We start from the raw sequence: 115,343 nt of genomic DNA on the forward strand, positions 1-115,343 counted from the left end.
GAATTTCTCCTTGCTCCAGCCCGTGAGCGCGGGCGCCTCGTCGTTCAGAAAGATGCCACGGTACTTCACCGCCGGCTCGCCCAGCGTGTGCCGGGCGGCCAGAATGCGCAGCGTCGTCTGAGGCTTCACCGGCACATCGGCCCACCAGTACCAGGGCGACACCCCAATCTGCTGCGAGAGGTCGTAGATGCCGTAGATGGTGCCGCGCTTGTCGCTGCCGGCAATCACCAGCGCCTGCTTCACGCCGGGCAGCGGGTTCATCACCACCTGCCGCACAAAGGTTTCCCACTTGCCCGCCACGCCGGCCGTGCTGAGCTTGCCCGCCTTCACCAGCCCGTCAATCAGCGGGCTTTTGCCGATGGTGCCAATCAGCACAACCTCAGCCCCCGCAGGTTTTTCAGTGCTGAAGCTAGGCGCGATTTTCGTCACGCGCTGCACGTCGGCCTGCAGGTCTTTGGCGGCCCGCAGCACGCCCGGCCAGTCGGCCGCGCTGGCGTAAATGGGCGCCGTTTTGCCATTGGCGGCCAGGGGGAAATCGGCGGCCGCTTTAGTTGTAGCCTTGGCGGCGACGGCCTTGGTTTGGGCTTGGGCGGCGGGGCTACTAAGCAGCACCAGCAACACCAGCCACAGCGCATGGCGCGAGGCAGCCGGTTGGATTAGCGAGCGAGTAATGGATGGGGAAATCATCGAAGTTTGCTTTATGGATAGAGCTGCGAGCCGCAGCCGAAGATGCTGAAAAAGGCCATCATACTGAGCGCAGCCGAGCATGATGGCCTTTTCCAGGATTCCCTACTTTGCGGCCTGCACCACCGCTTGGAAAGCGGGTTTCGGCTGGAAGTTGCGGTCAAACAGCAAGGGGTAGCTGGTGCGGCCCCGGATGGGCCAGTCGTTCAGCCAGGAATCCGCGTCCGTCACGCCCCAGAGCGTGATGCGGTCGATAACGTCGCGGTGCTTGTGGAACAGGGCAAACAGGTCGGCGTAGCGCCTGGTCAGCTTTTGCTGCACCGAATCGGGCAGGCCGGTTGTGTACACGTTGTATTTGGCATCAGCCCCGAAGGTTTCGGCGATGTCGGCGCCCTGGCGACGGCTGGGGTTGGGCAGCACGTCGATGTCAAGCTCCGTGAAATTGACGTGCACGCCTAGCTTCGAAAAGGCCACAATGCTGGCCTCCACTTGCTCAATGGTCGGTTTGGTGAGGCCGTAGTGGCCCTGCATCCCGATGGCGGCCACTTTGATGCCTTTGGCCTGCAGGCTCTTCACTAGTTTGATGACGCCAGCCCGCTTTTCGGAGCGGTAGAGGCTGTAGTCGTTGTAGTAGAGCTCGGCTTTCGGGTCGGCTTTGTGGGCGTACTCAAAGGCTTTGGCGGCGAAATCCTCGCCGAGTATTTCCAGCCATTTGGTTTTGCGCAGGTCGCCCTGCTGGTCGTCGATGGCTTCGTTCACCACGTCCCAGCCGGCGATTTTGCCTTTGTAGCGGCCCACCACCGTGTTGATGTGCTCCTCCAGACGCTTGAGCAGCAGCTCGCGGCTTGCAGGCTTGCCGGCTCCGTCCTCAAACACCCACTTCGGGGTTTGCTGGTGCCACATCAGCGTGTGGCCGATGACCCACATCTTATTTGCCTGCCCGAAGGCCACGTAGTCGTCGGCGGGCTTGAAGTTGTACTGGTCGGGCTGCGGGTGCACGGCTTCCCACTTCAGCAGGTTCTCGGGGCTGATGGTGTTGAACTGCTGCTTGACGATGGCCGCCGTCTTAGTATCGCGGCCGCTCGTTACGCGGTAGCTGAGGGCGGCGCCCACGTAGAAATCCTTCTTGAAGGCATCCTTCAAAGGCCGGTCCGCCTTCGGCCCGAAGCCAAGACCGAGGCCGGCCAGCGCGAGGCACAACAGCGCTTGCTTGCTTTTCATAGATTACGGCTAAGGGAATGGGCGGCCGGGCAGTTGTCCCGGTCAGCTCCGGAAATATTTATTTCAATTCGAGCACCACCACCGACTTGGCCGGCAGCTCCACGCTTAGCTTGTCGCCGCGTTTTTTGGCGCCGTTGAAAGCGGCCAACGTCACCGTGTTGGGCTTCTCAAACGTGTTGTAATCGTTTATTTTGGCCGACGTCAGCACGCGGCCGGTCACCGTTTTCCAGGTCACGCCGGCCAGGGCCGTTTCTAGCTTGAGGGTTTTGTTGGGGTCCAGGTTTACCAAGGAGATGTGCACGGCGCCATTCTTGTCCTTCGAGGCCGAGGCATTCAGGGCCGGGATTTTTTCGTTGCCAAACGCGTAGTCCGGGCTGCTGAACTGCAACGGCAGGTACTGCGCGTCCTGGTGCACCTGGTAGAGGTCGAACACGTGGTAGGTGGGCGTGAGGAGCATCTTGTCGCCTTCGGTGAGGATGACGGCTTGCAGCACGTTCACGGCCTGGGCGAGGTTGGCGCCGCGCACCCGGTCGCAGTGGTTGTTGAAGATGTTGAGCGTGGTGCCGGCTACAAGGGCGTCGCGCAGGGAGTTTTGCTGGTACAGGAAGCCGGGGTTGGTGCCGGGCTCCACGTCGGTCCACACGCCCCACTCGTCTACCAGCAGCGCTATCTCCTTGTCCTTGTCGTACTTGTCCATGATGGCGGCGTGTTTGCTTACCACGGCTTCCATTTTCAGGCAGTTGCGCAGGGTGCTGAAGTACCGGTCCTCGCCAAAGCCGGTGGCCTTGCCTTTGCTGCCGCTCCAGCTGCCGGTGGGCAGCGTGTACTGGTGCAGGGTGAGGCCCCACATCTGGTTGAGCGGGATGTTTTTCATGCACGTCTCGGTCCAATGGGCGTCGTCGCCGTTGGCGCCGCTCACAATGCGTTTGAGCGGGGTGCCGGGGTAGTTGTGGGCGAAGGTGGCGTAGCGCTTGTACACGTCGGTGTAGTACTCGGCCGTCATGTTGCCGCCGCAGCCCCAGCTCTCGTTGCCGATGCCCCACCAGCTCACTTTGTAGGGCTCGGGGTGGCCGTTTTTGCGGCGCTCGAGCACCATGGGCGTGTCCTCGTTGGAGTTGAGGTACTCCATCCAGTTGCTCATTTCCTGCACCGTGCCGCTGCCCACGTTGGCCGCGAGGTAAGGCTCGGTGCCAAGCAGGTTGCACAGTTCCAGGAATTCGTGCGTGCCGAAGCTGTTATCTTCGAGCGTATTGCCCCACCACAAATTCAGCATCTTGGGGCGCTGAGCAGTAGGGCCCACGCCGTCGTGCCAGTGGTAGGTATCGGCAAAACAGCCGCCGGGCCAGCGCAGGTTGGGCACTTTGATTTTCTTGAGCGCCTCCACAATGTCCATGCGGATGCGGCCTTGCTGCGGGGCTTTGGAGTCTTTATCAGCCCAAAAGCCGCCGTAGATGCAGCGGCCCAGGTGCTCGGCAAAGTGCCCGTAGATGTGCTTGCTGATTTGCCGCTTGGGGTCGCCGGGCTGCACGGTCATTAGCACGGGTTGGCTTGCCCCTCCCTTCGATTGAGCGGAGGATGCAAGCGGTAGGGCCAGGCCCAGAGCAGCTACCGCCGCCAAGCGTTGAGTCAGATTCATGCGTGTCGTCGGGTTCGGAAAGGGTAGTGAGCATGGTCTGCCAGTCAGCGCAAAAGCCGCTGCCGACGGCAAAACGGCGTTCCGGCCCGCAAGCACCTGACTTGCGTGAAGCGTGGCCCGCTCACCAACAGGCCTGCCTTCGTGCCGGAACGCCGGAGCCGCCTCCGGCCACGAGCTCACGCGAGCCCGCCGCCATCGGCAAAACGTCCCCAACCAGTCGCCTTGTTATTCCCACCACGTAGCGGTCGGCCGGTTCCGTTTTTCTTGGCAGGCCGCCGCGCACTGCGCGGCGGCCTGTTCTCTTAGATGTACTGGTTGATAATGGCTTCCAGCCACTCCTGCTTGCCGCTGCGGGGCGTGGGTTCGCCGCTCTTGTGGGCAATGGTGCGCAGGTCTTCCAGGGTAAGGCCGCCGCGCTCGAACTCAGCACCCTGGCCGGAATCAAACGAGGCGTACCGCTCCTGGCGAAACTTGCGGTAGGGCGACTTCTCCAGAATGTCGTTGGCCACCACCAAGGCGCGGGCGAAGGTGTCCATGCCGGCGATGTGGGCAATGAAAATGTCCTCCAAATCCGTAGAGTTGCGGCGGGTTTTGGCGTCGAAGTTGATGCCGCCGTGCTGGAAGCCGCCGTGCTCCAGGATGATGAGCATGCTCTCGGTCAGCTCGTTCAGGTTGTTGGGGAACTGGTCGGTGTCCCAGCCGTTCTGGTAGTCGCCGCGGTTGGCGTCCATCGAGCCCAGCATGTTGGCATCGGCGGCCACCTGCAGCTCGTGCTGGAAGGTGTGGCCGGCCAGCGTGGCGTGGTTCACTTCCAGGTTCAGCATGAAGTCGTTCTCCAGGCCGTGCTCCTTGAGGAAGCCGATGACGGTGGCCGCATCGAAGTCGTACTGGTGCTTGGTGGGCTCGGCCGGCTTGGGCTCGATGAAGAATTTGCCCGTGAAGCCCTGCTGGCGGGCGTAATCGCGGGCCATGGTCAGGAAGCGGCCCATGTGGGCTTGCTCGCGCTTCATGTCGGTGTTGAGCAGGGTCATGTAGCCCTCGCGGCCGCCCCAGAACACATAGTTCTCGCCGCCCAGCGCAATGGTCGCGTCGATGGCGTTTTTCACCTGGGTGGCGGCGTGGGCCACCACTTGGAAGTCGGGGTTGGTGCTGGCGCCGTTCATGTAGCGCGGGTTCGAAAACACGTTGGCCGTGCCCCACAGCAGCTTCACGCCGGTTTCGGCCTGGTGCTGCTTGGCGTAGTCCACAATGGTGGCCAGGTTGCGCTCGTACTCGGCCAGCGAGTTGCCTTCGTCCACGAGGTCAATGTCGTGGAAGCAGTAGTACGGCGTGCCCAGCTTGGTGAAAAACTCAAAAGCGGCGTCCATCTTGTCCTTGGCGCGGCCGATGATTTCGTGGTGCGAGTCCCAGGCAAATTGCTTGGTGCCGGGGCCGAACGGGTCGCCGCCGGTGCCGGTGAAGGTGTGCCAGTACGACACCGCGAAGCGCAAATGCTCCTTCATGGTCTTGCCGGCAACCACGCGGTTTTCATCGTACCATTTAAAGGAAAGCGGGTTATCCGATTCGCGGCCTTCGAAGCGAATGGTGTCGATGCCCGTAAAAAATTCTGTCTTGGAGAGCGTGTTGCTAGACATAGGAAGGGGTGGTGATTGTATTTGGAATACGGTGAGATAATGCGTCTTGCCAGCGGCCGTAAGCGGCATGGTATTGTTCACGAAGCCGGTCAGTCGGCTCCACGGTGAGAATGCGTTCGAGGCCACCGAAGGCTTCGGCCGGGCTGGCGTACACGCCGGCCCCGATGCCCGCGCCGCGCGCCGCGCCCTGGGCCGCATCGGTGTTGTAGAGCTCCAGCTCCACGTTGCCGCTGTTCACGAAAGCCTCGCGGAACACCGGGCTCAGGAACATGTTGGCGTTGCCGGCGCGCACCTTGCGCACCTGCACGCCGCTGGCCCGCATGATGTCCATGCCGTAATTGAGGGCGAACACAATGCCTTCCTGGGCCGCGCGCAGCACGTGGCTTTGGTGGTGAATGTTGAAATTGAGGCCGCGCAGCTCGGCGTCGGCCGGGCGGTTTTCGAGGATGCGCTCCACGCCGTTGCCGAAGGGCAGAAACACGAGCCCCTCCGCCCCTACCGGCGCCTGGGCGGCCAGTTGGTTCATGCGGTCGTAGGGCAGCTCGCCCACGATTTTGCGGAGCCAGCTGTTTAGGATGCCGGTGCCGTTCAGGCACATGAGCACGCCGTTGCGGGGCTGGGCGGGCGTGCTGTTCACGTGCACGAAGGAGTTCACCCGCGAGCGGGGGTCGGGCGTGTTGGTTTCGTTGATGCCGTAGACCACGCCGCTGGTGCCACCCGTGGCCGCCACTTCGCCGGGGTTCAGCACGTTCAGCGAGAAGGCGTTGTTGGGCTGGTCGCCGGCCCGGTAGCTGATGGGCGTGCCAGCCGTCAGGCCCAGCTCCTGCGCGGCTTCGGCGCTCACGTGGCCCTGCACCGAGAAGGTGTCCACCACCTCGGGCAGCAAGTCGGCGCTGATGCCGTAATAGTCCAGCAATTCCTGGGCAATGGCCTGGCGCTTGAAATTCCAGAATACGCCTTCCGACAAGCCGGAAACGGTGGTTTGCAGCTGCCCGCTCAGCTTGAAGGCAATGTAGTCGCCGGGCAGCTGAATCTTGTGAATCCGGGCGTACACGTCGGGCTCGTTTTCGCGCACCCACTTCAGCTTGGAAGCCGTGAAATTGCCGGGCGAGTTCAGGAAATTGCTCAGGCAAAACTCCTCTCCCATCTCCTCAAATGCCTGGTTGCCGAAGTCCACGGCGCGGCTGTCGCACCAGATGATGGCGGGACGCAGCACCTTTCCGGCTTTGTCAACCAGCACCAGCCCGTGCATCTGATAGGTGATGCCGATGCCGGCCACCAACGAAGTATCAAAGCCGTAGCTGGCTTTCAGTTCGGCGGTGGCATTCACGCATTCCTGCCACCAGCGCTCGGGGCGCTGCTCAGCCCAGTTGGCCTGGGGCACGCTGATTTCCATCTCCTGCTTGGGAGAAGTGACAGCCGCCACGCACTTGCCCGAGTTAATGTCGAGCAAGGAGACTTTTATAGAAGAGCTACCGATGTCGTAGCCGAGGAGGTATTTCATGGAGAATAGAATAATCAACGTGCCCTGCCAGAGGCAAACGGGAATCAGAGGCGACTGGTGGCGCCCGGCACCTCCGGCTCGGTGGTGAAGGTGGAGGCCGGCAGGCCCTCTTTGTTGTACAGGTTTACGCCCTCGGGGTTGTCGGCCCAGGCGTAGCGCACCACGGTGGGGTTGGGTACCTGGTCGCTCCACACCACCACTTTGTTGCCCTCAATCCTGGCCTGAGCCCACACAAACTTTTTGTCGGGCCCGGCGATGGCGAAGCCCTTCAGCGGCTCACCGCCCTTGGCCATCAGCCCGCTGCCGGTGCTCGTGAAGCTCAGCGTGGCTTTGTTGCCCGCCACCTGCATGCTCTGATACAGCGGACCCGGCGATACCACTTTGGCGTCGCCGTAGGCCACTTTTTGGGCAGCCAGGGCCAGGCGGTGGCCGGGAGTTTGCTTGTCGAGGGGGTGAATGTCGTTCCACTCGCCGACGTCCAGAATCACGGCCATGCCGGTGTGGGGCAGCGCCAGCCCGCGGCGCTGCACGTCGCGCACCACGGCCCAGCCGCTTTCCGACGGCTCCTTTCGGGCCATCATGAAGTTGGGCAGCTGCGCGTAGAGAAACGGCAGGTTGGGCTGCTTGAACTGCTTGCGCCAGTCGACAATCATGCCGTCGAACAGGGCCTGGTAGTCGCCGGTGCGGCCGGCGTTGCTCTCGCCCTGATACCACAGCACGCCCTTGATGGCATACGGCAGCACCGGTGCAATCATGCCATTAAACAAGCCGCCCGGCGTGTACTGGAAGGTGGTGGTGCCGGGCGTGGGCGGCATGGTGGCGCCCAGCTTGTACTGCCAGGGCCCGCGCAGGTCGATGGTTTGGCCCGCGGCCGTCAGCTCGTATTTCTTGCCCATCGTGAAGCCGCCGCGACCGCCGTTGCTGATGAGGCGCACCGTCACCACGTTTTTGCCGGCTTTCAGCACGCCGGGCTTCACGTCGTATTTGCGGGGCGGGTACTGGTAGCCGGTGCTGCCCACCAGCTGGCCGTTGATGTATGTGGAGTCGGCATCGACCAGCGTGCCCATCTCCAGGCGGGCGGGCTGGCCCACCATGGCGGCCGGCACGTCCACGTCCTTGCGGAACCACACCACGCCGTTCACCGGGCCCAGCGGGGTTTTATCGGCCCAGAAGCCGGGCACCGGCATGGTGGGCCAGCTGCTGGCGTCATAGTCAGGCGCCGACCATTTCTGCTGGCCCCGGGCCTCGCCCTGGTCGGTTTTATAGAGGGTCTGGTACCAGTTGGCCACCGCGGCGCCTTCGCGCTGCCGGATGCCGAGCACCACGGTGCTGTCTTTGAATTTGGCGAGCTGCTGCTCGTAGGTCGGGAATTGCTTCAGGCCGTCGGCGCTCAGCCAGGCTTCGGCCGGCGAACCGCCCACCGCGTCTTTGATGATGCCCACGGGCACCTGGTATTTGGCGTTGATTTCCTTCGCGAAGAAGTAGGCCACGGCCGAAAACTTCAGCACCGTTTGCGGGTCGGCCGCAATCCACTTGCCGCCCGTCACGTCCTGCTGCGGGCGCTGGAAGTTGTAGGTCAGGGGTACCTCGTATTGGCGGATGCCGGGGTTGGCGGCCTGGGCGATGACGTCGGGGTACTTGTCGCGCAGGCGGCTCATGGGCGTTTCCATGTTCGACTGGCCCGAGCACAGCCACACGTCGCCCACCATGATGTCTTTCACGGCCACCTGGTTGCTGGCCTTGATGTTCATCTCAAACGGGCCGCCCGCTTTCAGGCGGGGCAGCTGCACGCGCCAGCGGCCATCGGGGCCGGTGGTAGCCTTGTGGGTTTTGCCCAGGAAGGCCACCGTCACCGCCTCGCCGGGCCGGGCCCAGCCCCACACGGCCACGTCGGCGTCGCGCTGCAGCACCATGCCGTCGCTCACGAGGCGGGGCAAGCGCACCTGGGCAGCGGCTTGGCGCGCCACAGGCAGGCTCAGCAGCAGTACAACGGCAAACACATTGGCTTTCACAGACATAACAAAGGAGTAATAGCGAGAAGAATCAAAACCAGTACCCTCTCATAAATAAGCCCCGATTTCGGAGCGAAATCGGGGCTTATTCAGGTGGCAAAATCGGGGGCTGTTAGTACCCGGGGTTCTGGGTGATTTTGCCGCTGGTGCGGTCAATCTCCGTCTGCGGAATGGGCCGCAGCACGTGGAAATCCTTGATGTTGATGGCCGCGTTGGAGCCGTACACCCCGCCGCCCTGGCTCCGCAGCGCGGGGGCGTAGTTGGTGTTGCGAATGCGCGTCAGCAGCTCGCTGGCGCCGGTGGCGGTCCGGGTACGCTTCAGGTCGTGCCAGCGGTGCATTTCGCCCGCCAGCTCGCGGGCCCGCTCGTCGAGGATGAAGTCGATGGTGACCTGCGCCGACGTGATTTCCATTTGCGTGGTCCGGCCGGGCGCGGCGGCGCGGCGGCGCACCACGTTGATGTAGTCGCGGGCCTGGGCGGAGTTGCCCAGGTAGAAGTACGCTTCCGCCGCAATCAGATAGGTTTCGGCCAGGCGGTACACGATGTTGGGCCGGATGGAGAAGCCGTTCACCGAGGTGCGGGTGGGCGAGTCGTATTTGTTAAGCGTGGGGAAGAATTCGGTGGTAATCTGGTTGGGCTGGAACACGCGGTACGGCGCGGGCGTGCGGTTGGCAATCTGTGCCAGGCGCGCGGCCGACAACGGCCGGCCCGAGTACCAAATCGAGGTGTCGCCCACCACAGCCCGGGTGGTGCCGCCGTTACCGCCCGGGTTGTTCACCCGGTACACCGAGGTGAACCAGCTGTTGTAACGCGTGTCGGTGGTGCGGAGCGCTGCGTCGGCCTCCAGCGGGGCGCCGCTGGCATCGCGCAGGATGTAGGAATCCAGCAGGAAGTACGTGGGCGAGTGGCGGGCAAACGGACGGCCGTTGGCAATGTCGCGGGCCATGTTGGGCAGCAGGTCATAGCGGCTGCGGAAGTTAAAGCCGCCCACGTTTTCGCCGCCGAAGGTAAAGCCATCGATGCGCGAGAACGTGGCATCGCCGTTGAACTGGGCGTTCATAATCACCTCTTTGCCGTTCTCGTTGCCGTTGGCAAACACGGCGCCGGGCGTGGCTTCCAGGCCCAGGCCGTAGCGGGTCTGGTTGTCGATGAGCTCTTTGGCGTACTGGGCGGCCAGCGTGTAGTCGCCGGTGGCCCCGGCCGGAATGGCGGTGGCGCGGGTCAGGTACACCTTGGACAGCAGGTGCAGGGCCGTGGCGCGCGTCACGCGGCCGGGCTGGGCGGGCTTGTCGGCAATGGCCGCCAGAGCCTCGGTCAGGTCCTTGATAATCTGGGCGTACACGCTGGCCATGGGCGCGCGCACGATGTCCTTGGTGGGCGAATCGACGAAGGTGAGCATGAGCGGCACGTCGCCGAAGTCCTGCACCAGCCGGAAGTAGTAGTTGGCGCGCAGCAGCTTGGCTTCGGCCAGGAGCTGGGTTTGGCGGGCCGGGGCAATGCCCTGGGCCTGCGGGCCGTACTGCAGCACCCCGTTGGCGTTGTTAATCTGGGTGTAGCAAATCGTCCAGATAAACGAGTGCGAGCCGTCGTTGAGCGGGGTCAGGTCGTTGGGGCCGTAGTCGCTCAGGCCGCTGCTGTTGGCAATGCCGTTGGTGAACAGGTCGGTGCCGGCCTCGGTGGTGAAGAAGCCCGAGTCGTTGCCGTAGAGCTGGCGCAGGCCCGAGTACACGCCCGTCACGCCGGCCTCCACGCCCTGGGCGGTTTTGAGGAAGCTGGGGGTGAGCACCGATTGCGGGTTTTCTTCCAGAATGTCTTTCTGGCAGCCGGTGGTTGCCAGAAACAGCGCGGCACCCAGCGTTAGAACTATCTTTTTCATGTTGATTGCTGATTTGAAGGGAATGGGAAGGGGCGCTTGTTTGTCGGTTGGGGCACTGCCCTCGAGCTTGCAGCCCGGTCAACCAATAAGAAGTTTGCTCCTAGAAGCCCAGGTTAACACCCGCGATGAAGGCGCGCGTAACGGGGTAGTTGCTGCCGCCCTGGAAATCGAGGTTGGCCGAGGCCGTGCCCGTGTTGCTGAAGCGCGTCGAATACGAGAGGGCGTCGGGGTCGATGGCCTTGTTGCGCTGGTAGTACTTGTCGGCAGCCCAGATGTAGGGGTTCTGCACCTGCAGGTAGATGCGGGCCGAGCTCAGGAAGGCCGACTTGGCCCAGGCGGCCGGGATGGTGTAGCCCAGGTCGATGCTGCGGATTTTGATGAACGTGCCGCTGTGGTAGCCCAGGGTCGAGCCGTAGGTGGGCCACTCGTTGGCGCGGGCCGTCTGGTCGGGCTGGGGGTACTCGTTGGTGGGGTTGGTGGGCGTCCAGTAGTCGAAGTTCAGCTGGTTGCGGCGGCCGGTGTTGGTGGCGTAGTAGCTGGGGCCGAAGGAGTACGGGTCGACCACCGTGGCGCCCACGCGGGTCAGGGCCACAATGTTCAGGTCGAAGCCTTTGAAGCGGAAGCGGTTGGTGAGGCCGGCCTCAAACCGGGGCTGGCGCGAGCCAATCACCTGGCGGTCGGCGGCATCAATCTTGCCGTCGCTGTTCACGTCTTCCACCTTAATCTGGCCCGGCTTGGTGCCGTATTTCCGCGCCTCGTCGGCCTCAGAAGTTTGCCAGATGCCCACTTTCTTGAAGTCGTAGAACACGTACAGCGGCTGGCCAATGAAGCGCTGGTTGCCCACGTCGTCGCGGGGGTTGCCGTTGGCATCGTACAGGTTCAGGTCGAGCAGTTTCTCGCGGTTCACGGTGAAGTTCCAGTCGGTGCTCCACTCAAAGCCGTTGACACTGGCCGAGCGCACGTTGGCCGTGGTCAGCGAAATCTCAATGCCGCGGTTCTGGGTTTGGCCGGCGTTGCGGATGAAGGAGCCGTAGCCGCTGGCCGTGGGCAGGGCGTCGGGCAGCAGCAGGTCGCTGGTGCGCTGCTGGTACACTTCCACGCTACCCGTCAGACGGTTGTTGAAGAAGCCAAAGTCCAGGCCCACGTTGGTGGTGGTGGTGTATTCCCAGCCCAGGGCGGGGTTCGGAATGTTGTTGGGCACCACGCCCACGGCGCCCACGGGGCCCCAGTTGTAGTAGCCGTTGCCCAGGCCAGCGCCCAGCGAGCCCTGCGTCTGGTAGGGGTTGATGGCGGTGCTGCCCACGCGGCCCAGGCTGGCGCGCAGCTTCAGCACGCTCAGCCAGTCCTGGCCTTTGAGGAACTGCTCGTTGGCGATGTTCCAGGCCACGGCGGCCGAGGGGAACCACTTGTACTTGTTACCGGGCGCCAGGCGCGACGACCCGTCGTTACGCGCCGTCAGCGTCACCGAGTAGCGGTTGTCGAACGAGTAGTTGATGCGGCCCATGTACGACTCCAGCGCCCAGTCGATGGGCTGCCGGTTCACGTTGTTCACGCTGTTGGGGGTACCGGCCCCGAGGTTGCTGTTCAGCTGGTAGTCGGCCAGCGTGCCCTGCACCGAACCGCTGAAGCCGTCGTTGTGGAAGGTCTGGCGGCTGTAGAGGGCCGTCACGTTCAGGTCGTGCTTATCGGCAAACGTGCGGTTATAGGTCAGGATGTTTTCTGCCAGCAGGTTGTAGGCAATGCTCGAGCCGCTGCTGGCCGAGTTGAGGCCGGCGTTGTTCTGCGGCGTCACCGAGGCGTAGAAGGCATCATCGGCCTGGGTGCGGCCGTCGAGGCCCACGTTGAGGCGGTAGTCCAGGCCTTTCAGGATGTTAATCTGGCCGTAGAGGCTGTTAAAGCTGCGCAGGCGGCGGCGGCGGTCCAGGTGGGCATTGGGTGCGTACAGCGTCAGCGGGTTCGAGAGTTGGTCGCCGTTGGGATACAGCACCAGTTGGCCGTCGGGGCCGTTGGTCGACGCCAGGGGGCTGGTCGTCAGAATCTGGTACAGCACGTTCACGTTCGGGTCGTTTTCGTCGGTGAAGGTGTTCAGGCTATTCGCTCCCACCTTCACGCGCCCCCCGATTTTCTGGTCGAGCGTGCCGCGCACCGAGTAGCGCCGGAAGCGCTGCACCGGCACAATGCCCGTCTCGTCGTAGTAGCCCAGCGAGGCCGAGTACTGCGTTTGCTCGGTGCCCCCGGTCAGGCCCAGCGTGTGGTTCTGGATGTGGCCGTTCTGGAACAGCAGGCTCTGGTAGTCGGTGGTTTTGCCGGCGGCGTAGTTGGCCCGCTCGTCGTTGGTCAGGAACGTGGTTGCGGTGGCCGGGTTGAAGGTGGGGGTTTGCGCCCGGAACGCCTCCAGGCGGTAGTTGTAGTACTGCTCGCCGTTTTGCAGGTCGAATCGGTCGTAAATCCGCTTCTGGCCGTAGTAGCCGCTGTAGGTGGCTTTGGCGGCGCCGTTTTTGCCGCGCTTGGTCGTAATCAGAATCACGCCGTTGGCGCCGCGGGCGCCGTAAATGGCCGTCGAGGAGGCGTCTTTCAGCACTTCCACGCCGGTCAGGTCGTCGGGGTTCAGGTCGTTGAGGCTGCCGTCGTAGGGCACGCCGTCCACCACCAGCAGCGGGTCGTTGCTGCCCGAAAGCGAGCGGTTGCCCCGGATGCGGATGGTGGGCGCCTGGCCCGGCGCCGTGCCGTTGCTCGAAATGTTGACGCCGGCCGCGCGGCCCTGCAGGGCCTGGCCCACGTTGGCCACGGGCACGTCGCGCAGGGCCTGCTCGTCCACCGAAGAGATGGCGCCCGTCACCTGGCTTTTCTTCTGCACGCCGTAGCCCACCACCTGCACCTCGTTCAGGGCCTGGGCTTCGGTGGTGAGGCGGGCATTCACGGCCCCGGACGCGCCCACCGGCACCTCCTTTTTCTCGTAGCCAATGGAGCTAATCACCAGCGTGTTGCCGCCATCGGGCATGCTCAGCGTGTACTCGCCGGCCGCGTTGGTGGTGGCGCCCACGGTGGTGCCTTTCACGATAACCGTCACGCCCGGCAGCGGCTCGCCGTTATCCGACGTGACCGTGCCCGACACCGTGCGGCCGGCCTGGGCCCAGGCCTCGGCCGGCATCATGCCGCCCAGCAGCAGCGCCGCCGCTCCGAAGAGTTGCGCCCAGCGCCGGACTGGGCGCGGCGCAGCGTTTGATAAAAGTAGTTGCATGGATTTGAGTGGGTTTTTGGTGGGTAAGTGGTTGTGTTAAGTGAAAAGCGGGAGGCAGCCCAGCACCGCCTAAAAGCCGATGGAATTGCCGCCGTCGACGGGCAGCGAGGCGCCGGTGATGTAGCGGGCGCCATCAGAAGCCAGGAAAACGGCCGCGTGGCCGATGTCTTCGGGCTTGCCGAACTTGCCCATTGGCGTGCGGCGCATGGCGCGGTCGCGGCGGTCGGGGTCGGAGTTCATGGCCGTGCGGCTCATGGCGGTTTCGATGAAGCCCGGCGCAATGGCGTTGACGCGCACGTTGTGGCCGGAGAATTCCGAGGCCAGCACCTTCACCATGCCCTCCACCGCCGACTTGGAGGCCGCGTAGGCCACCACGCGGTCGATGCCGTAGTAGGCCGCCATCGACGAAATCATGAGGATGACGCCCTTGCGGCGGGCCACCATGCGGGCGGCGCAGGCCCGCGTGAGGGCAAACACCGAGTGCAGGTTGGTGTGCAGAATGCGGCTGAATTCCTCGTCCGTCACGTCCAGGGCCGGCTTTTTGAGATTGATGCCGGCGTTGTTCACCAGAATGTCGAGGGGGCCGTAGGTGGCTTCCACCTCGGCCACCAGGCCGTCGATGGCGCTCAGGTCGGTGATGTCGTTCACCAGGTATTCCACCGAGTCGCCCAGGTCGGCCACGGCGTCCTGCAGCACCGCCTCGCGCCGGCCCGTGATGACCACGGTAGCGCCCGCCTCGGCCATGCAGCGGGCAATTTCCAGCCCGATGCCGGTGCCGCCGCCGGTCACCAGCGCCAGCTTGCCGTCGAGCGAAAACACGTCGGCGTGGCGCTGCTGCGAGGCCGTAACGACGCCGTTGGAGGAAGCGGAATGACCGGAAGAGTGCGACAGCTTATTCATGTCGGGGAGAGTTGCAGGGGAGAATTACTTGAGCTGGTAGAGGTCTACCAGGGTTTTGACGTCGGCCAGCGTGCGGGTGGGCGGCGCGAAAGGGGCCGGAATGGGCTGCCTGGAGAAAGTCTGGAAGTAGAGCACGCAGGCGTCGCGCCACCACAGGGCCTCGCGCCGCTGAATGGCGAGGCGGGCGACCACGTCGGCGTGCAGGGCCGGGTCCACGGCGGGCTTCACACTGGCCCAGCGCTGCTGCATCCACGTCACCGAGTCGGCGCCGGTGTAGTAGCGCGTCACCAGCTCGTTCCAGAGGGTGCGGCCGGTGGGCAGCGCCTGCTTCCAGCCCACGTGGTGGAACCAGAGCAGGTAGTTGAGCGGGCAGGTTTTGGGGTCACCCCACTCCTTCTGCACGCCGGCCAAGTACAGCGCCAGGGCGTTCGAGCCCGTGGCAGTGCGGTTGAAGCCCAGGCCCAGCGAGTCGGCCTTGTGGTAATACACGGCCGTCCAGTCGGGGCGGCCGGCCTGGGCCAGCCAGGGCTCGGGACCGTAGTGAATGTTCTGGCCCATGATGTGGTGCAGACCCAGCGGCGTGGTGTAGCGCACGTAGATGTCGCGCGACTTGTCCATCATGTCCACAATGGTGGCCACGGCCTGGGGCTCGTGGGTCAGCGTCATGTTAGTCCATTCTGTGGCAATGGCTTTCGAGGTCAGCGTGTAGTCCCAAGCCAGGCGGCCGAAGGCGTACCAGTTGGCCTGGCCCATGGGGTGGCCGGTCCAGTTGCGGTCGGAGCCGATGTTGGCCACGCCGGCAATGCCGCTGATGCGGTGCTGGTCGAGGCTGCCATCCACCACTTTAGCCACCGTGGAGCCGGTTCCCTTGGTTTGGGTGTCGGCGTCGAGGCACTCCTTGAACATGGGCGCCAGGTACACCAGGTGCGTGGCCATGCCCAGGTATTCCTGGGTAATCTGCACTTCCAGCACCAGCGGCGTCTTGGGCATGGCCCCAAACAGCGGGTGGAAAGGCTCACGGGCCTGGAAATCGATGGGCCCGTTTTTTACCTGCACCAGCACTTTGGGCGAGAACTTCCCATCGAGCGGCTTGAACTCTTCGTAGGCTTGCTTGAACCGGTCGTCGCTGCCGGCCTTGTACACAAAAGCGCGCCACATCACAATGCCGTCGTGGGTGCCCAGGGCCGTGGCCAGCATGTTGGCGCCGTCGGCGTGGTTGCGGCCGTAGTCCTGCGGGCCGGGCTCGCCCTCGGAGTTGGCCTTCACCAGGAAGCCGCCGAAATCAGGAATTTCCTTGTAAATCTCGTTCGTCTTGGCGGCCCACCACTGCTGCACCTGCGCATCGAGCGGGTCCGCCGTTTTCAGGCCGCCAATCACCTTGGGCGCCGCCCAAAACACCGACAAATACACCCGAATGCCGTAGGGCCGCAGCACGCCCGCCAGCGCCTTCACCTTCCCGATGTACTCCGGCGTGAGGTAGCGCGCACTGGCGTTCACGTTGTTAATGGTCACGCCGTTGATGCCGATGGAGGCATTGGCGCGGGCGTAGTCGGTGTAGCGCGGGTCGAGGCGTTGGGGCAGTTCGTTCCACTTCCAGATGCTACTACCCGCGTAGCCACGCTCCACGGTGCCGTTGGGGTTGTCCCAGTGGTTGAGCATTCGGTACTGAATGCGCGGGCTGCTGCTCAGGCGCAGGTTGGCCACGGACTGGCCGGTTTGCAGCTGCCGCAGCAGGGCAAACACGCCGTAGAGCACGCCGGCCCCGCTCCGGCCCTTCACTACCAGGTTTTTACCCTGCGTAGCAATCTGGTACTCATCGCGGCTGGCCGAGCTACCGGAAACGTTTGCCGATTGGTCAATTGCCAGCACGATGCCGCGCTTGGTGCCGGTGGGCGCTGCCAGCAGCGGCACCGCCTGGCCCAGCAGGCCCTGCAGGCCACGCTGCAGCTCGGCAGCGGCGGTTTTCAGAACCACATCGCTCCCACCGGCGGCCACAAACTGCGCCGCGGCGCGGTACTGCGCCAGTCGCGCCGCGTCGGCCACCCGGTCGTACTTCAGCCACAGCCGATAGCCGTCGTCGGCCACGCAACGCGGCGCGGCGGCAACTACAAGCAGCAACAACAACAGGGACCGGAGCAACATGGGTGGGATTGGGAAGGGCAGGTAGTTAGGCGAGTTGCGGGGCTTGGGCGGGGCGCCGGTTGGGCGGCGCTTCGGTGGCCAGCCCGCGGCGGATGCCGTATTCCAGCCCCCGCAGCTCGGCCAGCCCCCGCAGGCGGCCGATGGCCGAGTAGCCGGGGTAGGTTTTCTTTTTGAGGTCGTCGAGCATCTGGTGGCCGTGGTCGGGGCGCATGGGAATGGCGACGGCGCCCTCGCCGCTGGCGGCGCGGCGCTGCTCTTCCAGCACCAGCTCGCGCACCACGGCGTACATGTCCACGTCGCCGGTCAGGTGGTCGGCTTCGTGGAAGTTGCGCGGGTTTTCCTCGCGCTTGGTGGCGCGCAGGTGAATGAAGTGGATGCGCGCGGCAAAGCGCCGGGCAATGGCGGGCAGGTCGTTGTCGGCCCGCACGCCCAGCGAGCCCGTGCAGAACGTGAGGCCATTAGCCGGCACGTCGCAGGCCGCAAACAGCTGCGCGAGGTCGTCGGCGGTGCTCACCACGCGGGGCAGGCCCAGCAGCGGATAAGGCGGGTCGTCGGGGTGAATGCAGAGGCCGATGCCCAACTCCTGGGCCACCGGCGCCACTTCCCGGATGAAGTAGTGCAGGTTATCGCGCAGCGCCGCGGCGTCGATGGCGGCGTACTCGTTGAGCAGGCTTTGGAAGTTACTCAGCTCAAACGCTTCCTCCGAACCCGGCAGGCCCAGCAGCACGGTGTTGGTGAGGCCGGCTACATCCTCGGCGCTCATAGCCGCAAATTGCTGGCGGGCCGCTGCGGCCACGGCAGGCTCGTAATCGGCCTCGGCGCCGGGCCGCTTCAGAATGCAGAGGTCGAAAAGCGCAAAATCCTGCCACACAAAGCGCAGGGCGCGCGAGCCGTCGGGCAACTCGTAGCTGAGGTTGGTGCGCGACCAGTCCAGCACCGGCATGAAGTTGTAGCACACCGTGCGGATGCCGCAGGCGGCCAGGTTGCGCAGCGAGGCCTTGTAATTGTCTATATAAAGCTCGCGCGAGGGGCGGCCTTTTTTGATGTCTTCGTGCACCGGCAGGCTTTCCACCACGGCCCAATGCAGGGGCGAGTGGGTGGCGTTGTCGGCCTCAATGAGCTGCTGGCGGGCCTGAATCTCGCTTACCGACCACTCCTCGCCCACCGGCAGCTGGTGCAGCGCCGTGACCACGCCAGCGCAACCGGCCTGCCGAAGGTCGAAAAGCGAAACGGGGTCGTGAGGACCGAACCAGCGCATGGTGTGCAACATGGCAACTGTTAGGTAAAATACAATTTGTGTTATACCCAGACAAAGCTACCTGCACCATTACCGTAAATGCGGCAGATAGGTCGTTTGGCTGACTTACTACCGAATGTAGAAGGAGAAACACCAAGTTGGTTCTACCAAAATCGGCCAAATTTTACAGCATTGGCAACAAAACTATCGGCATCGTTTCCGGAAACGATGCCGATAGATAACTTTGCATTTCTTTCGCCAAAATTTTTTTTTGTGCGTTATATTTGAGTGAGTACTCACGGCATAACCCCGTTCATCCTGCTCCACAGCCACCTTTCTTCACTTAATACAATTATTAATGGCCATCTGCATCAAATGCAAGCTTTCTGATACGGTGTTGAAGGCCGGGTTTGTGCGCGGAAAGCAGCGCTACCTCTGCAAAAGCTGCGACTACCACTTCACGGAAGAGAAAACCGGCCCGAGTCCGGACCGGCGCCGCGCCCAAACCACCATCGGCGACGTGGCCAAGGCCGTGGGCGTGGCCTCGTCCACCGTGTCGCGCGCGCTGAACGGGCACACCGACATCAGCCCCGTCACCCGGCAGGCCATTCTCGACGCCGCCCGGCTGCTTGACTACCACCCCAACTTATTGGCCCAAAGCCTAAAGAGCCGCGAAACTCACACCCTGGGCGTGCTGATACCGGACCTGGAGCGGCCGTTTTTTGCCACGGCCGTGAGCGGCATTCAGGCGGTGGCCACAGAGGCCGGCTACCGCGTGATGATTTGCCAGTCGAAGGAATCGTACCGCACCGAGGTGAGCAACGTGCAGGCGCTGGTGGCCAGCCAGGTCGACGGCCTGCTCATCTGCCACTCGCGCGAAACCGAAAACTTCGACCACGTGAAGCCCGCCGCCTGCCGCGGCATCCCGGTGGTGCACTTCGACCGCGTGAGCAACGAGGTAGACAGCGCCAAGGTCATCCTTGACGACTGGAACGGTTCCTATAATGTGACCGAGCACCTCATTCAGCAGGGCGCCCGGCGCATTGCCATCCTGGCCGGGCCCGAGTCGCTGCTCATCAGCCGCAACCGCCTGGCCGGCTACCAGCACGCCCTGCGCCGCTACCAGCTGCCCCTGCGCCCCGAGTACGAAGTGCACATCGAATTTCAGTCCGAAGAAGCCGAAGCCGCCCTCGATGCCTGGCTGGCCCTGCCCGAGCCGCCCGACGCCATTTTTTGCATCAACTACACCAACGCCTTCGACCTGCTGGTGGCCCTGAAAAAGCGCGGCGTGCGCGTGCCCCAGCAAATGGCCGTGGTGGGCTTTGGCGACGAGTTCATGGCCGCCATGATTGAGCCCGGCCTCACCACCGTCGACCTTCACCCCTACCGCATTGGCCAGCAGGCGGCCCGCCTTTTCCTGGAGCAGGTGCAGCAGAAGGAGAATTTCCAGCCCCGCACCTTCGTCATTGCCGGCGACCTCATCATCCGGCAGTCGTCGCTGAAAGGCGAAGGCGACCTTTTCCGGCTGAGTATATAAAGCCACCGGCTCAAGAATCGGGCATTTCGTATACGTATATGTAATGCCGGCTTTCCCTTTACGATAGTTGACCGGGTGGCGCAGGAATCAGAACTTCGCGCCTCCCGACCACCATTTCATTATTAATATGAAAAAATAGCTTTTTCATTTTGAAAAAAATGCCCCCGTCAAGCCTCGTGCCTGGCGGGGGCATTTTTATTTATACACTTGATTTAAAATTACTTACAGACAATATAGCGAAATTATTACTGAACCGGCACTGGTATTGGCATTAGGTGCAAGTCACCAAACACACGCTGCCATGGCCATTCTTGATAACCTCACCAAAGCCGCGAAGGACTTCTTCATCGAAGACGATGGGGCGCCCCGCCCGGCCCCCGCGCCCGCCCCGGCGGTAGCGGCGCAGCCCACGCCGGCCGCGCCGCTGGCTGCCAGCCCGGCGCCGCTCGTCACCCAGGCTGAGCAGCGCCACCTCGACCACATTGCCGGCCTGCTGGCCGGCGACGGCAAGGACTTCGGGGCCTACACCAAGATGGTGAACAGCATGGCCGGTAGCGGCCTCACCGGCCCCCTGCTTTACCAAACGGCCTTCAACGCCTTTTCGGCCCTCACCGGCGTGAACCAGACGGCCCTGCTGGCCTCGGCCGAGCAGCTGGCCACCAAGCTGGCCGAAGACCGGGCCCGGGTGCTGCAGCGCCACCGCGAGAAAATGGGCGAAAGCCCGGATTCTAAAGCCGCCCCCGGCCCGCTGGCGCTGCTGCAACAACGCGAAACGCAGCTGCAAGCCGAAGTGGCCTCCCTCACCGAGCAGCTGACCCAGAAAAGCCAGCAGCTGCGCGAAATCCAGCAGCAGGCCCTGGCCGAAAAGCAGAAAACGCAGGCGGCGTTGGCCTCCTATGAGCTGGCCAACGCCGCCGCTGCCGCCGACTTGCAAACGCACCGCAAGGCGGCCCAGAACTTCTTGAATCCCTCCTCTTCCACCACTTCTTCAAACGCCTAACCCCATGAATACTTTGCTCACAACTACTTCTGATACCGACACCGGCCTCCCCAAGTGGCAGAAGCCGGAGAAAGTGGCCGGCCGCCTCGTGCTGCTGGGCCTGGCAGGCACGGCCGTGTACTACTGGGGCGTGATTCTGCCCTTCCTGGTCGACATGGTATTCAACAGCGTGAAGCTGGGCATTGGGCTGGGCGTGCTGTTCGTGCTGTTTTTGCTGGCCACGAACAAGCGCATCCACGCCGGGCTGTGGTACGCCGGACAGCGGGTGCTGCGCACGCTGGCGGGAATTTTCGTGAATACCGACCCCATCGGCATCATGCAGGACTACATCAAGAACACCGAGCAGGAAGCCCGCAAGATGGACGCCGAAGTGACCAACATCGAAGGCGCCCACGAGCTGGTGAAGCGAAAGCTGGCCGCCAACGATGCCCAAATGAAGGAATACCTGGCCCTGGCCAGCTCGGCCGCCCGCCAGAACGAAAAGGACATGGCCGAGAGCTACGCCAGCCGCGCCGCCCAGCTGGAGGACTACAACAAGCGCCTGCAGCCCATGGCCACCACCACCGCCAACGTGAGCGTGGTGATGCGCCAGATTCTGAAAGCCGCCCTGCGCCAGATTGACGGCAGCAAGTTCAAAGTCAACCTCTTGAAAGACGAATACGAGCTGGTGAAACGCACCAGCTCCGGCATGCGCGCCGCCATGAACATCCTGCGCGGCGACCCCGACAAGAAGTACTTCTTCGACCTGGCCACCGACCGCGTGGCCCAGGACATGGCCCAGCAGCTGGGCCAAATCAAGCAGGCCATGCGCTACTCGCAGGAGTTTGTGAAGGAGATGGACATTCAGAACGGCGTGATGAGCGAGAAGGGTCAGCGCTTACTCACCAAGTACCAGAACGGCGATTTCAACGCCGTGCTCAACGAAAAACCCCAAGCCACCCAATCCTTCGCCGCCACCAAAAAAGCCTCCGATGATGCCTATTCTAGCCTGCTTGATTAGCTTTTTGCTGGCCTGCGGCCTGGTGAGTCTGCTGGGCCAGCCGGCGCCCGTGACGGTGGCGCCTCATGCCGCTTCGGTAGAACGTCATGCCGAGCACAGCCGAAGCAACTCGCTCGCCCGGCATCTCACCCCCCGGCCCCCTCTCCAAAAAAGAGGGGGAGCCTAACGCCAGCGCATAGCCGGTGCCCCCTCTCTTTTGGAGAGGGGGTCAGGGGGTGAGGTTGACGCCTGCCCCCAAAACAACCCAAAAATCAACGCGCCCCAAATCGGGCGCCCCACTCCTCTTTTGCCTTACCTAAAATGACAACACGTGGTAAATTCGTAATCGGCCTGCTCATCGTAGCCGCCCTTTACTTCGGCATCAACAAGCTCATAGCCAGCGGTGCCGTCTTCAAAAAAGCCGAAACCGAATCGGTACTCCTCAACTCCATCGAGCTGCCCGCCGCCACCGGCGGCAACCGCGCCAACATCGTGGTGCCGCTGGCTCCGCTGCCGGGCACCGCTCCCGCCGAAAAAGGCACGCCCGTGGTGTGGGAGGTGATGGCCTGGAACAGCCAAATGGCCGGCATGCTGGCCAACGGCGGCCCCCGCACCACCATGGGCTCGGCCCTGGCTGCTAATGGCGTGGACCTGCAGATTGTGCGCCAGGACGATGTGAGCAAGATGCAGGCCGACCTGGTGAAAAACGCCCTGGACCTGCAAAACAACCCCGCCACGCCCGGCCTGATTGTGAGCATCATGGGCGACGGCCTGCCCGCTTTTTCGGCGGTGCAAGCTGAATTGCAGAAGACTGGCACGCAGCTGCAGATTCTGCCCTACTCGGTAGGTAAATCCTTCGGCGAAGACAAGCTGATGGGCCCCAAAGAGTGGCTTGACAACCCCAAATCGGCTCTGGGCAAAACCATTGCCTGCTACCTGCGCGACGGCGACCAGAACATCGCCCTGAAATGGTGCGCCGACAACGGCCTGAAAGTGAACCCTGACGAAACCACCTACGACCCCGAAGCCGTGAACTTTATGGCCGCCAGCGACTTTCTGGTTGCCGCTGAGAAGTACATCCTCGGCAAGCCCGAAGCCCGCACCAAAGTGGTGAACGGCAAGAACACCGGCGTGAAGGTGGACGTGGCGGCCGACGCCGTGGCCACTTGGACGCCCGGCGACGTGAACATTGCCAAGCAGCGCGGCGGCCTCGTCAACATCGTGAGCACGAAGGACTACTCCAACCAGATGCCCAACATCATGGTGACGACCAAGCGCTGGTACGATGCCCACCAGAAGGAAGTGCTGGGTTTGATGACGGCCTTTGCCGTGGCCGGCGACCAGGTGAAATCGCACCCCGAAGCCCTGACCCGCGCCGCCGACATTTCGGCCACCGTGTACGGCGACCAGGACAAGCCCGGCGCCTACTGGCTGAAGTACTACAAAGGCGTGAGCGAAGCCGACCGCAACGGCGAAGTGGTGGAGCTGGGCGGCAGCAAAGCCTTCAACTTCAGCGATAACCTGAGCTTGTTTGGCCTCGACGAAGGCGGCACCAACGTGTACGCCGCCGTGTACAAAACCTTCGGTGATGTGCAGAAAAAGCTCTACCCTAAAGAACTGCCCAGCTACGTGCCTCTCGACCAGATGCTGGACCTGACGCCCCTCAAAAAGCTGCAGGCGCAATACAAAGGCAAAACCGTGGCGCCGGCCGAAACCCAGCAGTTTGCCGCCGATGACGAAATCCGCCAGAGCGTGAGCAAGCGCGCCTGGAACATCGCCTTCAACTCGGGCCAGAGCACCTTCACTCCCGCCGCCGAGCGCGACCTCAACCAGCTCTTCAACGACCTCGTGGTGGCCGGCCGCCTGAAAGTGGCCGTGCACGGCCACACCGACAACACCGGCGACCCGCAGAAAAACCAACAGCTCTCCGAGGACCGCGCCATGGCCGTGGAGCACTGGCTCGAAGCCAAAAGCCGCAGCGCCTTCCCCGACGGCCGCGTGCAAGTGTACGCCCACGGCGCCACCGAGCCGCTAGCCAGCAACGCCACCCCCGACGGCAAAGCCAAGAACCGCCGCGTGGAAATCGTGCTGGGCAACTAATCCCTAAGTGACACCCAACAAAAAGAAGGTCATGCTGAGCGAAGTCGAAGCATCTCGCGTGTGGTAGCAATCAACGCTACTTCAACGAAGCGATAGAGATAGAGATGCTTCGACCAACTCAGCATGACCGTTCTTTTTTCTCATTCCCAATGAAAACCTTATTCGCCCCCAATGCCCAGCCGCGCCGCATCGTCTTCACCTCCATGGTGGTAGCGCAGGTGGCTCTGCTACTGCTGCTGTGGGTGTTCTACCCCATGCAACTGTTCCCTAGCCTGGGCGAGGTCGTCCGCGCCCTCGGGGACCTCATTACCAGCCAGGGCCTGATTCCGGAGCTGTGGGCCAGCATGACCACGGCCCTCGAAGCCCTGGCCGTGGCCACGGTGCTGGCGCTGGCAATCTCCTACCTCACGGCGCTGCCGTTCTTCCGGCCCATTGCCTACGCGGCCTCCAAGATGCGCTACCTCACCCTCACCGGCCTCACCTTCTTCATGGCCCTGATGGTGAGCTCCGGACACCAGGTGAAGCTCTCGGTACTCATCTTCGGCGCCACGGTGTACTTGGTCACGGGCATGACGAGCGTGATTCTGACCACTACGCAGGAGGAAATGGACCATGCCCGCACCCTGGGCATGAGCGAGTGGCGCAGTTTCTACGAAGTCGTGGTGCTGGGCAAGCTCGACGACATGCTGGAAGTGGTGCGCCAGAACTTCGCCATCATCTGGACCATGATTACGCTGGTCGAAACGCTTTACCAAAGCGAAGGCGGCATCGGCCTGCTGCTGTATAAGCAGAACCGGTATTTGCACCTCGATGGCGTACTGGCCATTCAACTTGTGATTTTGGCCACCGGCGCCATGCAGGACTACGTGTTTGTGCTGCTGCGGAAGGTGTTTTTTCCTTATTCCTCTTTAGGAACATCCGCCTAGCGGGCGCCTCACCCCCCGGCCCCCTCTCCCAAAGGAGAGGGGGTGCCTGCCGACTTCTCGTCATCCCTTCAACCCGAATTAGCTCGCCCGCGCCGCCGTGGCCCCCCCCTCTCCTTTGGGAGAGGGGGCCGGGGGGTGAGGCGCCAATCAGAACAACCATGACTGCCCTCCCTTTCAACTACAAAGAGCCCATCCTCACCCTGAGCAACATCTCCATGTCGTTCCACGGCGAGACCATCCTGCGCGACATCAACGCCCAAATCCTCGACGTGACGCGGCCCAACATGAGCCAGGGCCAGGTGGTGGGCTTCTACGGCCGCTCGGGCATCGGCAAGTCGGTGCTGTGCCGCATCATGGCGGGGCTCATCCGGCCCAGCGGCGGCACCGTGGAAGTGGGCCAGGCCCAGCAGGCCGTGGAGCCCGGCATGGTGGGCTTCGTGCAGCAGCGCTACCCGCTGTTCGACCACCGCACCCTGCTCGACAATCTCCTAGTGGCCGCCCAGCGCAAGCACGCCCCTGAGGCTGCCCGCCAGCACGTGGATATGTACCTGGAGCGGTTTGGCCTGGCGCCGCACGCCCGCAAGTACCCGGCCCTGCTCTCGGGCGGGCAGCGGCAGCGGGCGGCCATCGCCCAGCAGCTGCTCTGCTCCGACCACCTCATCCTGCTCGACGAGCCTTTCTCCGGCCTCGACGTGGCCATGATTGACGAGTTGAAGCGCATCATCGTCGAAGTCACTACCATGGACGAGCTGAACACCGTCGTCATCGTCTCGCACGACCTCGTGACCACCACCGCCCTGGCCGACCGCCTCTGGCTGCTGGGCCGCGAGCGCGACGCCAGCGGCCAGTTCCTGCCCGGCGCCACCATCAGCCCCCGCCACCAGTACAACTTGGCCCAGCTCGGCCTGGCCTGGCACCCCGACGTCGAAGCCGAACCAGAATTCGCCCAGTTTGTGGCCGAGATTAAGGAGGAGATTCGGGGGAGTTAGGCCTACGTTAATCGCACTGGATTATGGCTGTATTTGCTAAATACACAACACCTTGTTAACCAAATTTAGCAATAATAAAAATCAATAAAACCCTTTTCTCCAATGGCTTCCTAGTAACTTGACGCCGCATTTTAGTTGTTAACACCTCTCCATGCAACCAACGTCTACTATCCGCCGCCGCAAACCGCCAATGACAAAAATCTTGATTGAAAGTGCGGTGGCTTTCATGGGGCAAGCTGTAAATCTTCAGAATGCAACACAAATAGCTCAACGTCATGAAAAAGTCGCCATTGCAATGGCAACGGCGTGGGAAAAAATTTTAAAGGCTTTTCTCTATCGTATTGATAGAAGAATTATTTATTATCCATTGCCTAGGGTTCAAAGAGGACAACCAAGGCCTAAAAGAAAAACCCTGTCTTTGGACAGGTGCCTAGATGAAGTTCAGAACAGACTAGGAAAGCCTTTTGAGGCCACAAAAGCCATTATCGAGCAGGCCGGTGAATACCGCAATGAATGTATTCACTTCTATGGCGAACGACTTGATGCTGTTTTGATGCCTTTATTCTCGCAATGTTGCTTAAACTTTAGTGAGTTTTTGAGGCAGCATTTCAGCAGGGAGTTATTCTCAGAGCTCGAGCTTGCCATTCTTCCTCTGGCATACCAACTGCCCTTCGTTGCAGAGGACTTTTTAACCACACATAACGCCAGTCACGGAGCGAGTCAAGAGGTCAAGGATTTCTTGCAGGGCTTAACCGACGTTGGCCGGCGGCTACATGAAAGTGGGCACACTGACTCTATTTTGGTGAAATACCATCTTGCACTTGTAAGTGTTAAAAATTCTGGAGAAGCAGATGGCGTTGTCCACGTCGACAATGCGGCTCCATCTGACACAACAATTCGGATTGAACGCCCAGTACAGGGCGAGATTCGTCTCACATCAAGTAGGAATGCTGCAATTGTGCGACTTTCTGACGATGATTTGCCTCGCCATGGCTATGTGCTCGGCTACCAGGACTTATTATTCCAAGTCATGAAAGAAGGGTACAAATGGGATGAAGGAGTTAAGAATTTCGTCAAAAGCTTAAGAGAGGACGCTAGTCTTTGCTACGTTCGCAAAGCAAACCCAATGAGTGTAAAAAGCTCCACTACATGCCTTTACCATACTGATGTACAAGCTCGCTTAATGGAATACTTGTTAGCAAAAGGCGCACGACGGGCAGCTTAATTACAAGTAACCATGCCCACCGGAACCCTCCTAATCATCGACGACGAGGCGCGCTTGCGCCAGTTGCTGGCCCAGGTGCTGGAGCTGGAAGGCTACGCCGTGCTGCAAGCCCCCGACGCCACCCGCGGCCTGGAGCTGCTGCAGCAACACGCCGACGAGGTGCTGCTGGTGCTCTCCGACGTGAAGCTGCCCGACGCCAACGGCGTGGACCTGCTGCCCCGCCTCAAAGCCGCCGCACCCGATGCCGAAGTGGTGCTGCTCACCGCCTACGGCACCATCCCGGATGGCGTGAAGGCCATGAAGCTCGGCGCGTTCGACTACCTCACCAAGGGCGATTTTGAGCAGCAGCTGGTGGTCGTCGTCGACCGCGCCGCCGAAAAAGCCCGCCTCCGCAAGCGCGTCACCGAGCTGGAGCGCCGCATGGGCCAGCGCCACACCTTCGAGGCCATGATAGGCGCCTCGCCCGAGCTGCAGCGCGTGCAGCAGCTGGCCCGCCAGGTGGCCCCCACCGACAGCACCGTGCTGCTGGAAGGGCCCACCGGCAGCGGCAAGGAGCTTTTTGCCCAGGCCATCCACCAGGCCAGCGCGCGCAAGGCCAAGAACTTCGTGGCCGTGAACTGCAGCGCCTTTCCCAAAGACCTGCTCGAATCGGAGCTGTTTGGCTACCGCAAAGGCGCCTTCACCGGCGCCCTCACCGACAAGAAAGGCCTGCTGGAAGAAGCCAACGGCGGCACCCTGTTTCTGGACGAAATCGGCGAGCTGGAGCTCAACGTGCAAGCCAAGTTCCTGCGGGTGCTGGAGCTGCAGCAGTTCGTGAAGCTCGGCGACACCAAGCCCACCAACGTGAACCTGCGCATGGTGGCCGCCACCAACCGCAACCTCAAGCAGGAAGCCGCCGAAGGCCGCTTCCGGCCCGATTTGTACTACCGCCTCTCGGTGTTCACCATCCAAGTGCCGCCCCTCAAAGACCGGCCCGCCGACGTGGCCCCGCTGGCCCAGCACTTCCTGCGCGACTTCGCCGCCAAGCTCAGCAAGCGCCTGCCCGGCCTCGCCCCCGAGGCCCTGGCCCTGCTGCAGCGCTACCCCTGGCCCGGCAATGTGCGCGAGCTGAAAAACGTGCTGGAGCGCGCCGCCATCCTCGCCCCGAGCGGTGAGCCGTTGTCGGCTGACTTTCTGCCCGATGAGTTTCACGCCCTCGGCCGCCCTGCCCGCCCCGGTGCCGACGCCGCCGACGACAGCCTGCGCGCCCTCGAAGCCAGGCACATCGAGAAACTGATGCGCGAGCTGGACGGCAACAAGCCCGAAGTGGCCAAGCGCCTAGGCATTGGACTGACGACGCTATACAGAAAGCTGGAAGAGTACGGGTTGTAGCGCGAACTCGCCGAGTCCACGCTACGGCCTGCTCCCCGTGAGCTCCAGCAGCAGCTGGCAGAGGGCGGCTTCTTCGTAGGGCTTGGTGAGGCAGGCGTTCATGCCGGCGGCTAGGTAGGCGGCGCGGTCGGCCTCGAAGGCATTGGCGGTGAGGGCGATGATGGGCACGTTGGCGCGGGCCGGGTCGGGGTGGCGGCGCAGGGCCTGGGTCACCTGCACCCCGCTCAGGCCGGGCATGCGGATGTCGAGCAGGGCCACGTCGAAGGAATATTTCAGCAGTTGGGCCAGCGCGTCGAGACCGTTGCCCACGGCCTGCACCTGCACGCCCCAGTGCTCCAGCACGGCCACGGCAATGCGCTGGTTCACGGGGTTGTCTTCGGCCAGCAGCACGCGCAGGCCGCGCAGGCCTTCGTAGGATGCCTCGGCGGGCGCGGGCGTTTGCAGGGCCGGGCCCTCGGTGGCGCGGGGCAGCACCAGCTGGAAGGAAAACGTGGTGCCCAGCCCGGGCTCGCTGTAGAGCTGCAGGCTGCCGCCCATCTGCTCCACCAGCTGCCGGCTGATGGCCAGCCCCAAGCCGGTGCCGCCGAAGCGCAGGCTGGTTTCGGCGCTGGCCTGGGCGAAGGCCTCAAAAATGTGGGCCTGCTGGTCGGGGGCGATGCCGATGCCCGTGTCCTGCACCCAGAACCTGAGCAGCAGCTCCTGCGCGGTTTCGTGCAGCACCCGCGCGCCCAGCTGCACGCTGCCGCGCTCCGTGAACTTGATGGCGTTGGAGAGCAGGTTGAGCAGCACCTGGTGCAGGCGGTAGGCGTCGCCCAGCACGCGGGGGCCCGTGGGGGCCGGCAGTTCAATTTCGAGGTGCAGGCTTTTTTCGGCCGCCAGGGCGGCCACGGTTTGCCCGGCGCCCTGCAGGGCCACGGCCAGGTCGAAGGAGGCGTGGTTGAGCTCCAGGTGATGGGTGGTGATTTTGGCCATGTCGAGCACGTCGTTCAGCAGGGCCAGCAGGTGCCGGCCGGCGTGCTGCATGGTGTTGAGGTACTCGCGCTGCGGGTCGGTGAGCGGGGTTTTCTGCAGCAGCGCGGCCATGCCCAGCACCCCGTTGAGGGGCGTGCGGATTTCGTGGCTCATGCGGGCCAGAAAGGCTTCTTTGGCCAGGGCGTTTTCTTCGGCTTCGCGCTTGGCTTGCTGCAGCGCCTGCTCGGCCTGCACGGCCGGGGTCACGTCGTAGCCCGAGGCCACCACGTAGGGCGGCGCGCCGGCTTCCAGCACGGGGTAGGAGTAGCAATGCACGTGGCGGCGCTCGCCGGCCCGGGTGAGCACCACCAGGGTCTGCTCCTGGGTTTGCAGGGTCATGTCGCCATCGAAATAAGCCTGCAGCGCGGCGCGGCTTTCGGGGAGCACAATGTCGTGCAGATAGCTGCCCACCAGCTCATTGGCGGGCCGGCCCAGCAGCCGCTCAACGGCGGGATTTACGGAGAGCAGCTTGCCGTGCAGGTCGTGGGTGCAGATGAGGGCCTGCGAGTAGAATACCAGGTCGTGGTACTGTTTCTCGCGGCGCTCCAACTCCTGGCGGGCCCGTTTCACGGCCGTGACGTCGGTGCCCACGCTGAGCACGCCGAGCTGGCCGTCGGGGCGCTGCATGGGGCGTTTTTCCACTTCATAAAAGCGGGTTTCGCCGCTAGTGAGCGTGAAAGGCAGCTCCCGGGCCTGGGGCCGCTGGGTGGCGCGCACCAGGGCGGTGAGCCCGTGCAGCTGGCGCACTTCTTCGGCCGTTACGGGGTCGCTGTCGGGGTTTTGCTGGTGCTGCGCTTGGGCCGACAGGCTCCGGAAGGCCTCGTTGGTAAACGACACGCTGCCGTCGGGGTCGCTCATGTAGATGACGTTGGGCAGGGCATCGAGAATCTGGCGCACGAAAGTTTCCTGGGCCCGCAGCATGGCCTGCACGTTCTGTTGCAGCTTTTCGGCGGTGTAGCGGGCAGTGATGTCGATGCCCGCCCCCACCACAATGCGCAACGTGCCGTCGGGCTCGAACACGGGCCGCAGGTGGCGCAGCATGAGCTGGGGCCGCTGCTTGTGGTCGGTGCGCATTTCTTCCCAGGTCACGTCGGCGCGGGTGCGCACGGCCAGGTTGAAGTACTGCTCCCGCTGCTGGCGAATCCCGTCGGGCTGCTGCTTGCGGCGCAGGGCAAAGTATTCCTCGTTGGTCAGGCCAATGATTTGCCGGCGCACGGCAGGGTCCGAAATCGACGCCGGATTCACGAACAGAAACCGGTGCTCGGCGTCGAACACGGCCACGTCGACGGGCAGCAGGTTGAGAATGGACTCGTAGAACGTTTGTTGCCGCAGGAGCATTTCCGCGGCCAGCGTGCGCTCCGTGATGTCGACGCCGGAGCTGATGACGCGGAGCGAGCCGTCGGGGAGGCGCACTGGCCGGTAGCGCAGCAGCACGTGCACGGGCCCGTCGGGGCCAGAGCGGGTTTCTTCCCAGGCCTGCTCCTGCTGCGTGCGCAGGGCTTCGGCAAAGGCCGCGGCGCGGCGCTGGCTGATGGCCGCCGGCCGCTGCCGCTGGGCGCAGGCCTCGGCGCTGGTGCGGCCCAGCATCCAGGCGCGGGTGGCGGGGTCGGGCTCCACGGCGGGGTTCACGAACAGGTAGCGGTGCGCGTCGTCGAACACGGCCACGGCCGACGGCACTTGCTCGAGCACGCCCTCGTAGAAAGCCGACTGGGCGAGGAGCCGCTGCTCGGCCAGGTGGCGCTCGGTCACGTCGCGGTAGCATATCAGCCGCCCGGCCCCCAGCGGGTCCAGCACCAGGTAGTCCAGCTCCAGCACGCGGCCGTCGGCCAGCACAAAAGGCTCCTGCAGCACCGTCTGCCCGGCCGCGTGCAGCGCCCACGCCCGCCGGGTGAATGCCTCGGGGTCTTCAAAAGCCGCTTCAATGCGCACGGCGGCGGGCGGAATGGCCGGGCCACCCTCGGCCGGTCCGGCCACCGGCGGCAGCCCAAACAGGTCCCAGAAGTGCTGGCTCACAAACTGAATCTGCCCCTCGGAATCAACCTGCATCAGGCCCAGACGCAGGTTTTGCACCAGGGCCATGAGCTGGGCGTGCTCGCGCCGGGCCCGCACCACTGAGCCGGCCAGTTGCTGCTCCAGGGCAGCCACGCGGGCCTGCGCTTCGGCCAGCGCGGCCTCGGCCTGCTCACGGCCGGCGCGCTCTTGCTCCACGCGGGCGGCCCACTCGGCGGCATCGGCAGAAGGGGATGTTTTCATGGCCAGAACGTGGAATACGCCGCGCGCCGCGCCGGCAGCGCCCGAAACGGGCAGCTCCCGCCAGGCGCCAACGGCGGAACCGGCCCGGCAGCCCAACAAAGGTCGAACCCCGAACAGAGATAGCCAACTGTAATATTCTTAGCTCTCATGCTATTAATCGATTATGGGCCATCTACCCGCACGGCTGCTTGGGCCCATGCGGGCGTGTGCCGCGGCGCGGGCACGCAGGCCCTAGCTTCGCGCCCGGGTTGGCCGCCGCAGGATTGCGCGTTTTTTCCGGTTCCAGCTGCTTGTTTCATGTCCCTCAAACTTAAAATCCGCCTTAGTGTCTTCCTGTTGCTGCTGCTGCTGCTGGGGCTGGGCGGCTACGCCTTTCTCACCATCAGCTACCTCGAGCACGGGGCCCACGGCATTGAGCAGGCCGATTTCAACCTGGCCCGCTCCACGGTGCTGGCTTTTCTGCTGGCCGGCACGGCCGTGGGCATCACCATGATGGTGCGGCTGCCCCGCATTGTGGTGCGCCCGCTGCGGCGCCTCACCTCCGACGTGGAGCGCGTGGCTGGCCCCGGCCCCGCTACCCGCGTGGGCGTGGGCCGGCGCGACGAAGTGGGTTCCGTGGCCACCGCCGTGAACCGCGTGCTGAGCCAGGCCCAGAACGAGCGCCGCGCCACTCTGGCCGAGCTTTTCACGGAGCGCAACCGCATGGACAGCCTGGTACGCAGCCTGGATGAAGGCCTGCTGCTGCTCGACGAGCACCGCACCATCATCCTGGCCAACCCCGTGGCCTGCGACCTACTAGGCCTGCGCGAAGCCGAGCTGGAAGGAAAATCGGCCGACCAGCTGGCCGAAACCAACGAGCTGCTGCGCGAGCTGCTGGCCCCGCTGGCCGCCCACAACCTGGCCGGCGACGCCGAGCCCGACCCCGTGTTCACCTTCCCGCACAAGGGCGAGTCGCCGCACTATCAGCTCAGTATCAGCCCCATCGAAATGACCGACAGCACCACGGGCAAGCCAGTGCCCGGCGGCCACATTTTCTGCCTGCGCAACGTGTCCGACTTCAAGAAGCTCGACGAAGTGAAATCCGGCTTTCTGGCCACCATTTCGCACGAGCTCAAAACGCCGCTGGCCAGCATCAAGCTCAGCCTCATGCTGCTGCAAAACGAGCGCACCGACGCCACCGAGCGCCAGCGCCTGGCCACCGGCATTGGCGAGGAAACCCAGCGCCTGCTCAACATGGTGGGCCAGCTCATCGACGTGGCCCGCCTCGACGCCGGCGCGGGCATCAAGCTCGACGTGCAGCGCATGCGCCTGGCCGACGTCATCGGCTACGCCACCCAAACCGTGCACCCGCAACTCACCGACAAGCAGCTGCGGCTCGAGGTGCAGGTGGCCGACGCGCTGCCCGAGGTGCAGGGCGACGTGGAAAAAACCACCTGGGTGCTCATCAACCTGCTGTCCAACGCCATTCGGTATTCGCCCGCCGCGGCGCCGCTGGTGGTGCGCGTGATGCCCTGGGGCGAAATGGTGCGCGTGAGCGTGGAAGACTGCGGCCCCGGCATTCCGGCCGAGTACCACAAGCGCATTTTTCAGCGGTTTGCGGGCGTGCCGGGGCGCACCGCCACGGGCAGCAGTTCGGGGCTGGGGCTGAGTATATCCCGGGAGTTTATTAATGCGCAGGGCGGCGCGCTGTGGGTTGAAAGCCAGCCGAATAAAGGCAGTCGCTTTTTATTTACCCTACCTGCCACGGCTTAAAGACGCACAAAAAAAGTCATAAGCAGCGGCAGGCTGGCACAAGAAAGTCCTGGGTTAGGGGGGGGTGCCGGGGTTGCAAACTAGGTGGGCGTGGGCGTGGCGGCCGGTGCGCTGCAATGAAGCCGTTAAGCTAGAGGATTCCGGTGAAAGGGCCAAACGCGCTGGGGGAGCCAGAAGCAAACGGCCGGGACGAAATTTGTTGCTTCTTCGCGGACTAAAACGCCTTCGCAGCGCCGGTTTTCCCGTATTTGGGCTACTTTGGCCGAACTGTGCGCGGCCAGCCCACCGGCAACACCACAACTGCAAATTCGGCTCTTATGAAATCATTTCCCTTTCGGCGCGTGGTGGCGGCAGTGCTTCTGCTGGGCGTGCTGGGGGGAGTGGCGGCCGTGTGGCTGCTGGGCAGCGAGTACGGCCGCAGGCTGGTGGCCCAAAAAGTACGCCGGGCCCTCACGCACAATTCGGAACTGGTGCTGGAGCCGTTCAGGGTGGAGCTGTCGCCGTGGCGCGATTTTCCGCACCTCACGGCTTCCATTCAGCACATTGCCCTCACCGATACTTCCTACGGCCGCCGCATGCCCGTGCTGCGCATTGCCCGCGCCGACCTGCGCGTGGAGCTGCTGCGCCTGCTGCGCGGGCAACTGCAGGTGAAGCGCCTGGCCGTGACCGACGTGGACTTCCGGGAGCGGGTCGACTCGCTGGGCCGGTCCTGGGGGCTGCGCGGCAAGCGGCGCCGCGGCACCGGCAGGCCCCCGCTGGTGAACCTGCAGCTGGACGAACTGCTGGTGTCGAATTTCCGCTTCAGCGCCCAAAATGGTTACCTGCGCACGGCCTTTGGCGCCCAGGTCGATGCGGCCCACCTGTCGGCCCGGCTGCAGGGCGGTGTGCTGCACGTGGCCGGCACCCTCGACGGGCAGCTGAGCTACCTGCGCACCCGGGCCGGCACCTTGTTTGAGCGCGAGCCGGTGCACGCCGCCGTGCACTACCGCTACGCCTTCGCCAACCGCCAGGGCCTGCTCTACCGCACCCGCGCCACCCTCAACGGCGACACCATTCGGGTGAGCGGCACCCACACCGTGGCCCCCGACCACCCCGAAGGTGCCCTCCTGAACCTGCGCTTCGTGGGCAACCAGCCCCTCACCGATGTGCTGCACGCGGCCCTGCCCCCGCGCCTGGAGCCCTACCTGGCCGGCGCCACCAGCCCCAGCAAGGCCCACATCCACTACACCATCTCGGGGCTGAGCGGGCCCAAAGTGACGCCGCACAACGTACTGACCTTCGGCCTGCGGGCGGCAAGCCTGAAATGGCCCGGCGAGGGGCGCCACATCACCCGCTGGGACCTGGCCGGCACCCTCGACAACGGCCCTCGCCACAACGTGCGCTCCCAGGTGCTCACCCTGAAGCGCTGCCGGATTTACTCCCGCGCCGGCCGCCTCGACGTGGCCATGACCTTGCGCGATTTCAAGCGGCCGTTTGTGAACGGGCGTTTCCGGGGCCGCACCGAGCTGCCGGAACTGGCCGCGGTGGTGTCGCCGGGCCGCTGGCAGGCCCGCGCCGGTGTGGCCGACCTCGACGTGCAGGTGCGCGGCCTGCTGCCCCCGCCGCCCGGCCGCCCCGAGCAAGGACCGCGCAAAAACATGTCGCTGCGTGGCACCGTGACTCTCTCCCAGGCTTCTTTTTTGCTGCCGGTGCGGGGCGCCGACCTCTCGGGCTTCGACGTGAAAGTGGGCCTGCGCGACAGCCTGTGGCAGCTTTCCAACGCCACGGGCGTGCTCAATGGCATGCGTTTTCGGGCCTCGGCCACCACCGTGTACCTGCTCGATTACCTCACCGGACAGCACCCCACGGCCAGCATCAAGGGTTCGTTTGCGGTGGATGAGCTGCGCGTGGCCAGCCTGCGCACGCTGCTGCGGCCGGTGCCGCGGGCGGCGGGGCCGGCCTTTGCGCCCACCAGCCAGCCCAAGCCGCGCCGCGCACCGCGCAACCGCGCCCAGCTGGCCGCCACGCTGGGCAGCCAGCTGATTCCGCCGGGCCTGCTGCTGGACGCCAGCCTGCGCTGCCAGCGCCTGCTGCTGGCTTCCGACACCCTCTACGACCTGGCCGTGACCGTGCGCCACGACGGCCAGCAGGTGCAGCTGCAGCACTTAGCCGGCCGGGTGTGGGGCGGCGAGGTGCGCGGCAACGTGCACTGGCCCACCGACCCCGACAACCGCGTGGCGCCCGTGGAATACGAGCTGGGCGTGCACTTCGCCACTCTGAATTACCGGCAGTTTGTGGAACGCTTCACCCGGCCGGAGCCGCCCGCGGCCACCCGCGCCGGCCGCCCGGGCAAAGCCGCGGGCGCGGCCGTGCCGGCCCTGCGCGACCTGCTGCTGGCCGCCAACGGCCGCCTTACCCTCGACATCGACCACGTGCAGCTGCCCGAAGAGGAAAGCCTGGGCAGCGTGAACCTGAAGCTGGAAAAAACGGGCTCGCTGCTGCGCCTGCCCTACCTGCGCTTCCGCACGCCCGAGGGCGGCCGGGGCGAGGCCACTGCCACGGCGCAGGTGGAAAACCTGCGCCTGCTGGCCGCCGACGCCGACCTGACCCTGCGCTACGCCACCCTCGACGTGACGCGTTTGCTGGGGCTTATTGCCAACCTCACCACTCCGGCCGACACCGTGTTTACGGCCCAAACCCTGGCGCGGGCCGAGCGCCGGGCCGAGCGCCGCGCCCAGCGAGCCGAATCGAAGGTGAACCGCTCGCTGCTCTCGAACGGGGTGCTGAGCGCAGTGCTGCACGTGGAAGCCGACCGGGTGAACTACGCCGCCATCAGCGGGGGGAAATTCCGGCTCTTGGCCCACCTGCTTGAAGGCCAGGCCCGGCTGGACGAATGCTCGGTGGAGGCGCTGGACGGCCGCATCAGCCTGAGCGGCTCGATGCGCAGCACCGCCAACCGCGCCCACCACCCCACGCAGCTGCAAATGCGCCTACAGGACGTGGCCCTGCCGGCCCTTTTCTCCACCATCACAAGCATGGGCCTCAATGTGTTGGGCGGCGACAATGTGCGGGGCAGCCTGCGGGGCGTGGCCGACATCCGCACCGACCTGAACGCGCGGTTTCTGCCCAACCTCTCCAGCACCGACGGCTACCTCAAAACCGACATCAAAGGCCTGGAGCTGCTGAACGTGGAGGTGCTGATGGAGGCGCTGAAATTCATGAAGGCTGAGCGCACCGGCCATCTGTTCTTCGAGCCCGTGAGCAGCGAGTTTTTGCTGACCCAGGGCCAGCTCATCATTCCGGGCCTGCGGCTGAACAGCAACCTGAGCAACCTCGAAATCAGCGGGCACTACGGGCTGGAGGGCGCCACCAACCTGTTTATCGGCCTGAAACCGCTGCAGGCGCTGTTTGGCAACAACGACAAGCGGGTGGAGCGCATTCAGAACGGGGAGCCGGGCAGCCAGACCAACAACGGCAAGCTCACCTACGTGAACCTGCGCCGCACCGCCCCAAAGAGAAATACAAAGTCCGCCTGTTTCAGCGCGACGAGCAGCGCGAGGCCATGGCCCGCCTACGCCAGCAGTACCGCGACTACCTCATCAGCCAGCGCCTCGATACCACGGTGCGGCTGCTGCGCTGACGTTCTTTTGCATCTCCAATCACCTTTTGCGACTTCGCCCCTCCCTTTCCTGATGCTTCGCCCCTACTTCACTCTTGCCCTGCTGGCGGCCCTTTGCGCCGCCGCCCCGGCCGCTCACGCTCAAACCCGGGCGCAGGATTCCACCTTCGTGCGGCAGAACTACACCAAGCTCGACCGCCAGATTGTGATGCGCGACGGGGTGAAGCTCTACACCACCATCTACGTACCCAAAGACGCGTCGGCGGCCATGCCCTACCCTTTTTTCCTGATGCGCACGCCCTACTCGGCCGGGCCGTATGGCGAAGACAAGTACCCGACGCGCGGCCCGGGCCCCAGCCGGGAGCTGTCGCGGGAGAAGTACATTTTTGTGCACCAGGACGTGCGCGGGCGCTACATGAGCGAGGGCCAGTTTGAGGAGATGACGCCGGCGCTGACCGCCGCCGCGGCTGCCAACCCCAAAGCCCACGACGAAAGCACCGACACCTACGACACCATTGAGTGGCTGCTTCAGCACGTGCCCGGCAACAACGGCCGCGTGGGCATGTCGGGCATCAGCTACCCCGGCTTCTACGCCACGGCGGCGCTGCCCAACGCCCACCCGGCGCTCAAAGCCGTGTCGCCGCAAGCCCCGGTCACGGACGAGTTTATGGGCGACGACGCGCGGCACAAGGGCGCGTTTTTCCTGCTCGACAACTTCGATTTCACGAATTATTTCGACGTGCCGCGGCCCCAGCCCGTGGCCCGCTACGAGCAGCTGTTCGCCTTTGAGCCCAAGGATGCCTACAAGTTTTTCCTCGACCTCGGCCCCGTCAAAAACGCCAACGGCCCGCAGTATTTCAACAACCGGGCCCGCATCTGGAACGAGTACCAGCAGCACGAAACCTACGACGCCTACTGGCAGGCGCGCAACATCCGCACGGCCCTCACGGGCGTGAAGCCGGCCGTGCTGGTGGTGGGCGGCTGGTTTGATGCCGAAGACCTGTTCGGCGCCCTGAATACTTACAAAGCCATTGAAAAGCAAAACCCCGGCGCCACCAACCGCCTCGTGATGGGCCCCTGGACCCACGGCGCCTGGGCCCGCCCTGACTGGAGCAAATTCGGCCCACTAAATTTCGGCTCGAACACCGCCCAAACCTATCGCGAGACGCTGGAAACGCCGTTTTTCAATTTTTATTTGAAAGACAAAGGCACCTTCAACCCGGCCGAGGCGACGGTGTTTAACACGGGCACGAACGAGTGGAAAACGTATGCGGCTTGGCCGCCGGCTGCCACGATAACTCGTTCCGTCTTCTTCCAAGAAAATAGTCAATTGGCTATAGTAGACCCTCAAGCGAAAAATGAAGGCCCAATGGGACTAAAGTCGGTGCCGCCTTATGTCAAGAATACTGCGGTCAGCAACAATGTCAGAATCCCATTTCAATACACGAGCGACCCGGCCAATCCCGTGCCCTACACCGACGGGGTGCGCGGCAGCCGCAACAATGAGTACATGATAGAGGACCAGCGCTTCGCCGCCAAGCGGCCCGATGTGCTGACTTTTCGCACCGAAACATTGCCCAACGACCTCACCCTGGCCGGCCCCATCAACGCCGACTTGTGGGTGAGCACCTCCGGCACCGACGCCGATTTCATCGTGAAAGTCATCGACGAGCTGCCCGACGGCACCCAGCGCCTCGTGCGCGCCGAGGTGATGCGCGGCCGCTTCCGCAACAGCTTTTCCAAGCCCGAGGCCTTCAAGCCCAACCAGCCTACGGAGGTAAAATACGAGCTGCCCGACGTGCTCCACACCTTTCAGAAAGGCCACCGGCTGGCGGTGCAGGTGCAAAGCACCTGGTTCCCACTGGTAGACCGCAACCCGCAAACCTTTGTGCCCATCGCCACGGCCGAGGCCAAGGATTTTCAGAAAGCCACCATCCGGCTGTACCACGACGCGCAGCATCCGTCGGCGCTGCGGGTGCCGGTGCTGCCGTAGCGTTCCGTACCGCCAAGCTGTGCTTGGCCCTCGTATTGCCGAAGCCAAGCACAGCTTGGCGGTACGGAACGCTACACCAGCCCCCGCATGAAGGCATCCGTGAAATCGGGTGCGAAGTGCCGCACGTTGGGCAGCTGGGCAAATTCTTCGGCGTCGTGCGTGGTGGTGAGCACTACGGCAGGCATGCCGGCATTCAGGGCGGCCTCGGCGCCTTTGGGCACGTCTTCGAACACGAGGCAGTCGGCAGGCGCTACGCCGAGCTGGGCGGCGGCTTTGAGGAAGGTTTCGGGGTGGGGCTTGCTCAGCGTCACGTCGTCGGCGCTCACGATGGCGCGGAAGTAGTGCCGGATGTGCAGGTTATCGAGCACAAAATTGATGTTGAATGGGATGGCCGCCGAGCCAATGGCCATGGGAATGCCTTTCTGATGGGCCGCTTCCAGAAACTCGGCCAGGCCGGGCAGCAGGGCCAGGCTGGGCAGGTACTCCTGCTGGTAGCGGCGCTCTTTTTCCAGCGAAAGGCGGTCCATTTCCGCGGCCGTGAAGCGGTCGGGGCCGAACACGCGCACCAGCACTTCCTGGTTTTTGCCGTACATCTGGGGCTTCACTTCTTCGTGGGTGAAGCTGCCGCCCAGGTCGTGGTTGAAAAGGTGGCGCCAGGCGCGGGTATGGAAATCCATGTCGTGAATCATGGTCCCGTTGAGGTCGAAAATAAAGGCTTTCATGCGAAGCATTAAGGGCTAAACAAGCCGCAAAGGTCGGGCAGGCGGCTGCTTCATACCAGCCCGAAACAACTCGCGTTTGAGCAACCTGCTTCGGCGGCTGCCCGGCGGCCTACACTTTACGCGTACATGAAACTCCTGAAAAACGGCATTTTGCTTGGGCTGCTCATCAGCCCGCTCGCCTGCACTACCCAGTCAACGCCGCAGGTGCACGCTGTGCTGCGAGCGGCCCCGTCCGGCAATCAGTACGCGGTGCTCACGCCTCATCATCTGGCAATTGAGGTAACAACCCGGCGGCCGGCCCCGGAAGACGGCCGCTACCTGTTGAGCGTGGCCGCGGCCTACACCGACCTCGAAACCGACCAGCCGCTCGACCTGCTGGTGTGCCAGGGCCAGGCGCTGCAAACCATCGCCAGGGGCTACCTGGATGGCATGTTGCGCATCGTCGGCGACAGCCTCAGCATTTCTTCCGTTCCGCAAGGCCAGTCTCCTACCCCCGCGCAGTTGGCCAACGTCCAACGCCAACACGGCACGCTGCTGCTCCAGGAATTGCTGGTGCTGAATGGCCGCAACGTGCGGGCCCCGGGCGGCAGCGTGTTTCAGCGGCGGGCCTTGGTCGAATGGCCTCGCCACGAATTTGCGGTGGTCGAAAGCACCGATGAGCTCACCATGCAGCAATTCGCCGCCGACCTGGTGAGCCTGGGGGCCCGCAACGCCCTGTACCTCGACATGGGCGGCTGGGACGAGGGCTGGTACAAGCCCGGTGGCTGGTATCAGGCGGATGTGGTCCGGCTGGGCAGGCGGCGCACCGACACGGCCCGCCAATCGAACTGGCTGGTGTTTGCCAAGCCGGCCCGGTAGCCGGCACCGCCTCACAAATACAGCCGGAACGTGGTGCCCACCCCCACTTCGCTTTCTACCTCTACCCGGCCGCCGTTGCTTTGCACAATGCGGTTGACGAGGTACAAGCCCACGCCGGTGCCCTCGGTGTGGTCGTGGAAGCGCCGGAACAGGTGAAACAGCTCGTCGCGGTGGCGCTGCGCGTCGAAGCCCAGGCCGTTGTCTTCCAGCAGCAGCACCGGCCGGCCGTTTTCGAGCCAGAGCGAGATGTGCACGCGGCAGGGCCGGGTGGGGTCGTTGTATTTCAGCGAGTTGCTGAGCAAGTTGGCCAGCAGGGTGCGCAGGTTGGCGCGGGCGTAGGAAATGGTGGGGCGGGCCGCAAAATCAGTGGTGATGCGGGCGCGGGCGGCCAGCACCTGCGGCTGCAGCGTCTGTAGCACCTCTTGGGTGATTTCTTCCAGGTCCACGGTTTCGGCGGGCAGTTCGGGCAGGCGCTGGGCCTGGCCCACGGCCGCAAGGTCGTCGATGGTGGTGGCGAGCTGGTACAGGGCTTCCTCCACCATGGGCACGAGCAGGTCGGCCTCGTCGGCGTCGGCAAAGGTGGCGGCGTGGCGCAGCTCGTCGAACAAGCCCGCGAGGTTGTTGACGGGCTGCTTGAGGTCGTGCGAGGCCACGTACACGAAGTTGTCGAGGTCCTGATTGGTGCGGATAAGTTGGGCGTTGGCAGCAGCCAGCTCGTCGTTGCGGGCGCTCACGGCCTGGTTGGCCGCGCTCAGCTCGTCGTTGACGCGGGCCATGTGTTGGCGGGCCAGCACCTGCTCCGTCACTTCAAAGCCAAACACCAGGATGCCGTCCACCTGCCCGTCTTCGCCGAAGCGGGCCTGCTGAATGAAGTTGAAGTACCGGTCTTCCAGCACGCCGTCGCCGGGCCGGGCAAAGGGCACCAGCATGGCGTACTCCTCGTTGGCCACGCCCGTTTCGTACACCCGCCGAAAGTCGCGGTACACTTCGTGCCCGGCAATCTCGGGCAGCGCCGCGAGCAGTGGCCGGCCCAGCAGTTCCCGCCCGGGAAACAGGTTGCGGTAAGCGGGGTTTGCCAGCTCGTACACCAGCTCGGGACCGTCGAGGATGCAGATGGCGGCCGGCGCCTGCATAAACAGCCGCTCCAACTGCATGCGCTGGCGCTCGGCCTCGGCTTGGGCCCGCAGCAGCTTCTCGGTGCGTTCGGCCACGCGGGCCTCCAGCTCCTGATTCAGCTCGTGCAGCGTGAGCTGGGCGATATACAGGTCGTTGTTGCTGGCCTTGATTTCTTCGTTGGCGGCCTGCAGCTCTTCATTGGCGGCGGCCAGCTCCTGATTCAGCTCGTGCAGCGTGAGCTGGGCGATATACAGGTCGTTGTTGCTGGCCTTGATTTCTTCGTTGGCGGCCTGCAGCTCTTCATTGGCGGCGGCCAGCTCCTCGTTGGCAGCGGTGGCCCGAAGCGCGTTTTGCAGGGACTGCTGCCGCGCTTCCACGTGCGCCGTCACGTCGTAGGCAAACACGAGCAGGCCCGATACTTCGCCCGCCGTGTCGCGCGTGGCTTGGTAGATGTAGTTGAAATACACGGCTTCCAGCTGGCCTGTGTTGGTGCGGTCCAAATACGCCGGCTCTTCGGTGCCGTAGTGCGTTTCGCCGGTGCGGTACACCCGGTCGAGCTGCGCCAGGAACTTCTGGCTCTGCACCTCCGGCAGCGCCTCGCGCAGCGGCAGCCCCAGCAGCGGCCGGCCGCCAAACAGCTGGCCAAACGGCGGGTTGGCCATGGTGAACACGTGGGCCGGCCCCGCGGTGCGGGCCATGCAGGCCGGCGCCTGCATAAACAGGTCGTGCAATTGCTGGCGCTGCTGCTCGGCCTCGGCCCGGGCGGCACGCTCGCGGGCCTGGCTCTCGCGCAGGGCCAGCTCCACGGCCGTGCGGCTGTGCTGGGCCGTGTCGTCGAAGCTCACCAGCAGCCCTTCGCCCACCCGCCAGGCCGACAGCCGGAAGTAGTTGTCGAGCCCGTCGCCCTGGTAGTTGACCTCCATCTGCGCAGGGCGCCCCGTTTCGATGGCCTCGCAGTGAAACGCAAACACGCCCGTTTCCACTGTGTGCGGGTAGTGCTGCAGGTAGGTGCCCGCCGGGCGCGCCGGCTGTTGCAAAATGCGCTGGGCGGCCGGGTTCAGCAGCTCAATGGTAAGGTCAATAATCTGCCCATCGGCCCCCGAATGGGCCGGTACAACGCCACGCCTACCAGCGAACCCTCCAGCAGGCCGGCCAGCAGCTCATCGGCTGGAAAAGCGGTTTGCAGGTCAGGTGGCAGATTGGGCAGGGCGGGAATGGGCATACCACGAAAGTACACAGAGTGGGAAAAGGCAAATTGCATACGCAAAATCCGCCTTTGCAATCGTTCAAAGTTGAGTTTACAACAACTTATCCTACCCCACACCAGACCCTGCCGTTTAGCGGCAACCAAGTCTGTGCAAAGGCAGCTTCCGTAGCTAGTTGTTTGTCACCATATCAATTGCCAGATTCTTTCGTTATTTATCAGGCCTTCCACGCATCTATTTTCTCTCCTCATGCACAACCATTTGCAAGCGCTTTTCCTAATTGGCGCATTAGGTGCGACTCTTTTGTGCGGCGCTTGTTCCGATGCCGGCAAGAACCTGCCGCAGCCTTCGGCGCCCGCAGCCACGCCCGCAGCTGTGCCGTCCATAACCGGCCGTATTCAGCCGGCAGATGCCTTGCTCTCGGTTCAGTTAGTCGATAACAAAACCCACCAAACCATTACCAGCGCCAAAGTAGATGGCACCACGGGGAATTACCAATTCGACGCGTTACCAGTCGACACATACGAGTTGTCTTTCACAAACAAAAACTTCAATTACGTTCCGCCCCGTCAGCAAAGCGTGACGGTTACGGCGGGCAAAACCACGGTAGTCCCCACGATTTCAGTGGTGCGCGCCGCTGCCTTTTTCACGGCCAACAATGTCGCCTACTCCCCTCCTTTCATTGACATTTTCTTGAATTACGATGGAATTAGGGTTGCCAACCCGCAATGTGTTTCAATTGCGCTGAGCGATGCCATCATCCAGATGCCACCGTCGCCGGCTACCTACGTGCTTCATTTGAATATGCCCTGGGCAATAACGGTGGGGACTTACCCGCTAAATGGGGCCTTGACCTATGCCATCTTCAAGGGGTCTGGCTCGGGAATTTTCGACTCCCGCCTATCGGGCGGCACACTCACCATCACCCAGGTCAATAACAAGCCGCCATTTCCGCGCTCTATATCGGGCACGTTTAGTTTCACCGGCATTTCCGCGTCGAGCGGTACCAGTAAATCCCTCGACGGCACCTTCAGCAACGTCTATTACTGAATTTAGAAGGCAGTGTATTTTCCACATGTGAAAACGCCCCCGTCGCTCAGCAGCAACGGGGGCGTTTTCACATGTCGTCAGCTGGCTGCTACTTCAGCTCGTCGCCAATCACGGCCACGGCTTCGGCAAGGGCCGCGTCTTTGCGCAGCGGCTTCAGGAAGCGGGTGGTGCGCTTGGCCACCACCGAGTCGGTTTTGGCCAGGGTAGCATCGGGGGCGGGCAGGGCAATGTCGAGGGTGGGCAGGGCATTTTGGGCCGTGGTCTGCAGCTTATTGGCATCGCGGGCTTGTTGCTGGACGGTGCGGTATGCCGCCAGGTTCAGCGACAGGTTGGTTTGCTTGCGGCGCTCGGTGGCCCGCTGGGCGGCCTCGGTGATGAGGCGGAAGCCGGGGCTGGCGGCCACGCGGGCGGCGCTGGCGGCCTTCAGCTTATCCAGGGCCGGAAGCGAGTTGGTGGGCTGATACGTAGCGGGCGCAATCTCGTCCCACTGCAACGGGTATTCGGCCTCCTTCTCGCCCTTGGCATAGGAGCTCAGCGCGTCGGGTACGGTTATGTCGGGCGTCACGCCCTTAAACTGGGTCGAGCCGCCATTCACGCGGTAAAACTTCTGAATGGTGAGCTTCACCGAGCCCAGCGGCTTGAGGGCCGCCACTTCCGGCGACACGGCATTGTCCAAGTCGAACACTTGCTGCACCGTGCCTTTGCCGTAGGTGGGGTTGCCCAGCACCACGGCGCGCTTGTAGTCCTGCATGGCCGCCGCCAGAATCTCGGAGGCCGAGGCGCTGTACTTGTTCACCAGCACCACCAGCGGGCCGCCGTACTGCACCGTGGGGTCTTCGTCGGCCACGGGCTGGGGCTTGCCGCGGTTGGTTTTCACCTGCACCATGGGCCGCTGGGCACAAACAGGCCGCCCATGTCCACGGCGTCGCGCAGGGAGCCGCCGCCGTTGTAGCGCAGGTCGAGCACCACGCCGGCAACGTTTTCCTTGCTCAGCTTGGCCAGCTCGTTTTTCACGTCGGCGGCGCTGCTGCGGCCGCCCTTGCCGCTGAAATCGGCGTAGAACGTGGGCAGGTGGATGTAGCCGTAGTTCTTGCCGTTTTGCTTGATGACGGCCGACTGGGCGTAGGTTTCCTCAATCACCACCACGTCGCGAATGATGGGAATGACCACCGTGGCGCCGTCGGGCTTGCGCACCGTGAGGCGCACTTCCGTGCCCTTGGGCCCGCGAATGAGCTTCACGGCTTTGTCGAACTTCATGCCCTCCACGCTCACCGGCTCGCCGGCGCCCTGGGCCACGCGCAAAATCACGTCGCCCACCTTGAGCTCGCCCTGCCGGGCCGAAGCCGAGCCGGCCACGATGTCGGTCACCTTCAGGTGGCCGTCTTCGGCCTGCAGCAGCGCACCGGTGCCTTCCAGGCGCCCCGACATGGTGATGTCGAAGTTTTCGCGCACGATGGGGGCAAAATAGTCCGTGTGCGGGTCGTAGGTATTGGCAATGACGTTAGCAAACTCGGCCAGCCGGTCGTTGGCGTCGGTTTTCAGCTTGTCGTCGAAGTACTCGTCGTAGTATTTCAGCACGCGCTTGCGGGCCTCGGCTTCCAGCTCCACGGCCGAGCGGGGCCGGCCGGAGGTGGTGGACGCCGCGGCGCCGGCTTTGGTGGCGGCCAAGGGCTTGTCCTTTTTGCGGGCCTCCTCGTCCATCAGCTCCGAGAGCTGGGCCAGGGTCTGGTACTTAATCAGCTTGCGCCACTGCTCGCGCTGGGCGGCGGGGGTGGCGGCGTAGGTGGCCTTGGCGGGGTCCGACTCCCAGGTTTCCTGCGCCGTGAAGTCGAACGGCTTGGCCAGCAGTTGGCGGTACAAGGTCTGAATTTCGAGGGTGCGCTTGCTCAGCAGCTGGCTGGTGGCGTCCAGAAACTCGTGGGTGCCGCCGCGCAGCTCGTCGTCGATTTTGGTTTGGTACTGGCGCAGGGCGGCCACTTCCGGGGCCAGCAGAAACTGCTTATTCACGTCGACGCGCTTGAGGTAGAGGTCGAACACGCGCTGCGAAAACTGGTCGTCAATCTTCTCGGGCTGAAAGTGCAGCTGCGACAGGCCCTGCAGCATCACGCCGAGCACCACTTGGTCGCGCGGCGGCGTGCCCTGATACACCGAGAAAGACGCCAGCCCCAGCAGGGCCAGCACCGAAGTGGAATACACTCCAAGCTTAAAACGAGAAAAATTCATGCGAGGAAGATGATTAAAAGTCGAATCGGGTTGCCCGGGCCGCCCCATGGGCGGCCCTGAGTGGAAAACAGGGCCAGAACCTTGCCAGTATTAGCAAGGCGGCACAGTTAAAGTCGGCAAGGTATCGATTGGGTTGCGGAAAAAGGCATCTCATCGGGTAGAATCCGAGGCTATATTTTCTACTACAGTTTTTCCAGGCTTTTAAGTCAATTTTCGGGCTGAATGCAGAAGAAAAAGGGGGCAGCGGTTAGCTGTCAGATGATGTACGCTACTTGTCAGTATGGCGTGCGCCGCCTGCCCATCTCCCCTACTGCCTTCTTCCTACTCAAAAGCTCAGCGTGAGCTGGCGTCCGGCTGCCGGCTGGCCCGTGTTTAGGTTCGAAAGCGTGACGCCGAGCAGCCGCACGCCCTTGGGCAGCGGGAACAGCCCTTCCACCAGCTCGCGGCAGATGCGCTCCAGCACGCCTTGATTGGGGATGGGCCCCACGGCGCTGCGGCTGCGCGTAATTTGCTGGAAGTCGGCAAACTTCACCTTCACCGTGACCGTGCGCCCCAGAATGCCCGAGCGCTGGCAGTACTCCCACACCTCCTCAATGGAAGGGCGCAGGCCGTCGAGCAGGTCGGCAAAGGCAGTGAGGTCGTGCGCGAACGTGGTTTCGGAGCCCACCGACTTGCGCAGGCGGTCGGCCTCCACCGGGCGGTGGTCCTCGGCGCGGGCAATGGCGTGGTAGTAGCGCCCGGCCTTGCCAAAGTGCTGGTGCAGAAACTCCAGCGGCTGCGCCCGCAAATCGGCCCCCGTGAAAATGCCCAGCTGGTTCATCCGGGCCGCCGTGACCGGCCCCACGCCGTGGAACTGCCCCACCGCCAGCCCTTCCACAAAGGCCAGCCCCTGCTCGGGGCGCACCACAAACTGGCCATTGGGCTTGCGGTAGTCGGAGGCCAGCTTGGCCAGAAACTTATTGTAAGAAATGCCCGCCGAGGCCGTGAGCTGGGTTTCGGCCAGTATTTTGGCCCGGATTTCGCGCGCAATCTGGGTGGCCGAATCCAGCTGCTTGAGGTTGTGCGTCACGTCGAGGTAGGCCTCGTCGAGCGACACGGGCTCGATGAGCGGCGTGTACTCGGCAAAAATGGCCCGAATCTGCCGCGACACTTCTTTGTACACGGCAAAGCGGGGCGGCACAAACAGCAGCCCGGGGCACTTGCGCAGGGCCGTGACCGACGGCATGGCCGAGCGCACCCCAAACTGGCGGGCCTCGTAGCTGGCCGCCGCTACCACGCCCCGCTCGCGGGCGCCGCCCACCGCCACGGGCTTGCCGCGCAGCTCGGGGTGGTCGCGCTGCTCCACCGAAGCATAAAAGGCATCCATGTCGAGGTGGATGATTTTGCGGGGGGAAACGAGACTCATCGACGGGCAGCTTTTCGGGCCCGCGAAGATACCGCCGACTCATGCGTGAACTCAGAGCCCGGGGTACGATTGGGCCACCACCTATTTTTTAGCGCTATTACCAGAAATTTTTTACTTTTTTAAACAATTATTTTTGGAAATTCGCTCTCATTCAAATTATACTTGTCCCCGGCTTCACCAAATCCGGAACAACAGGAGGCGGCGGACAACGAGTAGAGTTCTAAAGAAATAGCTGGCATCTGCTTGGTGGGAAGCGGCTGTGTTTCGCCCTCGTTTTTCATGCTCTGTTGATGCAAATGAAAATAAAATTTTGCTAACAACTTGTTTAACAAACAATTCCCTTTGTACCTTTGCATCATCAACACTGTGGGGTGGCGGAACTGGCAGACGCGCTAGCCTATCTCGCTAGTACAATTAGAGGTTCGAGTCCTCTCTTCACAGCAGAAATCCCGGTAGCAAAAAGCACCGGGATTCTTTGTTTTTGGCGGGTTGGTTGCTGGCCTTAGCCGCAGGAAATTCTCAGCCGATTTTCAGGCAGCGGCCGGGGGCTTTTAGACCGGCTCGGTACTTTCGCCTCTGCACCCGGTTCGGTCCTTTTCGATGCGCGTCATGTCCCTCTCCTCCTTGCGCTGGCTGCGGCTGGCCGCCGCCCTGCTCCCGCTCGCGGCCCAGACCCAGAAACCGGCGCGCCCCGCGCCCGCTGCCCCGGCCCCCGGCGTCACCCTCTGGCTGACTACACCGGACGAGTCGGTGCTGTTCAAGCCGCAGCCCGGCCGGCTGCTGTTTGCCAAAGCCCCGGTGCCGCAGCCGGTTATTGAGGTGAACGACGCGCAGGCTTTTCAATCCATCGACGGCTTTGGCTACACCCTCACCGGGGGCAGTGCGCAACTGCTGCACCAGATGGCCGCGCCCGAGCGCCAGAAGCTGCTTCGGGAGCTGTTTGCCACCGACGGGCCCAATATCGGCGTGAGCTACCTGCGCATCAGCATCGGCGCTTCCGACCTCGATGCCCGCGTGTTTTCTTACGACGATGCGCCCGACGGCCAACCCGACCCGGAACTGGCGCACTTTAGCCTGGCGCCCGACCGCGAGCACCTCATCCCGGTGCTGCGGGAGATTCTGGCCATCAGCCCGCGGCTAAAGCTGCTGGGGTCGCCGTGGTCGCCCCCGGCCTGGATGAAAACCAACGGCGCGTCGAAGGGCGGCAGCCTGAAGCCGGAGTTTTACGACGCCTACGCCCGCTACCTGGTGCGTTACCTGCAGGAGATGAAGGCCGCCGGCATTCGCCTCGACGCCATCACGGTGCAGAATGAGCCGCTGCACCCCGGCAACAACCCCAGCCTGCTGATGCCCGCCGACGAGCAGGCCGCCTTCATCAAGCGCAGCCTGGGGCCGGCGTTTCGGGCGGCTCGGCTCGGCACCAAAATCCTGGTGTACGACCACAACGCCGACCGGCCCGACTACCCGCTCACCATCCTCGACGACCCGGAGGCCGCGCAGTACGTCGATGGCTCGGCCTTTCACCTCTACGCCGGCCCCATCGAGGCCCTGAGCAAGGTGCACGCCGCGCACCCGGAAAAAAACGTGTACTTCACCGAACAGTGGATTGGGGCACCCGGCAAGTTTGCCGACGACCTGGCCTGGCACACCGGCACGCTCATCATCGGGGCCACGCGCAACTGGGCCCGCACCGTGCTGGAGTGGAACTTGGCCGCCGACCCGCAGCAAAACCCGCACACGCCCGGCGGCTGCACGCAATGCCTGGGCGCCCTCACGCTGGCCGGCAACGCCGTGACGCGCAACCCGGCCTACTACATTGTGGCCCACGCCAGCAAGTTTGTGCGGCCCGGCAGCGTGCGCGTGGCCTCGGCCGAGGTAGACGGCCTGCCCAACGTGGCTTTCCGCACGCCGGGCGGGCAGCACGTGCTCATCGTGCTCAATGCGGGTAAGACGCCCCGCACGTTCGGGCTCAGCCACCGGGGCCGGCAGGTAGCGGCCTCGCTGCCGGCCGGCGCGGTGGGCACCTACGTATGGTAGGGCACGGTTTGCATTTTTTTTGCGGCAGGCTACCAGAATTTTCGCGTGTTTTTTAACGAGTTTGGGAGGAGCCGGCAATGCGCGCTCACGGATAAGGCGGCGCGCATTACCGGCATCTCCGCGTGTGCTTTAAGTGTAATCGCCTGGTCGAAAAAGCCGCTTGGGGCCACGAGCAGCCCTTTTTGTTAGGATTTTTGAGCGCCGGAGATTTTACATTTGCTTGCCACAGTCCTTCTTTTCCAACTCAAATTCCCACCCGTTGAACAGCTGTCTCTCATTGCATTTCGCTGGCTGGCGCCTGATGAGCCTGCTGGCGCTGGCGCTGGCCCTGCCAGGCCTTTTGGCTCCGGCCAGCGCACAGAGCTTTCTGCACGCGGCGGGCCCGAAGATTGTGAACGCCGACAACCAGGAAGTGCTGCTCAACGGCGTGAACCTGGGCGGCTGGGCCTTGCAGGAAGGCTACATCGTGAAGCCGGGCTGGCCGGGCATCAACGGCCGCCAAACCCAGGGCACGGTGAAGAAGACGCTGTACGACCTGGGCATGAGCGACGCCGACGTGGAAGCGTTTTACCAGAGCTACCGCGACAACTTCATCACCCGGGCCGACATTGATTTTCTGGCTTCCAAGGGGTTCAACTGCGTGCGCCTGCCGCTGCACTACGACCTGTTTCTGACGCCCACGCAGCGCGCCATGCGCAACAGCGTGCTGCGCGGCACCACTTCCTACGCGGCCTACGTGAGCGCCCTCACGGGCTGGTACAACACCAACCAGCTGTTTGTGGACTCGGCCAACATGGAAGCCCTGCACCTGATTGACAACGTATTGGCCTGGTGCGCGGCCAACAACATGTACGTGGTGCTGGACCTGCACGCCACTCCCGGCTCGCAGGGCACCGACACCAACATTGCCGACGCCCTGCAGCCGCTGGACCTGTGGAACCAACCCATTTACCAGGACATCACCGCCCGGCTGTGGGGCACCATCGCGGCGCGCTACAAGAACGACGCCCGCGTGGCGATGTACGACCTCATCAACGAGCCCAACAACGTGCCGGGCAACCAGCAAATCCAGAGCTTGCTGCAGCGGCTGATAACGACGGTGCGGGCCGAGGGCGACAACCACCTGCTGCTGCTGGAGGGCAACGGTTTCGGCAACGATTTCAACCTGATGGAGAAGAGCACCTTCACCAATACGGCCAACCTGGTGTACAACTCGCACCGCTACAGCGGGCCCACGTATCTGCTCGACAACAACGTGGCCTCCGTGGACCTGGCCAACCCCAACAACCTGCGCACCATCGGCAACCTTACCCGCTTTCGGGCCGCGCAGAACGTGCCCATCTGGGTGGGCGAAACCGGTGAAAACACCGACGCCTGGATGCACGACGCGGCCCAAAGCCTCAACTCCGTGGGCATCGGCTGGTGCCACTGGACCTACAAACGCTTCGACGGCGGCAACAACGCGGCCCTGTTTCGCATTCCGCCGCCTTACATCGTGGACGGCGTGGCCGGCCTGCCGCAGGTGCTCAACAACATTCTATTTGGCAACGCCGTGCCCAACACCGCGCTCAACGCCCTGGCCCCGAACCAGAACGGCATCGTGAACTACCCCGGCGGCGGCAGCTACCACGGCCTGCTGGCGGCCCCGGTCGGCCGCATTGTCTGGCTGCAGGGCAACAACAACAAGTTCGTTTCGAGCGAAGGCGGCTTCCAGCCGATGACCTGCGCGCGCAGCTCGCGCGGGGCCTGGGAGCAGCTTACGATGGAGGCCGCTGGCGGTGGCAAAGTGGCCTTGCGCAGCACCACGGGCTACGTCTCGTCGGAAAACGGCACCCGGCCCGTCACCGTCAACCACCCCACGGCATCGGCGGCCGAGGCCTTTGACTGGGTGCTGAATCCGGACGGTACCGTGTCGCTGCGGGGCAACAACGGCGCCTACCTTTCGTCAGAAAACGGCACCGGGCCCATGACGTGCACGCGCACCAGCATTTCGGCCACCGAGAAATTCATTTTCGGCATTTCCGGCAGTGCGCCGCTGGCCGGCAAACGGGGAAAAAAAAACCGTAGCGCGTTTTACCCTAATCCCGTTGCCAACACCCTGACTTATGAGGTACCGGCCAGCGTGCCGTCGCACCGCGTCACGGTGTTCGACACGGCAGGCCGCGTGGTGCTGGCGGAAACCCACTTGACGCCGGTTTCGCAGAATATCCTCGACCTGTCAGGCCTGAAAAGTGGGCTTTACGTGGTGCGCATCGTCAGCCCGGGCTACACCTCCGAATTTAACATCAGCAAGCAATAGCCGCCGGTTGGCGCCTGGCATTCCTCCTGCCCCCAATGAAACACCCCCTTCTTTCCCTCGCGTTGCTGGCCGGCCTTTACGGCGGCGGCGCCAACGCCCAAACTACCCCCAAAACCAGCGCTGCTTATTCGGCTGCCGGCAAAACGGCCCGCGTATACGCCACGGTGGCCGGCACGACGCAGCGGCTGGCGGCCGGCGAGGCGCTGGCCTTTGCGCCGGCCGGGCAGCCGCTCGAAACCCAGGTGTGCGTGTTCGTCGACCCCACCCACACCTTCCAGACCATGCTGGGCATTGGCGGGGCCCTGACCGATGCCGCGGCCGAAACCTATGCCAAGCTGCCCAAGCCAGTGCAGCAGGAATTCCTGCGGGCCTACTACAGCCCCACGGCGGGCATCGGCTACACGCTGGCGCGCACCAGCATTCACAGCTCCGATTTTTCGAGCGGCAGCTACACCTACGTGGCCGATAAGGACGAGGCGCTGAAAACGTTCAGCGTGCAGCACGACGAGCAGTTTCGCATTCCGTTCATCAAGCAGGCCATGGCGGCGGCCGGCGGCAAGCTCACCCTCTACGCCAGTCCCTGGAGCCCGCCGGCCTGGATGAAAACCACCGGCACCATGCTCAAAGGCGGCAAGCTGCTGCCCCAATACCGCCAGGCCTGGGCCGACTACTACGTGAAGTTCATCAAGGCTTATGAGCAGCACGGCATTCCGGTGTGGGGCCTGAGCGTGCAAAACGAGCCCATGGCCACGCAGAAGTGGGAGTCGTGCATTTTCACCGGCGAAGAAGAGCGGGATTTCATCAAAGGCTACCTCGGCCCCACCCTGGCCAAGGGCGGAATGGGCGGCAAAAAGCTCATTGCCTGGGACCACAACCGCGACTTGGTGTACCAGCGCGCCAGCGCCGTGCTCGACGACCCCGCGGCCGCCAAGTACGTGTGGGGCATCGGCTACCATTGGTACGAGACCTGGACCGGCTCGGGCATGCTCTTCGACAACGTGCGCCGCGTGCACGAAACCTACCCCGACAAGAACCTGCTCTTCACCGAAGGCTGCCTCGAAAACTTCGACCTGGCCAAAGTGGACCGCTGGGACCTGGGCGAGAAATACGGCATGTCGATGATAGGCGACTTCAACGCCGGCACCGTGGGCTGGACCGACTGGAACGTGCTGCTCGACGAAACCGGAGGCCCCAACCACGTGGGCAACTTCTGCTACGCCCCCATCATCGGCGACACCAAAGCCGGCAAGCTGATTTACACCAGCGCCTACTACTACATCGGTCACTTCTCGAAATTCATTCGGCCGGGGGCCAAGCGCATTGCCACGGCCTCAAACCGCGACGCCCTGCAAACCACCGCCTTCCGCAACCCCGACGGCTCGGTGGCCGTGGTGGTGATGAACCAGACCGACAAGCCGCTGGACTATCAGCTGTGGATACGCGGCCAGGCGGCCAACACCACGGCGGCCGCCCACTCCATCATGACACTGGTGGTGAAGTAGGCGGGCCTGCCTACCTTGCCGCATGTCCATTCCTGTCCGCCTGTGGCCCGCCTTTCTGCTGGGGGCTGCCCTGCTGCTGCCCGCCGCGGCCCGTGCGCAGCAGCCCACCGCTCCCGACGCAGCCAAAAAAGCTGCCGATGAGGCCTACGCCCGCCAGCAGGACTACCTGCTGCGCAACGACTGGGCCTACCTGCAGCGCTACGCCGCGGCCAACCAGCGCCTGCCCGCCCCCAAGCCCGGCGTGCCCCGCGTGGTCATCATCGGCAATTCCATTACCGAAGGGTGGGTGAAGGCCGACTCGGCTTTCTTCGGCGGCAAGCCCTACGAGTATGTGGGGCGCGGCATCAGCGGGCAAACCTCGGGCAAGACCCTAGTGCGTTTCCGGGCCGATGTGGTGAACCTGCTTCCGGCCGTGGTAGTCATCCTAATCGGCACCAACGACGTGGCCGAAAACAGCGGCCCCTACAACCCCGAAACCACCCTCAACAACCTCATGAGCATGGTCGAGCTGGCCCAGGCCCACGGCATCCGGGTGGTGCTGGGCTCGGTGATGCCGGCAATTGATTTCTGGTGGCGCAAGGGCCTGCAGCCAGCCCCGAAAATCATGGCCCTCAACCAGCGCATCAAAGCCTACGCCGACCAGCACAAGCTCGTGTACCTGGACTTCCACTCCGCTATGGCCGACGAAAACCAGGGCCTGAAAAAGGTGTATGGCGAAGACGGCGTGCACCCCAACCTCACCGGCTACCGGGTAATGGAACCCCTCCTCAACCAGGCCGTGGCCGCCGCGCTGAAAAAGAAATAGCCAGGCAGCGCTCTAACTGAGCCAGCGCCGCCCCGCCGCTCCTGCTGCTAGGCGGCGCTGGCTTTTTTGCGGGCGGCGGGTTTCCGGGGTTTGGCTTTTGCCTTGCGCTTGGGTTTGCGGCGCGGGGGCAGGCGCTCGCGCTCGGCCTTGCGCTCGGCGCGCATGAGCAGGCGCTCGGGCAGCCGGGCCATGAGGCGCTCGCGCACGTGCTGGGCCAGCGCCGAGAGCGGCACCAGATTGGTGGTGCGCAGAAACCGGGCGATGTCGGCCCCGCGCAGGGTGCTGGCCCCGGCCAGGCCCCGCGCCAGCAGAAACTGCTTCACTTCCTCCAGCAAAATCAGCTTGGAAAGCGGGGCCGGGGCCACCGTGGCATTGTAGCAGGCGGCGCGGTGCACGCGCAAGCCTTCGGGGCCGGCCACCTGCACGCCCACCCACTCCGGCAGCAGCGGCAGCAGCCTGGCCAGGTGCTTTTCGGTGACGATGAAGGTGACGAAGTCGTACACCTCGCCGTAGCAGCGCAGCTGGTTGGCCACGCGCTGCAGGGTGTCGCCGTCGCCCTTCACTTCGTAGCCGTGCATGAAGTGCTCGGTGATGTGCACCACGTCGGCCCGGGTGGTGCCGGTGGGCAATTCGCTGATGTGCACGCCGCCCACGAGCATTGGAAAGAGCAGAGCGCGGATTTCGGGGTCATTCATCGCAACCCCAAAAATAGCTCCTCGTCGCCCGCCGTGGAAAAATTGATTTTCTGCCAGTGAACAACATATATCATTTGCAATATTAACAAATTGGGTTATTTTCGTTTGGTGGCCAGCGAAGTGGCGTTGGAAAGTGAAGTTGTGGCAATGCAAAGGCAGATAGCCCCCAGAGCGGGCTCCTGCTAGCGAAGCGGGGCCGACGGGCAGCGGGACCGGGGCGGTATCATCGGTTTTTCTGAATAAGTACATTGCTATGAAAAATACTGTATCCGAAACGGTTAGCTTCCGTTTCAGCCGCGAAACCATTGCCCGGCTCGGCACCCGGCTCGGCGAAGCCGCCCCCGATGTGGACTATGCCCTGCGTGATTCGGTGACCCTGGTGCTCGATAAGTTGTCGGAGAAAGTGGGCCGTGGCCTCACCCCCGAAGGCCTGCTGACGCTGGTGCAGGAGGCCGACGCCGCGCAGGTGCTCCAGCACTTTGCCGGCCAGGACCCGGTGGGCCGCCACGAACTGGGCCTGAACCTGCTCCTCGACCTGCTCGACGGCTCCTACCGCGCCACCGTGACGCGCATTGCCGCTGCGGCGGCCATTGAGCCCGCGACCAGCGACGCGCTGCTGCAGCTGGCCGCCACCGCCGTGCTGGGCGTGCTGGGCCACGCCGCCGCCGAAAAAGCCTTCTCGCCCAACGAATTCGCCGAGTGGCTGCACGCCGAGAAGGCGAACCTTGCGGCGGCCATGCTGCCGGCTCCAGTCGCGGTTGCCACCTTGCCCCTGACTGGCGAGCTGGGCCTGCACCTCTCGGCCGAACCACCCGCACGGCTGGGCCCCACGCGGGCCGCCTGGGCGGCATCAGCCGCGCCCGGGGGCGGCAGGTTGCCGGCGTACTGGCAATGGGGGGCGCTGCTGTTGCTGGCCGTGTGCTTGGGGTACTTCTTTGGCCGCAACACAACCAGCCGCGACCAGCCGGCGGCCCACTCGCTGGCGGCAACCAGCCCAGCGCCCGCGCCGGCTACGCCCGCCCGCACCGCCGCTTTTACCCCGCCCGAAACGCCCCCAGCGGCGGCCCCGGAGCTAGTCCCGGAGCCGGCCCCAACCCCAGCATTGCCCGCGGCCCGACCCGCGCCACCCGCGGCCAGCCGGCCCGTGGCGGCAGTGGCCGGGCGCGCGCCGGCCAGCAAAACCGCGCGTCCGGCCACGCCCCGCCCGGCCGTCATCGGCAACGAGCCCAACGGGCGCTACGACCAGGACCGGGATACCTACATCTACGACACCGGTAAGCCCATTATGCTCGTCCTGGCCGATGGCAGCCGGCAGAAAGTGGGGGCCAATTCGACCGAAAACCGGCTGTATACCTTTCTATCTTCGCCAGCGTTCCAGGTCGACTCGGTGAACCGGACCAAGGGTTGGATTAACTTCGACCGCATCAACTTCGAAAGCGGCAAGGCCCAGCTCACGCTGGAATCGGCGCGTCAGCTGGGCAACATCGCCAGCATTCTCAACACGTTCCCCAAGTCCTTGGTGAAAATAGGCGGCTACACCGACAGCACCGGCGACGCGGAGGCGAACTATCAACTCAGCGAAGACCGCGCCCGCGCCGCCATGCACGCGCTGACCAGCCTGGGCGTGAGCCCCGGCCGTGTGCAAGCCAAAGGCTACGGCCCCAAATACTTCGTGCGGCCCAACACCACCCTCACCAACCGCGCCATGAACCGGCGCGTCAGCATCCGGGTGCTGCGCAAATAAGCCTTGCGTAGCTGTTGGAGCACATTCGGACAGGTGCAGACCTCGCGCAGGACGTCGTCGGTTTGCCGGCTGTGCTGTACCTTGCCCCCAACCCTCATGCGCGGCCTTTCCGCAGCCGGAGCCCCGAAAAACGGGGCGCCGGGCGCGGGGCCGGCTTTGCCGAGGGTTGGTGGTTTGGCTGTTCATCCTGTCCCTGCATGTCCCGAAAAAAGGCCTTGTTTCTCATCGGCTCGCCCAACCAAACCACGCAGATGCACCAGATTGCGCAGCTGCTGGACGACGAGTTCGACCCCTACTTTAGCCAGCTGTACTACGACGGCTGGCAGCGCCCCTTCTACAAGTTTCTGCTCTGGACGGGCGGGCTCGACAAAACCATCGTCACGGGCAAAATCAAGGATAAGGCCGATAAGTACCTGGCCGCGCACGGCCTGAAAAACGACTTCGAGGCCCGCGTGTACGGCAATCACTACGACCTCATCGTGTGCTGCTCCGACGTGATTGTGCCCTGGCCGTTGATTAAGCGCACCAAAACCGTGTTTGTGCAGGAGGGCATGACCGACCCACTCAACCTGTGGGCGCGGCTGGTGAAGCGCTTCACCCGCTACCCCATCCTGGCCATTGGCACGGCCCTCAACGGCATGAACAACTGCTGCGACATCTACTGCGTGGCCTCGGAGAGCTACGCCCGGCACTTCGAACGCGTGGGTGTGGATGCCGACAAGCTCATCGTGACGGGCATTCCCAATTTCGACAACATTGAGCAGGTGCGCCACAACGACTTTCCGCACCGCGGCTACGTGTTGGTGGCCACTTCCGACCTGCGCGAAACCTTCACGCCCGAAAACCGGCCCAAGTTTATTCGGGAGTGCGCCCGCATTGCCAACGGCCGCCCGCTGGCCTTCAAGCTGCACCCCAACGAGGAGCTGCCCCGCGCCGTGGACGAGATTAAGGAGCACGCCCCGCCCGGCACGCTCATCTTCACCGAAGGCAACACCGACCACATGATTGCCAACTGCGTGGAGCTCATCACCCAATACTCGACGGTGGTGTACGTGGGCCTGGCGCTGGGCAAGCCGGTGCACTCCTACTTTGACGTGGACGACCTGCGGCGCAAATTGCCCTGGCAGAACGGCGGCACCTCGGCCCGGCGCATTGCGGCCATTTGCCGGGGCTTTAGCCGGTTTGATGGAAGCGGGCCGGCGTTTTTGCGGCAGCTCGACGCCGAAGCCTTTGCAACCGAAGCGGCGCCAGAAGCCTCATCGATGGCAGGCTAGCCCCGCGCGGCACTATTTTAATATTTTCTTTCCCAAGCACTTGCCCGGACGGGCGCATTTTGTCCGGCTAATTTTAGCGTATTTCCGTTTGCTGACCGCCTACGCGGTAGCGTACCTGCTTTTTCTATGCCCCTTCCCAAGATTCTGACCGTTGTGCAGGCCCGCATGGGCTCGTCGCGCCTGCCGGGCAAGGTGCTGCTGCCGCTGGCCGGCGAGCCGCTGCTGGTGCGCATGGTGCAGCGGGTGCAGCGGGCCCGTCTGGCCGGCACCGTGGTCGTCGCCACCACCACCGCCCCCGCCGATGACGCCGTTGCGCAGCTGTGCGCCGCCCACGGCCTGGAATGCTTTAGAGGCGATGCCCTGGACCTGCTCGACCGCCATTATCAGGCCGCCCGCCACTACGGGGCCGATGTGGTACTGAAAATCCCTTCGGATTGCCCGCTCATCGACCCGGACGTGATTGATGCAGTGGTGGGCTTCTACCTCGATTTCACCGAGCGCTACGATTTCGTGAGCAACCTCCACCCCGCCACTTTCCCCGACGGAAACGATGTGGAAGTAATGCCCTTTGAAGCGCTCGAAACCGCCTGGCGAGAGGCCCAACGCCCGCTGGAACGCGAGCACACCACCCCGTTTTTCTGGGAAAACCCGGAGCGGTTCCGCCTCGGCAACGTGGAGTGGGACGCCGGCCTCGATTACTCGATGAGCCACCGCTGGACCATCGACTACCCCGAAGATTACGATTTCATAAAGGCTGTGTATGAGGCGTTGTATCCTACCAACCCGACCTTTGGCCTACCCGACATTCTGGCCTTACTCGAGGTGCGCCCCGACATCGCCCGACTTAATGCCCGCTACGCCGGCGTGAACTGGTACCGCAACCACTTGGATGAACTAAAGACGGTGGATTCATCGCAAACCCGCAAAATCTAGTGCTTGGTGCTTGGTTGTTGGTGCTTGGCTTTCAAGGCCGGTTTCAACCACCAAGCACGAAGCACCAACAACCAAGCACCAAATGACTCCTGAGACCCAACAGAAACTAGAGAAACTGGCCCTGAAGGTGCGCGAGCACATCGTGCGCCTGAGCACCGACGGCGGCTGCTTCACCGGTGCCTCGCTGAGCTGCGCCGACTTGCTGGTGTACCTCTACAGCGAGCTGCTGAACGTGCGGCCCGACAACCTGACCGACCCCACCCGCGACTACCTGTTCCTGAGCAAAGGCCACGACGTGCCCGCCCTCTACGGCACCTTTGTGGAGTTGGGCTTCCTCGATAAAGCCCGCCTCGACCAGCACCTGAGCACCGACGACCACATCTACTGGCACCCCAACCGCCACGTGCCGGGCGTGGAGTTCCACTCGGGCTCGCTCGGCCACCTGCCCAGCGTGGCCCTGGGCGTGGCCATGGACTGCAAAATGCGCGGCCAGGACAACAAGGTCATCGTCATTACCGGCGACGGCGAGCTGAACGAGGGCACCGTGTGGGAAAGCCTGCTGGTGGCCAGTGCCCACAAAGTCAATAACCTCACGCTGGTGGTCGACCGCAACCATTTCCAGGCCAACGTGGCCACCGAAGACCTGATTCCGCTGGAGCCGCTGGCGCCCAAGTTCGAGGCTTTTGGCTGCGAAGTGCGCCGCATTGATGGCCACGATTTCAAGCAATTGGAAGAAGCTTTCTCGGCCCTCCCCTTCTCGGATTCAAAGCCGTCCGTTATCATCTGCGACACGGTGCGCGGGCGCGGCCTGCCCAGCATCGAAGCCCGCGCCGACCGCTGGTTCTGCAACTTCTCTTCGGAAGAAGTGGAGGAGCTGTTGCGCGAGTTGCATAGCCAGGTGGCTACTACTCTGACGAGTGAAACGCTGACGGTACGATAATTAAGACATGAGATAGTGAGACATGAGAAGTGAGATTGTCAGCTGCGTCAAATAAGGCCCTGCTGTCCCGCTCACTTCTCATGTCTCATGGTCTCACTTCTCAAACCCTATGAACTACGAAGAACTAATCAAGCAAACCGCCCTCGCAGATGAGCGTATCGTGGTGATGACGGCCGAAAACCGCGCCCTCATCCGCAACCTGCCCGCCGTGCTCGGCCCGCGCTTCATCGATACCGGCATCACGGAGCAGACGCTCATCGGGGCTGCCGCCGGGCTGGCCCTGCGCGGGCGCGTGCCGGTGGTGCACGCGCTGGCGACCTTCCTCACACTGCGGGCTTTCGAGTTTATCCGCACCGATGTGGGCATCGGCCAGCTGCCGGTGAAGCTCAGCGGCTTCGTGCCCGGCTTCCTCTCTGACGGCAACGGCCCCACCCACCAGGCCATCGAGGACGTGAGCCTGATGCGCGGCATCCCCGGCATGACGGTTTTCGCGCCCGCCGACGAGGCCGATATGCTGGCCATGTTGCCCGCCATCTGGGCCTCGCCCCAGCCCGCCTACCTGCGCGTGAACACCCGCCCCGGCACCTACCAGCACGCCCCGTTCGAGATGGGCAAAGCCGAAATCGTAGCCGAAGGCACCGACATCACCATCCTCACCTACGGCATGCTGTTCGAGCAGACGCTGGTGGCCCGCGAGCTGCTGCAAGCTCAGGGCAAGTCAGTGGGCCTCATCAACCTGCGCAGCCTCAAGCCGATTGACGAGGCGGCCCTGCTGGACGTGGTGCGCCGCGGCTCGCTCATCGTGACGGTAGAGGACCATTTCATCACAGGCGGCCTCTACTCGATTCTGGCCGAAATACTGCTGCGCAATCAGCTCACGGCCCGCGTGTTGCCGTTGGCCTTGGAGGAGCGCTGGTACCGCCCCGGCCGCCTGAGCGCGGTGCTGGAGCACGAGGGCTTCACCGGCCACCACATCGCGCGCCGCATCACGGAGCACTTGGGCGAGTCGGGCGCGACCATTGCGCCGGGCCCGACCGTGCTCGAAAACGAGTTCGCGGAGTAAATCAGAACGTCATGCAGAGCGCAGCGAAGCATCTCGCTTGTAGTAGTAATTAAAAAATCATTGATTAGTGACTGCACGCGAGATGCTTCGCTGCGCTCTGCATGACGTTCTTTTCAACAACCTTCCCCATGCCCAACACCGTTTCTTCTAACGAGAATTACCCCGACATCACGAAGTCGAATGAGCTATATGCCCGCGCTCAGAAAATCATGACGCCCGTGACGCAGACGCTTGCCAAAGGCCCCGGCCAGTACACCAAGGGCGTGAGTCCCAAGTACGTGAAGCGCGCCAAAGGCTCCCATATCTGGGACGTGGACGGCAACGAGTACATTGACTTCCAGATGGGCATCGGCCCCATCTCGCTGGGCTACGCCTACCCGAAAGTAGACGACGCCATCCGGGCTCAGCTCGAAGACGGCATCACCTTCTCGATGATGCACGAGCTGGAAGTAGAGCTGTCGGAGCTGATTCACGAGATTATCCCGAACGCTGAAAGCATCCGCATCAGCAAGACGGGCGCCGACGTGTGCTCGGCGGCGGTGCGCGTATCGCGGGCCTTCACCGGGCGCAACAAGGTGCTGTGCTGCGGCTACCACGGCTGGCACGACTGGTACATCGGCACCACCAGCCGCGACAAGGGCATCCCGCAGGAAAGCAAGGACTTGGTGGCCGCTTTCGAGTACAATAACCTCGACTCGCTGAAGGCCCTGCTCGACGACGACGTGGCCTGCGTGATTCTGGAGCCTTTTATTTTTGATGCACCCAAGGACAACTTCCTGCACGAAGTGGCCCGGCTGTGCCGGGAAAACGGTACGCTGCTCATCTTCGATGAGATGTGGACCGGCTTCCGCGTGGCCGTGGGCGGCGCGCAGGAGTATTTCGGCATCACCCCCGATTTAGCGGTGTACTCCAAGGCATTTGCCAATGGCATGCCCATCGCCCTGCTCACCGGCCGCCGCGACGTGATGCAGCTGTTCGAGCAGGACGTCTTCTTCTTCACCACCTTCGGCGGCGAGGCGCTGAGCCTGGCCGCGGCCGTGGCCACCATCACCGAAATGCGCGAGCAGAACGTGCCCGCCCGCCTCGCCGAGCAAGGCAAAAAGCTCAAGGACGGCTACAACGATATCGCCGCCGAGCTGGGCATTAGCCAATACACCAAGTGCTACGGCTACGACTGCCGCACCATCGTCACCTTCGACGCCTCGGCTGGCAACGGCATGGAAATTAAGGCTTTTGTGCAGCAGGAGCTGTTTAAGCGCGGCATCATGTGGGGCGGCTTCCACAACATGTGCTTCTCGCACACCAACGAGGACGTGGCCTACACCCTCTCGGCCTACCGCGAGGTGCTGCCGCTGCTCAAGGAAGCCATCGAAGCCGGCGACGTGGCTTCGCGCCTGCTGGGCGAGCCGGTGGAAGCTGTGTTCCGCAAAGTGACGAATGCCGCACCGGTTAAAGCCAAATAGATAGTACATGAGCTTGTTTGACTTAACCGGTAAAACCGCCATCGTCACGGGCGCGTGCGGGCTCATCGGCCGCAAGCACTGCGAGGCCCTGGCCAATGCGGGCGCCAACGTGGTGGTGGCCGACCTCAATGCCGAAGCCTGCGCGGCGGTTGCAGCGGAGCTGCCCGGTGGCATTCACCTGCCGCTGGCGGTGAACGTGACCGACCCGGCCTCGCTGGCCGCGGCGCGTGACCGGATTATGGCCCAGTTCGGCCACATCGACGTGCTGGTGAACAATGCCGCCATCAACGACATGTTTGAGAATCCGGCCATGGCAGCCGACCTTTCAAAATTTGAGAACTTCCCGCTCGAAACCTTCCGTCAGGTACTGGAAGTGAACGTGACGGGGGTGTTTCTGGCGGCGCAGGTGTTCGGCACGCCCATGGCGCAGCAGGGCCATGGCAGCATCATCAACGTGGCCAGCACCTACGGCCTGGTGGGGCCTGACCAAAGCATCTACCGCAACGAGGCCGGCGAGCAAATCTTTTACAAATCACCCTCCTACCCCACCACCAAAGGCGCGGTTGTGAATTTCACCCGTTACCTGGCGGCCTACTGGGGCGCGGCCGGCGTGCGCGTGAACACCCTCTCGCCCGGCGGCGTGGAGAACAGCCAGGACGAATTTTTCATCAAGCAATACAGCGCCAAAACACCGCTGGGCCGCATGGCCACGCCTACCGATTACCAGGGCGCGGTGGTTTTCTTGGCTTCGGATGCGTCGGCTTACATGACCGGGGCCAACCTGGTAGTGGACGGCGGCTGGACGGCTATTTAAACCCAGATTATTTGCCAGGTGTAGAGACGCGTATTTGCGTCTCGTCGTTGAGCGTGCCCATTCAACGAAGCATCCGGCCAATGTTCAACGACGAGACGCAAGTATGCGTCGCTACCCCTTCACCGGCACAAGCTGAAGCATGTGCTACAATCCAACCCTTCGCCTCATGCAAGCTGTTGAAATCCGCAAAAACCGATTCATTGGCGCGGGCCACCCGGCCTACATCATTGCCGAAATTGGCATCAACCACAACGGCTCGCTCGACCTGGCCAAGCAGCTCATCTCCGAAGCCGCCAAGGCCGGCTGCGATGCCGTGAAGTTCCAGAAGCGCACGCCCGAGCTGTGCGTGCCCAAAGACCAGTGGGAAAAGCAGCGCGACACCCCCTGGGGCCGCATGAGCTACATCGACTACAAGCGCAAAACCGAGTTCGGCCAGGCCGAGTACACGGCCATCGACGACTACTGCCGCGCCCTGGGCATCGATTGGTTTGCCTCGTGCTGGGACGAGCCGTCGGTGGATTTTATGGAGCAGTTTGAGCCGGTGATGTACAAGATGGCCTCGGCCTCGCTCACCGACAAGCCCCTGCTCGACCGCGTGCGCGCCACCGGCCGCCCGCTGATGCTGAGCACCGGCATGAGCACCCTGGATGAGATTCACCAGGCCGTGAAATGGGTGGGGCTGGATAAGCTGATGATTGCGCACTCCACATCCTCCTACCCCTGCCCGCCGGCCGAGCTGAACCTGCGCATGGTGCCCGTGCTGCAAGGCATGTTCCCTGGCACGCCCATCGGCTACTCGGGCCACGAAACCGGTCTGGCCACCACCGTGGCGGCCGTGACGCTGGGCGCCAGCTTCGTGGAGCGCCACTTCACGCTGGACCGCGCCATGTGGGGCTCCGACCACGCTGCCAGCGTGGAGCCCGGCGGCATGGCCAAGCTCGTGCGCGACATCCGCGACGTGGAAGAAGGCTTGGGCGACGGCGTGAAGCGCGTGTACGACTCCGAGCTGGAGCCCCGCGCCCGCCTGCGCCGCGAGTTGACGCCGAACCAGGAGTAGGAAGTTTGGGTTGAACTGCTGCCGTTGAATCGTCTGTCATCCTGAGCGCAGCGAAGGACCTTCTCACGCCAGAATTAATCGTTCGAACGTGAGAAGGTCCTTCGCTGCGCTCAGGATGACAGATAAAAAACATTTTTAAGTCATGCATCACGTCGAACTCATCACCACGGCCATTTTGCTGATTTGGGTGGCCATCGTGATTATGCTGGAGCGCGTTATCCCCTACCGCAAGGGCCTGCCGTTTTTCCGCGAGGGTTTCTGGACGGACCTCGTGCTCTACACCTTCGTGCAGAGCTACGTGCTGAAGATTGTCATTTTCGACTACATCATTCAGCCGCTCGACCAGCACTTTGGGTTCTCGAAGCTGCATTTCGTGACCGGTTGGCCCATTTGGGTGCAAGTGCTGTTTTTCGTGGTGACGCACGATTTTTACATCTACTGGTTTCACCGGTTTCAGCACAGCAGCCCGCTGTTCTGGCGCACCCACGAGGCGCACCACTCGGGCAAACAGGTGGACTGGCTGGCCGGCTCCCGCTCGCACGCGCTGGAAATCATCATCAACCAAACCATTGAGTTTGCGCCCATCATCCTGCTCGGGGCCGACCCCATGGTGGTGCCCATCAAGGCCTGTATTGATGCCGTGTGGGGCATCTGGATTCACTGCAACATCGACGTGCGCTCGGGCCGCCTGCAATATTTCATCAACGGCCCCGAAATGCACCTCTGGCACCATGCCGACCACGAGGAGGTGTTTTATGCCAACTTTTCGACCAAATTTGCTTTCTGGGACTGGATGTTCGGCACTGCCTACTTGCCCGACGGCCGCAAGCCGCAGAAATGGGGCCTGCCCTACGTTTTTCCCAAAGACTACTTCAGCCAGCACGTCTTCTCCGTGGCCCGGTTTGATGAGGAAGCTTTAGCCAAACGCTCCCGGCTGTTCCGCGCTTACCACGGCATTCGGGGGCGGTTGCTCGCCCGCCTCACCAACCGCGTGCCCGCCCTCAAGCCGCTGCACGGCTGGCCCGTGCCCGAGCCCTACGCCGAAACCATTCCGGCGCAGCGTCCGGGCGGTAATTTCGGCCAGCCGCCAGCTCCGGCTGCTGCTTCTCACACGCCCACCGCTGCCGCTTCGTCCCGTTGATTAATCCCTGGTTTTCGCTGTTTTTGGCCTCTTTCATGGAGGTTTGCTGGACGTATAGCCTCAAGGCGCTGAGCATGCAGCGCATCAAGGAAATAGCCTGGGCGCACAGCTTGGGGCAGCCGGCGCTGCTGCTGCCGGTGCTGCCGCTGCTGGCTTATGTGGGCTTCGGGCTGGCCAACGTGTGGTTTTTGTCGCTGGCCATGCGCGACATTCCCACCGCCACCGCCTACTCGGCCTGGATGGCGCTGGCCGTGGTGGGCATCAAGCTGGTCGATACGCTTTACCTCAAGCAGCCGTTTTCGTGGCTGAGCGTGCTCTACACCAGCCTGATTATCATCGGCGTGCTCGGCCTGCGCCGGCTGGACTAGCCCCCGGTTATAGCAGAAAACGAGCCCGAATCGACAGATAAAGTCGTGCTTTCTCTAACCATGCAGCCGGCAGGCCGTTCAACGGGTAAACTCCGATTATGAAAGTAGCCATAGCCGCCCTGCTGCTGTCCGCGGCGGGCGCCCTTGCCGCCTGCAACGGCTCGCCCGTGAACGACCAGCCAGCCGCCTCCCTCGCGCCACTGCCCGCGGCCACTCCCCCCGATACCACCCGCGCGGCCCGCACACGCCGCACGGTTCCGTTCGTTCCCCAAACCAAGCTGGGGCGCGTGCTCGGCAACACCACCCCCTCGCCCCCGGCCAGCCGCTCCCGCTGAGCCCAAAGCCGAGAGAATGGTATAGATGTTCACGCTTTTTCGCACACCGGGCACGAAAAAGCCTCTCGCATTGCTGTGAGAGGCTTTTTCGTGGGCCCACTTGGAATCGAACCAAGGACCTACTGATTATGAGTCAGTTGCTCTAACCGATTGAGCTATAGGCCCGGTGCCGGAGGCAGTCATCTTTCACCTCAACCCTTGCCGTTGCCGGCCCTCCAACGGTGCAAAAGTACGACCTTCGCCCACGGAAAACCAAGCTTGATTATGTTACCTCACTTGCTCTTCGATTTTGGCGGCGTCATCATCGACATCGACTACGACGCCACCCCGGCCGCCATGCGGCGCCTGAGCCGGGACGGCAGCACCATTGCTTTCTCGCAGGCCCAGCAGGCCGAGCTCTTTGATAAGTTTGAAACCGGCCACCTCTCCCCCGCCGAGTTTCGGACCGGGCTGCGCGAGGCTTACGACCTTGACGCCTCCGATGAGGCCCTGGACGCGGCCTGGCATGCCATGCTGCTCGACGTGCCCGCCGAGCGCCTGGCCCTCATCGGCGAGCTGCGCCGGCAGGGCCACCAAACGGCCCTGCTCAGCAACACCAACACGCTGCACATTGCCGAAATCAACCAGCGCTTGGCTACCAAATATGGCTTCCGGCAGGGCATTGCCGACGTGCTCGACCGCGTGTTTTATTCGCAGGAAGTGGGCCTGCGCAAGCCGGGCGAGGAAATATTCCGGCACGCGCTGCGCGAAATGAACTGGCGGCCCGAAGACGTGTTGTTCATCGAGGACAGCCCGCAGCACGTGGCCACGGCCCGGCGGCTGGGGCTGCGGGTGCTGCACCTGGCCCCGCCCCTCACCCTCACCACCGCCCTGCCCGAAGCCCTCCGTGTCTTTCCCCGAGAATACGCCCCCGCCTGAACCTGAACTGACCGGCTTTCCGGCCGATGTAGCCGCGCCCCCTGCCCTCGACCACGCCGAGCCCCGGGCCCGGCTACGGGCGGCGCGGGCCCTGTTTCGGCGCTTCGAGCGGCCCGAGCCCTCGCCGGCGCGCACGGCAGCGCTGCACATCGGGCTGTTTCTGGTCACGCTCATGACCACCACGCTGGCCGGCATTCAGCTTACCCGCGGCGCCGTTGCCATGCTGCCGCTGGATGTGTTTGCGCTACGCAGCGACGCGCTGTGGGCCGAATTGAAGCGCGGGCTGTGGTTTGCCCTGCCGTTTTTGGGCGTGCTCACGGTGCACGAGTTCGGGCACTACTTCACGGCGCGCTACAACCGCGTACGGGCTTCGCTGCCCTACTACATTCCGTTTCCAATGGGCTTGGGCACCTTTGGGGCCGTCATTCGCATTCGGGAGCGGATTTTTTCGCGGCGCGAGTTTTTCGATATTGGGCTGGCCGGGCCGTTAGCGGGCTTTCTGGTGGCAGTGCCGTTGCTCATTTACGGGTTTACGCACCTGCCGCCGCTGGCATATCTGTGGACGGTGCACCCAGAGTACGCGCAATACGGCGCTAACTACGCGCAGCACGTGTATCCGCCTGGTGCTCAAGGCCTCACCATTGCCAAGCCACTGCTATATCAGGGGTTGGAATGGGCCTTTGCCGACCCTGCCCTGCTGCCCCACCCCAACGAGCTGATGCACTATCCGGTGTTGCTTGCGGGTTCGCTCAGCCTATTTTTCACGGCCCTCAACCTTTTGCCCATGGGCCAGCTCGATGGCGGCCACATCCTCTACGGTTTAATGGGGCCGCGGCGATTCAATCGGCTGGCGCTGTTCCTGTTCATCGGGTTTATTTTCTACGCGGGGCTGGGGTTGTTCACGCTGCACGACGACTGGCAAACCTGGCTCTACGGCGGGCCGGTGTACGCGGGCTATCTGGCGCTGATATTCTGGCGGGTGCTGCCGTTGCCGCGCCAGGGGTTGCTGCTGGCGGCGGGCATCTGGGCGGCGCAGTTGGGGTGCGCGGTGGCCTTTCCGGGCCTGGAGGGCAACCCCGGCTGGCTGGTGTTTGGGCTGCTGCTGGGCCGCTTCACCGGCATCTACCACCCACCCGCGCCCGACGAGCGGCCCCTAAGCCCCGGCCGCCAGGCGCTGGGCTGGGTGATGGTGGCTATTTTTGTGCTGTGCTTCACGCCGAGCCCGTTCCGGTAAGCACCCACGTTTTCTGTTTCCGATTTCCGGCCGCTGCGCCGGCTTCCTACTGCATTTCCGGAATGATTTTCACCCAAAAACAACTTTTTCTGGGCACTACGCACATTGCCCTGCGGGCCGAAAGCCTGTACGTGTGCAAGCGCAACCCGCAGGGCGTGGCCACGCTCGAAACCGAGATTCCCTACGAAGAAATTCTGCCCGTGAAAGCAGCCGAGCAGCGCCACGTGCCCGTCAACCAGTTGCTGCTGACGGTCTTGCTGCTGGTGTTCATAGGCTACGGGCCCTGGCGCGCGTGGCTGGCCACGGGCCAGGCCGGGCTGTCGCTGGCCGTGTGGTGGCTGGTGTTTGGCTTCAATGCCGTGTCGCTGTGGCTGCGGTTTGAGCAGCAATGGTTCACGTTCCGGCTCCAGACGGCGCACCTCGTGCTCACGCTGGCCGGGCGGCCCTGGCAGCGCAAGCAATTTCTGGCTTTGGTGATGGAGCTGGAGCGCCGCACGAAAACCTACCTCCGCGACGAATACGGCCAGGTGAACCCGCTGGGCTTCATCGAGCCGCAGCTGCGCCGCGTGGCCTGGCTGCACGAGCTCGACGTGTTGAGCGCCCGCGAAGCCCAGGCCCTGAGCACCCGCCTCACCGGCCGCCGCAGCACCGCCCCGCTCAAAAGCATGGGCCAGGAGCTGGAATCGCCCTACCTTAACTAACCGAAGTACCCGGCCAGCCTCGCTATTCGGGCCGATGTGGGCTACCTTTGGTGCAATCTTTGCTCCGTTGTTTCGCTGATGAACCGATTGCTGGCCTGCTTCTTCGCTGCCCTCATGCTGCTCCAGACCCTGGGGCCGGAGGCGGTGGTGCTGAGCTACCAGCTCAACAAAGCCCGCATTACGGCGCTGTATTGCGTGAACAAAGCCCGCCCCGAGCTGCGCTGCAATGGCAAGTGCCACCTGGCCAAGCAGCTGCGCAAAGCCGACGGCGCCGAGAAAAAAGCGCCCGCTGGCGCCACGGCCAAAGTAAAGTTTGAGGTGCTGCCCACGGCCGCGTTTGCGCTGCGAGTGCCCCGGCGCTGGCTGGCTCCGGCCAGCCGCTACCCCTCCCCGCCGGCGGCGCACTGCGCCGCCGTGCCCACCCCGGACGTGTTTCGCCCGCCCCTGTTGTTGGGCTGATTGCTAGTCGCTGGCTTTTGGCTTCTGCCGAAAGCCGCGCTTTTGCTGGTTTCGCCGCGCCCGCGGCGGGCCGGTGCGCCTGGGCGCACCCCTCACCCACCAACAGTTACCGATACATTTTCCGATGAAATTTTCCGCTTTTTCGGCGCTGGCCAGCGCCTTTGCTTTGGTTGCCATCAGCCTGACGGGCTGCAAGAAAGACGACGTCGCAGCATCCTCCCCCACCGAGTTTACGCTGCACATGGACAACGGCGTGACCATGCCCGACCCCGCGAGCAATAACGCGCCGAAGTTCTTTTCGCTGGTGCTGGGCTCGGGCAACTACAAAAATGCCTACGGCGACAACTTCACCGTAAGCACGCTTAAATACTACATTTCCAACGTGAAGCTGAACAAGGCCGACGGCAGCAGCTACGCCGTGCCCGACAGCTATTTCCTGGTCGACCAGACCGACCCTGCTTCCCAGGACCTCACCATGACTGGTGCGCCGGAGGGCGAATACAGCAGCGTGAGCTTTATGGTAGGCGTAGACAGCGCCCGCACCAAGGCGGGCAACTACGGCGGCGGCGTGCTCAACGCCGGCAAGGGCATGTTCTGGGACATGAACGGGCCCGAATTCATCAATTTCAAGCTCGAAGGCAACTCGCCGCAGGCCCCGCACGCGCCGGCTGCGGCCACGGGCGCGCTGGTGTTCCACATTGCCGGCTACAAGCACTCCACCACCAATACCATTCGGACGGTGACGGTGCCGTTCACCACGTCCAAGCTCATCATTGCCCGCGACCACAAGCCCGAGGTGCACATGCTGGTGGAAGTGGCCAACATGTTCGGCAAAGCCCCCGGCCCGCTGGTGAGCTTTGCCAGCACCTACAACGTGATGGGCGGCACCACGGCCGCCCGCATTGCCGACAACATCCAGGCGAACGTGTTTTCGGTGGGCCACATCCACGCCAACTAGGCTCGGAGCGCACACATGAAACGCTACTTTCTGCTTCTGGCGGGCGCCATCCTGTTGGCGCCCGCCAGCGCGCGCGCCTGCGACATCTGCGGGTGTTTCATGGGCATCACGCCCTACGACAACCAGAGCGGCCTGAGCCTGATGCACCGCTACCGCGTGTTCAACGGCTACCGGCAGTACGGGCAGACTCCGCAGTTTTTCCCGACCGGAGCGCGGCCGTTTTTTCCCTCGCCCGCCAACGGCGACGATGGCTACGCGCACAACCACAACGGCGACCCGAACGATTTTGAAGTTTTCCGCGTGGCCGAGCTACGTGGCAAGTACTTCCTGGCCCAGCGTGTGGAGCTCAACGCGTTTGTGCCCTACGTGATGAATACCTCGCAGATAAACGGCCGCCAGCTCAACGCTTCCGGGCTGGGCGACGTGACGGTGTTTGCGGGCTACCACGTTATTCGGGCCATCGAAACGGCCGGGGTGCAGAGCCGCCTCATCGTGGGTGGCGGCGCAAAGCTGCCCACCGGCGAATACACCCGCCAAAATGCCCAGGGCCGGCGCTACCCGCTGCTCAACCAGGTGGGCACCGGCACCACCGACGGCTTCGTGTACGCCAACTACATCGGCAGCTTCCACAGCTTCGGGCTGAGCGTGAACAGCAGCTACCGCCTTTCGACGGAAAACCGGTTTCGGAACAGCCTAGCGCCGAGCACGGCCACGTTTGCCAACCTGTTCTACCGCCTGCCGCTGGGCGAGAACTGGCAGGTGTACCCGTCGGCACAGTTTTTTTATGAGAAAACCGACGGCGAAATGCTCGACGGCCGCCTCACCGGCGAGCACGCCATGAACAACGCCCTGCTGGGCCCGGGGCTGGATTTTTACTACAAAAATCTGTCACTGAACACCAGCTTCCAGCTACCGGTATACACCGCCGAAACCGACCACCCGGCCAGCGCCGGGCGCATGGTACTGTCAGTCGGCTACAGCTTCAAACAGACCAAATACCTCATTCACGGCAAAAGCTGAGCACTAGGAACCCCGCTTGTTGGGGTGCGTAGGAAGGCGCATCCATCCACCTTCTTTTCCTCGTTAGCAATGAGCACCTCCCTCAATCCCCAAGCCGTGGCCTACGCCCGCCGCCTCATTCAGGACGGCAAAATCAAGAACGACGCAAGCCACTGGGGCCAGCACAACCCCGACACGTCCACGGAAAACGCCTTCCTGGAAAAGCACGAGATGGAAGAGTACGCCAACTGGCACCTGGGCCTCGACACCAGCAAGGGCGCCGACACCAAAGGCCGCTACCACTTCCCCTACGGCGACTTCAAAACCGTGCACCGCGACGGCCTGATTGCTGCCAAGGAGCGCGCCGCCCAGCAAGGCTACCGTGACATTGAGAAAGCCGCCGACGAACTGCTGCAACTCCTGGAAAAGAAAGCGAAGTAGTGGAAGCTACCCGCATTTCAATGCAAAAAGCCCCGACCGTGGACACGGTCGGGGCTTTTTGCATTGAAATGCGGGGCTTATTCCACCACGAGCTTTTTCACCACCACGCCGGCCTCGGTTTGCAGGCGCAGCGAGTACACGCCGCTGGCCAGGCCGGTGAGCGGCAGGGTGTGGGTGGCGAGGCCGGCCGGCAGCGCCTGCGTCAGCACCACCCGGCCCACGGCGTCGAGCAGCGCGGCGGTGGTAGCCGTGCGGCGCAGGCTGGCGGGCAGCTCCAGATACACAGCTTTGCTGGCCGGGTTGGGGAACAAGGCCACCTGGGCGGCCAAGGAGGCCGCGGCCGCGCCCAGCACCTGCTGCGGGCCGAAGACGAGCTCGAAGCGGGCGGCGGTATTGGCCGCGTTCTGGGTGAAGGTGTAGGCGGGCGTCAGGCGCAGGTCGGTGAGCGTGCCCAGCTGCAGGTCGCGCAGGTAGGGCTGGGCCCCGGCCGGGAAGTTGAGCACCTGCGCCGCCGTGAGTGAGTAAGTACCCGTGACGGGCACGGCCACGGCGAGCGGCACGGTCAGCGTCGCGGCGTTGGGATAGGGCAGGCCGTTGATGGCCAGCGGCGTGCCGGCGGCCAGCGAAGCCAGGTTCAGGCCGGTGGTGTTGGGCAGCTTCACGGCGTCGTACTGGGCGTCCACCCCGGCCGTGGCCCCGGCCTGGAAGTACACGTACGTTTCGTCGGATGCCGTTCCCGTGGCCCCGCGCAGCGTCAGCTGCACCAGCGGGCGCGTTTCCGACGTACCGCGGCGTACGGGCGTCGCGTCGAAGCTGGTGAGGCGCTGGCTGTTGCGGAACGTGAGCGTGCCGCTGGTCTGGCCGGCGCTCACGCGGGCGAAGAAGCCCTGGCCGGAGGGGATGACGGGGTTGCCGCCCACGCCGTTCACGTAGCTGCGGTACTGGCCATTATACTGGCTGGTGCTTTCAAACACGTACACCGCCGCGTCGAGGTTGGTGCGGTCGGCCGGGGCCACCAGCGAGTAGTCGAGCGGGGCCGGGTAGGGGTTGCCCAGCAGCTGCCAGCCGGCATCGGCGGCGGTGGGGCCGGCGTTGCGGCTCAGGCCCAACGCCACGGTGCCGTTGTTGAGCGTGCCCACAAAATCGACCAGCTGGCTGGCGCCGATGTTGACGGTGTAGCCGCGGCCCACGGCCAGCGGGTCGGTCAGGGCGCCGGGCGAGAAGTAGCCCTTGTCGAAGGCGGAAAGGTTGTTGGTCAGGGCCAAGCGGCTCTGGTCGTAGCCGAACACGGTGGGGAAGGGCGTTTCGAGCGTGGGCGTGGCCGAGGCGTTGTAGGTGGGGTTCACCACCGGGGCGAAGCCGCTGGTGGCCAGGTCGGCCACCGTGGTGTTGGCCACCGGCGCCGAATAGTGGCGGTAGCCCAGGCCGGCGTTCAGGCTCGGGTCGATGTAGCGCTGCACCGTGGCCGCGCCGTTCACCACTCCGCCGCTGTTCACCACCAGAGCCGTGCCCGCGGCGCTCGAGAGCAGCGTGAGCGGCTGCCCGCCGGTGCCAAGGCTGCCGACGAGGGTGAGCACGCGCTGCACGGCGGCTGGCCCGCTCAGGGTGCCTCCGCTGGCGCCCACGCTCAGGTTCCAGAAGGTGCTGAGGCTGCTACCGCCCACAGCCTGCGCTGCCGCGCCGGTAAGGGAGATACTGCCGCCGGTGGCGTTCAGCGTGCCGTTGTTCGCAAAATCACCTTTCAAATCGAGCGTGCCGCCGCTCTGGGCCAGGCTGGCGCCGGAGGCTAAAGTCAGGGTTTTGGCGGAGGCGGTGCCGGCCGTGATGAGTGGGTAGCGCGGGGCGCCGGCCGGAATCAGCGCGTCGAGGGTGGCGGTGGGCAGGCCGCCGGTCCAGTTGGTGGCCGTGTACCAGTCGGTGCTCACGCTGCCGTTCCACACCACCTGGGTGATGGGCGCGTAGGTGATGCTGAACGCGGGGGCGGCCGTATTACCGGTGTTGTTGGCATCCAGGGCCACGTTGGCCGGCACGTTCACCGTCACGGTGCCAGCAGCGGTAGGCGTCACGTTGAAGGTGTAAGTGCTGCCCGAACCGCTGAAGCCCGACACCGTGCCATTGGCCACGCTGACGCCCGCCGCCGAGAAGCCCGTTACGCTTTGCGAGAACGTGACCGTGACCGGAATGGGCGACACCGCCGTGGGGCTGGTGGCCGTGCTGCTGATGCTGGTGGTGAGCGACGGCGCCGTCACGTTGAAGCTGCTGGAGGTGAACGTGGTGTAGCCGGCGGTGTTGGTGGGCTGAATGGTGCCTACAAATACGCCATTGATAAACACGTTCAGCACCTGGTCTCGCGTAGAGCAGCACACACGCTGGCTGGTCTGGAAGCTCACCTGGTAGGTGCCGGTGGGCACAGCCAGGGCCTGCCGGGCTTCGCTGCCGGCGTTTTGCAGGAAGGCTACGGCGCTGCCATTGGGTGCCGTGGGCGCGCCGAAAGCACTGCCATTGAGCGCAATGCCCGAACCGTTGAGGAACGTCCAGACGGCCCCCGGGGGGTTGTAGCCGTAGTTGCCGAAGTTCAGGCTGCCATAGGTTTCGAAACTGCTATTCAGCAGCGCATTGGCCCGGGGCGTGCCGCCATCCAGCACCTGCACCTGGTCCACAAAGGCCGTCACGTCAGTGCCTGCCCCGCCCGTTCCTTGAATGCTGAGCACCGGGCTGGTGAAGTTTTTCTGGATGGTAAAGGTATCGCCGGTGGTAAAGGGCACGTTGGAAGCGGTTGGGCTGATGCCTACCGTGCTACTCACGTTCAGCCGCAGGGTACCGTCGCCGATGCCCGTGTTCACCACCACCGTGTAAGTCGTGCCCGAGCCGCTCACGCTGGCCACGCTGGCCCCACTCAGGCCCGAGCTGGTCACCGAGAAGTTTGATGAGCTCAGGCCCGTTACGCTGCCCGAGAACGTCACCTGGTAGCTCACCTGGGCCGTGGCCGTGGGCGAGGGCGTGAGGCGCGTTACCGAGAGCACCGTCACCGCCGGCACGTTGTAGGTAATGCTGAACTGAGGCGCGGCGGCATTGCCGTTGCCAGCCGCATCCTGGGCCCCATTGGCCGGCACATTCACCGTCACGAGGCCGCCAGCCGTGGGCGTTACATTAAAAGTGTAGGTGGTGCCGCTGCCGCTAAAGCCGCTCAGGGCACCGTTGGTCACCGTCACGCCAGCGGCCGAGAAGCCCGTCACGGATTCCGTGAAGGTCACCGTGACCGGAATGGGCGAGGCGCTGGTGGGGCTGCTGGCCGTGCTGGTAATGGCCACCGTGGGCCCCGTCTGGTCAATGGTATACACCTGACCGGCCTGGTAGCCGCCGCCGATGGGGTTGCCAGGGACATCGGTAATGCCCGTGCCCGAGGTATTCAGGTCGAGCCGCAGCGTGCCGGAACCAGCCACGGCTGCCACGGTCACGTCGTACACGCTGTTAGAAACCGCCGCGACGGCACTCACCGTGCCCGAAGTCCCTCCCGTACTGGTCAGGGAGAAGTCGGAAGCATCCACCCCGGTTACGTTTTCGCTGAAGGTGATGCGGTACACCAGCGTGGTGGCGTTGGTCAGGGAGGCGGCGGGGTTCTGCCGGTTGATGCTGAGCACGGTGGGCGCCACGGCATCCACCAGCACCGACGCCGTGGAGGCTACGCTGTTCAACGTCAGGATGGCGTTGTTGCCCACCGCATCCTGCAGGGTGCCGCCGTTCAGCACCAGGGCACTGCCCAGGGCCACCCCATCGAGGTCGAGTTCGCCCGCTGCCACCGTGTAGCGGAATGTGAGCGTGGTGCTGCCGCTGCCCGCCAGGTAGCTGGCCTGGCGGCCAGTGCTGCCAATGGTAAGGCCCAGCGTGGGGGTGCCGCCGGTGGTGTTCACCGTCACCGGCTTATTAAAATTCACGGCAAAAGTCAGGAAGTCGCCGGCCTTGTACGTGCCATTGGAGGGCACGCCCACCGAGGTGATGACGGGCCCGGCCGTGTCGATGACAAAGGTGTTGGTATTGCTGCTCGGGCTGGTGGTGCCGGCGGCCGTAGCCGTGGCCCGCACCGTGTGGCTGCCGCTGGTCAACGCCGATGGCTGCAGCAGGGCCCAGGTTCCGCCCGCCGCAGTCACCACCGTACCGATGGAACTGCCGTCGACGATAACCGTAACCGTGGTGCCGGCCGGCGCCGTGCCGCTGTAGGTGGGCGTGGTGGTGCCGATGGTGCTGCCATTGGCCGGCACGCTCACCACCGGCGCGGCCACCACCAGCGTGAAGGAAACGGTAATCGAAGCAGTGTTGCTGGCGCTGGTACCGTCATTGGCCACAAAGCTTATTGTGCGGTTGGCGGTGTTCGGGATAGCAGCAGTGTTCAGGAACGTGACGGCCCGCAGCACGCTCTGCCATTGGGCCACGGTGGCCGTGGCCCCGGCCGAGGTGAGGGTGAGCACGCCCGTGCCGGCGCTGTAGCTGCCCGTCACGTTGCCGTACAACCCGGCATTCGTATTGGTAAAGGTGAGCACATCGGCACCCGACTGAAAGTTGCTCGTGATGCTAACCGTTGCCGTGGCCAGCGTGGCATTATCGGCGTCGCTCGGGGTCACGTTCGGGTCCACCGCAACCGGCGTGGAGGGACCGGGCACGTTGTGGGTATACACCGTGGTGACCACACCTGTGGTCACAATCGGGTTGTCGTTCACAGCCTGCACGCTCACATTTTTGGTGGCAGCCGGGCTGTTCAGGGCACCATCGTTGGCCACAAAGCTCACCGTGCGGGTGGCCGTGTTGGGCGTGTTGGAGGTGTTGGTGTAGGTGATAGAACGCAGCACGCTCTGCCATTGGGCCACGGTGGCCGTGGCCCCGGCCGAGGTGAGGGTGAGCACGCCCGTGCCGGCGCTGTAGCTGCCCGTCACGTTGCCGTACAACCCGGCATTCGTATTGGTAAAGGCCAGCACGTCCTCAGCGGTCTGAAAGCCGCCCGTAATGCTGGCCGTGGCCGAGGCAAGAGTGGTGTTATCGGCGTCACTCACCGTCACCCCCGCGTCGATGACGACGGGAGTTGAGGTCACGTTATTTCCTTCAACAAAGGTGGCGCTGCCCCCGGTGGTGGTCACCACCGGCCCCGCGCTGGCCGGCGCCAGGGCCAGGCCGTTGTAGGTGGCCCCGGCCGTGGGCGCCACAAACACCGTGCGGCCGGTGCCGGTGGTGGTGAAGCGCAGAATGCCGCCCGTGCCCACGTACTGGTCGGCCACGTAGAGAAAACCACCGGCCGCGTCCAGCGCCACATCGGTGGGCTGCGTGAAATTGCCCGCCCCCGAGGCCAGTTGCGTCACAGCAAAACCGGTGCTGAGGCTAACGACTTTCAGCGCATCCAGCGCGGCCGTGGCGCTGCCCTGGGTGAAGAACAGGCGGTTGCCGGCCACATCCAGGGCCAGGCCGTTGTAATCGGCGTTGGCCAGGCCCGGCACGATGACCGTGCGGCCGGTGCCGGTGGTGGTGAAGCGCAGAATGCCGCCCGTGCCCACGTACTGGTCGGCCACGTAGAGAAAACCACCGGCCGCGTCCAGCGCCACATCGGTGGGCTGCGTGAAATTGCCCGCCCCCGAGGCCAGCACCGTCACCGCCGAAGTTCCCAGGTTCACCACCTTCAGGGCATCCAGCGCGGAGCTGGTGGCGCTGCCTTGGGTGAAGAACAGGCGGTTGCCGGCCACGTCCAGGGCCAGGCCGTTATAGGTGGCACCGGCCGTGGGTGCCACTATCACGGTACGGCCCGTGCCCGCCGTGGTGTAGCGCAGAATGCCGCCCGAGCCCACGTACTGGTCGGCCACGTAGATGTAGCCGTTCACCTTATCCACCGCAATGTCGGTGGGTTGCGAGAAGTTGCTGGCAGCCGTGGCCAGCGTGGCGGCCGCGGTGCCATCGGCGTTCACGGCCTTGGCCGCGTCGAGCGAGGCGGTGCCGCTGCCCTGCGTGTAATAGAGCCGGGGGCCCTGCGCCCACGCGCCAGTAGCCATCAGCACCAGCAAAAAAAGCAGCCCGACGCGCCGCAGCCGACCGGAAACCAAAGTATAGCGTTGTTTCATTGCTGAAGGCATAGAAAAGCGAAATCAAAAACAAACCCAGCTGCGGCATCCCGCACCGGCCACAACCAGCACCCTGGGCAGGGTCACCCTATTACTGCGAGGGAAATACGCCGAACAGGGAAATGCAGTAGTTCATGGCCAGCGACGGGGGCATGATGGCAATGGGCTGGCTGCCCCCCGTGGGCTGTACCTGTATGAAGCTGGCGTTGGTGAGCGCGGCTGCCGGGCCGTAGGCCAGCGCGTTCACAGCCTCGCCGTTCACGTCGGTAGCGGTTAGGGCCGCGGAGTACGCCCCCACCGGCGACGCCGTGGTAGCCGCCGTGCTGGCCGGCGCCTGGTGCGAGTGGGCCGGCATCTGGGCCACGGCCATTGTGGCTGTTTCAGCGCCTCCCGTCTGTCCGATGCCGTAGGACGACAAGCCCGGCCCCTGCCCCATGTGCCGGGGCGCGCGGCCCCGCAGGTCGGGCACGGCGAAGGTGTTTTGGCCATCGCCGCCGTAGGTGGTCCCAATGAGGTTGAACAAGGTATCGTACTGGGCAATAGACAGCAAGCTGCCGTCGCAGAATGCCCACCCTTGCGGAGCAAAATTGCCCGCAAACAGCATGACCTCGCCAATGTAGGGCTGCGACCCCGTCACCTGCCGGGGCGACGCGGCCAGGGCCGGGGCGGCCACCGCCGTGCCCGTGAGCACCGCGCCCAGGCGCTTCAACCAGTTGCGACGGGCCGGTTCGGCCGGCGCCGGGCGAGATACAATGGGCACCAGCCCGGCCGCGGAAGCTCGTAAACGCATAAGAAAGCAAAAAATAAGCGGTGAGAAAAAAGGCCCACGGCGGGCCTAGCGCGGCGGAAACACTCCCTGCAAGGCAATGCAATAGTTGACGGCCAGATAGGGCGACTGCAGGCTCACGGGCACGTTGCTGCCGGTGTTGCTCACCAGGCCGGCCGCACCAGAGGCGTTGGCGGTGGCGGCCCGGTTCTGGATGGCCACGGGCTCGCCGCTGGCGTTGCTGGCCGTGGCTTCGGCAGTCACGTTGCCGGTGGGCGTATTGCTGGTGGCCAAGGCAGTGCTCACCTGCGCCGCGTGGGTATGCGCGGGCATTTGCCCAAACAGCAGGGTGGTGGTTTCGGCCCCTATTTGCTCACCCAGCACCCGGGGGGTCAGGCCCGGCCCGTCGCCCCGGCCGATGGGCGTATGGCCCTGCAGGTTGGGCAGCGCAAACGTAGTTTGGCCGTTGCCGCCGTAGGTGGTGCCCAACAGTGAGAACAAAGCCGTGTTCTGGGCAATGGGCAGCAGCTGGCCGTTGCAGAGGGCGTAGCCGCGCGGCGCAAAATTGCAGGCCAGCATGATAATCTCCCCCACAAACACGTCGCCGCCGGCGAGGGCGCCATCGGGGTTGGCCGGGCGGGCGGCGGCGGGCGTGGCCAGCGCTGCCCCGCTCAGCACGGCGCCCAGGCGCTTGAGCCAGCTACGCCGGGCGGGTTCGGGTGCGGGCGCAGCAGATTCGTCGGAAGCCGGACCGTCGGAAGTAAAAAATGAAGCCATATCGAGAACGTAAGAATCAGAAAAGCGAACCATTAATTCTACCAAACTCTAGGTCTGCGACGGAAATATTCCCTGCACGGCAATGCAGAAGTTCAGCGTTTCGTAGGGCGCAATGCGGCCGATGGGTTGCGAGCCGCCGGTGTTAGTCAGGGAGCCTGGGCCTTGGTTAGTGTCGGCGGTGGGTCCGTAGGCCAGCACGGCCACGGCTTCGCCGTTGAGGTCGGTGCCGGGGGGCACCACGGCGGCGGCGGTGCCAGCGGGCGCCGTGGCGGTGGCGTTCTGGTTGCTCACCTGGGCCAAGTGGACGTGGGAGTGCTGGGGCAGGTTCGCGGCCGTGAGGGTCAAGGCTTCGGTGCCCGAGGCCTGGCCGATGTTGTAAAACCCGCCCAACGGACTCTGCCCGAAATGCACCGGGGTCCGGCCGCGCATGTCGGGCAGGGCGAAATTGGTTTGGCCGTTGCCCCCAAACTGCGTCCCCAGCAGGGAAAACAAGGCCTGGTTCTGGTTGATGGGCAACAACTGCCCGTTGCACTGCGCCCAGCCGCGCGGCGTGAATCCAAAGGCAAAAATCTGAATCTCCCCCACGAAGGGCGAAAAGCTATCTACCTGTTTGCCGGAGGCCGGGCCGGCGGTGGCGGCGCGGCTCAGAAACAGGCCGCCCAGCAACGCCCCCAGCCCTTTGAGCCAGCCACGCCGGGTGGGCTCTGCTTGGTGAGGCGCATCGGAAAGGCCCGTTGCAACGGGCCCGTTGGGAGTAAAAGGTGTTTCCATAAAACGCAACAAGAGTGCAGAAATTCCTGCCAAACCAGCCTGCAGTGGCTCATGGCATGAGGGTTCAAACTTACCATTTTGTAATGATTTACCAAATTAGTATTTAAAAAACTATATGTTATTTAAATATCAAGTATAAAACATTGAGGGCAAGCCCCTTCATCTCTTGATGAAGGGGCTTGCCCTCAAATAAAAGCACCATACAAGCGGCTCCGGAGTGGTGACCGGACGTTCGCGCCTAGCCCAAGGCCGTTACGCCGGGCAGTTCCTTGCCTTCCATGTACTCCAGCAGGGCGCCGCCGCCGGTGCTGATGTAGCTCACCTGCTCGCCGAAGCCCAGCTGCTGCACGGCCGCGGCCGAGTCGCCGCCACCGATGAGCGAGTAGGCGCCGCCGGCCGTGGCCTCGGCAATGGCGCGGGCCACGTCTTCGGTGCCTTTGGCGAAGTTGGGCATCTCGAACACGCCCATGGGTCCGTTCCAGAGTATGGTTTTGCTGTCGCGGATGATGGCGGCGAAGGCCGTGCGGCTCTCGGGGCCCAGGTCGAGGCCCATCCAGCCGTCGGGGATGTCGTGGTTGGTTGCCACTTTCACGTTGGCGTCGTTGGCGAACTTGTCGGCAATGAGCGAGTCCTGGGGCAGCACCAGGTTCACGCCTTTGGCCTTGGCCTTTTGGATGAGCTCACGGGCCAGGTCCACCTTGTCGGCTTCGAGCAGGGAGCTGCCCACGTGGCCGCCTTCAGCCACGGCAAACGTGTAGGCCATGCCGCCGCCAATGAGCAGGTTGTCCACCTTATCGAGCAGCTTTTCGATGATGAGGATTTTGTCGGAAATCTTGGCGCCGCCCATGATGGCGGTGAAGGGCCGCTCGGCTTGCTCCAGCACCTTTTTGGCGTTGTCGATTTCGGACTGCAGCAGGTAGCCGCCCACTCGGTCCTGGGGCGCGAAGGAATCGGCCATCACGGCCGTGGAGGCGTGGGCACGGTGTGCCGTGCCGAAGGCGTCGTTGACGTACACGTTGCCCAGCTTGGCCAGCTTGGCGGCGAAGTCATGGTCGCCGCCTTCTTCTTCCTTGTGAAAGCGCACGTTGTCGAGCAGCAGCACCTGGCCGGGCTGCAGGGCGGCGGCTTTCTGGGCGGCCCCCTCCCCCAGTACATCGCCGCCGAACTGCATGTCGCGGCCGTATTCCTGCGACAGGCGCGGCACCAAGTGCTCGAGCGAAAACTTCGACTCGTAGCCGCCCTTGGGCCGGCCCAGGTGCGAAAGCAGCACCACCGAGCCGCCGTCGTTCAGGATTTTCATCACCGAGCGGGTGGCCATGCGGATGCGGGTGTCGTCGGTAATCTGCAGGTCCTTATCGAGGGGCACGTTGAAGTCGACGCGCATCACGGCGCGCTTGCCGGCGAAATTGTAGGTGTCGAGGGTGTTCATTGAGGAAAGTGAAACGGTGGAAGAGTGAGGTTGTATGAGGATGCAAAAGTGCGGATTTCCGCGTTGCCGGATGCCGAGGCGCATATCGGCGTCTCGTCCGTGAACGATAAGGCCCAAATGCACACGAAACGGAGCAGACGCCGAGACGCAAATATGCGTCTCTACCCGCGGGCAGCGTTTTCGTGGTAGGCCACCAGTGCCTCAATGGGCTCTCTGAGAATCTGGCCCACGGCCATGCCGTGCCGAGCCGCCGCGGCGGCCAGCTGCGCGCGAAAATGGTAACCCACCGAGCCCACGCAGTTAAAGGCGTGGCGCTGGTAGTCGGAGTAGTGCGTCACAATCTGGGCAAAAAAGGCTTCAAACGCCTGGTCCACTACCGCTTGGCAGTACGGCTCGTGGGCGTGCTCGCCCAAAAACCGGGCAAAGCTGGCCAGAAAGCGGTTGGGCAGGGGTTGGTTATACAGCCGGTCGAGCACTTCGCTCACCTCGCCCAGCCTGTAGGTGGCCTGCAGTTCAGCGGCCAACTGCGCGGGCAGGCGGCCGCGGAGGTAGTCGCGCAGCACCAGCCGGCCAATGGCCGTGCCCGAGCCCTCGTCGCCCAGGGAGTAACCTAATGACTCGATGACCTGGGTAATGCGCTGCCCATCATACAGACACGAGTTGGTGCCCGTGCCCAAAATGGCCGCAAAGCCGGCCTGCTGTCCCAGCAGCGCTCGGGCCGCCGCCAACAAATCTTCGGCCACCTCCACCTGCCGGGCCTGCGGAAACGCCTGCCGCAGCGCCCCGGCCACCACTTCCGCCTTGGCGGCCGAGAGCACCCCGGAGCCATAGTAGTGAATGGTTTCGATGGGCGCCTCGCGCACGGCGGGCGGCACGCTGCGCGCCAGCGAGGCGGCAATGGCTGGCGTGTCCCAGAAATAGGGGTTATAGCCTTCGGTGCTGAAGTACTGAGGGACGCGGCCCGCGCCCAGCAGGCACCAGCTGCAGGTGGTGGAGCCGCCGTCGGCGATGAGTTTCATGAAAGGCAAAAGTATGGGTAACTGGCGCACAGCAGTATCTTTCGCCGGCACTCACTTCTGCTACACGCCATGCCGTCTCGCCGTAAATTTCTGCAATCCTCTGCCGCCGGACTGGCCGGGCTGGCTTCGGCCCCGCTGGCCGTGGCGGCGCTTCCGGCTTCTGCGGCCGCGGGCAAGCCCATCGTCATTTCGACCTGGGACGCGGGCGTGAATGCCAACAAGGGCGCCTGGAAAATCATTGGCGCGGGCGGCTACGCCCTCGACGCCGTGGAGGCCGGCGTGATGGTGACAGAGTCGGAACAGGGCTGCTGCGTGGGCCTGGGCGGCAACCCCGACCGCGACGGCATCGTGACCCTGGATGCCTGCATCATGGACGAAAAATTTAATTGCGGCGGCGTGGCCGGGCTCGAGCGCATCAAGCACCCCATCAGGGTGGCCCGCCGCGTGATGGAGCGCACCCCGCACGTGCTGCTGGTGGGCGAAGGCGCGCAGCAATTCGCCGTAGCGCAGGGCTTTCCGCTCGAACCGCAAAAGCTGAGCGCCGACGCCGAAAAGGCCTACGCGCAGTGGCTCAAAACCAGCCAGTACAAGCCCGTCGTCAACATCGAGAACGCCAAAAGCCGCCCCACCGGCCCGGTGGGCGGCCCCCAAAACCACGACACCATTGCCATGCTGGCGCTGGACGCGCAGGGGCGCATCTGCGGCAGCTGCACCACCAGCGGCATGGCGTTTAAGATGCGCGGCCGGGTAGGCGACTCGCCCCTCATCGGCTCGGGCCTGTTTGTGGACCCGGCCGTGGGCGCCGCTGCCGCCACCGGCCAGGGCGAAGACGTGGTGCGCATTGCTGGGGCCCACACCGTGGTGGAACTCATGCGCCAGGGCCGCTCGCCGCAGGCGGCCTGCCGGGAGGCCATCGAGCGCATTGCCGCCATCAAAGGCGCCAAGGCCAAAGACATTCAGGTGGCCTTTATTGCCGTGAACAAGCAGGGCCAAACCGGCGCCTACGCCCTGCAAAAGGGCTTTAATTTCACCGTGAGTACCACTGATAAGCCGGTGCTCAGCGACAGCGAGTTTCTGTTGAAGTGAGCCGGCAACTGGAAATCTGCGCGGCTTCGCTGCCCTCGGCCTTAGCGGCCCAAGCGGGCGGCGCGCACCGCATCGAGCTCTGCCAACACCTGGAGCAGGGCGGCATCACGCCATCGTACGGGCTCATTCGGGAGACGCTGCAGCGGCTACACATTCCGGTTTTTGTGCTCATCCGGCCGCGGTCGGGTGGCTTTGTGTACTCGGCCGATGAGCTGGCCATCATGCGGGCCGACATTGAGCTGTGCCGGGACCTGGGGGCTGCCGGCGTGGTGCTGGGCGCGCTGGACGAGGCGGGCAACGTAGACGTAGCCGCCTGCCAGGACCTCATCGGCCACGCCGGCGCCATGGAAATTACCTTTCACCGCGCTTTCGATGCCTGCCCCGACCAGTCCCGGGCGCTGGAAGAAGTTATTTCCTTGGGCTGCCGTCGGGTGCTCACTTCGGGTGGCCACCCTACCGCCGAGGCCGGGCAGCAGCAGCTGGCGGCCTTGGTTAAGCAGGCAACAGGTCGCATTTCCGTTATGCCGGGCGCCGGGGTTTCAGCCGTTAACATTCAGGCCCTAATGGCCCACACGAGTGCCCGAGAATTTCACACCAGCGCCAAGCGTTTGCTGCCGGCCGACCCGGCGGCGGGCTTGTTTCGGGCCGAACGTTTTGAGACGGACGCCGCTTTGGTGGCGGAACTGGTGGCGCTGCTGTAGGGGTGGGGCTTGCCCTCGCCCGTCGGAGAACGAAATCATCGGACTCGTGCGAACGACGGGCGGGGCAAGCCCCGCCCCTACTTCTTACCTTTGCAACACTTATGAAAATTGGCATTTTTTTCGGGGGCACTTCGCGCGAGCGGGAAATTTCTTTCGCCGGCGGCCGCACCGTCTTTGATAACCTGGACAAGGCACTGTTTCAGCCCGTGCCCATCTTTGTCGACAGCCTGGGGCAATTCATTCTGCTCGACTGGCAGTACATCTATAAAGGCACCATCCGGGATTTCTACCCGCCGGTGAGCTCGCAGCCGCCGTCCCTGCACCACCTGCAGGTGTACATCGAGAGCCTGGGTGAGCTCGACCACGAGGCCCGCTTCCACGCTATTGCCAAGGTGGGCCGCGAGGTAAAAGCCGAAGAGCTGCCTCAGCTCATGGATTTTGCCTTTCTGGCCCTGCACGGGCCCGGCGGCGAGGACGGCGCCATTCAGGGCCTGCTGGAGTGGCTGGGCATCCCTTACTCCGGCTCAGGCATTCTGCCCTCGGCCTTCGGCATTGATAAGATTGCGCAGAAGAACCTGCTGCACGCCCTGGGCCGGCCCACGCCCACGTTCCGCGTCATCAAAGCCGAGGAATGGGACAGCACCGACCACGCCGCCACCCTCGCCTACTTGGTGCGGGAGCTGGGCCTGCCGCTGGTGCTGAAGGCGCCACGCCAGGGCTCCAGCATCGGGGTGAGCATTCTGAAGGACGACAACCTAGCCAAGTTCGAGGCCGCCATTGAGCGCAGCCTCTTTCGCAAAATCGTGACGCGCGACGAGTGGCAGCGCCTGGGCGAGCAGGACCGGCTGGCCTGGGTGCAGCACCTCACCGACATCCGCGAAGGCATCGGCCTGCCCGTGGTGTTCGACGACGAAACGGCCCCCATTTACCACCCCGAAACCCTGCTCTTCGCCCTCACCGAGCGGCTGGAAACCGCCGAGCAGGTACGCCTGACCAACATCGACGGCGAAACCCAGGTGCTGGTGGAGAGCTTTGTGGCCGGCCGCGAGTTCAGCTGCATTGTGGTGGAAGACCCCAACGGCCTGCCGCTGGCCCTGCCCCCCACCGAGATTGTGAAGGGCGAGGAGATGTTCGACTACCGCTCGAAGTACCTGCCCGGCCTGGCCCGCAAGGTCACGCCCATCGACCTGCCCGAGGAAAAAATTCAGGAAATCCGCGAGGCTTGCGAGGAAATGTTCCGCACGTTTGGCTTCCAAGTGTATGCGCGCCTGGACGGCTTTGTGGCCCACGACGGCCGGCTGTTCCTGAACGACCCGAACACCACGTCGGGCATGCTGCCGGCTTCGTTTTTCTTCCACCAGGCCGCCGAAATCGGGCTCAACCCGTCGCAGTTCCTCACTTACCTCATTCGCACCTCGCTGGCTGCCCGGCGCCGCGCAGGCTTGCGCCCCGTGAAGCTGGCGCAGCTGCTCGACAAGCTGGATACCGCCGTGGCCGGCCGCCAGCACGAGGCCACCGAGCGCATTCGCGTGGCCGTCATTATGGGCGGTTACTCGTCGGAGCGCCACATTTCGGTGGAAAGCGGGCGCAACATCTACGAGAAGCTCAGCTCCTCGGCCAAGTACGCGCCGGTGCCGGTGTTCCTCACGGGCTCGAGCGAGGAGCACAAGCTCTACGTGCTGCCCGTGAACGTGATGCTGAAGGACAACGCCGACGACATCCGCGAGAAGATTGAGCACGCCGAAGCCGGCGAGGCCCCGCACCCCATTCTGGCCCGCATTCGGCAGGAGGCCAGCGTGATTACCAGCACCTACGCGGGGCAGGCCCTGGCCCAGCCGCGCCGCATCTCGTTCGAGGAGCTGGCCCAGCTGGCCGACGAGGTGTTCATTGCCCTGCACGGCCGCCCCGGCGAAGACGGCGCCCTGCAACAGCAGCTGGAAAAATTCGGCCTGCCCTACAACGGCTCGGGCGTGGCCAGCAGCAGCGTCACCATCAACAAGTTCGAGACCAACAAGCGCCTGCGCGACGCCGGCCTGCGCGTGGCCGACCACCGCATGGCCCACAAGCTGGAGTGGCAGGCCGACCCCGAAAGCTTCTACCGCAGCCTCGAAACGCAGTTCCCCTACCCCTTCATCGCTAAGCCCGCCGACGACGGCTGCTCCTCGGCCGTGAAAAAAATCAAGAACCGCGCGGAGTTGGAAGCCTTCAGCCAACTCATCTTCCGGAGCGAGGAAGACCTGATGCCCGGCCCGGCCGGGGTGCTCAGCCTGGGCTTCAAGGAAGAGTTTCCGCGCAAGGATGCCTTCCTGGTCGAGACGCTGATTGGCCGCGACGGCGCGGCGCACTTCCTGGAAATTACCGGCGGCTTGCTCACGAGCTACGACGAAGACGGCCAGCTCGACATCGAAGTGTTTGAGGCCAGCGAGGCCCTGGCCACCGGCGAGGTGCTGAGCCTGGAGGAGAAATTCCTGGCCGGCGAAGGCCAGAACATCACCCCCGCCCGCTACGACGCCGACCCCGCCGAGCGCCAGCGCATCAGCAACGAGGTGAAGGCCGTGCTGCGCCGCGTGGCCGAAGTGCTCGACATTCAGGGCTACGCCCGGATTGATGCCTTCGTGCGCGTGCGGCAAGAAGGCGAAGTGGAAGTGCTGATTATTGAGGTGAACTCGCTGCCCGGCATGACGCCCGCCACCTGCATTTTCCACCAGACGGCGCTGGCCGGCTACACGCCCTACCAGTTCATCGACCGCATTCTGGAGTTTGGCAAGGCGCGGGCGGCCAGGGCCGTGCCGGCAACTCATTAGTCACAAATTGAACGTCATGCTGAGCTTGTCGAAGCATCTCTACCGCGAGAGTAAACATTTACTACTGCGGTAGAGATGCTTCGACAAGCTCAGCATGACGTTCTTTGGGTTGTAAAACTGTTTCTCTGCTATTCTCAATGTCTTTTTTCTCTTCCGATTCTCCGCTCGACGTTGTGAAGCACCTGGTGCTGATTGGCGTGGTGGGCCTGCTGCTGGTGCTGGGCTTTTTTTACGTGTACCTGCCCATGAGCACGCACCACGGCGAAACCATTACGGTGCCCAAAGTGACGGGCATGAACGTGGCCGACCTGGAAAAATACCTCGACGAGCGCAACCTGGCCTACTTCGTGGACGACTCCAGCTACAACGCCAACGTACGCCCCTTCACCGTGCTGGTGCAGGACCCGCTGCCGGGCGAGAAAGTGAAGGAAGGCCGCAAAATCTACCTGCAGGTGAGCATGAAAAACCCACCGGTGATTAAGATGCCGAAGCTGACCAACATTTCCTCCAAAACGGCCATGCTCATTCTCAAGAGCTACGATTTGGTGGCCGGCCAGATTCAGCTGGTGCCCGACCTGGCTTCGGGCGCGGTGCTGAAGCAGCTGGTGAACGGCAAGGAAATAGCGCCCGGCGCGCCCGTGGCCAAAGGCACCACCGTGGACCTGGTGGTGGGCGACGGCCAGGGCAACCAGACCTTTGCCGTGCCCAACCTCATCAACATGCCCGTCGACGAGGCCCTCACGCTGCTCAACGGCCAGGGCCTGCAGAAGGGCGAAGTGTTTGAGCAGCCCGCCGAAGACGGCCAGACCGCCGGCACCGTGGTGCGCCAGCGCCCCGTGCCCGGCCCCGACGCCACCATCCGCACGGGCCAGATTGTGGACATCTGGGTAGCAAAATAACCCGGGCCGCATGCACTTTTTCCGGGCACCCGGGCGTTGGGGCTTAAACCTCCTTTCCCATTTGGTATGACGAGACGCTTCCGCACGTATTGCCGCCTGCTAGTGCCGGCGTTGGTTTTGGTTTCTGCAGCGGCTTCGGGCCAGGTCGTGGCCCCGTCCGGGCCCTTGTCGGCCGACCCGGCCCGGGCAGCATTGGTGCCCAAGCAAACGCCAGCCGCGCTACAGCGCACCGCGGCCCTGGCCCTGCCGTTTTTCGACGATTTCACTTCGCCCCTCGAAGGCCGGCCCGACCCGCAGAAGTGGAACGTCCACGGCGGCGCCTACGTGAGCAACCGCCTGGCGCTGGCGCCGCCCAGCCGCGGCGCCGCCACCCTCGATGGCCTCAAGGCCAACGGCCAGAGCTACAGCGGCAACATCAGCGTGAGCTACGGCACCCTCGATTCGCTGGTGTCGCAACCCATCGACCTGAGTGGCCTCAGCACCAGCAGCGGGGTATTCCTGAGCTTTGCCTGGCAGGCCGGCAGCATCGGCTCGGCCCCCAACCTCAACACCAGCAGCACGCCGGTGAAGCTAGAGCTGTTTCTGAAAAACACCTCCAACACCTGGGTGCGGGCCTGGAGCTATAACAGCCAGCGGGTGCGCACGGGCTTCCGCCAGCAGCTTATTGACCTCAACAACGCCCAATACCTGCACGGCACGTTTCAATTCATGTTTGTGGCCACGGGCAGTGCTTCCGACAACAGCGACAACTTCAGCATCGACTACGTGGTGCTGGACCGCAACCGCTCCGGCGTCCTCGACACCGACACGGTGTTTGTGGACGTGGCCACCGGCGCGGGCCTCGTGAACGGGAATCCCTCGGGGGCCTCCGCAGCCCCTTGCGGCGCTTCACGGCCATGCCGGTGTGGCAGTTCAACGCGGCCGCGTCGCCCACTAGTGAGCTCAACCCCACGCTGGGCGTGAACCTCACCAACCTCGAAAAGAATCTGCCTCGTCCTATCGACGTGTTGGGCACGGTGAAGGACCTGGGCACCGGTGCCACGCTGGGCACTTGGCTGCAGAGCCAGTCGCCGGTGCCTTCGCGGCAGCGCCAGTACCCGCAGGTGGGCCCGGCCACGGCGCTGGCCCTGCCCACCACCGCCACGGCCAAGCGCCTGCGCTACACCCTGGCCCTGAACTCGCGCGACATTCCGCGGGCGCTGCCGAACGACACCATCTGGCGCGACGTGGAGCTGAACAACTACTACGCCTACGACGACGGCACCGCCGAGCGCTACACCGCCCTGCCGGCTTTTGCCACCGGGCAGCAGGCGGCGTTTGCCTACCGCTTCGACCTGAACAAGACGGACCACGTGGGCGGCCTGCGCCTCTACCCCGTCTACACGGCTTCGGACGCAAGTACGCGGCCCGTTACCATTGCCGTGTGGGCCGACGACGGCGGCAAGCCCGCCACCACGCCCCTGGCCACCAAAACCGCTACCCTGCCCGGCACCGGGCCGCTGCCCAACGGGCTGCCTTACGTCGAAATCACCTTCGACCAGCCCGTGCCGGTGACCGGCATGTTCTACGTGGGCTACTCGCAGCCCTCCACGGGCCGCGACCTGCACTACGGGCTCGACATCAACAACTCCTTCCCGCCCGGCTACCTCTGGAACCGCAGCAACGCCGGCGCGTGGGACTCGGTGCACTTTGTGCCCCGCCGCGGCGCCCTCATGATGCGGCCCGTGATGACCAATAACGTGACCACCGCTTCGGCCTCGGCCCGCGAAGCCGCTGCCTATAGCCTCTATCCTAACCCCGCCCGCAACACGGTGAGCGTGGCCGGACCTAGCTTTGCCCGCGCCGCCGTGCTCGATGCGGTGGGCCGCACCGTGTGGGAGCAGCCCGCCGCGCAGGCCGGCCAGCCCACCCTGCCCCTGCCACCGCTGGCGCCAGGCGTGTACACGGTGCGCCTCACCTTGGCCGATGGCCGCACAGTGGGCCGCCGATTAATGATTGAATAAGAGAAGCGAGAACACAAAAAAGCCCCGCCGTGTAGCACGGCGGGGCTTTTTTGTGTTGAGCTAATTCCGCTTACTTGGCGGGCATCAGCACCGTGTCGATGACGTGGGTCACGCCGTTGCTCGAAATCACGTTGGGGATGGTGACGGTGGACATGCCGCCTTTGGCATCTTTCAGCATCACGCTGCCGCCGCTTTTCATCACGGTCAGCTGCTCCCCTTCCACGGTGGTCAGCACCTGGCCGTTGGTGAGCTGGTCGGCAGTGAGGCGGCCGGGCACCACGTGGTAGGTCAGGATTTTGGTGAGCGTGGGCTTCATTTCGGGCGTCACCAGCGAGTTCACGGTGCCGGCGGGCAGCTTGTCGAAGGCCGCGTTGGTGGGGGCAAACACAGTGAAGGGACCGGAGCCTTTCAGCGTTTCCACCAAGCCGGCGGCTTTCACGGCGGCCACCAGCGTGGTGTGGTCGGCGCTGCCCACGGCGTTGTCCACGATGTCCTTATCGGGGGTCATCATGGCGCCGCCCACCATCACGCCGGAGGTGGTCGTGGTAGTCGTAGTGGTCGACATGCTGCCGCCCATGGCATCGCCCTGGCGGGGCTTGGTTTTGGCCTTCATCTTGTCGCCGGCATCCGACTTGCCTTTGACTTTCATCTTGCCGTCGTCGGCCATCTTGGTTTTGGTGGTCATGCCATCGGCCGTGGTCTTGGTCTTTTCGTCGTCGCTTTTGGTCTTGCCGCTTTGGGCGAAGGCCGGAGCAGTCAGGGCGCCGGTCAGGGCCAGGGCCGCGAAGAAAGTTTTCGTAATCATGGTGTTAGTGTTTGGGGTGAGAGAAAGTACTGTCGGGCTATACGGGCCGGGCCAGCCATAGGATTCCAAGCGCAGGACAACCTTAGAATAATGGAATCTTTTATGCGCAGCCTACCGCATTGGTTTTGCCGATGGGCGGCCGCCGTCGGGGCGCTATCCGGGCAACGCCTGCTGATTACAATCAGCCGCGGCGCTGATTACGCTTAGGGCACTGCCCGGGGCGGGTCGGTAGCTTTACCAACGTACCTATTGAGCAGTGCGCCAGGTTGCTACCGCTTGCGAAGCACCCTGGCCGCCGGCAATTTCTCCCCGTATCATGGCAACTCTTTCGCTTCCCGACTTTTCCGGCCCGGCGCGCCACCGGCGCTTTGTGCGGCTGTTTACCGACCGCATTGCCCACGATGCCCTCCTGAGCGCCTTTTTTCCGGACGCGCAGCCACTGCCCAGCCGCCGCGAATACGACTGGTGGGAAAAAGCCCTGGCCGGCCAGCTTTATACCGGCCGCCCGCCCGGACACCAGTGCGGCCCATGGCCCACCGCCGACCACCTCGCCCACTGGTGCCGCTTGCTGGAAATGACCCTCGACGAAGAGTTTGCGGGGCCGCAGGCCACCGCTGCCAAATGCCACGTGCTCAACCTGGGCACCCTGCTCGCCCAATGGCAGCTCATGCAAACCGTGGGCTCCGCAGGCAGTGCCCAGCCACCCCGCTCCGTGCTGGCGGCAGCCTAGCGGCACATACATCCAACCGTCCACCAATTATTTGCAGACGTCATGAAACCATCAGCTTCTGCTTCTCGCCCCGGCAATGCGCCGCTATGGCAGGCCGTTGCGCTGGCCCTGCTGCTGACTGCCGCGCCCGGCGCCTACGCCCAAAGCAAAGGCCCCATGCGCCTGGTTTTGAAGGCCGCCCTTGCCTCGGCCGGGCTGGCCGGCAGCGCCGTGCCCCAGGCCGCCGGCCCCGACTATACCACCCGCCAGGACGCCCGCTACCTCGGCTTTGGTGTGGGGGCGGCGTTGCGGGTGCCGGTGTCGCGGCAGGGCGCCGTGGCGGTGCAGCCCGAGGTGCTGCTCAGCCAGCGCGGCTATAAGCTGCAGGCCGACCAAACCGCCGGCATGGCGGCCGGCGTGGCCAAACGCACTTATGAGCAAACCCGCGGCCTCACCTACCTCGACGTGCCGCTGCTAGCCAACATCGGCCTGGGCGGCTGGTACCTGGAGGCGGGCCCGCAGCTGAGCCTGCTGCTGCGCGCCCACTCCGAAACCCGCACCACCACCAGCTACGTGACGGCCGCGCCCGACCAGGAGGCCACCGCCAGTGCCAGCAGCACCGCCGACCTGGCCCGCTTCGACGTGGGCGTGGTGGGCGGCGTGGGCTACCAGTCGGCCTGCGGGCTGGGCCTGGGGCTGCGTCTCAGCCGTGGGCTGCGGCCCCTGCTGGCACCGCCCGGCAGCACCGACCGCCTTGGGGTATACCCTGACGCTCTGCAGCTGCAGGTGAGCTACGCCCTGCCGGCCCACCATTCACTCCCGTAAGCCTAAACCACTAGCACCTAGCTCCCTGGCAACGGTAGCGCTCAGCGGCCGGTGGCTACCCCAACGCCTGGGGCAGCCACCGGCTCCTTTTTTCTCAAATGTTTTCAGAAATTGCCGGCCGCCCAGGCATTTGCCGGCCCCCTTCGTATGCCCGCCACGTTGTATCGTAATCCGCTGACGGATATTCTGTTTGAGCAAGCAAAGGAATTTGTGGGCCTCTACCACCTGGAGCGGGGCTGGTTTACGCACGTGAACACGGCGGGCTACCGGCTGCTGGGCTATCCCTCGGCCGAGGCCCTTTACGACGACCCCGCGCGCACTCTGCGCGCCGAGCAGCTCACGGCCACCGAATGGGGCAACCGGCGCGACCAGGTGCTGCGCGACGGCAGCCTCGAATACGAAGCCGAAATACGCCGGGTAACGGGCGAAACGTTCTGGGCCCGCGTCGAGCTCACCAGCCTGACGGTGGAAAGCCACCCGTATTTCCTTGTGCGCATCACCAACATCGACCCGCTGCACCACGCCGAGCAGCGCCTGGCCCAAAGCGTGGGCCGCTTCGAGGCCGTGGTGAGCCACGCCACCATCGGCATCATCATGTGCAACCGGGCCGGCGACATTGTGCTGGCCAACGAAAAGGCGCGCCAGCTGTTTGGCTACCCCGACGGCGAACTGCTTGGCCAGCGCATTGAGGTGCTGGTGCCCAGCGCCGTGAGCCGCTACCACGAAAAGCTGCGCGACTCTTTTAATGAACGCCCCGAGGCCCGCGCCATGGGCCACAACCGCGACCTGCTGGCCCGCCGGCAGGACGGTTCGGTGTTTCCGGTCGAAATCAGCCTGAGCTATTTCCGGCTCGATGAGGAGCTTTTCGCGGTGGCCTACATCATCGACGTTACCTTCAAAAAAGAAGCCGAGCGCGAGCTGCTGGCCCAGCACCAGCAGGTGGCCGCCCTCAACGCCGAGCTGGAGCAGAAGGTGGCCGAGCGCACGCACGCCCTCGAAACCACCCTGGCCCAGCTGGAGCGCCGCACCCGCGAGCTGAGCCAAGCCCTGGCCGCCGAGCAGGAGCTGGGCGAGCTCAAGTCGCGCTTCGTGAGCATGGCCTCGCACGAGTTCCGCACGCCGCTCACGGCCGTGCTCACCTCGGCCACGCTGATTGAGAAATACCCCGCCGCCGAGCAGCAGGACAAGCGCCAGCGCCACCTGGACCGCATCCGGACGTCGGTGAAGCACCTCACCGACATCCTGGAGGAGTTCCTCTCGGTGGGCAAGCTGGAAGACGGCCGCATCGAGGCCCACCCCGCCCGCGTGGACCTGCCCGCGCTGCTACGCGAAGCCATTGCCGACGCGGAAGGCCTGCGCAAGCCCGGCCAGCGCATCGAGCCGGAGTTTCACGGCGTGACCCCGCTCTGGACCGACGCCTCGCTGCTGCGCAAAGTGCTGGTGAACCTGCTGAGCAACGCCCTGAAATACTCGGGCGAACACAGCACCGTGACCGTGCGCGCCACCACCCAGGACCATTGGCTCACGCTCAGTGTGCAGGACCGGGGCGTGGGCATCTCGGCCGAAGACCAGGAGCACCTGTTCGAGCGGTTTTTCCGGGCCCGCAACGCGGCCAACCTGCCCGGCACCGGCCTGGGCCTCTACATTGTGGCCCGCTACCTGGAGCTGCTGGGCGGCACCGTGGCGCTGCACAGCGAGCTGAACGTGGGCACCACCGTCACCCTTACCCTCCCTCATGGAAACCATCCTGCTGATTGAAGACAGCGACCTGATTCGCGAAAACACGGCCGAAATCCTGGAACTGGCCGGCTACGAAGTGCTGACCGCCGAAAACGGCAAAATCGGCGTGGAGAAAGCCCTGGCCACCAAGCCCGATTTGGTGGTGTGCGACATCATGATGCCCGTGCTGGATGGCTACGGCGTGCTGCACATCTTCACCCAGAACCCCCAGCTCAAGGGCGTGCCCTTCATCTTTCTGACGGCCAAAACCGAGCGCGCCGACCTGCGCCGCGGCATGGACCTGGGCGCCGACGACTACCTGACCAAGCCCTTTGAGGAAACCGAGCTGCTGAGCGCCGTGCGCAGCCGCCTGGCCCGCTTCCACCAGCTGCGGCCCGACTACGACCTGCAGCAGCCCAACGGCCTGCACCAGTTCCTGGACGACGCCACGGCCGTGGGCCACCTCACCGGCCTCACCGCCGACCGCAAGCCCCACGCCCTGCGCAAAAAGCAGGAGCTGTACGGCGAGGGCGACGAAGCTACGCGCCTGTATTTTGTGCAGAGCGGCCGCGTGAAAACCGTGCGCCGCAGCGCCAGCGGTAAGGAGTTGATAACGGGCGTGTACGGCCCCGGCGAGTTCCTGGGCTACCTGCCGCTGCTGGAGCAGCGCCCGCACGCCGACTCGGCCGTGGTGCTCGACGACGCGGTGCTGCTCTACATTCCGCAGGAAGATTTTACGCAGCTGCTGCACCGCCACCCGGCCGTGGGCCAGCAGTTTGTGCGCCTGCTGGCCGGCCGCGTGAACGAGCGGGAACAGCAGCTGCTGGGCATGGCCTACGACTCGTTGCGCCGCCGCGTGGCCACTACCCTGCTGCGCCTGCACGAGCAGGCCAACGGCGCCGAAGTGGCCGTGCAGCTCTCGCGCGACGACCTGGCCGCCGTGGTGGGCATCGCCCCGGAGTCCCTCATCCGGACCCTCACCGAGTTCAAGCAGGACGGGCTGATTGAGCAGACGGGGCAGGGCATCCGGGTGCTACAGCCCGACAAGCTGCGCCAGCCCAACTGGTAGGCGTGCCCGCAAAGCCGATGCGGTCTGACCAGAATCAGGCCCGTAGGCAATTCTGGTCAGGTGTGCGGCTGGGGCGGCCGGGTAGTTTTGGGGCGTTACTCACCTCCCCATTCTCTTCATGCTAACCACCTCCCCTCCTCTGAAAACCGGCAGTCTGCTGACGGGCGCTCACGCGCGCGCCGGCGAGCAAAAAGCCCTCGTATTGCTCGATAAAAATGGCCAGAAAGTCATCTTTAAAACCTTCGGGGCCGGCGAAATCATGCCCACCCACCACGCCAACGTCGACGTGCTGGTGACGGTGCTGGCGGGCCGGCTCATCATCACGGTGGTCGACACGCCCACCGAAGTCACGGCCGGCGACTACCTCGTCATCCCCGCCGGGGCGCCGCACGCTTTGGAATGCGTAGAAGCGGCGCGCATTCTGATTTTTAAGTAGCCAGGCCACTCGTACAAAAAGCCCCGGCCCCTTCTGCTTCGCACAAAGGGGCCGGGGCTTTTTCCTGATAAAGTCAATTTACAGCACCGAAAGCGGGCCCCGCTCGCGCAGGCGCGCCTCAAACACCTGGGCGATGGCCTGACCGCGCAGCTTGCCTTCTTCGGCGGTGGGCCCGGCAAACAGCTCGTCGACGGTCATCAGAAACAGGGCCACCCAGCGCTGAAAGTGCGTGGCGTCGATGGGCAGCGGCACGTGCTTGGGAAACGGGCGGCCCCGGTAGCGGCCGGTGCCCAGCAGCAGGCCGCTCCAGAAATCGTACATGTTGGGCAGGTGCTTGGACCAGTCGACCTGGGCAAAGCCGTTGAAGATGGGGTCGAGCAGGGCGTCCTGGTTAACCTTGGCGTAGAAGGTGTCGACGAGCAGCTTCACGTCGGCTTCGGTGGTGATGTCGGGGCGGGTGGTGGTCATAGCGAGGGCGGAAATCGACGGGAATCAGGCCAGGTGATGGTGCAAGTGGGCCTCGGCGTGGGACGGGTGCGGAGTGCGCGCAGCCCATTGGAAGGACCAGCTGCCGGCCAGCAGCAGGGTGATGAGCTTAACGACTTCGAGGCCGATGTAGGTTTTGTGGAGGTGGCCGGGCAGCGGCGGGTGGCCGGCCAGCAGGGCCGTGGCGCGCAGGTCGAGGGCCGGCAGCAGCCACAGGGTTTGGAGCAGCAGCACGGTGACGAGCAAGCTCAGGGCTGCCCACACATTGGCCGGGGCACGGCGCACGGCCGCGCACAGCAGCGCGGTGGCGCACAAAGCCAATTCCAGCTTATTAAGCGCCGCAAACACAATGCGCCCAATGCCCAGCCCCAGGGGCACGGTGATGTGTGGGGCGGTGAACTTGAGCGGGGCTTCGAGGAAAGAAATGCCCGCCACCAGGCCGGCCCACACAAACAGGGACAGCACCAGCAGCAACGAACCAGTGGGGGATTGAGCGCGCGGCATACGACTTAATAATTGAAAACGGCCGCCCGGCAGCAGCGCCGGCAGCGGTGAAACAATGCGGCAAAGGTGCGGCAGGGTTCCGGCCGCCCGCCTGAAAAATATCAGGGCCGGGGCTGATGTTGGTCAGCTGGGCCGCTTTCGGCCGGTGGGAGCTTTGCGGCTGCCAATCTTCCTGCCTGCCCGTGCACACTCTCGCCCCCGCTCCTGCCCCCACCCTGCCCCGCGTAGCCTGCGCCCACTGCGGCGATGCCTGCCCCGACGAGCCCATCCGCCAGGCCCAGGAGCCGGCGCTGAGCTTCTGCTGCCAGGGTTGCCGCGCCGTGTACGAGCTGCTGGCCGCCAGCAACCTGTGCACCTACTACCGCCTCGACGAGCACGCCGGCCAGAAGGTGCAGGAAGTGGAGCTGCCCGGCCGCTTCGACTACCTCGATTCGGAGGCGGTGCAGAGCCAGCTGCTGGCGTTTCGCTCGCCCGCGCTGGCGCGCCTCACGCTCACCATCCCGCAGATGCACTGCGCCTCCTGCATCTGGTTGCTCGAAAATCTGTTCAAGCTCAATCCCGGCATCACCTCGTCGCGGGTCAACTTCCTTCGCAAGGAACTCACCATCAGCTACCAACCCGGGGCTACTTCGCTGAAGGAAGTGGTGAAGCTGCTGGCCGCCATCAACTACGAGCCGCAGATTACGCTGGCCGAGCTGGGCGCCCAGCCCCACCCCGGCAACCGCCTGCTGCATTACCAGCTGGGCGTGGCGGCCTTCGCCTTCGGCAACGTGATGCTGCTGGCCCTGCCGGAGTACTTTTCCTTCACCCAGCAGCTGCAAAGCACGTTTGGCCGCTTCTTCGGCGGGCTGAGTTTGCTGCTGGCGCTGCCGGTGCTGCTGCTCAGCGCGCGGGGGTTCTACCAGTCGGCCTGGCAGGGCTTGCGGCAGCGCTACATCAACCTCGATTTTCCCATTAGCCTGGGCCTCACGGCGCTATTCGTGACCAGCGTGGTGGAACTAGTCACGCAGCGCGGGCCGGGCTATTTCGACTCGTTCACGGGGCTGGTATTTTTCATGCTCATCGGCAAGTGGGTGCAGCAGCGCAGCTACGACGCCCTGCGCTTCGACCGCGACTTCACTTCCTACTTCCCGGTGGCCGTGACGCTGCTCACCAAAACCGGCGAGCAGTCGGTGTCGGTGAAGGAGCTGAAGCCGGGCCAGCGCATCCGGGTGCGCAACCAGGAAATAGTGCCCGCCGATGCGGTGCTGCTGCGCGGCACGGGCCAGATTGACTACAGCTTCGTGTCGGGCGAAAGCGTGCCCGTGGCCAAGGCCGCCGGCGAAATCATCTACGCCGGCGGCCGGCAGGTGGGCGAGGCCGTGGAGCTGGAAGTGGTGCGCGAAGTGTCGCAGGGCTACCTCACCCAGCTCTGGAACAACCCCGCCTTTCAGAAAGAAGAAAACGCCTCGCTGGAAACCTACGCCAACAAAGTGGGCCGCTACTTCGTGGCACTCACGCTGCTGCTGGCCACGGGCGCGGTGGCTTATTGGTACCCGCGCGACCAGCAGATGGCCTTGCGGGCATTCACTTCGGTGCTGGTCATTGCCTGTCCGTGCGCGCTTTCGTTGGCCACGCCGTTTGCGCTGGGCGCCGCGCTGCGGGTGCTGGGCCGCCGGAAATTCTACCTCAAAAACGCCGCCGTGGTCGAAACCCTGGGCCGCGCCGACACCATCGTGTTCGACAAAACCGGCACCCTCACCGACGTGAAACGCTCGGCCGTAGAGTACGTGGGGCCGGCCCTCTCCCCTGGCCATGAGGAAGCCGTGGCCGCCGTGGTGCGCCACTCCACTCACCCGCTCAGCCAGCGGCTGGCGGCTGAACTGCCCGCCAGCGCCCTGGCCGTGACCGATTTCGCTGAATTGCCCGGCCAGGGCCTGCGCGGCATTGTGGGCGGCCGGGAGGTGCGCGTGGGCTCTGCTGCTTTTGTTGGCGCAGCGGCAACCAAAGCCACCTCTGAAACGGCGACCACGCTGCAATCAAAGGTGTTTGTGAGGTTTGAGGACGGCCCGACTAGCTGCTATGTTTTCCGCAATGTGTACCGCGACGACCTGCGCAGCGTGCTTTCCGCCCTCGGCCAGCGTTACCGCCTGGCCGTGCTTTCGGGCGATAACGACGCCGAAGAACCCCGCCTGCGCGGCCTGTTCGGCCCCCACGCCGAGCTGCACTTTCACCAAACGCCTCAGCAGAAGCTCGACTACATTGCCCAACTCAAGCAGCAGGGCCGCACCGTCATCATGGTCGGCGACGGGCTGAACGATGCCGGCGCCCTGCAGCAGGCCGACGCCGGCATTGCCCTCACCGACACGCTCACCAACTTCTCGCCGGCCTGCGACGCCATTCTGGAAGCCGGCAGCTTTGGGCAGCTGGCCACCATCCTCCATTTCTCGAAAGACTGTCTGCGCGTGGTGCTGGCCACGTTCGTGCTGTCGTTTTGCTACAATGGCATCGGGCTGGGGCTGGCCGTGCAGGGCCGGTTCACGCCCATCGTGTCGGCCATTCTCATGCCCATCAGCTCGCTGAGCGTGATGGTGTTTGCCACGCTGCTGGTGCGCCTGGCCGCCTGGCGCCGTCGTTTATAACCAACCCCGACCATGTCCATCATCTTCCTCCTCATCGGCATTAGCCTGTGCGTGGCCCTCGCATTTCTGGGCGCTTTTCTGTGGGCGGTGCGCTCGGGCAATACGAAGACGACTACACGCCCTCGGTGCGCATGCTGTTTGAGGACGAGATGGCGCCGGAAACCGGCGCTGCCCCGCCCGACGCCAAGCGTGCCTGACAACAATCAGGCGGCCCCCTGATTACCGTCAGCCGCGCAGAAAAGCCCCTGGGGGACCTTTGAGCCAGTAATTCATCCACTTCTCAAGGTTATGCAAGTCGAGCCTCTACTCCCAGTCGCGGCGCCCTCCGCCCCCTGGTTCCGAGTACCCCCGCGCGGGCGGTTGACACGTTTTTCTACGACAATAAGATAGTGCGCGACTTTGGCATTGCCACCGTCGTATGGGGCATCATCGGCATGCTGGTGGGCGTGCTGGCGGCCTTCCAGCTGGCCCGGCCCGAACTCAACATGAGCACGGCCTACACCACTTTCGGCCGCATTCGCCCACTGCACACCAACGCCGTGATTTTCGCCTTCGTCGGCAACGGCATTTTCACGGGCGTTTACTACTCCCTGCAGCGCCTCTGCAAAACCCGGATGTATTCCGACCTGCTGGGTAAAATCCATTTCTGGGGCTGGCAGCTGATTATCGTGTCGGCGGTGGCCACGCTGCCGCTGGGCTTCACCACCAGCAAGGAATACGCCGAGCTGGAATGGCCGATTGATATTGCCATCACGCTGGTGTGGGTGGTGTTTGGCTGGAACATGTTCGGCACCATTGCCCGGCGGCGCGAGCGGCACCTTTACGTGGGCATCTGGTTCTACATCGCCACCTTCCTCACGGTGGCCGTGCTGCACATCGTCAACTCCATGGAGCTGCCGGTGAGCTTCCTCAAAAGCTACTCGCTGTACGCCGGTGTGCAGGACGCCCTGGTGCAGTGGTGGTACGGGCACAACGCGGTGGCCTTCTTCCTCACCACGCCCTACCTGGGCCTGATGTACTACTTCCTGCCCAAGGCCGCCGGCCGGCCGGTGTACTCCTACCGCCTGAGCATCATTCACTTCTGGTCGCTGATTTTTATTTACATCTGGGCCGGGCCGCACCACTTGCTCTACACCGCCCTGCCCGACTGGGCCCAGAGCCTGGGCGTGGCCTTCTCCGTGATGCTGATTGCCCCGAGCTGGGGCGGCATGATAAACGGCCTGCTCACCCTGCGCGGCGCCTGGGACAAGGTGCGCGAAGAGCCCGTGCTCAAGTTCATGGTGGTGGCCATCACGGCCTACGGCATGGCCACGTTTGAGGGCCCCATGCTCTCGCTCAAGAACGTGAACGCCATTGCGCACTTCACCGACTGGATTGTGGCGCACGTGCACGTGGGCGCTCTGGGCTGGAACGGCTTCCTGACTTTTGCCATGCTCTACTGGCTGTGGCCCCGCCTCTACCGCACCGAGCTGTATTCAAAGAAGCTGGCCACCACGCACTTCTGGCTGGGCACCCTGGGCATCGTGTTCTATGCGATTCCGATGTACTGGGCCGGTTTCACCCAGGGGCTGATGTGGAAGCAGTTCAATGCCGAGGGCATGCTGCAATACCCCAACTTCCTGGAGACTGTGCTGCAGCTGGTGCCCATGTACTACCTGCGCGGCATCGGCGGGCTGCTCTACGTGAGCGGCGTGTTCCTGCTGATGTACAACCTGTACAAAACCGCCCAGGCCGGCTCGCTGGTGGCCAACGAGAAAGCCCAGGCCCCCGCCTTGGTGCACGAAGCCGAAGACCCGCACGTGCAGGCCGGCCACTGGCACCGCTGGCTGGAGCGCCGCCCCTTCCAGCTGGCCGTGGGCGCCACGGTGGCCATCCTCATCGGCGGCGCGGTGGAAATGATTCCGACCTTTCTGGTGAAGTCGAACGTGCCCACCATTGCCTCGGTGAAGCCCTACCGGCCGCTCGAATTGCAGGGCCGCGACCTCTACATCCGCGAGGGCTGCTCGAACTGCCACACCCAGATGGTGCGCCCCTTCCGCTCCGAAACCGAGCGCTACGGCGAGTACTCCAAAGCGGGAGAGTACATCTACGACCGGCCCTTCCTGTGGGGCAGCAAGCGCACCGGGCCCGATTTGCAGCGCGTGGGCGCCAAATACCCGCATTCCTGGCACTACAACCACATGATGGACCCCACCAGCATGTCGCCCGGCTCCATCATGCCGCCCTACCCCTGGCTGTTCGAGCAGGACATCGACTACCGCATCCTGCCGTCCAAGATTAAGGTGCTGCGCAACCTGGGCACGCCCTACCCCGCCGGCTTCGACCAAGTGGCCGTGGACGACGCCCGGCAGCAAGCCCAGGGCATTGTGGCCGACCTGAAAAAAGAGGAAATCGAGGTGATGCCCGACAAGGAAATCGTGGCCCTCATCGCCTACCTACAGCGCCTGGGTACTGACATCAAAGTGAAGCCCGAGCAGACGGCCACCGCTGCCACGGCCACCGCTGCCACGGCCACCGCTGCCACGGCCGCCGTGCAGTAGCAGCCAAAGGCCCGTCATGCAGAGCGTAGCGAAGCATCTCGCGTGCCACCACTAATTCTATCCTACGATTGGATTACTACTCCACGCGAGATGCTTCGCTGCGCTCTGCCTGACGGCTAATAAATCCCGAAGACAAGCATTAACCACCCAAAACCCATGGACAAGAACGTCTTGCAATCCATTGCCGGGGTCGAAATCTATCCGATAATCTCCCTGGTCATTTTCGGCCTCTTCTTTCTGGGCCTGCTGGTGTACGTGCTGCTGAGCAACCGCCGCCACATCGATGCCATGAGCCAACTGCCGCTGCTCGACGACGAAGCAACCTTCAAATCCAACCTCAACCACGACGTAATATGCTAACCCTCCGCTCCCTCTCGCTGACTTTCCTGGGCCTACTCACCGGCTTTGCGGCCGCTGCCCAATCTGCTGCTTCGGGCCCCCAGGCCACCACCGTGCTGAGCTGGGTGGTGTGGTGGCTGGCCGGCGTGGTACTGCTGATGGCCGTGATGACCGGCGCCTCGGTGACCTCGGCCGCCCAACGCCGCTACGATGCCCAGCAAGCCGAGCCCACGGCGCCTGAAGCCGCGGCCCCGGCCGCCGCGCCCCGAACAGTGGTGGCCGAAGCTGCCAAAGAAGTTGCCCCCGCCCAAGTTGCCACCCAGGAAGAAGTATACGCATGAACCGCTCCCGCTTAGCCTACTCCTTAGCCGCCGCGGCCCTGCTGGGCGCCCGCCCGGCCCTGGCGCAAGCGGCCGACACCGGCGCCGCGGCCGCCACCGACGCCCAGCGCACCATGCTCTGGTTTGTGCTCACCACGCTCGTGCTGGTGCTGATGGTGTTCCTGCTGCTGCTGGTGGCCCTTGTTAGCTGGATGCGGCCGCAGCTGCGCCAGCTCTACGACCTGCCCACGGTGCACGACTCTTGGAGCGGCCGCGTGCTGGGCCTGCTGGTGGGCGACGCCCGCCTGGTGCAGGGCGACGTGCGCGACGAGTTGCTCGACCACGACTACGACGGCATCCGCGAGTTCGACAACGACCTGCCGCCGTGGTGGAAATACGGCTTCTACGCCACCATCGTCTTCGCCATCGGCTACGTGACCTACTACCACGTGCTGAAAACCGGCCAGCTGCAAGGCGCCGAATACGCGGCGGAAATGCAGCAGGCCGCCCTGCTCATCGCCGCCACCCCCGACGACCCCAACCAGGTGACTACCTACACTGCCCTCACGGCTCCGGCCGAGCTCAGCAGCGGCAAAAGCCTCTTCACTACTAACTGCGCGCCCTGCCACGGCGCCAGCGGCGAAGGCAAAGTGGGCCCCAACCTGACCGACGAATACTGGCTGCACGGCGGCGAGGTGAACCACGTGTACAAAACCATCAAGTACGGCGTGAACGGCAAAGGCATGGTGGCCTGGAAAGGCAAGCTCTCCGGCAAGCAGATTTTGCAGGTGGCCTCCTACGTGCTCAGCCTGCAAGGCACCAAGCCCGCCAACGCCAAGCCGCCGCAAGGCGAAAAAGAGGCGCCGGCCGTGGCCAAGCGGTAGTTGTTCTGGCGGGCGCCTCACCCCCCGGCCCCTCTCCCAAAGGAGAGGGGGTGCCAGGAAACCAATTATCTGTATCCATTCGCATCAATTCACGCAAACCGCCGCCATGGCCCCCCTCTCCCGAGGGAGAGGGGGCCGGGGGGTAAGGCGCCCGTTAGCCTATGTCCGCCACCCAGTTCAAACCCGATGATTCCTACCGCGACTCCATCGCCACGATAGACGCGGCCGGCGAGCGGGTGTGGCTTTATCCCAAGAAGCCCAGCGGCCGCCTCTACCGCTACCGCAAGCTGCTGAGCTACGGGTTTCTGGCGCTGCTCTTTGCCGGCCCCTGGCTGCGCATCCACGACTTGCCGGTGTTGCTGCTCAACCTGCCGGCGCGGAAGTTCATCATCTTCGGCCAGATATTCTGGCCCCAGGATTTCTTCATTCTGCTGCTGGCCTCGCTCACGTTTCTGGTGTTCATCATCGTGTTCACGGTGGTGTATGGGCGGGCCTTTTGCGGCTGGGTGTGTCCTCAGACCATCTTCCTCGAAATGGTGTTCCGCCGCATCGAGTACTGGCTGGAAGGCGACGCGCCCCAGCAAAAAGCCCTCGACCGCTCGGAACTGAACTGGAACAAGCTGTGGCGCAAAACCACCAAGCACGCGCTGTTCCTGGCCGTATCGTTTCTGATTGCCAACACCTTCCTGGCCTACATCATCGGCACGGAGGAGCTGCTGAAGATTGTGACCGATTCGCCTGCGGAGCACCTGGGCGGCCTGGCTTCGATGGTGGTGTTCACGGGCGTGTTCTACGCCGTGTTTGCCCGGTTTCGGGAGCAGGTGTGCACCATTGTGTGCCCCTATGGCCGCTTGCAGGGCGTGTTGCTGGATAAGGACAGCCTCGTGGTGGCCTATGACTACCCGCGCGGCGAGCCTCGCGAGAAGCTGCGCAAAAACCAGCTGCGCACCGCCGGCGACTGCATCGACTGCCACCAGTGCGTGCAGGTGTGCCCCACCGGTATCGACATCCGCAACGGCGCCACCCAGCTCGAATGCACCAACTGCACCGCCTGCATCGACGCCTGCAACAACATCATGGCGCTGATAAACAAGCCGGAAGGCCTCATCCGCCACGCCTCCGTGAATGGCATTGCGAATGGGACCACGTTCCGGCTCACCGGCCGCGTGAAAGCCCTTTCGGGTGTGCTGGCCTTTCTGCTGGTGGTGCTCACCGGCCTGCTGGTGTCGCGCTCCAACGTGGCGGCCACGGTGCTGCGCACGCCGGGCCAGCTCTTCCAGAAGACCAACCACGGCACCATCACCAACCTCTACAACATCTCGGTCATCAACAAAACCAACCGGCCCTACCCCATTACGCTCCGCATTCTGGAGCCGGCGCAGGGCCAGATTTCGCTCGTGAGCACCTCCACCCTCACGCTGCCCGCCCAGGGCATTGCCGAGGGCGTGTTTTTCGCCGAGCTGCCCCGCACCGCCCTGCACCACACCAACCAGAAAATCCGCATCGGCCTCTTCAGCGGCGGCAAGCTGATTACGGAAACCAGCACCAAGTTCCTCGGCCCGGTGCAGTGAGCTGCCGGCGCTGAGAAAACCGTCATGGCGAGCTGAATAACCCAACCCTCATGGTCCCCACTCCCCCCACCACCCGCTCCCTCTGGCCCTTTGCCATCATAGCCGTGTTTGTGCTGTTTGCCGGCTACATCGGCTTCATGGTGCAGCAGGCCATGCGCACCACCGTCGACTTGGTGAGCCCCGACTACTACCAGCAGGAGCTGGCCTTCCAGCAGCGCATGGAAACCGTGGCCCGCACCGCCGCCCTGCCCGCGCCCGTCACGCTGCACCACGACGCCGGCACGCACCAGCTCACGGTGCAGCTGCCGGCCGACATGAGCGGCCAGCGCATTCAGGGCCAGATTCACTTCTTCCGCCCGTCTAACCAGCGCCTCGATTTTACGCTGCCCCTGCAGCCCACGGCTGGGCTGCAACAGCAGCTCAGCACCGCCCGAATGCAGCCGGGCCTGTGGCGTGTGCGCCTGGACTTCACGGCCGATAAGCGCAACTATTTCGTGGAGGAAAAAATCATCCTTTGACCCTGATTTTCGTCAGGAATTTCCTCTCCGGGCCGGCGGTACTTGCGTCCCAATCCTCACCCCCGAACCCTCTTCCCCATGCTCTGGGCTGGTTTTTTGTTTGGCTTGCTGGGCAGCTTTCACTGCGTGGGCATGTGCGGGGCCATTGCCCTGGCACTGCCCGGGCAGCCGGGCGCCGCGTGGCGCTTCGGCGCCGGCCGTCTGCTGTATAACCTGGGCCGGGTGAGCACCTACGCCACCCTAGGCGCCGGGGCCGGCCTGCTGGGCCAGAGCCTGCGGCTGGCCGGCCTGCAGCAAAGCCTCTCCATTGCCTCGGGCGTGCTGATACTGCTGCTGGTGGCCGTGCCCGAGCGCTACACCGCCCGCCTGGCCAATGTGCTGGGCCTGAGCCGGCCGCTGGCCTGGGTAAAAACCACGCTGGCGCGCCTGTTTCAGCAGCCCTCGCTGGGTGCGCTGTATGCCACGGGCGTGCTCAATGGCCTGCTGCCCTGCGGCCTGGTGTATCTAGCGCTGGCCGGGGCCCTGAGCGCGCCGGGCGTGGCGGGCGCGGCGGCCTATATGGCCTGCTTCGGCCTGGGCACGCTGCCGCTCATGCTGGGCCTCTCGCTGAGCGGGCAGCTGGTGCCGCTGCTGTGGCGCACCCGCATGCGCCAGGCCGTGCCCTACGCAGCTTCGCTGCTGGCGGTGCTGTTCATCGTGCGGGGGCTGGGGCTGGGCATTCCCTACCTGAGCCCGCAGCTGGGCGCGGGGCCCGCCCCAACCGCCACCGCTCAGCCGCGCACCGTGCACTACTGCCACTGAAAAATGAGCCATGAGAGGTGAGACATGAGAAATCAGCTCTCCACACTCATTCCGCTTCCCCCTCTTCCAAACTCCCCTTCTTCCCTCTCCATGAAAACCCTGCTTGTCCCCATCGACCACACCGCGGCCGCCGAACACACCCTCGCCTACGCCAACAAGCTGGCCGTGCGCTGGCCGGCCGAAGTGGTGGTGCTCTACTGCCACCCCGCCGGCGACACTCCGGTGGCGGCCGAGCAGCTGGCCGAGGAGGAGCAGCGCCTGCGCAGCCTGGTGGAGCGCCTGCGTTACCAGCAGCTCACCCGCCACGACGGCCGCCGCATTCAATACCGCTACCGCGTGCTGGCCGGCTGCCTGCACGACCATGTGCGCCAGGAAGCCGTGCGCTGCGCCGCCGACCTCGTGCTCATGGGCCTCGAGCACATCGACTGCGGCCGGCCGGAAGCCCCCGGCAACCACGCCGCCGCGATTGCCCAGCTGGTGAGCTGCCCCCTGCTGGTGGTGCCGCCCGGCCGCCGCGCCCTGCCCAACCGCCTGGTGTTTGCCACCGATTTCCGCACGCTGGGGCTGCACATTCTGCCCCGGCTGGCGGCGCTGGAAGGCGCATTCCCGGCCCCTCTGGACCTGGTGCAGTTCTACGCCCCCGCCGAGCGCCCCCAGCGCCGCCAGCTGAAGCAGGCCCTGAGCAAAGCCGCCGCCCACCTGGCCTGGAACTTCACCACGCCGCATTTACTCGAAGACGACGCGCCGCTCGAAGGCATCAGCGAGTTCTGCGCCCATGTGCACGCCCAGCTGCTGGTGGTGGCCCCCGGCAGCCCCGCCCAATTGCGGCAGTACTTCGACGCCTGCTACGCCACCACCCGCGCCTACCACACCCAGATTCCGGTGCTGGTGCTGCCCTCCCCGGCCGAGCGCCAGGCCAGCGTGGCCTGCTGCGAGCGCTGCGCCGCCCAGCTGGCCAAAGAACAATCCCCCAAAAGCCTGCACGCCGACTACCACGCGGTGCGCTGGGCCTAGCCGGTGGCTGCCCGGCGCGGCGGCCCCATCCTTATCCTGTTTTTTAAATGCCCGACGTCATGTTTGCCTCGTCCGACCCCACCGTTTCTTCCAGCTCTGCTTTTATTCCCATCGCCCCGCAGCGCACCGTGGCCGAGGGCTGGATGCGCCAGTTTCAGGACTGGCTGTGCCACCGCCTGGAAGCCGCCGATGGCAGCGGCCGGCATTTCAGCCGCGACGAGTGGCAGCACGAAGGCGGGGGGGGCGGCTGCACGCGCGTGTTTCAGCAGGGCGACGTGCTGGAGAAAGGCGGGGTGGCCTTTTCGGCGGTGTGGGGCGAGATGAGTGAGGCTGCGGCCCGCCAGCTGCTCATGCCCGACCGCCGCTTTTTTGCCACGGGCGTGAGCGTGGTGCAACACCCGCGCAGCCCGCAGGTGCCCATCTCGCACATGAATGTGCGCTATTTCGAAACGGCCAACGGCGAGGCCTGGTTTGGCGGCGGGCTCGACCTGACGCCCATTTACGTCGACGCCAAGCAGGCCCGCTGGTTTCACGAGCAGATTGCCGAAGTGTGCGCGCGCCACGACCCCGCCTACTACCCTCGCTTCAAGCAGTGGGCGGATGAGTACTTCTACCTGCCCCACCGCGGCGAGACGCGCGGCGTGGGCGGCATTTTCTTCGACCGCCTCACCGTGGGGCGCGACGGCCTGTTTGAAGAGCTATTTTCGTTTGTACAGGACGTGGGCGAAGTGTACGGCCGCGCCTACAGCGCCATCATGCGCCAGAACGCGGCCCTGCCCTACACTGCGCGCCACAGCGAGTGGCAGCGCGTGCGCCGCGGCCGCTACGCCGAGTTCAACCTGGCCATCGACCGCGGCACCCGCTTCGGTCTCGAAACCGGCGGCCGCACCGAAAGCATCCTCATGAGCCTGCCGCCCCAGGCCGACTGGCACTACAACCGGGTGCCCGAGCCCGATTCGCCCGAGGCCGTGTCGCAGCAGTGGCTGCGCCAGGGCATCGACTGGCTGAGCGTGTAGCTTGGTTTTGGCCCCTCATAGCCCCATGCGCCCGCCCCAGCTCCCGGCCTGACAACAATCAGCTAACCCGCTGCTTGCCATCAGGAAACGGTGTTGGGGCGGGCGCTTCCTTTGGCATTGTGAGCAACCCGCGCGGCTTTTCTCCCGGGCGGCCTCCCTGCCACGCCCGTTGCCATGCCCGTCGTCGTGACCCTTACCTTGAGCCCGGCCCTCGACAAAAGCACGTCGGTACCGGTCCTGGTGCCCGACCAGAAGCTGCGCTGCGCCGCGCCCGAAGTGGCGGCCGGCGGGGGCGGCATCAACGTTTCGCGCGGGCTGCGGCGGCTGGGCACGCTTTCCACGGCTGTGTTTCCGGCGGGCGGGGCCACCGGGGCCTTCTTGCAGGAGCTGCTCACGGCCGAAGGCATTGCTCAGTGCGTGGTGCCCACATCGGCCGCTACTCGCGAAAACTTCGAAATAGAGGAAACCAGCACCGGCCGGCAGTATCGCTTTGGCATGCCCGCCGCCGCCCTCAGCCCGACCGAGCAGCAGCGCCTGCTGGATGCGTTGGCCGGCTTTGTGCGCCCGCCCCATTTTCTGGTGGTGAGTGGCAGCCTGCCGCCGGGCGTGGCGCCGGAGTTTCTGGGCCAGGTGGTTCGTCAGGCCCGCGCCGCCGGCACCCGCGTGGTGGCCGATACCTCGGGCCCGGCCCTGCGCGAGGCGGTGGAAGCTGGCGCCTTCCTCATCAAGCCCAACCGCGAAGAGCTTGCCCAATTGGCCGGCGCCGGGCCGCTGGCCGATGACGCCGCGCTGCTGGCCGCGGCCCGGCCGCTGGTGGGGCCGGGCGGCTGCGGCGCCGTGCTGGTGTCGCTGGGCGCGCAGGGCGCCTGCCTGGTGGCCCCGGGAGTAGAAGAATTCATTGCCGCGCCTCCCGCCAGGCGGCGCAGCACCGTGGGCGCCGGCGACAGCCTGGTGGCCGGTCTGGTGCACGCGCTGGTCCACGGCCACTCCCTGCGCGAGGCCGCCCGTCTGGGCGTGGCCTGCGGCACGGCCGCCACCCTCAACCCCGGCACCGAGCTATTTCAGCGGGCCGAGGCCGAAGCCCTGCACCGGGAGATGCTGCGCACCATGCCCGCCGAGTACGCCCTGGCCTGAAGCCGCCATTCACCGCTTTCTCACCTGTTCATCCACCTCTTCTTATTGCCATGATACCCAACACCATGAAAGCCGCCGTGTGCCATGCCTACGGCCAGCCTCTGCGCCTCGAGCAGGTTCCGGTGCCGGCCGTGCCGGCGGGCCGCATCCTTGTGCAAGTGGCCGCCTGCGGGGTGTGCCACACCGATTTGCACGCCATCGACGGCGACTGGCCCGTGAAGGCCACGCTGCCCCTCATTCCGGGCCACGAGGGCGTGGGCACGGTGGTGGCCGTGGGCGAAGGCGTGGAGCACGTGCGCCTCGGCGACCGGGTGGGCGTGCCCTGGCTGCACACCGCCTGCGGCCACTGCGAATACTGCCTCACCGGCTGGGAAACCCTGTGCCCGCAGCAGCAAAATACCGGCTACTCGGTGCCCGGCAGCTACGCAGAATACGTGCTGGCCGACCCCAACTACGTGGGCCTGCTACCCGACAACCTGTCGTTTCAGGAGGCCGCGCCCATTCTCTGCGCCGGCGTCACGGTGTATAAGGGCCTGAAGGAAACCGAGGTGAAACCCGGCCAGTGGGTGGTGATTTCGGGCGTGGGCGGGCTGGGCCACTTGGCCGTGCAATACGCCCGGTCCATGGGCATGCGCGTGGCGGCCGTGGACGTGCAGGCCGACAAGCTGCGCCTGGCCCAGTCGGTGGGCGCCGAAGTGGCCATCAACGCCGCCGAGGAAGACGCCGTGGCGGCGGTGCAGCAGCGCATTGGCGGGGCGCACGGGGTGCTCATCACGGCGGCGTCGCAGCCGGCGTTTGCGCAGGGCGTGGGCATGCTGCGGCGCGGCGGCACCCTGGCGCTGGTGGGCCTGCCGCCCGGCGAGTTTCCGCTCAACATTTTCGAGATGGTGCTCACCCGCAAAACCGTGCGCGGCTCCATTGTGGGCACCCGCCAGGACCTCACCGAAAGCCTGGCTTTCGCCGCCAGCGGCCAGGTGAAGGTGCATTACCGCTGCGAACCCCTCGAAAACATCAACCAGGTGCTCGATGCGCTGAAAGCGGGCACCATTCAGGGCCGCGTGGTGCTCGACCTGACCCTGCCGGCGCCCGCAACGGAGGCGGCACAAGCCACCCGGCAGCCGGAAGCAGCAGCCGTGTAGCCCGCCCCTAACCCGTCTATTCCATTTGATTCCCTTTTTCCACTTTTTCTCATGAAAAACATCCTCGTTCCCACCGACTTTTCGGCCGAGTCGCATCACGCGTTTGAAGTGGCCGTGCGCCTGGCGGCCCGCATCGGGGGCCGCGTGCTGCTGCTGCACGCCATCGAGCTGCCCGAAACGGCCAACTTCAGCACCTACGGCGGGCCGGTGGGCGGCACCGAGCTGCCCAACAGCAGCGACCCCATGGAAGACGTTTTCGTCATCAAGCTGCTGCAGGCTACCAAAACCCGCCTGCATCGCCTCCTGGCCGAAGCCGCCGCCCTGGCGCCCGGCGTGCCGGTGCAGGAGTTTGTGCAGGCTGCGCGGCTGAGCGAGGCCCTGGCCAGCATGTTCACCCACCAGACCATTGATTTGGTCGTGATTGGGGCACAGGGCCACACGGCCGCCGAGCATTTCTTCTTCGGCTCGAACACCGAGCGGCTGGTGCGCACGGCCCCCTGCCCCGTGCTGGCCGTGAAGCACCCGGTCGAAGCCTTTGAGGTGCAGCGCCTGGTGTTTCCGTCCGATTTTTCGGCCGAGGCCGACCGCGCCGTGTCCGAGCTGCGCCGCGTGCAGGCCCTCTTCCCCGAGGCCGTGCTGCACCTGTTGAACGTGGTAGCCTCGGCCGGCCAGGAAGAGGCGGCCCGCGAAAAAATTACCGCCTTTGCCAGCCGCCACCAGCTGCGGTCCTACGAAGCCGCCGTCACGCTCGCCGACCGGCCCAGCGAAGGCATTACGCGGTATGCTTACCAGGTGCAGGCCGACCTGGTGCTGCTGCCCACGCACGGCCGCACCGGCCTTAGCCGCTTCCTGCAGGCCAGCATTGCCGAAAACGTGGCCACCCACGCCTTCCCGCCGGTGCTCACCTTCCAGCTAAATTAGGAAGTGTTAACAGTCGCGTAGCCACAGGACGGTTGCAGCGAGGTGAATAAAGGCCAAAAAATGCGCATCGAGTTTGTCATACCGGGTGGCCACGCGGCGAAACTGCTTGAGGCGGCTGAAAAGGCGCTCAATGGGGTGACGTTGGGCGTAACGCGCCGCGTCGTAGCCCCGCGGGTAGCGGCGCTTGCACCGGGGCGGAATCACGGCACAGGTGCCGCGGGCAGCCAGGGTGGCCACGAGCGGGTCGGAATCGTAGCCCCGGTCGGCCACGAGGTAGGCCGGGGCCAGCCCGTCGAGCAGCGGCAGCGCTTGCGGGGCGTCGTGGCGCTGGCCGGCTGTCAGGCTGCCGCGCACGAACCGGCCCCCAGCGTCGGCCACCGCGTGCAGCTTGGTGGTCAATCCGCCGCGGCTACGCCCCAGGGCTTGCGGCCCGTTTTTTTGCGTGCCCCGCTCGCGTGTTGGTGCACCCGCACGGTGGTCGAGTCGACCAGCAGCGTGTGCAGCGCGTCGTCCTCTTGCACGGCGGCCAGCACCCGGGCCCACACGCCCGAGGCGGTCCAGCGCTGGAAGCGCGTGTATGTTGTGTGCCAGTTGCCCCACGCGGCCGGCAAGGCACGCCAGCGGCAGCCGTTGCGCAACAACCACAGCACCGCTTCTACAAAACGGCGGTTGTCCTGGCCCCGGCCACCTTTCGTGCCTTCCCGACCCGGCAGCAGCGGCGCGATGCGGGCCCACTGCGCGTCTGTGAGCAAATAATCCATACCCCAAATTAATACCTACTGTTAACACTTCCTAAGGAGTTACCTCCCACACACAAAAGGCCCGGAAGCTTCAGTTTCCGGGCCTTTCTGCGTTGTATGCTGAGCGCAAGCGGCGCTAGCTAGTTGGCGGGGTGGCCGGCCAGGGGCGCGGCCTGTTTGCGGGCGGCTTTTTTCTGCTGGCGGCGCAGGTAGCCGCGCAGCAGGAAGTTGTGTTGCAAGGCATCCATGCTGCGGCTGAAGCCGGCGGTGCCCTGCTCCGCGTGCTGCAGGGTGCGGCGCAGCTGGCGGCTGGCCGCCGTGTCGGCCAGCAGCGTGTGCAGGGGGCCGGCACCAGCACGCAGCTGCGTTTTCACGCCCGAAAGCAAGGCATTGAGCGTGTCGGAGCTGCCGGCCAGGCGGCGTGAGGCGTGGTTTAGCTGCCGGCCAAAGGCCGAGTCGGTGAGCAGGTAGCCTAGTGGGCCCCGCCCCCGCCGCACCCCGCCGGTGAGGCCGGCCACGTCCCGCGAGGCCGCGTTGAGCTGCGCCGAAGCCGCGGCGGCGTTGCGCAGGCTGCGGCGCAGGTTGTCGGCCAGGGCGCGGTCATCGAGCAGCTCCCACAGGGCCCGGCTGCCGTTGAGCTTGCCGGTAATCTGGCGCAGGTCCTGGGTGATGCCCACGAGGTTTTTGTTGGAGATATCGAGCGTGCCAAGCAGGTCTTCCACGCCCAACGGCTGGCGGGTGCGCAGCTGGTCGCCGGCCTGCACGGGGGGCGCCGCACCGCGGCCGGGCGCCAGGTTGATGATGGTGTTGCCCACCAGCCCATCGGTGCCAATGGTGGCCACGGCGTTCTGGTGCACAAAGGGTTGGGCATCGCGGTTGAGGTTGATAAACACGCGCACGGTGCTGTCGTTGCGCAGCGCAATCTCGCGCACGGTGCCCACCGTGATGCCGCCGAGCCGCACATTATTCCCCGTGAGCAGGCCCGACACGTTGCGGAAATCGGCCTGCACCATCAGGCTGCGGCTGAACAGGTTTTGCTGGCGGCCCAGCAGGTACAGCGTGGCCAGCAGGCACGCCATGCCCACGACCACAAACAGGCCCAGCTTCACATAATTTCCGGTCGGGCGTTGGGGCATGGGGGTAGTGGTGAGCAGTGAGCAGTGAGCAGTGAGCAGTGAGCAAAAAGAACGTCATGCAGAGCGTAGCGAAGCATCTCGCTTGTAGTGGCAAACCAATCGATTAGACTACTTGAGCATGCGAGATACTTCGCTGCACTCTGCATGACGTTCACTTATATCAAGCAAAAAACTCGTGCACTTTCGGGTCAGCTGCTACGGCCAACTCTTCATAAGAACCTTCGGCGTAGCAGCGGCCGTCCACAAGCAGCACCACGCGGTCAGCCACGAGGCGCACGCAGCTCATGTCGTGCGAGATGACGAGGGCCGAGGTGTGGTATTTCTGCTGCACTTCGCGGATTAAGTGGCTGATTTCGCGGGCCGTTACCGGGTCGAGGCCGGTGGTGGGTTCGTCGTAGAGGATGATTTCGGGGCGCAGGATGAGGGTGCGGGCCAGGGCGATGCGCTTACGCATACCGCCCGAGAGCTCGGCGGGCATCATGTCGGCGGTGTGCTCCAGGCCCACGTCGGCCAGGGCCTGGCGCACCAGAGCGGCTTCTTCGGCCGGGCCGTGGGCCAGCCAGTGCCGCCGCAGCGGAAAGAGCAGGTTGTCGCGCACGGTCATCGAATCATATAGGGCATTGCTCTGGAACAGGAAGCCGACCTTGGCCCGCAGCCGGTCCATGACTTCGTGGCCAAGGGTGGCCACGTCCTGGCCCAGCACGGTGATTTGGCCGGCATCGGGCGCAAGCAAGCCGATGATGCACTTGATGAGCACCGACTTGCCCGAGCCCGACTTGCCCAGCACCACCACGTTTTCGCCCCGGCGCAGGGCTAGCGAAAAGTCGTGCAGCACGTGGTTGTCGCCAAACGACTTATTCAGGTGCGCCACCGTGAGCACGGCCTCAGCGGCAGACGACGGGACAGCCGCGGCGGGCATTTCCTGGACGATGGAGTCGGGTTGCATGGCGGCTTGCGTTAGTTGAGCCCCAGCAGGCCGGTGATTTGCACGGCCAGTAGGTCGAGCAGGAAAATGACCAGCGAAGCCACCACCACGGCCGAGTTGGCGGCCTGGCCCACGCCCTCAGTGCCCTTGTCGGAGAAATAGCCCTTGTAGCAGCCGATGAGGCCCACGGCAAAGCCAAAAAAGAACGTTTTGAGAAAGGCCGGCAGCACGTCGCCGAAGGTGAGCCCGCCCAGCACGTTGTTCACGAACAGGGCCGGCGTGGTAGTGCCTTTCAGGTTGATGCCCAGGTAGGAGGCGTAGAGGGCAATGGCATCGGCCAGCACCGTGAGCACGGGCAGCATGAGCGTGGTGGCCAGCACCCGCGTCACCACCAGGTACTTGAAGGGGTTGGTGCCCGACACTTCCATGGCGTCAATCTGCTCGGTCACGCGCATCGAGCCCAGCTCGGCCCCAATGCTGGACCCGATTTTGCCGGCAAAAATCAGGGCCGTGATGATGGGCCCCATCTCACGGATGATGGTGAGCCCCACCATCACCGGAATCCACGACTCGGCCCCGAACTGCGCCATGGTGGGCCGGCTTTGCAGCGTGAGCACCACGCCCATGATGAAGCCCGTGATGCCCACCATGGGCAAGGACTGGTAGCCCACCACGTAGCACTGGTGCAGCAGCTCGGCCACCTCATACCGCGGCCGAAACCCTTCGCGGAAAAAGCGCCCGGCAAAGCTGGCAATGGCGCCGGTTTCGGCGAGTAGGGCGTGGGCAGGCATGACGGTCCTGTGGCTCAGTGCACCGCCACTTCCTCGGCCTGCACCATGTTGGCCATGCCCCGGAGCAGGGCGTCGGGCGTGAAGGAAATGCTGTCGATGCCGTGCTCGACCAGGAAGCGGGCCATTTCCGGGTGGTCGCTCGGGGCTTGGCCGCAGAGGCCGATGGGCCGGCCGTGGGCCTTAGCCGCCCCGATAACCTGGGCCAGCAGCCGCAGCACGGCCTCGTTGCGCTCGTCGAACAAGGGGCTCACGATGGCCGAGTCGCGGTCGAGGCCCAGGGTGAGCTGGGTGAGGTCGTTGGAGCCGATGGAGAAGCCGTCGAACACCTGCGCAAACTCCTCGGCCAGGATGACGTTGCTCGGAATTTCGGCCATCACGTACACTTCCAGGCCGTCGTCGCCCTGCTTCAGGCCGAAGTCGGCCATGAGGTCGAGCACCTGCCGGCCC

Annotated in this window: 90 protein-coding genes, 2 tRNA genes and 2 pseudogenes (2 of these 94 running past the window's edge); 60 read left to right on the top strand and 34 right to left on the bottom strand. The window is 64.3% G+C overall.

Features of this window, described 5'->3' with window-relative positions; translation table 11 throughout:
* From MUN81_RS14280 to uxuA, 11 genes are all read right to left on the bottom strand, one after another.
* Positions 1-687, bottom strand: the beginning of a protein-coding gene (locus MUN81_RS14280; protein WP_245111406.1) for a glycosyl hydrolase 115 family protein. Its footprint begins 1,935 nt before the window's first position; only the first 687 of its 2,622 coding nucleotides appear in the window; the start codon lies at positions 685-687; its stop codon lies beyond the left edge, outside the window.
* A 102-nt stretch (positions 688-789) separates the two neighbouring features.
* The gene (locus MUN81_RS14285; RefSeq protein WP_245111408.1) at positions 790-1,905 is read right to left on the bottom strand and encodes an endo-1,4-beta-xylanase; all 1,116 of its coding nucleotides are present in this window, start codon (positions 1,903-1,905) and stop codon (positions 790-792) included.
* A gap of 58 nt (positions 1,906-1,963) precedes the next feature.
* Entirely contained in the window at positions 1,964-3,439 is a 1,476-nt protein-coding gene (locus MUN81_RS14290; RefSeq protein WP_245111410.1) for an alpha-L-arabinofuranosidase C-terminal domain-containing protein, read from the bottom strand.
* A gap of 404 nt (positions 3,440-3,843) precedes the next feature.
* Positions 3,844-5,175: a xylose isomerase gene (xylA, locus tag MUN81_RS14295; protein WP_245111411.1), complete on the bottom strand. Its 1,332-nt coding sequence runs from the start codon at positions 5,173-5,175 to the stop codon at positions 3,844-3,846.
* Positions 5,168-6,679, bottom strand: coding sequence for an FGGY family carbohydrate kinase (locus MUN81_RS14300; protein ID WP_245111412.1), 1,512 nt, complete (start codon positions 6,677-6,679; stop codon positions 5,168-5,170). Before MUN81_RS14300 ends, xylA begins: the two co-directional genes overlap by 8 nt.
* Positions 6,680-6,723: 44 nt before the next feature.
* A complete protein-coding gene (locus MUN81_RS14305; protein WP_245111414.1) occupies positions 6,724-8,697 on the bottom strand; it encodes a sialate O-acetylesterase in 1,974 nt (657 codons plus the stop codon).
* A 106-nt stretch (positions 8,698-8,803) separates the two neighbouring features.
* Positions 8,804-10,567 carry a RagB/SusD family nutrient uptake outer membrane protein gene (locus tag MUN81_RS14310; RefSeq protein ID WP_245111416.1) on the bottom strand — a complete coding sequence of 588 codons (1,764 nt, stop codon included), beginning with the start codon at positions 10,565-10,567 and terminating at the stop codon, positions 8,804-8,806.
* A 100-nt stretch (positions 10,568-10,667) separates the two neighbouring features.
* Positions 10,668-13,808: a TonB-dependent receptor gene (locus tag MUN81_RS14315; protein ID WP_245111417.1), complete on the bottom strand. Its 3,141-nt coding sequence runs from the start codon at positions 13,806-13,808 to the stop codon at positions 10,668-10,670.
* A gap of 69 nt (positions 13,809-13,877) precedes the next feature.
* Positions 13,878-14,708: an SDR family NAD(P)-dependent oxidoreductase gene (locus tag MUN81_RS14320; protein ID WP_245111419.1), complete on the bottom strand. Its 831-nt coding sequence runs from the start codon at positions 14,706-14,708 to the stop codon at positions 13,878-13,880.
* 24 nt (positions 14,709-14,732) lie between these two features.
* Positions 14,733-16,850 carry an alpha-glucuronidase family glycosyl hydrolase gene (locus tag MUN81_RS14325; protein ID WP_245111421.1) on the bottom strand — a complete coding sequence of 706 codons (2,118 nt, stop codon included), beginning with the start codon at positions 16,848-16,850 and terminating at the stop codon, positions 14,733-14,735.
* Positions 16,851-16,875: 25 nt separating this feature from the next.
* On the bottom strand, positions 16,876-18,120 hold the full coding sequence (gene uxuA / locus MUN81_RS14330; RefSeq protein WP_245111423.1) for a mannonate dehydratase: 1,245 nt from the start codon (positions 18,118-18,120) through the stop codon (positions 16,876-16,878).
* A gap of 325 nt (positions 18,121-18,445) precedes the next feature.
* On the opposite strand from uxuA, the gene MUN81_RS14335 reads away from it, so the two are divergent.
* From MUN81_RS14335 to MUN81_RS14370, 8 genes are all read left to right on the top strand, one after another.
* Positions 18,446-19,624, top strand: a complete 1,179-nt coding sequence (locus MUN81_RS14335; protein WP_245111424.1) for a substrate-binding domain-containing protein — start codon at positions 18,446-18,448, stop codon at positions 19,622-19,624.
* A gap of 301 nt (positions 19,625-19,925) precedes the next feature.
* Positions 19,926-20,624 (top strand): hypothetical protein, encoded by a 699-nt coding sequence (locus tag MUN81_RS14340; protein ID WP_245111426.1) that lies wholly within the window; start codon positions 19,926-19,928, stop codon positions 20,622-20,624.
* Between the two features lie 4 nt (positions 20,625-20,628).
* Positions 20,629-21,624, top strand: coding sequence for a PspA/IM30 family protein (locus MUN81_RS14345; protein ID WP_245111427.1), 996 nt, complete (start codon positions 20,629-20,631; stop codon positions 21,622-21,624).
* Between the two features lie 300 nt (positions 21,625-21,924).
* Positions 21,925-23,703 carry an OmpA family protein gene (locus MUN81_RS14350; protein ID WP_245111429.1) on the top strand — a complete coding sequence of 593 codons (1,779 nt, stop codon included), beginning with the start codon at positions 21,925-21,927 and terminating at the stop codon, positions 23,701-23,703.
* A gap of 149 nt (positions 23,704-23,852) precedes the next feature.
* Complete coding sequence (locus MUN81_RS14355; RefSeq protein WP_245111430.1) at positions 23,853-24,629, top strand: hypothetical protein; 777 nt, start codon at positions 23,853-23,855, stop codon at positions 24,627-24,629.
* 158 nt (positions 24,630-24,787) lie between these two features.
* Positions 24,788-25,618 (top strand): ATP-binding cassette domain-containing protein, encoded by an 831-nt coding sequence (locus MUN81_RS14360; RefSeq protein WP_245111432.1) that lies wholly within the window; start codon positions 24,788-24,790, stop codon positions 25,616-25,618.
* 151 nt (positions 25,619-25,769) lie between these two features.
* Positions 25,770-26,843 carry a DUF3644 domain-containing protein gene (locus tag MUN81_RS14365; protein WP_245111433.1) on the top strand — a complete coding sequence of 358 codons (1,074 nt, stop codon included), beginning with the start codon at positions 25,770-25,772 and terminating at the stop codon, positions 26,841-26,843.
* 12 nt (positions 26,844-26,855) lie between these two features.
* Positions 26,856-28,214: a sigma-54 dependent transcriptional regulator gene (locus tag MUN81_RS14370; RefSeq protein ID WP_245111435.1), complete on the top strand. Its 1,359-nt coding sequence runs from the start codon at positions 26,856-26,858 to the stop codon at positions 28,212-28,214.
* Between the two features lie 21 nt (positions 28,215-28,235).
* On the opposite strand, the gene MUN81_RS14375 is transcribed toward MUN81_RS14370, so the two are convergent.
* The gene (locus MUN81_RS14375) at positions 28,236-31,478 is read right to left on the bottom strand and encodes a PAS domain-containing protein (RefSeq protein WP_245111436.1); all 3,243 of its coding nucleotides are present in this window, start codon (positions 31,476-31,478) and stop codon (positions 28,236-28,238) included.
* Between the two features lie 297 nt (positions 31,479-31,775).
* Between MUN81_RS14375 and MUN81_RS14380 the strand changes: the two genes are divergently transcribed.
* Together MUN81_RS14380 and MUN81_RS22825 are read left to right on the top strand one after the other, a co-directional pair.
* Positions 31,776-33,230, top strand: coding sequence for a sensor histidine kinase (locus MUN81_RS14380; protein ID WP_245111438.1), 1,455 nt, complete (start codon positions 31,776-31,778; stop codon positions 33,228-33,230).
* A gap of 317 nt (positions 33,231-33,547) precedes the next feature.
* Positions 33,548-38,821 carry a CocE/NonD family hydrolase gene (locus MUN81_RS22825; protein ID WP_348533138.1) on the top strand — a complete coding sequence of 1,758 codons (5,274 nt, stop codon included), beginning with the start codon at positions 33,548-33,550 and terminating at the stop codon, positions 38,819-38,821.
* A 71-nt stretch (positions 38,822-38,892) separates the two neighbouring features.
* Here MUN81_RS22825 and MUN81_RS14395 read toward each other — a convergent pair whose 3' ends face one another.
* Positions 38,893-39,543: an HAD family phosphatase gene (locus tag MUN81_RS14395; RefSeq protein ID WP_245111440.1), complete on the bottom strand. Its 651-nt coding sequence runs from the start codon at positions 39,541-39,543 to the stop codon at positions 38,893-38,895.
* Positions 39,544-39,669: 126 nt separating this feature from the next.
* On the opposite strand from MUN81_RS14395, the gene MUN81_RS14400 reads away from it, so the two are divergent.
* On the top strand, positions 39,670-40,401 hold the full coding sequence (locus MUN81_RS14400; RefSeq protein ID WP_245111442.1) for a hypothetical protein: 732 nt from the start codon (positions 39,670-39,672) through the stop codon (positions 40,399-40,401).
* An 11-nt stretch (positions 40,402-40,412) separates the two neighbouring features.
* On the opposite strand, the gene MUN81_RS14405 is transcribed toward MUN81_RS14400, so the two are convergent.
* Positions 40,413-42,554 carry a PAS domain-containing protein gene (locus MUN81_RS14405; RefSeq protein ID WP_245111444.1) on the bottom strand — a complete coding sequence of 714 codons (2,142 nt, stop codon included), beginning with the start codon at positions 42,552-42,554 and terminating at the stop codon, positions 40,413-40,415.
* A gap of 20 nt (positions 42,555-42,574) precedes the next feature.
* Positions 42,575-42,739 carry a hypothetical protein gene (locus MUN81_RS14410; RefSeq protein ID WP_245111446.1) on the bottom strand — a complete coding sequence of 55 codons (165 nt, stop codon included), beginning with the start codon at positions 42,737-42,739 and terminating at the stop codon, positions 42,575-42,577.
* A gap of 232 nt (positions 42,740-42,971) precedes the next feature.
* Between MUN81_RS14410 and MUN81_RS14415 the strand changes: the two genes are divergently transcribed.
* On the top strand, positions 42,972-43,772 hold the full coding sequence (locus tag MUN81_RS14415; RefSeq protein ID WP_245111448.1) for a carboxypeptidase-like regulatory domain-containing protein: 801 nt from the start codon (positions 42,972-42,974) through the stop codon (positions 43,770-43,772).
* An 88-nt stretch (positions 43,773-43,860) separates the two neighbouring features.
* Here MUN81_RS14415 and MUN81_RS14420 read toward each other — a convergent pair whose 3' ends face one another.
* The 3 genes and pseudogenes from MUN81_RS14420 to dinB all read right to left on the bottom strand — a co-directional run bounded on the left by MUN81_RS14420 (position 43,861) and on the right by dinB (position 47,400).
* Entirely contained in the window at positions 43,861-44,397 is a 537-nt protein-coding gene (locus MUN81_RS14420) for a carboxy terminal-processing peptidase (RefSeq protein ID WP_245117400.1), read from the bottom strand.
* A pseudogene (locus tag MUN81_RS14425) lies at positions 44,377-46,043 on the bottom strand (S41 family peptidase); the annotation flags it as partial. The gene MUN81_RS14420 and the pseudogene MUN81_RS14425, both read right to left, overlap by 21 nt.
* Positions 46,044-46,320: 277 nt before the next feature.
* Complete coding sequence (gene dinB, locus MUN81_RS14430) at positions 46,321-47,400, bottom strand: DNA polymerase IV (protein WP_245111450.1); 1,080 nt, start codon at positions 47,398-47,400, stop codon at positions 46,321-46,323.
* A gap of 365 nt (positions 47,401-47,765) precedes the next feature.
* On the opposite strand from dinB, the gene MUN81_RS14435 reads away from it, so the two are divergent.
* From MUN81_RS14435 to MUN81_RS14455, 5 genes are all read left to right on the top strand, one after another.
* Positions 47,766-47,841 (top strand) — tRNA-Asp (locus tag MUN81_RS14435).
* A 168-nt stretch (positions 47,842-48,009) separates the two neighbouring features.
* Complete coding sequence (locus MUN81_RS14440; protein ID WP_245111452.1) at positions 48,010-49,437, top strand: glycoside hydrolase family 30 beta sandwich domain-containing protein; 1,428 nt, start codon at positions 48,010-48,012, stop codon at positions 49,435-49,437.
* A 259-nt stretch (positions 49,438-49,696) separates the two neighbouring features.
* Positions 49,697-51,736 (top strand): cellulase family glycosylhydrolase, encoded by a 2,040-nt coding sequence (locus MUN81_RS14445; RefSeq protein ID WP_245111454.1) that lies wholly within the window; start codon positions 49,697-49,699, stop codon positions 51,734-51,736.
* Positions 51,737-51,771: 35 nt separating this feature from the next.
* Positions 51,772-53,238, top strand: a complete 1,467-nt coding sequence (locus tag MUN81_RS14450) for a glycoside hydrolase family 30 protein (protein WP_245111456.1) — start codon at positions 51,772-51,774, stop codon at positions 53,236-53,238.
* 22 nt (positions 53,239-53,260) lie between these two features.
* The gene (locus MUN81_RS14455; RefSeq protein ID WP_245111457.1) at positions 53,261-54,043 is read left to right on the top strand and encodes a GDSL-type esterase/lipase family protein; all 783 of its coding nucleotides are present in this window, start codon (positions 53,261-53,263) and stop codon (positions 54,041-54,043) included.
* Positions 54,044-54,090: 47 nt separating this feature from the next.
* Here MUN81_RS14455 and MUN81_RS14460 read toward each other — a convergent pair whose 3' ends face one another.
* Positions 54,091-54,738 carry a sce7726 family protein gene (locus MUN81_RS14460; protein WP_245111459.1) on the bottom strand — a complete coding sequence of 216 codons (648 nt, stop codon included), beginning with the start codon at positions 54,736-54,738 and terminating at the stop codon, positions 54,091-54,093.
* Positions 54,739-54,991: 253 nt separating this feature from the next.
* Between MUN81_RS14460 and MUN81_RS14465 the strand changes: the two genes are divergently transcribed.
* From MUN81_RS14465 to MUN81_RS14515, 11 genes are all read left to right on the top strand, one after another.
* Positions 54,992-56,482 (top strand): OmpA family protein, encoded by a 1,491-nt coding sequence (locus tag MUN81_RS14465; RefSeq protein ID WP_245111461.1) that lies wholly within the window; start codon positions 54,992-54,994, stop codon positions 56,480-56,482.
* A 197-nt stretch (positions 56,483-56,679) separates the two neighbouring features.
* Positions 56,680-57,756: a hypothetical protein gene (locus MUN81_RS14470; protein WP_245111462.1), complete on the top strand. Its 1,077-nt coding sequence runs from the start codon at positions 56,680-56,682 to the stop codon at positions 57,754-57,756.
* Between the two features lie 126 nt (positions 57,757-57,882).
* Positions 57,883-58,689, top strand: a complete 807-nt coding sequence (locus MUN81_RS14475; RefSeq protein ID WP_245111464.1) for a glycosyltransferase family protein — start codon at positions 57,883-57,885, stop codon at positions 58,687-58,689.
* An 82-nt stretch (positions 58,690-58,771) separates the two neighbouring features.
* A complete protein-coding gene (locus tag MUN81_RS14480) occupies positions 58,772-59,629 on the top strand; it encodes a 1-deoxy-D-xylulose-5-phosphate synthase N-terminal domain-containing protein (protein WP_245111465.1) in 858 nt (285 codons plus the stop codon).
* Positions 59,630-59,738: 109 nt separating this feature from the next.
* Positions 59,739-60,692 carry a transketolase C-terminal domain-containing protein gene (locus tag MUN81_RS14485; RefSeq protein WP_245111467.1) on the top strand — a complete coding sequence of 318 codons (954 nt, stop codon included), beginning with the start codon at positions 59,739-59,741 and terminating at the stop codon, positions 60,690-60,692.
* Positions 60,693-60,820: 128 nt separating this feature from the next.
* Positions 60,821-62,155: an aminotransferase class III-fold pyridoxal phosphate-dependent enzyme gene (locus MUN81_RS14490; RefSeq protein ID WP_245111469.1), complete on the top strand. Its 1,335-nt coding sequence runs from the start codon at positions 60,821-60,823 to the stop codon at positions 62,153-62,155.
* Between the two features lie 7 nt (positions 62,156-62,162).
* Positions 62,163-62,969: an SDR family oxidoreductase gene (locus tag MUN81_RS14495; RefSeq protein WP_245111470.1), complete on the top strand. Its 807-nt coding sequence runs from the start codon at positions 62,163-62,165 to the stop codon at positions 62,967-62,969.
* A gap of 166 nt (positions 62,970-63,135) precedes the next feature.
* Entirely contained in the window at positions 63,136-64,026 is an 891-nt protein-coding gene (locus tag MUN81_RS14500; protein ID WP_245111471.1) for an N-acetylneuraminate synthase family protein, read from the top strand.
* Positions 64,027-64,168: 142 nt separating this feature from the next.
* The gene (locus tag MUN81_RS14505; protein WP_245111473.1) at positions 64,169-65,167 is read left to right on the top strand and encodes a sterol desaturase family protein; all 999 of its coding nucleotides are present in this window, start codon (positions 64,169-64,171) and stop codon (positions 65,165-65,167) included.
* Between the two features lie 35 nt (positions 65,168-65,202).
* On the top strand, positions 65,203-65,535 hold the full coding sequence (locus tag MUN81_RS14510; RefSeq protein ID WP_245111475.1) for an SMR family transporter: 333 nt from the start codon (positions 65,203-65,205) through the stop codon (positions 65,533-65,535).
* Between the two features lie 98 nt (positions 65,536-65,633).
* A complete protein-coding gene (locus MUN81_RS14515) occupies positions 65,634-65,870 on the top strand; it encodes a hypothetical protein (protein ID WP_245111477.1) in 237 nt (78 codons plus the stop codon).
* Between the two features lie 91 nt (positions 65,871-65,961).
* Here MUN81_RS14515 and MUN81_RS14520 read toward each other — a convergent pair.
* Positions 65,962-66,035: transfer RNA gene (locus tag MUN81_RS14520), tRNA-Ile, on the bottom strand.
* A gap of 99 nt (positions 66,036-66,134) precedes the next feature.
* Between MUN81_RS14520 and MUN81_RS14525 the strand changes: the two genes are divergently transcribed.
* The 7 genes from MUN81_RS14525 to MUN81_RS14555 all read left to right on the top strand — a co-directional run bounded on the left by MUN81_RS14525 (position 66,135) and on the right by MUN81_RS14555 (position 71,580).
* The gene (locus tag MUN81_RS14525; RefSeq protein ID WP_245111479.1) at positions 66,135-66,788 is read left to right on the top strand and encodes an HAD family phosphatase; all 654 of its coding nucleotides are present in this window, start codon (positions 66,135-66,137) and stop codon (positions 66,786-66,788) included.
* Complete coding sequence (locus MUN81_RS14530) at positions 66,757-68,022, top strand: site-2 protease family protein (RefSeq protein ID WP_245111480.1); 1,266 nt, start codon at positions 66,757-66,759, stop codon at positions 68,020-68,022. The genes MUN81_RS14525 and MUN81_RS14530 overlap by 32 nt, the downstream gene beginning before the upstream one ends.
* A gap of 62 nt (positions 68,023-68,084) precedes the next feature.
* Positions 68,085-68,723 (top strand): hypothetical protein, encoded by a 639-nt coding sequence (locus MUN81_RS14535; protein ID WP_245111482.1) that lies wholly within the window; start codon positions 68,085-68,087, stop codon positions 68,721-68,723.
* 78 nt (positions 68,724-68,801) lie between these two features.
* Complete coding sequence (locus MUN81_RS14540; RefSeq protein ID WP_245111484.1) at positions 68,802-69,182, top strand: hypothetical protein; 381 nt, start codon at positions 68,802-68,804, stop codon at positions 69,180-69,182.
* Positions 69,183-69,306: 124 nt separating this feature from the next.
* Positions 69,307-70,140 carry an MbnP family protein gene (locus MUN81_RS14545; protein ID WP_245111486.1) on the top strand — a complete coding sequence of 278 codons (834 nt, stop codon included), beginning with the start codon at positions 69,307-69,309 and terminating at the stop codon, positions 70,138-70,140.
* Positions 70,141-70,155: 15 nt separating this feature from the next.
* Positions 70,156-71,160: a hypothetical protein gene (locus MUN81_RS14550; protein ID WP_245111488.1), complete on the top strand. Its 1,005-nt coding sequence runs from the start codon at positions 70,156-70,158 to the stop codon at positions 71,158-71,160.
* Positions 71,161-71,229: 69 nt separating this feature from the next.
* Positions 71,230-71,580: a hypothetical protein gene (locus MUN81_RS14555; protein ID WP_245111490.1), complete on the top strand. Its 351-nt coding sequence runs from the start codon at positions 71,230-71,232 to the stop codon at positions 71,578-71,580.
* Positions 71,581-71,657: 77 nt separating this feature from the next.
* On the opposite strand, the gene MUN81_RS14560 is transcribed toward MUN81_RS14555, so the two are convergent.
* The 6 genes from MUN81_RS14560 to MUN81_RS14585 form a co-directional block, all read right to left on the bottom strand.
* Positions 71,658-77,678, bottom strand: coding sequence for an Ig-like domain-containing protein (locus MUN81_RS14560; RefSeq protein ID WP_245111491.1), 6,021 nt, complete (start codon positions 77,676-77,678; stop codon positions 71,658-71,660).
* A 91-nt stretch (positions 77,679-77,769) separates the two neighbouring features.
* Complete coding sequence (locus MUN81_RS14565) at positions 77,770-78,468, bottom strand: tail fiber protein (RefSeq protein ID WP_245111493.1); 699 nt, start codon at positions 78,466-78,468, stop codon at positions 77,770-77,772.
* 45 nt (positions 78,469-78,513) lie between these two features.
* Positions 78,514-79,221, bottom strand: coding sequence for a tail fiber protein (locus tag MUN81_RS14570; protein ID WP_245111495.1), 708 nt, complete (start codon positions 79,219-79,221; stop codon positions 78,514-78,516).
* Between the two features lie 48 nt (positions 79,222-79,269).
* Positions 79,270-79,992 (bottom strand): tail fiber protein, encoded by a 723-nt coding sequence (locus tag MUN81_RS14575; protein ID WP_245111496.1) that lies wholly within the window; start codon positions 79,990-79,992, stop codon positions 79,270-79,272.
* Between the two features lie 238 nt (positions 79,993-80,230).
* Positions 80,231-81,421: a phosphoglycerate kinase gene (locus MUN81_RS14580; protein WP_245111498.1), complete on the bottom strand. Its 1,191-nt coding sequence runs from the start codon at positions 81,419-81,421 to the stop codon at positions 80,231-80,233.
* 161 nt (positions 81,422-81,582) lie between these two features.
* A complete protein-coding gene (locus MUN81_RS14585; protein ID WP_245111500.1) occupies positions 81,583-82,440 on the bottom strand; it encodes an N-acetylglucosamine kinase in 858 nt (285 codons plus the stop codon).
* 69 nt (positions 82,441-82,509) lie between these two features.
* On the opposite strand from MUN81_RS14585, the gene MUN81_RS14590 reads away from it, so the two are divergent.
* The 6 genes from MUN81_RS14590 (at position 82,510) to MUN81_RS14615 (ending at position 89,933) form a co-directional block, all read left to right on the top strand.
* Complete coding sequence (locus tag MUN81_RS14590; RefSeq protein ID WP_245111502.1) at positions 82,510-83,526, top strand: N(4)-(beta-N-acetylglucosaminyl)-L-asparaginase; 1,017 nt, start codon at positions 82,510-82,512, stop codon at positions 83,524-83,526.
* Positions 83,523-84,227: a copper homeostasis protein CutC gene (locus tag MUN81_RS14595; protein WP_245111504.1), complete on the top strand. Its 705-nt coding sequence runs from the start codon at positions 83,523-83,525 to the stop codon at positions 84,225-84,227. The genes MUN81_RS14590 and MUN81_RS14595 overlap by 4 nt, the downstream gene beginning before the upstream one ends.
* A 101-nt stretch (positions 84,228-84,328) precedes the next feature.
* A complete protein-coding gene (locus MUN81_RS14600; RefSeq protein WP_245111505.1) occupies positions 84,329-87,031 on the top strand; it encodes a D-alanine--D-alanine ligase in 2,703 nt (900 codons plus the stop codon).
* A gap of 137 nt (positions 87,032-87,168) precedes the next feature.
* Positions 87,169-87,930, top strand: coding sequence for a PASTA domain-containing protein (locus tag MUN81_RS14605; protein WP_245111507.1), 762 nt, complete (start codon positions 87,169-87,171; stop codon positions 87,928-87,930).
* A gap of 66 nt (positions 87,931-87,996) precedes the next feature.
* Positions 87,997-88,893: a hypothetical protein gene (locus MUN81_RS14610; RefSeq protein WP_245111509.1), complete on the top strand. Its 897-nt coding sequence runs from the start codon at positions 87,997-87,999 to the stop codon at positions 88,891-88,893.
* Positions 88,809-89,933, top strand: a complete 1,125-nt coding sequence (locus MUN81_RS14615; protein WP_245111511.1) for a T9SS type A sorting domain-containing protein — start codon at positions 88,809-88,811, stop codon at positions 89,931-89,933. The genes MUN81_RS14610 and MUN81_RS14615 overlap by 85 nt, the downstream gene beginning before the upstream one ends.
* Before the next feature lie 70 nt (positions 89,934-90,003).
* On the opposite strand, the gene MUN81_RS14620 is transcribed toward MUN81_RS14615, so the two are convergent.
* Positions 90,004-90,510: a fasciclin domain-containing protein gene (locus MUN81_RS14620; protein ID WP_245117401.1), complete on the bottom strand. Its 507-nt coding sequence runs from the start codon at positions 90,508-90,510 to the stop codon at positions 90,004-90,006.
* 544 nt (positions 90,511-91,054) lie between these two features.
* Between MUN81_RS14620 and MUN81_RS14625 the strand changes: the two genes are divergently transcribed.
* The 5 genes from MUN81_RS14625 to MUN81_RS14645 all read left to right on the top strand — a co-directional run bounded on the left by MUN81_RS14625 (position 91,055) and on the right by MUN81_RS14645 (position 95,496).
* On the top strand, positions 91,055-91,468 hold the full coding sequence (locus MUN81_RS14625) for a hypothetical protein (RefSeq protein WP_245111513.1): 414 nt from the start codon (positions 91,055-91,057) through the stop codon (positions 91,466-91,468).
* Between the two features lie 42 nt (positions 91,469-91,510).
* Positions 91,511-92,272 (top strand): porin family protein, encoded by a 762-nt coding sequence (locus tag MUN81_RS14630; RefSeq protein WP_245111515.1) that lies wholly within the window; start codon positions 91,511-91,513, stop codon positions 92,270-92,272.
* 147 nt (positions 92,273-92,419) lie between these two features.
* Entirely contained in the window at positions 92,420-94,030 is a 1,611-nt protein-coding gene (locus MUN81_RS14635; protein ID WP_245111517.1) for a PAS domain-containing sensor histidine kinase, read from the top strand.
* Positions 94,008-95,060, top strand: a complete 1,053-nt coding sequence (locus tag MUN81_RS14640) for a response regulator (protein ID WP_245111533.1) — start codon at positions 94,008-94,010, stop codon at positions 95,058-95,060. Before MUN81_RS14635 ends, MUN81_RS14640 begins: the two co-directional genes overlap by 23 nt.
* A gap of 118 nt (positions 95,061-95,178) precedes the next feature.
* Positions 95,179-95,496 carry a cupin domain-containing protein gene (locus tag MUN81_RS14645; RefSeq protein ID WP_245111534.1) on the top strand — a complete coding sequence of 106 codons (318 nt, stop codon included), beginning with the start codon at positions 95,179-95,181 and terminating at the stop codon, positions 95,494-95,496.
* A gap of 78 nt (positions 95,497-95,574) precedes the next feature.
* Here the strand turns inward: MUN81_RS14645 and MUN81_RS14650 are convergent, their stop codons facing one another.
* Both MUN81_RS14650 and MUN81_RS14655 read right to left on the bottom strand, forming a co-directional pair.
* Positions 95,575-95,964 (bottom strand): group III truncated hemoglobin, encoded by a 390-nt coding sequence (locus tag MUN81_RS14650; protein WP_245111536.1) that lies wholly within the window; start codon positions 95,962-95,964, stop codon positions 95,575-95,577.
* 24 nt (positions 95,965-95,988) lie between these two features.
* Positions 95,989-96,486: a hypothetical protein gene (locus tag MUN81_RS14655; RefSeq protein WP_245111538.1), complete on the bottom strand. Its 498-nt coding sequence runs from the start codon at positions 96,484-96,486 to the stop codon at positions 95,989-95,991.
* 182 nt (positions 96,487-96,668) lie between these two features.
* On the opposite strand from MUN81_RS14655, the gene MUN81_RS14660 reads away from it, so the two are divergent.
* From MUN81_RS14660 to MUN81_RS14725, 14 genes and pseudogenes are all read left to right on the top strand, one after another.
* Positions 96,669-99,107 (top strand): heavy metal translocating P-type ATPase metal-binding domain-containing protein, encoded by a 2,439-nt coding sequence (locus tag MUN81_RS14660; protein WP_245111540.1) that lies wholly within the window; start codon positions 96,669-96,671, stop codon positions 99,105-99,107.
* Between the two features lie 12 nt (positions 99,108-99,119).
* A pseudogene (gene ccoS / locus MUN81_RS14665) lies at positions 99,120-99,304 on the top strand (cbb3-type cytochrome oxidase assembly protein CcoS).
* A gap of 135 nt (positions 99,305-99,439) precedes the next feature.
* Positions 99,440-101,647 carry a cytochrome-c oxidase, cbb3-type subunit I gene (ccoN, locus tag MUN81_RS14670; RefSeq protein WP_245117402.1) on the top strand — a complete coding sequence of 736 codons (2,208 nt, stop codon included), beginning with the start codon at positions 99,440-99,442 and terminating at the stop codon, positions 101,645-101,647.
* Positions 101,648-101,803: 156 nt separating this feature from the next.
* The gene (locus MUN81_RS14675) at positions 101,804-102,007 is read left to right on the top strand and encodes a cbb3-type cytochrome c oxidase subunit 3 (protein ID WP_245111542.1); all 204 of its coding nucleotides are present in this window, start codon (positions 101,804-101,806) and stop codon (positions 102,005-102,007) included.
* Positions 102,001-102,327, top strand: a complete 327-nt coding sequence (locus MUN81_RS14680) for a hypothetical protein (protein WP_245111544.1) — start codon at positions 102,001-102,003, stop codon at positions 102,325-102,327. Before MUN81_RS14675 ends, MUN81_RS14680 begins: the two co-directional genes overlap by 7 nt.
* Entirely contained in the window at positions 102,324-103,190 is an 867-nt protein-coding gene (locus tag MUN81_RS14685) for a cbb3-type cytochrome c oxidase N-terminal domain-containing protein (protein ID WP_245111546.1), read from the top strand. Before MUN81_RS14680 ends, MUN81_RS14685 begins: the two co-directional genes overlap by 4 nt.
* A gap of 161 nt (positions 103,191-103,351) precedes the next feature.
* A complete protein-coding gene (ccoG, locus tag MUN81_RS14690) occupies positions 103,352-104,761 on the top strand; it encodes a cytochrome c oxidase accessory protein CcoG (protein WP_245111548.1) in 1,410 nt (469 codons plus the stop codon).
* A 50-nt stretch (positions 104,762-104,811) separates the two neighbouring features.
* Complete coding sequence (locus MUN81_RS14695) at positions 104,812-105,279, top strand: FixH family protein (RefSeq protein ID WP_245111550.1); 468 nt, start codon at positions 104,812-104,814, stop codon at positions 105,277-105,279.
* 78 nt (positions 105,280-105,357) lie between these two features.
* Entirely contained in the window at positions 105,358-106,080 is a 723-nt protein-coding gene (locus tag MUN81_RS14700; RefSeq protein ID WP_245111559.1) for a sulfite exporter TauE/SafE family protein, read from the top strand.
* 90 nt (positions 106,081-106,170) lie between these two features.
* On the top strand, positions 106,171-107,094 hold the full coding sequence (locus MUN81_RS14705; RefSeq protein WP_245111560.1) for a universal stress protein: 924 nt from the start codon (positions 106,171-106,173) through the stop codon (positions 107,092-107,094).
* 47 nt (positions 107,095-107,141) lie between these two features.
* Positions 107,142-108,110, top strand: a complete 969-nt coding sequence (hemF, locus tag MUN81_RS14710; RefSeq protein WP_245111562.1) for an oxygen-dependent coproporphyrinogen oxidase — start codon at positions 107,142-107,144, stop codon at positions 108,108-108,110.
* Positions 108,111-108,284: 174 nt separating this feature from the next.
* Positions 108,285-109,244 (top strand): 1-phosphofructokinase family hexose kinase, encoded by a 960-nt coding sequence (locus MUN81_RS14715; protein WP_245111564.1) that lies wholly within the window; start codon positions 108,285-108,287, stop codon positions 109,242-109,244.
* A gap of 50 nt (positions 109,245-109,294) precedes the next feature.
* On the top strand, positions 109,295-110,383 hold the full coding sequence (gene adhP / locus MUN81_RS14720) for an alcohol dehydrogenase AdhP (RefSeq protein ID WP_245111570.1): 1,089 nt from the start codon (positions 109,295-109,297) through the stop codon (positions 110,381-110,383).
* A 51-nt stretch (positions 110,384-110,434) separates the two neighbouring features.
* The gene (locus MUN81_RS14725; protein WP_245111572.1) at positions 110,435-111,304 is read left to right on the top strand and encodes a universal stress protein; all 870 of its coding nucleotides are present in this window, start codon (positions 110,435-110,437) and stop codon (positions 111,302-111,304) included.
* Between the two features lie 6 nt (positions 111,305-111,310).
* Here the strand turns inward: MUN81_RS14725 and MUN81_RS14730 are convergent.
* The 5 genes from MUN81_RS14730 to ppsA all read right to left on the bottom strand — a co-directional run.
* A protein-coding gene (locus MUN81_RS14730; RefSeq protein ID WP_245110381.1) for an IS5 family transposase occupies positions 111,311-112,065 on the bottom strand; the annotation gives its coding sequence in 2 pieces (ribosomal slippage) (positions 111,311-111,735 and positions 111,735-112,065; 756 coding nt in all).
* 119 nt (positions 112,066-112,184) lie between these two features.
* Complete coding sequence (locus tag MUN81_RS14735) at positions 112,185-113,180, bottom strand: MlaD family protein (protein WP_245111573.1); 996 nt, start codon at positions 113,178-113,180, stop codon at positions 112,185-112,187.
* A gap of 160 nt (positions 113,181-113,340) precedes the next feature.
* Positions 113,341-114,126 carry an ATP-binding cassette domain-containing protein gene (locus MUN81_RS14740; protein WP_245111575.1) on the bottom strand — a complete coding sequence of 262 codons (786 nt, stop codon included), beginning with the start codon at positions 114,124-114,126 and terminating at the stop codon, positions 113,341-113,343.
* A gap of 11 nt (positions 114,127-114,137) precedes the next feature.
* Complete coding sequence (locus tag MUN81_RS14745; protein WP_245111576.1) at positions 114,138-114,896, bottom strand: ABC transporter permease; 759 nt, start codon at positions 114,894-114,896, stop codon at positions 114,138-114,140.
* Between the two features lie 14 nt (positions 114,897-114,910).
* Positions 114,911-115,343, bottom strand: partial view of a phosphoenolpyruvate synthase gene (gene ppsA / locus MUN81_RS14750; RefSeq protein WP_245111578.1) — the final stretch only. The gene runs 1,964 nt beyond the window's last position; 433 of the gene's 2,397 nt are visible here — the last part of the coding sequence; its start codon lies off the right edge, out of view — the gene reads right to left on this strand; its stop codon occupies positions 114,911-114,913.

It is taken from the genome of Hymenobacter sp. 5317J-9 (assembly GCF_022921075.1).
GTDB lineage: Bacteria > Bacteroidota > Bacteroidia > Cytophagales > Hymenobacteraceae > Hymenobacter.

Bases quoted from the DNA above. Each gene is read 5' to 3' on its own strand.
- MUN81_RS14525 (WP_245111479.1), top strand. From the start codon at position 66,135: ATGTTACCTCACTTGCTCTTCGATTTTGGCGGCGTCATCATCGACATC.
- adhP (WP_245111570.1), top strand. From the start codon at position 109,295: ATGATACCCAACACCATGAAAGCCGCCGTGTGCCATGCCTACGGCCAG.
- MUN81_RS14375 (WP_245111436.1), bottom strand. From the start codon at position 31,478: ATGAAAACATCCCCTTCTGCCGATGCCGCCGAGTGGGCCGCCCGCGTG.
- MUN81_RS14475 (WP_245111464.1), top strand. From the start codon at position 57,883: ATGCCCCTTCCCAAGATTCTGACCGTTGTGCAGGCCCGCATGGGCTCG.
- MUN81_RS14610 (WP_245111509.1), top strand. From the start codon at position 87,997: ATGACGAGACGCTTCCGCACGTATTGCCGCCTGCTAGTGCCGGCGTTG.
- MUN81_RS14590 (WP_245111502.1), top strand. From the start codon at position 82,510: ATGCCGTCTCGCCGTAAATTTCTGCAATCCTCTGCCGCCGGACTGGCC.
- MUN81_RS14655 (WP_245111538.1), bottom strand. From the start codon at position 96,486: ATGCCGCGCGCTCAATCCCCCACTGGTTCGTTGCTGCTGGTGCTGTCC.
- MUN81_RS14635 (WP_245111517.1), top strand. From the start codon at position 92,420: ATGCCCGCCACGTTGTATCGTAATCCGCTGACGGATATTCTGTTTGAG.
- MUN81_RS14500 (WP_245111471.1), top strand. From the start codon at position 63,136: ATGCAAGCTGTTGAAATCCGCAAAAACCGATTCATTGGCGCGGGCCAC.
- MUN81_RS14570 (WP_245111495.1), bottom strand. From the start codon at position 79,221: ATGGCTTCATTTTTTACTTCCGACGGTCCGGCTTCCGACGAATCTGCT.
- MUN81_RS14650 (WP_245111536.1), bottom strand. From the start codon at position 95,964: ATGACCACCACCCGCCCCGACATCACCACCGAAGCCGACGTGAAGCTG.
- MUN81_RS14625 (WP_245111513.1), top strand. From the start codon at position 91,055: ATGGCAACTCTTTCGCTTCCCGACTTTTCCGGCCCGGCGCGCCACCGG.
- MUN81_RS14745 (WP_245111576.1), bottom strand. From the start codon at position 114,896: ATGCCTGCCCACGCCCTACTCGCCGAAACCGGCGCCATTGCCAGCTTT.
- MUN81_RS14725 (WP_245111572.1), top strand. From the start codon at position 110,435: ATGAAAAACATCCTCGTTCCCACCGACTTTTCGGCCGAGTCGCATCAC.
- MUN81_RS14515 (WP_245111477.1), top strand. From the start codon at position 65,634: ATGAAAGTAGCCATAGCCGCCCTGCTGCTGTCCGCGGCGGGCGCCCTT.
- MUN81_RS14535 (WP_245111482.1), top strand. From the start codon at position 68,085: ATGATTTTCACCCAAAAACAACTTTTTCTGGGCACTACGCACATTGCC.
- MUN81_RS14715 (WP_245111564.1), top strand. From the start codon at position 108,285: ATGCCCGTCGTCGTGACCCTTACCTTGAGCCCGGCCCTCGACAAAAGC.
- MUN81_RS14345 (WP_245111427.1), top strand. From the start codon at position 20,629: ATGAATACTTTGCTCACAACTACTTCTGATACCGACACCGGCCTCCCC.
- MUN81_RS14640 (WP_245111533.1), top strand. From the start codon at position 94,008: ATGGAAACCATCCTGCTGATTGAAGACAGCGACCTGATTCGCGAAAAC.
- MUN81_RS14645 (WP_245111534.1), top strand. From the start codon at position 95,179: ATGCTAACCACCTCCCCTCCTCTGAAAACCGGCAGTCTGCTGACGGGC.
- MUN81_RS14325 (WP_245111421.1), bottom strand. From the start codon at position 16,850: ATGTTGCTCCGGTCCCTGTTGTTGTTGCTGCTTGTAGTTGCCGCCGCG.
- MUN81_RS14705 (WP_245111560.1), top strand. From the start codon at position 106,171: ATGAAAACCCTGCTTGTCCCCATCGACCACACCGCGGCCGCCGAACAC.
- MUN81_RS14320 (WP_245111419.1), bottom strand. From the start codon at position 14,708: ATGAATAAGCTGTCGCACTCTTCCGGTCATTCCGCTTCCTCCAACGGC.
- MUN81_RS14305 (WP_245111414.1), bottom strand. From the start codon at position 8,697: ATGTCTGTGAAAGCCAATGTGTTTGCCGTTGTACTGCTGCTGAGCCTG.
- MUN81_RS14740 (WP_245111575.1), bottom strand. From the start codon at position 114,126: ATGCAACCCGACTCCATCGTCCAGGAAATGCCCGCCGCGGCTGTCCCG.
- MUN81_RS14470 (WP_245111462.1), top strand. From the start codon at position 56,680: ATGTCCCGAAAAAAGGCCTTGTTTCTCATCGGCTCGCCCAACCAAACC.
- MUN81_RS14495 (WP_245111470.1), top strand. From the start codon at position 62,163: ATGAGCTTGTTTGACTTAACCGGTAAAACCGCCATCGTCACGGGCGCG.
- MUN81_RS14490 (WP_245111469.1), top strand. From the start codon at position 60,821: ATGCCCAACACCGTTTCTTCTAACGAGAATTACCCCGACATCACGAAG.
- MUN81_RS14400 (WP_245111442.1), top strand. From the start codon at position 39,670: ATGAAACTCCTGAAAAACGGCATTTTGCTTGGGCTGCTCATCAGCCCG.
- MUN81_RS14545 (WP_245111486.1), top strand. From the start codon at position 69,307: ATGAAATTTTCCGCTTTTTCGGCGCTGGCCAGCGCCTTTGCTTTGGTT.
- MUN81_RS14620 (WP_245117401.1), bottom strand. From the start codon at position 90,510: ATGGGCGGCAGCATGTCGACCACTACGACTACCACGACCACCTCCGGC.
- MUN81_RS14695 (WP_245111550.1), top strand. From the start codon at position 104,812: ATGGTCCCCACTCCCCCCACCACCCGCTCCCTCTGGCCCTTTGCCATC.
- MUN81_RS14415 (WP_245111448.1), top strand. From the start codon at position 42,972: ATGCACAACCATTTGCAAGCGCTTTTCCTAATTGGCGCATTAGGTGCG.
- MUN81_RS14680 (WP_245111544.1), top strand. From the start codon at position 102,001: ATGCTAACCCTCCGCTCCCTCTCGCTGACTTTCCTGGGCCTACTCACC.
- MUN81_RS14605 (WP_245111507.1), top strand. From the start codon at position 87,169: ATGTCTTTTTTCTCTTCCGATTCTCCGCTCGACGTTGTGAAGCACCTG.
- MUN81_RS14310 (WP_245111416.1), bottom strand. From the start codon at position 10,567: ATGAAAAAGATAGTTCTAACGCTGGGTGCCGCGCTGTTTCTGGCAACC.
- MUN81_RS14580 (WP_245111498.1), bottom strand. From the start codon at position 81,421: ATGAACACCCTCGACACCTACAATTTCGCCGGCAAGCGCGCCGTGATG.
- MUN81_RS14630 (WP_245111515.1), top strand. From the start codon at position 91,511: ATGAAACCATCAGCTTCTGCTTCTCGCCCCGGCAATGCGCCGCTATGG.
- MUN81_RS14380 (WP_245111438.1), top strand. From the start codon at position 31,776: ATGTCCCTCAAACTTAAAATCCGCCTTAGTGTCTTCCTGTTGCTGCTG.
- MUN81_RS14460 (WP_245111459.1), bottom strand. From the start codon at position 54,738: ATGAATGACCCCGAAATCCGCGCTCTGCTCTTTCCAATGCTCGTGGGC.
- MUN81_RS14370 (WP_245111435.1), top strand. From the start codon at position 26,856: ATGCCCACCGGAACCCTCCTAATCATCGACGACGAGGCGCGCTTGCGC.
- MUN81_RS14285 (WP_245111408.1), bottom strand. From the start codon at position 1,905: ATGAAAAGCAAGCAAGCGCTGTTGTGCCTCGCGCTGGCCGGCCTCGGT.
- xylA (WP_245111411.1), bottom strand. From the start codon at position 5,175: ATGTCTAGCAACACGCTCTCCAAGACAGAATTTTTTACGGGCATCGAC.
- ccoG (WP_245111548.1), top strand. From the start codon at position 103,352: ATGTCCGCCACCCAGTTCAAACCCGATGATTCCTACCGCGACTCCATC.
- MUN81_RS14360 (WP_245111432.1), top strand. From the start codon at position 24,788: ATGACTGCCCTCCCTTTCAACTACAAAGAGCCCATCCTCACCCTGAGC.
- MUN81_RS14450 (WP_245111456.1), top strand. From the start codon at position 51,772: ATGAAACACCCCCTTCTTTCCCTCGCGTTGCTGGCCGGCCTTTACGGC.
- MUN81_RS14440 (WP_245111452.1), top strand. From the start codon at position 48,010: ATGTCCCTCTCCTCCTTGCGCTGGCTGCGGCTGGCCGCCGCCCTGCTC.
- MUN81_RS14735 (WP_245111573.1), bottom strand. From the start codon at position 113,180: ATGCCCCAACGCCCGACCGGAAATTATGTGAAGCTGGGCCTGTTTGTG.
- MUN81_RS14300 (WP_245111412.1), bottom strand. From the start codon at position 6,679: ATGAAATACCTCCTCGGCTACGACATCGGTAGCTCTTCTATAAAAGTC.
- MUN81_RS14410 (WP_245111446.1), bottom strand. From the start codon at position 42,739: ATGCCCATTCCCGCCCTGCCCAATCTGCCACCTGACCTGCAAACCGCT.
- hemF (WP_245111562.1), top strand. From the start codon at position 107,142: ATGCCCGACGTCATGTTTGCCTCGTCCGACCCCACCGTTTCTTCCAGC.
- MUN81_RS14355 (WP_245111430.1), top strand. From the start codon at position 23,853: ATGAAAACCTTATTCGCCCCCAATGCCCAGCCGCGCCGCATCGTCTTC.
- MUN81_RS14290 (WP_245111410.1), bottom strand. From the start codon at position 3,439: ATGACCGTGCAGCCCGGCGACCCCAAGCGGCAAATCAGCAAGCACATC.
- MUN81_RS14685 (WP_245111546.1), top strand. From the start codon at position 102,324: ATGAACCGCTCCCGCTTAGCCTACTCCTTAGCCGCCGCGGCCCTGCTG.
- MUN81_RS14600 (WP_245111505.1), top strand. From the start codon at position 84,329: ATGAAAATTGGCATTTTTTTCGGGGGCACTTCGCGCGAGCGGGAAATT.
- MUN81_RS14675 (WP_245111542.1), top strand. From the start codon at position 101,804: ATGGACAAGAACGTCTTGCAATCCATTGCCGGGGTCGAAATCTATCCG.
- MUN81_RS14505 (WP_245111473.1), top strand. From the start codon at position 64,169: ATGCATCACGTCGAACTCATCACCACGGCCATTTTGCTGATTTGGGTG.
- MUN81_RS14315 (WP_245111417.1), bottom strand. From the start codon at position 13,808: ATGCAACTACTTTTATCAAACGCTGCGCCGCGCCCAGTCCGGCGCTGG.
- MUN81_RS14465 (WP_245111461.1), top strand. From the start codon at position 54,992: ATGAAAAATACTGTATCCGAAACGGTTAGCTTCCGTTTCAGCCGCGAA.
- dinB (WP_245111450.1), bottom strand. From the start codon at position 47,400: ATGAGTCTCGTTTCCCCCCGCAAAATCATCCACCTCGACATGGATGCC.
- MUN81_RS14480 (WP_245111465.1), top strand. From the start codon at position 58,772: ATGACTCCTGAGACCCAACAGAAACTAGAGAAACTGGCCCTGAAGGTG.
- MUN81_RS14455 (WP_245111457.1), top strand. From the start codon at position 53,261: ATGTCCATTCCTGTCCGCCTGTGGCCCGCCTTTCTGCTGGGGGCTGCC.
- MUN81_RS14565 (WP_245111493.1), bottom strand. From the start codon at position 78,468: ATGCGTTTACGAGCTTCCGCGGCCGGGCTGGTGCCCATTGTATCTCGC.
- MUN81_RS14510 (WP_245111475.1), top strand. From the start codon at position 65,203: ATGGAGGTTTGCTGGACGTATAGCCTCAAGGCGCTGAGCATGCAGCGC.
- uxuA (WP_245111423.1), bottom strand. From the start codon at position 18,120: ATGTTGCACACCATGCGCTGGTTCGGTCCTCACGACCCCGTTTCGCTT.
- MUN81_RS14335 (WP_245111424.1), top strand. From the start codon at position 18,446: ATGGCCATCTGCATCAAATGCAAGCTTTCTGATACGGTGTTGAAGGCC.
- MUN81_RS14340 (WP_245111426.1), top strand. From the start codon at position 19,926: ATGGCCATTCTTGATAACCTCACCAAAGCCGCGAAGGACTTCTTCATC.
- MUN81_RS14585 (WP_245111500.1), bottom strand. From the start codon at position 82,440: ATGAAACTCATCGCCGACGGCGGCTCCACCACCTGCAGCTGGTGCCTG.
- MUN81_RS14395 (WP_245111440.1), bottom strand. From the start codon at position 39,543: ATGAAAGCCTTTATTTTCGACCTCAACGGGACCATGATTCACGACATG.
- MUN81_RS14550 (WP_245111488.1), top strand. From the start codon at position 70,156: ATGAAACGCTACTTTCTGCTTCTGGCGGGCGCCATCCTGTTGGCGCCC.
- MUN81_RS14555 (WP_245111490.1), top strand. From the start codon at position 71,230: ATGAGCACCTCCCTCAATCCCCAAGCCGTGGCCTACGCCCGCCGCCTC.
- MUN81_RS14485 (WP_245111467.1), top strand. From the start codon at position 59,739: ATGAACTACGAAGAACTAATCAAGCAAACCGCCCTCGCAGATGAGCGT.
- MUN81_RS14575 (WP_245111496.1), bottom strand. From the start codon at position 79,992: ATGGAAACACCTTTTACTCCCAACGGGCCCGTTGCAACGGGCCTTTCC.
- MUN81_RS14700 (WP_245111559.1), top strand. From the start codon at position 105,358: ATGCTCTGGGCTGGTTTTTTGTTTGGCTTGCTGGGCAGCTTTCACTGC.
- MUN81_RS22825 (WP_348533138.1), top strand. From the start codon at position 33,548: ATGAAATCATTTCCCTTTCGGCGCGTGGTGGCGGCAGTGCTTCTGCTG.
- MUN81_RS14540 (WP_245111484.1), top strand. From the start codon at position 68,802: ATGAACCGATTGCTGGCCTGCTTCTTCGCTGCCCTCATGCTGCTCCAG.
- MUN81_RS14560 (WP_245111491.1), bottom strand. From the start codon at position 77,678: ATGAAACAACGCTATACTTTGGTTTCCGGTCGGCTGCGGCGCGTCGGG.
- MUN81_RS14365 (WP_245111433.1), top strand. From the start codon at position 25,770: ATGCAACCAACGTCTACTATCCGCCGCCGCAAACCGCCAATGACAAAA.
- MUN81_RS14350 (WP_245111429.1), top strand. From the start codon at position 21,925: ATGACAACACGTGGTAAATTCGTAATCGGCCTGCTCATCGTAGCCGCC.